The sequence below is a fragment of the Hymenobacter norwichensis DSM 15439 genome (genome assembly GCF_000420705.1).
Lineage (GTDB): Bacteria > Bacteroidota > Bacteroidia > Cytophagales > Hymenobacteraceae > Hymenobacter > Hymenobacter norwichensis.
The window spans coordinates 1,036,675-1,152,017 of the sequence record NZ_ATVL01000006.1; the positions used below are offsets into that span (position 1 = coordinate 1,036,675).

Annotated in this window: 87 protein-coding genes and 1 pseudogene (2 of these 88 only partly in view); 32 read left to right on the forward strand and 56 right to left on the reverse strand. The window is 57.7% G+C overall.

The features are described from left to right. From G536_RS0105645 to G536_RS0105655, 3 genes are all read right to left on the reverse strand, one after another. Positions 1–748, reverse strand: the 5' portion of a protein-coding gene (locus G536_RS0105645; RefSeq protein ID WP_022822615.1) for a ParB/RepB/Spo0J family partition protein. 215 nt of this gene lie to the left of the window's left edge; the window shows 748 of its 963 coding nt (coding positions 1–748); it begins with the start codon at positions 746–748; the stop codon falls past the left edge of the window. Between the two features lie 221 nt (positions 749–969). Then, complete coding sequence (locus G536_RS0105650; RefSeq protein ID WP_022822616.1) at positions 970–1,779, reverse strand: ParA family protein; 810 nt, start codon at positions 1,777–1,779, stop codon at positions 970–972. Positions 1,780–1,884: 105 nt separating this feature from the next. Beyond that, entirely contained in the window at positions 1,885–2,565 is a 681-nt protein-coding gene (locus tag G536_RS0105655) for a metal-dependent hydrolase (RefSeq protein WP_022822617.1), read from the reverse strand. An 87-nt stretch (positions 2,566–2,652) separates the two neighbouring features. Between G536_RS0105655 and G536_RS0105660 the strand changes: the two genes are divergently transcribed. Together G536_RS0105660 and G536_RS0105665 are read left to right on the forward strand one after the other, a co-directional pair. After that, entirely contained in the window at positions 2,653–4,326 is a 1,674-nt protein-coding gene (locus tag G536_RS0105660; protein ID WP_022822618.1) for an ABC transporter substrate-binding protein, read from the forward strand. 38 nt (positions 4,327–4,364) lie between these two features. Continuing rightward, the gene (locus G536_RS0105665) at positions 4,365–4,796 is read left to right on the forward strand and encodes a putative quinol monooxygenase (RefSeq protein WP_022822619.1); all 432 of its coding nucleotides are present in this window, start codon (positions 4,365–4,367) and stop codon (positions 4,794–4,796) included. A gap of 84 nt (positions 4,797–4,880) precedes the next feature. On the opposite strand, the gene G536_RS26450 is transcribed toward G536_RS0105665, so the two are convergent. The 7 genes from G536_RS26450 to G536_RS0105705 form a co-directional block, all read right to left on the reverse strand. Then, positions 4,881–5,891: an EthD domain-containing protein gene (locus tag G536_RS26450; RefSeq protein ID WP_022822620.1), complete on the reverse strand. Its 1,011-nt coding sequence runs from the start codon at positions 5,889–5,891 to the stop codon at positions 4,881–4,883. 60 nt (positions 5,892–5,951) lie between these two features. Further along, on the reverse strand, positions 5,952–7,019 hold the full coding sequence (locus tag G536_RS0105675) for an SDR family oxidoreductase (protein WP_022822621.1): 1,068 nt from the start codon (positions 7,017–7,019) through the stop codon (positions 5,952–5,954). A gap of 158 nt (positions 7,020–7,177) precedes the next feature. Then, positions 7,178–8,080: an AraC family transcriptional regulator gene (locus G536_RS0105680; protein WP_022822622.1), complete on the reverse strand. Its 903-nt coding sequence runs from the start codon at positions 8,078–8,080 to the stop codon at positions 7,178–7,180. Between the two features lie 120 nt (positions 8,081–8,200). Continuing rightward, positions 8,201–8,692 (reverse strand): DUF6438 domain-containing protein, encoded by a 492-nt coding sequence (locus G536_RS0105690; protein ID WP_022822623.1) that lies wholly within the window; start codon positions 8,690–8,692, stop codon positions 8,201–8,203. Positions 8,693–8,825: 133 nt separating this feature from the next. Beyond that, on the reverse strand, positions 8,826–10,706 hold the full coding sequence (gene yidC / locus G536_RS0105695) for a membrane protein insertase YidC (protein WP_022822624.1): 1,881 nt from the start codon (positions 10,704–10,706) through the stop codon (positions 8,826–8,828). A 240-nt stretch (positions 10,707–10,946) separates the two neighbouring features. Further along, positions 10,947–12,593: a CTP synthase gene (locus G536_RS0105700; RefSeq protein WP_022822625.1), complete on the reverse strand. Its 1,647-nt coding sequence runs from the start codon at positions 12,591–12,593 to the stop codon at positions 10,947–10,949. A 282-nt stretch (positions 12,594–12,875) separates the two neighbouring features. Next, positions 12,876–14,315 carry a Gfo/Idh/MocA family protein gene (locus G536_RS0105705; RefSeq protein ID WP_022822626.1) on the reverse strand — a complete coding sequence of 480 codons (1,440 nt, stop codon included), beginning with the start codon at positions 14,313–14,315 and terminating at the stop codon, positions 12,876–12,878. 623 nt (positions 14,316–14,938) lie between these two features. Here G536_RS0105705 and G536_RS0105710 point away from each other — a divergent pair. Both G536_RS0105710 and G536_RS0105715 read left to right on the forward strand, forming a co-directional pair. Beyond that, positions 14,939–16,531, forward strand: coding sequence for an ATP-binding cassette domain-containing protein (locus G536_RS0105710; protein ID WP_022822627.1), 1,593 nt, complete (start codon positions 14,939–14,941; stop codon positions 16,529–16,531). A 119-nt stretch (positions 16,532–16,650) separates the two neighbouring features. Next, positions 16,651–18,012, forward strand: coding sequence for a D-alanyl-D-alanine carboxypeptidase/D-alanyl-D-alanine-endopeptidase (locus G536_RS0105715; RefSeq protein ID WP_022822628.1), 1,362 nt, complete (start codon positions 16,651–16,653; stop codon positions 18,010–18,012). A gap of 22 nt (positions 18,013–18,034) precedes the next feature. Here the strand turns inward: G536_RS0105715 and G536_RS0105720 are convergent, their stop codons facing one another. From G536_RS0105720 to serA, 4 genes are all read right to left on the reverse strand, one after another. Beyond that, positions 18,035–19,171 (reverse strand): TlpA disulfide reductase family protein, encoded by a 1,137-nt coding sequence (locus G536_RS0105720; protein WP_026879864.1) that lies wholly within the window; start codon positions 19,169–19,171, stop codon positions 18,035–18,037. 297 nt (positions 19,172–19,468) lie between these two features. Next, positions 19,469–19,876: a cupin domain-containing protein gene (locus G536_RS26455; protein ID WP_022822630.1), complete on the reverse strand. Its 408-nt coding sequence runs from the start codon at positions 19,874–19,876 to the stop codon at positions 19,469–19,471. Between the two features lie 97 nt (positions 19,877–19,973). Then, a complete protein-coding gene (locus G536_RS30385) occupies positions 19,974–21,401 on the reverse strand; it encodes an AhpC/TSA family protein (protein ID WP_022822631.1) in 1,428 nt (475 codons plus the stop codon). 536 nt (positions 21,402–21,937) lie between these two features. After that, complete coding sequence (serA, locus tag G536_RS0105740; protein ID WP_022822633.1) at positions 21,938–23,839, reverse strand: phosphoglycerate dehydrogenase; 1,902 nt, start codon at positions 23,837–23,839, stop codon at positions 21,938–21,940. Positions 23,840–24,016: 177 nt separating this feature from the next. Between serA and G536_RS0105745 the strand changes: the two genes are divergently transcribed. Next, positions 24,017–24,712, forward strand: coding sequence for an outer membrane beta-barrel protein (locus G536_RS0105745; RefSeq protein WP_022822634.1), 696 nt, complete (start codon positions 24,017–24,019; stop codon positions 24,710–24,712). 129 nt (positions 24,713–24,841) lie between these two features. Here G536_RS0105745 and G536_RS0105750 read toward each other — a convergent pair whose 3' ends face one another. The 4 genes from G536_RS0105750 to G536_RS0105765 all read right to left on the reverse strand — a co-directional run bounded on the left by G536_RS0105750 (position 24,842) and on the right by G536_RS0105765 (position 27,936). Next, positions 24,842–25,120: a hypothetical protein gene (locus G536_RS0105750; RefSeq protein WP_022822635.1), complete on the reverse strand. Its 279-nt coding sequence runs from the start codon at positions 25,118–25,120 to the stop codon at positions 24,842–24,844. A 108-nt stretch (positions 25,121–25,228) separates the two neighbouring features. Continuing rightward, complete coding sequence (locus G536_RS0105755) at positions 25,229–25,966, reverse strand: SDR family oxidoreductase (RefSeq protein WP_022822636.1); 738 nt, start codon at positions 25,964–25,966, stop codon at positions 25,229–25,231. Positions 25,967–26,043: 77 nt separating this feature from the next. Beyond that, complete coding sequence (locus G536_RS0105760) at positions 26,044–26,934, reverse strand: helix-turn-helix domain-containing protein (protein WP_022822637.1); 891 nt, start codon at positions 26,932–26,934, stop codon at positions 26,044–26,046. Between the two features lie 105 nt (positions 26,935–27,039). Further along, positions 27,040–27,936: an alpha/beta fold hydrolase gene (locus G536_RS0105765; RefSeq protein ID WP_022822638.1), complete on the reverse strand. Its 897-nt coding sequence runs from the start codon at positions 27,934–27,936 to the stop codon at positions 27,040–27,042. Positions 27,937–28,381: 445 nt separating this feature from the next. On the opposite strand from G536_RS0105765, the gene G536_RS0105770 reads away from it, so the two are divergent. Then, positions 28,382–29,032: a hypothetical protein gene (locus G536_RS0105770; RefSeq protein WP_022822639.1), complete on the forward strand. Its 651-nt coding sequence runs from the start codon at positions 28,382–28,384 to the stop codon at positions 29,030–29,032. 19 nt (positions 29,033–29,051) lie between these two features. On the opposite strand, the gene gloA2 is transcribed toward G536_RS0105770, so the two are convergent. The 13 genes from gloA2 to G536_RS0105830 form a co-directional block, all read right to left on the reverse strand. Then, the gene (gene gloA2 / locus G536_RS0105775) at positions 29,052–29,441 is read right to left on the reverse strand and encodes an SMU1112c/YaeR family gloxylase I-like metalloprotein (RefSeq protein ID WP_022822640.1); all 390 of its coding nucleotides are present in this window, start codon (positions 29,439–29,441) and stop codon (positions 29,052–29,054) included. Between the two features lie 55 nt (positions 29,442–29,496). After that, a complete protein-coding gene (locus G536_RS0105780; RefSeq protein WP_157530431.1) occupies positions 29,497–30,207 on the reverse strand; it encodes a DUF421 domain-containing protein in 711 nt (236 codons plus the stop codon). Positions 30,208–30,291: 84 nt separating this feature from the next. Next, entirely contained in the window at positions 30,292–30,765 is a 474-nt protein-coding gene (locus tag G536_RS0105785) for a GNAT family N-acetyltransferase (RefSeq protein ID WP_022822642.1), read from the reverse strand. 412 nt (positions 30,766–31,177) lie between these two features. Next, on the reverse strand, positions 31,178–31,321 hold the full coding sequence (locus G536_RS32690; RefSeq protein ID WP_157530433.1) for a LuxR C-terminal-related transcriptional regulator: 144 nt from the start codon (positions 31,319–31,321) through the stop codon (positions 31,178–31,180). Positions 31,322–31,332: 11 nt separating this feature from the next. Beyond that, a complete protein-coding gene (locus tag G536_RS29980) occupies positions 31,333–31,767 on the reverse strand; it encodes a response regulator (protein ID WP_051166848.1) in 435 nt (144 codons plus the stop codon). Further along, positions 31,764–36,053 carry a PAS domain S-box protein gene (locus tag G536_RS0105795; protein WP_022822643.1) on the reverse strand — a complete coding sequence of 1,430 codons (4,290 nt, stop codon included), beginning with the start codon at positions 36,051–36,053 and terminating at the stop codon, positions 31,764–31,766. Before G536_RS0105795 ends, G536_RS29980 begins: the two co-directional genes overlap by 4 nt. 286 nt (positions 36,054–36,339) lie before the next feature. Then, positions 36,340–37,293: an aldo/keto reductase gene (locus G536_RS0105800; RefSeq protein WP_022822644.1), complete on the reverse strand. Its 954-nt coding sequence runs from the start codon at positions 37,291–37,293 to the stop codon at positions 36,340–36,342. A gap of 204 nt (positions 37,294–37,497) precedes the next feature. Continuing rightward, on the reverse strand, positions 37,498–37,782 hold the full coding sequence (locus G536_RS26470; RefSeq protein WP_022822645.1) for a hypothetical protein: 285 nt from the start codon (positions 37,780–37,782) through the stop codon (positions 37,498–37,500). Between the two features lie 288 nt (positions 37,783–38,070). After that, complete coding sequence (locus tag G536_RS26475; RefSeq protein WP_022822646.1) at positions 38,071–39,417, reverse strand: alpha-amylase family glycosyl hydrolase; 1,347 nt, start codon at positions 39,415–39,417, stop codon at positions 38,071–38,073. 144 nt (positions 39,418–39,561) lie between these two features. Then, a complete protein-coding gene (locus tag G536_RS0105815) occupies positions 39,562–40,671 on the reverse strand; it encodes a catalase family protein (RefSeq protein WP_022822647.1) in 1,110 nt (369 codons plus the stop codon). A gap of 206 nt (positions 40,672–40,877) precedes the next feature. Beyond that, on the reverse strand, positions 40,878–41,276 hold the full coding sequence (locus G536_RS0105820; RefSeq protein ID WP_026879868.1) for a DUF983 domain-containing protein: 399 nt from the start codon (positions 41,274–41,276) through the stop codon (positions 40,878–40,880). Between the two features lie 130 nt (positions 41,277–41,406). Continuing rightward, positions 41,407–42,279 carry an AraC family transcriptional regulator gene (locus G536_RS32870; RefSeq protein ID WP_022822649.1) on the reverse strand — a complete coding sequence of 291 codons (873 nt, stop codon included), beginning with the start codon at positions 42,277–42,279 and terminating at the stop codon, positions 41,407–41,409. 20 nt (positions 42,280–42,299) lie between these two features. Then, the gene (locus G536_RS0105830; RefSeq protein ID WP_022822650.1) at positions 42,300–42,758 is read right to left on the reverse strand and encodes a hypothetical protein; all 459 of its coding nucleotides are present in this window, start codon (positions 42,756–42,758) and stop codon (positions 42,300–42,302) included. 105 nt (positions 42,759–42,863) lie between these two features. Here G536_RS0105830 and G536_RS0105835 point away from each other — a divergent pair, with 105 nt between their 5' ends. The 5 genes from G536_RS0105835 to G536_RS0105855 all read left to right on the forward strand — a co-directional run bounded on the left by G536_RS0105835 (position 42,864) and on the right by G536_RS0105855 (position 46,526). Beyond that, entirely contained in the window at positions 42,864–44,099 is a 1,236-nt protein-coding gene (locus tag G536_RS0105835) for a helix-turn-helix domain-containing protein (RefSeq protein WP_022822651.1), read from the forward strand. 165 nt (positions 44,100–44,264) lie between these two features. Beyond that, complete coding sequence (locus G536_RS0105840) at positions 44,265–44,783, forward strand: hypothetical protein (RefSeq protein WP_157530435.1); 519 nt, start codon at positions 44,265–44,267, stop codon at positions 44,781–44,783. A gap of 97 nt (positions 44,784–44,880) precedes the next feature. After that, positions 44,881–45,438 (forward strand): YceI family protein, encoded by a 558-nt coding sequence (locus G536_RS26480; protein WP_022822653.1) that lies wholly within the window; start codon positions 44,881–44,883, stop codon positions 45,436–45,438. 170 nt (positions 45,439–45,608) lie between these two features. Continuing rightward, complete coding sequence (locus tag G536_RS0105850) at positions 45,609–45,950, forward strand: hypothetical protein (protein ID WP_022822654.1); 342 nt, start codon at positions 45,609–45,611, stop codon at positions 45,948–45,950. Positions 45,951–46,193: 243 nt separating this feature from the next. Continuing rightward, positions 46,194–46,526, forward strand: coding sequence for a hypothetical protein (locus tag G536_RS0105855; protein WP_022822655.1), 333 nt, complete (start codon positions 46,194–46,196; stop codon positions 46,524–46,526). Positions 46,527–46,601: 75 nt separating this feature from the next. On the opposite strand, the gene ggt is transcribed toward G536_RS0105855, so the two are convergent. Beyond that, on the reverse strand, positions 46,602–48,191 hold the full coding sequence (gene ggt / locus G536_RS0105860; RefSeq protein WP_026879869.1) for a gamma-glutamyltransferase: 1,590 nt from the start codon (positions 48,189–48,191) through the stop codon (positions 46,602–46,604). Positions 48,192–48,525: 334 nt separating this feature from the next. On the opposite strand from ggt, the gene G536_RS0105870 reads away from it, so the two are divergent. Next, the gene (locus G536_RS0105870) at positions 48,526–50,574 is read left to right on the forward strand and encodes an alpha amylase C-terminal domain-containing protein (protein ID WP_022822658.1); all 2,049 of its coding nucleotides are present in this window, start codon (positions 48,526–48,528) and stop codon (positions 50,572–50,574) included. 103 nt (positions 50,575–50,677) lie between these two features. Here G536_RS0105870 and G536_RS0105875 read toward each other — a convergent pair whose 3' ends face one another. Both G536_RS0105875 and G536_RS0105880 read right to left on the reverse strand, forming a co-directional pair. Then, positions 50,678–51,151, reverse strand: coding sequence for a YdeI/OmpD-associated family protein (locus G536_RS0105875; RefSeq protein ID WP_022822659.1), 474 nt, complete (start codon positions 51,149–51,151; stop codon positions 50,678–50,680). Positions 51,152–51,331: 180 nt separating this feature from the next. Beyond that, a complete protein-coding gene (locus tag G536_RS0105880) occupies positions 51,332–52,354 on the reverse strand; it encodes a glycosyltransferase (protein ID WP_022822660.1) in 1,023 nt (340 codons plus the stop codon). A 195-nt stretch (positions 52,355–52,549) separates the two neighbouring features. On the opposite strand from G536_RS0105880, the gene G536_RS26485 reads away from it, so the two are divergent. Continuing rightward, positions 52,550–54,985, forward strand: a complete 2,436-nt coding sequence (locus G536_RS26485; protein WP_022822661.1) for a glycoside hydrolase family 31 protein — start codon at positions 52,550–52,552, stop codon at positions 54,983–54,985. A 104-nt stretch (positions 54,986–55,089) separates the two neighbouring features. Here the strand turns inward: G536_RS26485 and G536_RS0105890 are convergent, their stop codons facing one another. Next, positions 55,090–55,971, reverse strand: coding sequence for a hypothetical protein (locus G536_RS0105890; RefSeq protein ID WP_026879872.1), 882 nt, complete (start codon positions 55,969–55,971; stop codon positions 55,090–55,092). A 258-nt stretch (positions 55,972–56,229) separates the two neighbouring features. Here G536_RS0105890 and G536_RS0105895 point away from each other — a divergent pair, with 258 nt between their 5' ends. Beyond that, positions 56,230–57,213, forward strand: coding sequence for a fasciclin domain-containing protein (locus G536_RS0105895; protein WP_026879873.1), 984 nt, complete (start codon positions 56,230–56,232; stop codon positions 57,211–57,213). A gap of 251 nt (positions 57,214–57,464) precedes the next feature. After that, the gene (locus G536_RS0105900) at positions 57,465–58,961 is read left to right on the forward strand and encodes an alpha/beta hydrolase (RefSeq protein ID WP_169515048.1); all 1,497 of its coding nucleotides are present in this window, start codon (positions 57,465–57,467) and stop codon (positions 58,959–58,961) included. A 42-nt stretch (positions 58,962–59,003) separates the two neighbouring features. Here G536_RS0105900 and G536_RS30390 read toward each other — a convergent pair whose 3' ends face one another. The 4 genes from G536_RS30390 to G536_RS0105920 form a co-directional block, all read right to left on the reverse strand. Continuing rightward, entirely contained in the window at positions 59,004–60,146 is a 1,143-nt protein-coding gene (locus G536_RS30390) for an esterase/lipase family protein (protein ID WP_022822665.1), read from the reverse strand. Between the two features lie 170 nt (positions 60,147–60,316). Next, on the reverse strand, positions 60,317–61,291 hold the full coding sequence (locus G536_RS0105910; RefSeq protein ID WP_022822666.1) for a T9SS type A sorting domain-containing protein: 975 nt from the start codon (positions 61,289–61,291) through the stop codon (positions 60,317–60,319). Between the two features lie 153 nt (positions 61,292–61,444). Then, the gene (locus G536_RS26495; RefSeq protein ID WP_022822667.1) at positions 61,445–62,293 is read right to left on the reverse strand and encodes a rhomboid family intramembrane serine protease; all 849 of its coding nucleotides are present in this window, start codon (positions 62,291–62,293) and stop codon (positions 61,445–61,447) included. Positions 62,294–62,492: 199 nt separating this feature from the next. Next, complete coding sequence (locus G536_RS0105920; RefSeq protein WP_022822668.1) at positions 62,493–63,332, reverse strand: hypothetical protein; 840 nt, start codon at positions 63,330–63,332, stop codon at positions 62,493–62,495. 153 nt (positions 63,333–63,485) lie between these two features. On the opposite strand from G536_RS0105920, the gene G536_RS0105925 reads away from it, so the two are divergent. From G536_RS0105925 to G536_RS0105945, 4 genes are all read left to right on the forward strand, one after another. After that, positions 63,486–63,791 (forward strand): hypothetical protein, encoded by a 306-nt coding sequence (locus tag G536_RS0105925; protein WP_022822669.1) that lies wholly within the window; start codon positions 63,486–63,488, stop codon positions 63,789–63,791. A 114-nt stretch (positions 63,792–63,905) separates the two neighbouring features. Then, entirely contained in the window at positions 63,906–64,181 is a 276-nt protein-coding gene (locus G536_RS0105935) for a hypothetical protein (protein WP_022822670.1), read from the forward strand. A gap of 280 nt (positions 64,182–64,461) precedes the next feature. Continuing rightward, positions 64,462–64,938 (forward strand): hypothetical protein, encoded by a 477-nt coding sequence (locus tag G536_RS0105940; RefSeq protein WP_022822671.1) that lies wholly within the window; start codon positions 64,462–64,464, stop codon positions 64,936–64,938. Between the two features lie 112 nt (positions 64,939–65,050). Further along, positions 65,051–66,817, forward strand: a complete 1,767-nt coding sequence (locus G536_RS0105945; protein ID WP_026879874.1) for a glycoside hydrolase family 10-like protein — start codon at positions 65,051–65,053, stop codon at positions 66,815–66,817. Between the two features lie 51 nt (positions 66,818–66,868). Here the strand turns inward: G536_RS0105945 and G536_RS0105950 are convergent, their stop codons facing one another. Beyond that, positions 66,869–67,990, reverse strand: a complete 1,122-nt coding sequence (locus G536_RS0105950; protein WP_022822673.1) for an acyltransferase family protein — start codon at positions 67,988–67,990, stop codon at positions 66,869–66,871. Between the two features lie 807 nt (positions 67,991–68,797). Next, positions 68,798–69,241 carry a Fur family transcriptional regulator gene (locus G536_RS0105955; RefSeq protein WP_022822674.1) on the reverse strand — a complete coding sequence of 148 codons (444 nt, stop codon included), beginning with the start codon at positions 69,239–69,241 and terminating at the stop codon, positions 68,798–68,800. Positions 69,242–69,586: 345 nt separating this feature from the next. Between G536_RS0105955 and G536_RS0105960 the strand changes: the two genes are divergently transcribed. From G536_RS0105960 to galB, 5 genes are all read left to right on the forward strand, one after another. Continuing rightward, the gene (locus G536_RS0105960) at positions 69,587–71,536 is read left to right on the forward strand and encodes a glycoside hydrolase family 97 protein (RefSeq protein ID WP_022822675.1); all 1,950 of its coding nucleotides are present in this window, start codon (positions 69,587–69,589) and stop codon (positions 71,534–71,536) included. Positions 71,537–71,686: 150 nt separating this feature from the next. After that, positions 71,687–72,838 (forward strand): glycoside hydrolase family 88/105 protein, encoded by a 1,152-nt coding sequence (locus tag G536_RS0105965; RefSeq protein ID WP_026879877.1) that lies wholly within the window; start codon positions 71,687–71,689, stop codon positions 72,836–72,838. A gap of 153 nt (positions 72,839–72,991) precedes the next feature. Then, positions 72,992–74,482: a TlpA family protein disulfide reductase gene (locus G536_RS30395; protein ID WP_022822677.1), complete on the forward strand. Its 1,491-nt coding sequence runs from the start codon at positions 72,992–72,994 to the stop codon at positions 74,480–74,482. A 237-nt stretch (positions 74,483–74,719) separates the two neighbouring features. Beyond that, positions 74,720–77,026: a M60 family metallopeptidase gene (locus G536_RS0105975; protein WP_084708496.1), complete on the forward strand. Its 2,307-nt coding sequence runs from the start codon at positions 74,720–74,722 to the stop codon at positions 77,024–77,026. A gap of 98 nt (positions 77,027–77,124) precedes the next feature. Continuing rightward, positions 77,125–79,614 carry a beta-galactosidase GalB gene (gene galB / locus G536_RS0105980; protein ID WP_022822679.1) on the forward strand — a complete coding sequence of 830 codons (2,490 nt, stop codon included), beginning with the start codon at positions 77,125–77,127 and terminating at the stop codon, positions 79,612–79,614. 228 nt (positions 79,615–79,842) lie between these two features. On the opposite strand, the gene G536_RS0105985 is transcribed toward galB, so the two are convergent. The 6 genes from G536_RS0105985 to G536_RS26505 all read right to left on the reverse strand — a co-directional run bounded on the left by G536_RS0105985 (position 79,843) and on the right by G536_RS26505 (position 87,047). Next, positions 79,843–80,883, reverse strand: coding sequence for a hemin-degrading factor (locus G536_RS0105985; RefSeq protein WP_022822680.1), 1,041 nt, complete (start codon positions 80,881–80,883; stop codon positions 79,843–79,845). A gap of 32 nt (positions 80,884–80,915) precedes the next feature. Continuing rightward, on the reverse strand, positions 80,916–81,719 hold the full coding sequence (locus G536_RS0105990; protein ID WP_022822681.1) for a heme ABC transporter ATP-binding protein: 804 nt from the start codon (positions 81,717–81,719) through the stop codon (positions 80,916–80,918). A gap of 165 nt (positions 81,720–81,884) precedes the next feature. Then, positions 81,885–82,994, reverse strand: a complete 1,110-nt coding sequence (locus G536_RS0105995; RefSeq protein ID WP_022822682.1) for a FecCD family ABC transporter permease — start codon at positions 82,992–82,994, stop codon at positions 81,885–81,887. Between the two features lie 226 nt (positions 82,995–83,220). Beyond that, positions 83,221–84,060, reverse strand: a complete 840-nt coding sequence (locus tag G536_RS0106000; RefSeq protein WP_026879881.1) for a heme/hemin ABC transporter substrate-binding protein — start codon at positions 84,058–84,060, stop codon at positions 83,221–83,223. 92 nt (positions 84,061–84,152) lie between these two features. Further along, complete coding sequence (locus G536_RS0106005; RefSeq protein WP_022822684.1) at positions 84,153–84,788, reverse strand: HmuY family protein; 636 nt, start codon at positions 84,786–84,788, stop codon at positions 84,153–84,155. Positions 84,789–84,914: 126 nt separating this feature from the next. After that, positions 84,915–87,047, reverse strand: a complete 2,133-nt coding sequence (locus G536_RS26505) for a TonB-dependent receptor plug domain-containing protein (protein ID WP_245575750.1) — start codon at positions 87,045–87,047, stop codon at positions 84,915–84,917. A gap of 262 nt (positions 87,048–87,309) precedes the next feature. Here G536_RS26505 and G536_RS0106015 point away from each other — a divergent pair, with 262 nt between their 5' ends. After that, positions 87,310–87,840 carry a hypothetical protein gene (locus G536_RS0106015; RefSeq protein ID WP_022822686.1) on the forward strand — a complete coding sequence of 177 codons (531 nt, stop codon included), beginning with the start codon at positions 87,310–87,312 and terminating at the stop codon, positions 87,838–87,840. A 90-nt stretch (positions 87,841–87,930) separates the two neighbouring features. Here G536_RS0106015 and G536_RS0106020 read toward each other — a convergent pair whose 3' ends face one another. From G536_RS0106020 to G536_RS0106030, 3 genes are all read right to left on the reverse strand, one after another. Then, on the reverse strand, positions 87,931–89,232 hold the full coding sequence (locus G536_RS0106020; protein ID WP_022822687.1) for a hypothetical protein: 1,302 nt from the start codon (positions 89,230–89,232) through the stop codon (positions 87,931–87,933). A gap of 48 nt (positions 89,233–89,280) precedes the next feature. Then, positions 89,281–90,858 (reverse strand): SusD/RagB family nutrient-binding outer membrane lipoprotein, encoded by a 1,578-nt coding sequence (locus G536_RS0106025; RefSeq protein ID WP_022822688.1) that lies wholly within the window; start codon positions 90,856–90,858, stop codon positions 89,281–89,283. A gap of 101 nt (positions 90,859–90,959) precedes the next feature. Beyond that, complete coding sequence (locus G536_RS0106030; protein WP_033369511.1) at positions 90,960–94,085, reverse strand: SusC/RagA family TonB-linked outer membrane protein; 3,126 nt, start codon at positions 94,083–94,085, stop codon at positions 90,960–90,962. Positions 94,086–94,982: 897 nt separating this feature from the next. Between G536_RS0106030 and G536_RS0106040 the strand changes: the two are divergent. From G536_RS0106040 to G536_RS0106060, 5 genes and pseudogenes are all read left to right on the forward strand, one after another. Beyond that, a pseudogene (locus G536_RS0106040) lies at positions 94,983–95,426 on the forward strand (class I SAM-dependent methyltransferase); the annotation flags it as partial. A 162-nt stretch (positions 95,427–95,588) separates the two neighbouring features. After that, positions 95,589–98,798: a SusC/RagA family TonB-linked outer membrane protein gene (locus G536_RS0106045; protein ID WP_026879884.1), complete on the forward strand. Its 3,210-nt coding sequence runs from the start codon at positions 95,589–95,591 to the stop codon at positions 98,796–98,798. An 81-nt stretch (positions 98,799–98,879) separates the two neighbouring features. Next, positions 98,880–100,196 (forward strand): RagB/SusD family nutrient uptake outer membrane protein, encoded by a 1,317-nt coding sequence (locus tag G536_RS0106050; protein ID WP_022822693.1) that lies wholly within the window; start codon positions 98,880–98,882, stop codon positions 100,194–100,196. A 118-nt stretch (positions 100,197–100,314) separates the two neighbouring features. Further along, positions 100,315–101,478: an acyltransferase family protein gene (locus tag G536_RS0106055; protein WP_022822694.1), complete on the forward strand. Its 1,164-nt coding sequence runs from the start codon at positions 100,315–100,317 to the stop codon at positions 101,476–101,478. A 52-nt stretch (positions 101,479–101,530) separates the two neighbouring features. After that, on the forward strand, positions 101,531–102,034 hold the full coding sequence (locus G536_RS0106060) for a DUF2059 domain-containing protein (protein WP_022822695.1): 504 nt from the start codon (positions 101,531–101,533) through the stop codon (positions 102,032–102,034). A 96-nt stretch (positions 102,035–102,130) separates the two neighbouring features. Here the strand turns inward: G536_RS0106060 and G536_RS0106065 are convergent, their stop codons facing one another. Further along, the gene (locus tag G536_RS0106065) at positions 102,131–103,759 is read right to left on the reverse strand and encodes a 3-(methylthio)propionyl-CoA ligase (protein ID WP_026879887.1); all 1,629 of its coding nucleotides are present in this window, start codon (positions 103,757–103,759) and stop codon (positions 102,131–102,133) included. Positions 103,760–104,217: 458 nt separating this feature from the next. Here G536_RS0106065 and G536_RS0106070 point away from each other — a divergent pair, with 458 nt between their 5' ends. Further along, positions 104,218–104,664, forward strand: a complete 447-nt coding sequence (locus tag G536_RS0106070) for a hypothetical protein (protein WP_022822697.1) — start codon at positions 104,218–104,220, stop codon at positions 104,662–104,664. A gap of 128 nt (positions 104,665–104,792) precedes the next feature. Here the strand turns inward: G536_RS0106070 and G536_RS0106075 are convergent, their stop codons facing one another. The 5 genes from G536_RS0106075 to G536_RS0106095 all read right to left on the reverse strand — a co-directional run bounded on the left by G536_RS0106075 (position 104,793) and on the right by G536_RS0106095 (position 113,944). Further along, positions 104,793–107,927 carry a serine hydrolase domain-containing protein gene (locus G536_RS0106075; RefSeq protein ID WP_245575751.1) on the reverse strand — a complete coding sequence of 1,045 codons (3,135 nt, stop codon included), beginning with the start codon at positions 107,925–107,927 and terminating at the stop codon, positions 104,793–104,795. 160 nt (positions 107,928–108,087) lie between these two features. After that, positions 108,088–108,477, reverse strand: coding sequence for a hypothetical protein (locus tag G536_RS0106080; RefSeq protein WP_169515049.1), 390 nt, complete (start codon positions 108,475–108,477; stop codon positions 108,088–108,090). 239 nt (positions 108,478–108,716) lie between these two features. Beyond that, on the reverse strand, positions 108,717–109,289 hold the full coding sequence (locus tag G536_RS26515) for a protein-tyrosine phosphatase family protein (RefSeq protein ID WP_022822700.1): 573 nt from the start codon (positions 109,287–109,289) through the stop codon (positions 108,717–108,719). 26 nt (positions 109,290–109,315) lie between these two features. Continuing rightward, the gene (locus G536_RS0106090; protein ID WP_022822701.1) at positions 109,316–112,534 is read right to left on the reverse strand and encodes a DUF6493 family protein; all 3,219 of its coding nucleotides are present in this window, start codon (positions 112,532–112,534) and stop codon (positions 109,316–109,318) included. Positions 112,535–112,600: 66 nt separating this feature from the next. Next, positions 112,601–113,944, reverse strand: coding sequence for an SWIM zinc finger family protein (locus G536_RS0106095; RefSeq protein ID WP_022822702.1), 1,344 nt, complete (start codon positions 113,942–113,944; stop codon positions 112,601–112,603). Positions 113,945–114,244: 300 nt separating this feature from the next. On the opposite strand from G536_RS0106095, the gene G536_RS0106100 reads away from it, so the two are divergent. Next, on the forward strand, positions 114,245–115,343 hold the 5' portion of the coding sequence (locus G536_RS0106100) for a HelD family protein (protein WP_033369513.1). Its footprint extends 947 nt past the window's final position; 1,099 of the gene's 2,046 nt are visible here — the first part of the coding sequence; its start codon is at positions 114,245–114,247; the stop codon falls past the right edge of the window.

The window sequence follows — 115,343 nt, forward strand, 5'->3', positions numbered from 1 at the left end:
CTGGGCTCAAACCAGCGCGTACCAGTTGTTCCACTTTCCGCACCGACAGCTCTTCGGCCAGAATGCGGTGGAAAAGGGCTAACTGCTGCTCCGGATTTTCGATATTGATGAGGGCACGGGCGTGGCCCATACTGATGGCTGTGTCGCGCAACCCAATTTGAATATCGGGTGGGAGCTTGAGCAGGCGCAGGTAGTTGGTCACGGTCGAGCGGTTCTTGCCCACCCGGTCGCCTAACTCTTCCTGCTTCAAGTTACACTCGCTCACCAGCCGCTGATAGCTTAGCGCAATTTCAATGGCGTTGAGGTTTTCGCGCTGAATGTTCTCGATGAGCGCCATTTCCAGCATCTGCTGGTCGTCGGCCTTCCGGATGTAGGCCGGAATGGTATCGAGACCTGCCAGCTTGGACGCCTGCAAACGCCGTTCCCCGCTGATGAGCTGGTAGGCGTTGGTGCCGGTCTGGCGGACGGTTACGGGCTGGATAATGCCCTGCACCTTAATGCTTTCGGCCAGTTCCTGCAAGGCATCCTGGTCGAAGTGGGTACGGGGCTGATAGGGGTTTGCCTCAATGTGGCCTACTGGAATCATGCCCACTGAGTTTATGGGGTGAGGCACCAGGCCGACCCGCTCGCTCTTCTTTTCGTAGCTGCCTTCAATCAGGGCATTCAAGCCACGGCCTAAGCCCCCGATTTTGCGTTTGGCCCCCAGAGCCCCCGCCGGCACAGATTTCTCTTCTTGCTTGTCTGACATACCTACAATCCACCTTCCCGCAATGGCACGGGAAAAAGCAGGATTCAAAAATACACAAACGCCGGGGAAGGGCAGGGTATTTTGTTCCACGAAAGTAAAATAACCGTGGAACGTTAACTTGGAATGCTGAGAGTCAGGCGCCAAGCCAACTTATGGTGCCCTATATACGACAACAGCCCACGAGTTTCGTGGGCTGTTGTCGTATAAATAAGAGGTGAAAACTATGCCGCGGCGTCTTCCGAGGCTTCGGAGGTGCCGGCCGCTTCCACGTTCTTCTCCACTATCTCGCGAGCTAGGTTCAGGTAACTGATGCTGCCTTTGCTTTCAGCGTCATGCATGATGACCGGGATGCCGAAGCTCGGCGACTCGCTCAGCTTTACGTTGCGCGGAATAATGGTGTCGAACACGAGCTGCTGGAAATGCAGCTTCACTTCTTCCACCACTTGGTTGCTCAGACGCAAACGCACATCATACATCGTGAGCAGAATACCTTCAATTTCCAGGTTTTCGTTGAGGCGGCTCTGAATGATTTTAACGGTGTTCAGCAATTTACCCAAGCCTTCCAACGCAAAATACTCGCACTGCACCGGAATGATAACCGAATGAGCCGCCGTGAGGGCATTTACGGTAATCAAACCCAAGCTTGGTGAGCAGTCGATGATGATGAAGTCGTACTGCTCGGCGAGGGGCCGCAGGGCGTCTTTCATCTTCTCCTCCCGGTTGGGCAGGTTGATCATTTCCACCTCAGCCCCTACCAGGTCGATGTGGGAGGGCATGAGGTCGAGGTGAGGCAGGATGTTGGTTTGCAGGATGATATCCTGAGCGTTGATGCCATCCACCATGCACTCATAGATGCTATTTTCGATGTCCTTGGGGTCGAAGCCCACGCCGGAAGTGGCGTTGGCCTGCGGGTCGGCGTCCACGAGGAGCGTCCGGTACTCCAGCGCCGCCAGACTGGCCGCCAGGTTGATAGCCGAAGTGGTTTTGCCCACCCCGCCCTTCTGATTGGCTACCGCAATGATTTTTCCCATGAGAGTTATTGAGGCTTTTAGCTGATGGCTGTTAGCTACTAGCTTTTCAAGTTGAGATTGAAATGAAAAAAGCTAACAGCCAATAGCCATCAGCTACTAGCTTTTTTACAAAGTAACGGTTTCCCCAATTTTCAGCAGCACCAGCTCTTTGCCGGCCTGACTGGCTTTCTGCTGGGCTTCTTCCTGATTAATGACGATGGCAGGAAACGTATCGAAGTGCATGCCGATAATCTTCTGAGCACCAACCCAATCGGCAGCAATCAAGGCATCATCAATGCCCATCGTGTAGTTGTCGCCGATGGGCAGGATGGCAAAGTCCAGCTTGTACTGCTCACCCAGCAGTTTCATGTCGTAGGTGAGGGCAGTGTCGCCGGCGAAATACAGGGTTTTGCCTTCGGATTCCACCACGAAACCCGCTGCAATGCCACCATACGAGCCGTCGGGCATGGAGCTGGAGTGCAATGCGGCCACCATTTTCACGGTGCCGAACGGTAACTTCACCTTGCCGCCGATGTTCATGCCGTAGTTGGCTTTCAGGCCCTTTTCGCCAAACCAGCCTACCACCTCGGCAATGCCTACTACCTCGGCGCCGGTGCGCTTACCAATGGCTTCGGCATCGGCTACGTGGTCGGCGTGGCCGTGGCTGAGCAGCAGGTAATCAGCTTCAATCGTATTGATATCGATGTCCTTAGCCAGCGGGTTTGGGCTGATGAAGGGGTCGAAAAGCACGCGGCTACCTCCGGTTTCGAGCAGGAAGCAGGCGTGGCCGTAATAGGTAAGTTGCATAAGAAATGGAAAGTGGCTGGCCGGCGGCAGGAGGCAATGGCCAGAGCGGGTACCTTTGTTGCAAATATACGTGATTCCGCCTTTCCCATGCCCTTGATTTCGCGTCTGGTTTCCGGTTATGCTTTCGTATTGCTAGCGGCATTAGTCGGTTGCCAAGGGCCCGCGCCCGCCACTGAGGCCCGCCGCGTGTTCCGCTACAACCAACCCGAAAGCCTCACTTCGCTGGACCCCGCCTTTGCCCGTAACCAAGCCAATACCTGGGCTACCACCCAGCTTTACAACGGCTTGGTGGAACTCGACGACAGCCTCAAGCCCGGCCCCTCGGTGGCCCGCCGCTACGAAATAAGCGCCGACGGCCGCCACTATACCTTTACGCTCCGGCCTGATGTGCGCTTCCATGATGCTGACGTATTTGCGGGCGGCAAGGGACGGCGCGTGACGGCGCAAGATTTTGTGTACAGCTTCAAACGGCTGCTTGATGGTGCTACGGCCAGCCCCGGCGGCTGGATTTTCCGGGGCAAGGTGCTGGAAAACACCCAGGGCGAGCCTTCTGATACCGCCTTCGTGGCCGTGAATGATTCCACCCTGCGCATTCACTTGCAGGAGCCGTTTATCCCGTTTCTGGGGATGCTGACGATGCCCTACGCCTACGTGGTGCCGCGTGAGGCCGTGCAGAAGTACGGCAAGGATTTCCGGGAGCATCCGGTGGGTACGGGGCCGTTTCAGTTCAAGGAGTGGGACGAAGGCAACGCCATCATCTACCACCGCAACCCCAACTATTGGAAACGTGACACCCAAGGCAAGCAGCTGCCCTACCTCGATGCGGTACAAATCAGTTTCATTCAGGACCGCAAAACTGAGTTCCTAACGTTTCAGCAAGGCAAGCTGGACTTCATTAGCGGCATCCGGTCCGGGTCGCGCGACTTGATTCTGTACCCGGATGGCTCGGTGCGCGACGACTTTAAAGGCAAATTCCGGCTGCAAAAAGTGCCCTACCTGAACACCGAATACTTGGGCATGCAGCAGGACCCCGCCAACCTGCGCGGCGACAACGCCGAAACCGGCCGCGCCCTGCGCGACAAACGGGTGCGGCAGGCCTTGAACTATGCCCTTAACAAGCCGGAATTTCTGGCTTACTTCGTCAGCAACATCGGCTTGCCCGGCAACTCGGGGTTCGTGCCGGCTTCGTTGCCGTCGTTCAGCGCGAAGCTAGTGCCGGGCTACACCTACCAGCCCGATAAAGCCCGGCAGCTGCTGCGCGAAGCCGGCTACGGACCTGGTAAGCCGTTGCGCCTACGCCTGAGCACAGTAGCCGAGAGCAAAGAATACTGCGAGTACTACCAGAAAAAGTGGGCCGAAATAGGCGTGCAGGTGGAAATTGACGTGAACCAGGGGGCCGCCCACGGCGAGCTAATCGACAACGGCCGCGCCGCCTTTTTCACCCGCAGCTGGCTCGGCGACTACCCCGATGCCGAAAACTATCTGGCCTTGTTTTACAGCAAGAACTTCGCGCCGGCAGGCCCCAATAAAACCCACTTCAAAAGCACAAAATACGACCAGCTCTACGAGCAGGCGCGCCTAGAGCAAAACCTAGAAAAGCGCTACGACCTGTACCGCCAGATGGACCGCATTGTGGTGGAAGAATGCCCGGTTATTGCGCTGTACTACGACGAAGTGGTGCGCCTCACCCAAAACAACGTGCAAGGCCTCACGCCCAACCCCATGAACCAACTGGTGTTGGAGCGCGTGCAGAAAAACTAATATATATCTTGCTGATAGCAAGAAAAACACGAAAGCATATGAACGCCACAATCATAAACCCACTGCTTCACGGCTTGCGCCAGATTTTTCGTCGTGGATGGTTACTGGCGGTGTGGGGGCTGCTGTTGGTAAGTGGCAACGCAGCTGCTCAGGCAAAAGACCAGCTTGTACGTCTGGCGAAGCTGGAAATCCATCCGGCGCAGCTGGCAAGCTATAAGGCGGCACTTAAAGAGGAAATCGAAACATCACTCCGCGTCGAGCCGGGTGTTATTACCTTGTATGCTGTAGCTGAAAAAGACAACCCGAACCGTATTACGATTCTGGAAATCTACGCCAGTCAAGCCGCTTACAAGTTACATATCCAAACGCCCCATTTTTTGAAATACAAGGTGGGCACCAAGGAAATGGTGAAGTCGCTCGAACTTATTGAAACGGTTCCGGTAGTGCCTAGTGCGCAGGTGAAACAATAAAGCAAAACCGGAGGTGGCAACTCCCCATTACAGGAAAGTTACCACCTCCGGAACACTATACGGCTGAACTAGGCTGCTAGAAGCCTAGCGTCGGGTGGCCAACTCAGGCAGCAACCGGTTGATGACAGAGTAGTTCAGGCCGCTCCAAAATTCAGATTCCGCCAGATCAATGAACGACGCCTCGTCGGCCTCAATAGCGCGGTAGTCATCGGTGGCGAGGTAATCCTCCACATCGTTCATGCTGGCAAACCCGAACACCGAAATGGCGTCCATGCGGCTGCCTTCAGGGTCGTATTGGGTGGAACCGATGTTGTGCAGCTGGGCATAGCGGCGCACGTAAGTATGCGTAGCAGGCTGGGCTAACACCACCTCGGTGTGCTCCTGAAGCAGCCGCTGCTGGAAGGCTTCGCGGCTGAACTCGGGCTGCCGGTAATGAATCTTTACCAAGCTAATTGGGTCGCGGTGCGCGGTGCTGGGCAGGATAATGTACTCGCGGGTGATGGAGCGCGTTACCATGCGGAAAGCCGTTTGCTCGTCGGCTACCACGCGCTTATCGTACTGCGGCTGCTTGAGCACCCGGTTGATGTCGGCTTCGCTGGCATAGGCAATGTAGGCAAAGCCGTCCCAGCGGGGGCGGTGGTAGGTAGGCACCTGTGCGTACGGGTCGTCCACCAGCTTCTTATCAGCTGTAACCATGGCGTGATACGGCGGCCGGAAGTAGGAGGAAGGCCCGGCCGCCACGCGGTGAATCTGGTCGTAGCGCAATACGGGCTCCGAGGTGCTACCTGGTTCTTCGTATGCAAACTTGGGGCCGTGCACTTTGCGCCAGTATTCGTCCCAGTGCTCGAAAGCCAGGTTGCCGTTGGCTTCCAGCGCAATTTCGTTTGGCTCCGCATCAGGGTTTTCCAGTGCTTCGCCGTGAATGCTGCGGGTGGCGCCTTCGTCGGTGGGCCGCTCGGCGCGGGGGGTAGCATCGGCCCGCGTCAGGAAGGTGGGCGTAACAATGAGGGGCTCAGTGGTGGTGTGGTAGCTGGCCCGGTACGGCGGGCGGTGCCGGTTGTCGGCCGAAGAATCGATGGGCGTGGTGGTAGTCATAACAGTAGTAGAGCAATAACAGACAGAACGTAGCAACAAGCGCTTAAACTGGCGTGCCGGCTATGGAATGAGCCGGTCTTGCCGCAGCTGCGCAAACAAATCCAGGAACGACTCTTCGGTGGACTGGTACACGTGGAAGCCCAGCTTGCGGCTCTTCGTCATATCGGTCATAACTTCCAGTGGGCGTCCTAAATCCAGGTCGGTGTGCCAGGGCGAAGCCAGTTGGCTGAGTTCTGGTACGGCTAGCTGGTGGCGCTCCGCCAAGGCTTGCCACGTTGCTTTGCTGCCGGCCATTTGCGCTTCCAGCGGGTGCACCGTGCCATCGAAGCCGCGGGCTTCCACGCCAAACCAGGCTGCCAACCGGGGCCACAGCCAGCTCCAGCGGAAATAGTCGCCGTTTACGATGTTAAACGCCTCATTGCGAGCGGCTGGGGTGGTAGCCGCCCAAGCCAACTGTTTGGCAATAACGCGGGCATCGGTAACGTCGGAGAGGCCGTTCCACTGCGCTTCCGAGCCGGGCCACTGAAACGGCTGGCCCGTTTCTTTGCAAATGCTGGCGTACACGGCCAGGGTGGTGCCCATGTTCATCAGGTTGCCCACGGCCTTGCCAATAATGGTGTGTGGGCGGTGAATGCTCCAGCCGAAACCGTCGCGAGTGGCGGCAGCGTACACCTCATCTTCCTGCGCGTAGTAGAAGTTGTCGATTTCCAGGCGAGGCTGTTCTTCCCGGAATGGCGTGGCCGGCAGCGTACCGCCTTTGGCATACGCTTCAAACGGCCCCAAGTAATGCTTGAGTCCCGTAACCAACGCTACGTGCTGCACCGTGCTCTTGGGGGAAAGTGCCGCCAGAATGTTCCGAACCAGCGCGCTGTTGACACGAATGTTCTCGACTTCGGTGTCCTGGCGCATCCAGGTCGTAATGAACACGTGAGTTGGGTTTACGTCGGTTAGCGCCACTTCCAGGCTGGTGGGGTCGAGCAGGTCGGCGGCTACTGGGTGCAGGCCCAGTATGTGTTGCGGCGGGCGGCGGGCCAAGCCGTACACTGTCCAGCCCGTTGTAAGTAGCTCTTGGGCCAAGTTGCTGCCGACAATACCGCTGGCCCCAACAATCAAAGCAATTCTATCCATGGTCTTAAAAGCAAAAGGAAAATCGTTATTTCACAACAGCCTATACGTAGCGTTTTCCTGCCCGACCGAAGCAGGGGCAGTAGAAAACGTTCCGGTGGTTGGAGTTGCCAAACAAAACTAGCCGCTTACTTTCCAAGAGATTTGCACAAAGTGCCGAACTATTTGTACGCCGCAAATTGCGTGCGGTAGGCAGAAGGCGTATGCCCAACGGCCTGCTTAAACCACCGCGAAAAGTGCGCTACATCGTAGAAACCCAGCCGGTAGCTTAGTTCGCTGATAGGTAGTTGAGTACCCGAAAGCAATACTTTGGCTTCGGTTGCCACTTTTTCCTTGAGCAAGCCCGCGGCACTCTGGCCCGTAGCCTGGCGGCATACCGCACTCAAGTGCTTCGGCGTTACGGCCAGCGCATCAGCATACGAATCCAGAACAAGGGCGGGCGCGCCGGCAGCCAGGCGGACATCTACCAACTGAATAAACTGCTGTACCAACGCTGGAACCAGCGTTCCGCTACTCGAACTGTTTGGAGTTGCTTGCCAGTCGCGGAGGTCAGTGAGCAAAAGGCGCAGGTAGAGTCGGGCCTTTTCCAGATGTTGCTGCTGGGCACTAAGCTGTTCGCCGCTTTGGCGTAGGGCAGCGTATTCAGTGGGCGTGCAGGCGTGGTACACGTAGGGCGCCGCGCCAGAAAGCACTGCGTGTAGTTGGTAATTGGGCAGCAGGCCGGCGTTGTAAAAGTCTTCAGAGAAAAAGCAGTAGAGGCCCGTTTGAGGACCGTCGTGCAGGTGCCAGCGTAAGGCAGTGCCTGGCATAACGAGCAGCACAGAGTTAGGCGCTACACTTATTGCTTCATCGTTGAGGTAAAACGTGCCGCCGCCCTGCTCCACCAACGACAATTTGAAAAACTGCCGCCGGTGCTGTTCCATGTGTTGCCGGCAAGTAGCAAACCGCTCTTCCCGCCGATACACCACCACTTGCGTTGGCGCCTCGGGGAGGGGTGAGAGCACCGGCTCCTCGGTCTGCGGATAGTTGTTGAACCGAAACGTCGGAATCGGGGAAGTATCCATAGCTCCTACAACTCCTGAAAACCAGGAATGGTTGTTTTTAAACCGTACGGAAAGCCTTGCTGCCACCCACTGAAAGTACGGAATCCGGCTGGATAGTACCAGTAAACTTCACCACCATAGTTAGCGCGTCGCGGAGGCTTCCAGGCTTTCCTTCACCTGCTTTTGCACGTAACTGAGCAGGTTTTGCAGCTCCACTGGGGCAGTGCCTTCCACCGTTACCGTTTTGGCTGGACCAATGGCCGGGCTAATAGTCAGGACGGTGGAAGGGAGGTCGGAGACGCCGGCAGCGTAGTTTTCTTGCAGCTCTGTGAAGCGGGCGGCTCTAGCTTCCGCCAGAATGTTGTTCACGGTTTTAATAGCCATTTTCAGTTCACGCTTTCCTTCAACGGGTGCGTACTTGAAACCCTCGTAGCTCACCCGGCCATCGGCGTAGATGCTGGCTTCGTAATGCGGACAAGTGCCGAAGCAGGGCGTTTTGCGAAACACGATAACTGGATTAGCAGTAGCGGGCTGCTCAGCGGTTGCCTTGGTACTTTGGGTAGCGCTGGGTTTTTGCGAGGCGCAGCCAGTAAGTAAGGCAGCAAGCAAGAGGGAGGGCAGGAGGAAACGCATAGCAAAAACGTAAAAGGAGTTGCGGGATAGTTTTCAAAAAGCAGGCCGGTTTACCCCGGCAATGAAAAAGCCCTTCCACCAAACGGTAGAAGGGCTTTTTAGAATTATTGCTTTGTGAAGCGATACTGCCTGATTACGAGCGGCGGGTTGGCTTCTTTGGCTTCGGCTCTACAACAGAGGCCGACGTGCCTTCGTCGCTCTTGCGGCCTTGGCCGTCGCGCTCCTGAGCGGTGCGCATGGCATCCTGGAGGCGGGCCGAGAAGCCGCCGGGCTTCTTGTCTTTGTTTTTCACCTTGTTGGCTTCGAGCTGGGCCCGAATCTTGGTGTCGTCAACCATGCGGCGGGTGAGGGCCTGCTGGCCAAGGGTTACCAAGTTGGAAACCAAGTAGTACCACGTCAGACCGGCGGCGAAGCTGTTCAGCACAAACATGAACACCAGCGGCATCAGGTAGCTGTAAAACTTCATCGGGCCCTGCATAGCGGCCGGGTTCATGGCATTGCTCTGCCAGGTCATCACCAGCGTCGAAATGGTCATCAGCACCGTGAACAAGCTGATGTGGCTACCCAGGAACGGCACCGCGAAAGGCAACTTGATGAAGTCGTCGTAGGTGCTCAGGTCTTTGGCCCACAGAAACGGTTCCTGCCGCAGCTCAATGGCGTTGGGGAAGAACTGGAACATGGCAAACAAAATCGGGATGGTGAGCAGCGTCGGTACGCAGCCACTCAGCGGGCTCACACCGAAGGTGGAATAGAGCTTCATGGTTTCCTGCTGCGCCTTCATCTGGTCGTCGCCAGCCTTCTCTTTGATGGCGTCGATTTCCGGCTTCAGCACCTTCATGCGCGCCTGCGACACGTAGGTTTTGTAGGTCAAAGGCCAGGTAACCAGCTTGATAAGCACTACCAGCAGCGCAATGATGATACCGTAGCTGGAAATAAATTTCTCCAGTACGTGGAACACCGGCAGAATTACAAACTGGTTCACCCAGCGGAACACGCCCCAACCCAGGTACACGTTCCGGTCGAAGCCAGGCGTCACTTCCTTCAGCATGCTGAACGAGTTCGGTCCGAAGAAGTAACGGAAGCTGGCTTTGCCCTGCTGCACATCGGCCGACGGGATGCTGAGCGTGGTGCTTAGGGTTTTGATGAACGTGCTGTCGTTCAAATCAACTGTTGATAGGAACTTGCCGTTCGGGAACTGATTGTTGGCAATAATGCCCGCCACGAAGAAATCGTGCTTGTGCGCGGCCCACTTCAGCGGCTCGGTGATGCTTATTTCCTCGGGCTTCTCGGAAGCCTCGGTCAAAGAGCCGTGGTCGTCGTTGGCGAGGTAGTGGTTGATGGTGGTGTGGTTGCGGTTCTGCTTGATATCCTGCTCGGTCTGGCGCACGTGGTCCACGAAGCTGAACGTCAGCGGCTCCTGCGACATGGTCTGTTGCAGACCCGTAAAGCGCAAATCATACCCTACTTCATACGAGTTGTCGAACAAGGTATATACCTGCTCCACCTGGCCGCCCGCCACGCCGGCTGTGAAGCTCAGGCGTTGGCCTTTCTTGTCGCCTTCCGTTACCGGCTGCGGCGCGCTGGGCTGGAAGTACAAGTCAGAAAGCCGCACGGTCTGGCCCCCGATGGTGCGGAACTTGGTGTCAATCTGAGCGCTCTGGGTGTCAAACAGGTCGAGCGGCTTGCCGAAGAACGTTTTATACTTGTTCAGGCGCACAGCCACGGGCAGGCCACCCTTCGAGGAAAACGTAACGACGAGGTTGTCGTTTTTTAACTCCACTTGCTGCGCGGTGCCGGTAGCAGCGCCAGCAAATGCGCCCAGCGTGCGGGCCGCCGTAGCCGAATCGAGAGGGGCGGCTGGCGCGGCAGGGCCGGTGGCGTTAGGCTTGGCGCTGGCCGCCGTGGTGGGCTTGTCGGCCGGCGTTTCTTTGGGCGCTTCGGGCTTGAAGAAATACAGGTAGACCAGAAGCAAGGCCGCAATCAGAAACAGGCCGGTTGCTGAATTTTTGTCCATTCAGGTAAAAATGAGGGCACTAAAGAGTGTGAAGTATGCCGCGTCCCCTTCAAAAATCCGGCGACGCTACCGCAAAGGTCGGACTTGTCAGGCGAATATTTTTGAATCGGCGTTTTTGTCAGAGAAAAAGGTGAGGTAGTGAAATTGTGAAATGGTGAGTTGACTGTTCTGCTGGCGCTACTTGCGCAGTTAGAACAGCCAACTCACCATTTCACAATTTCACTACCTCACAACTTAACCCTACGATTTGCGGTGCTGGATGGCGGCTCTCACGAAGCGCACAAACAGGGGGTGCGGGTTCTGGACGGTGCTTTTCAGCTCGGGGTGAAACTGGCCGGCCACAAACCACGGGTGGCTGCCTGCTAGCTCCACTACTTCCACTAGCCCCGTTGCGGGGTTGATGCCCGATGGAATCATGCCAGCCTCCTCGAATTGCTGGAGGTACTGGTTGTTGAACTCGTAGCGGTGGCGGTGCCGCTCACTGATGTGGTTGCGGCCGTAGGCTTTGGCGGCTTTCGATCCGCGGCGCAGCTCACAGTCATAGGCGCCGAGGCGCATGGTGCCGCCTTTCTGGGTGATGTTCTTTTGCTCCTCCATCATGGCAATGACGGGGGCGGCAGTTTGCGGGTGCATTTCGGTGGACGACGCTTCCTTCATGCCCAGCACGTTGCGCGCAAATTCCACCACGGCCACTTGCATGCCCAGGCAGATACCGAAGAACGGAATGTTGTTCTCACGCACGTGCTTCACGGCCAGAATCTTGCCCTCGAAGCCTCGCTCGCCGAAGCCTGGTGCTACCAACACGCCATCCACGCCGTGCAGAAGCTGCGCAATGTTGTCTTCGTTGATATGGTCGCTCTGGATGCTGCGCACCGTCACTTTGCACTCGTTCTGGGCGCCGGCGTGCACGAAGGCTTCATTGATGGATTTGTAGGCGTCGGGCAGCTCTACATATTTACCTACCAGCGCAATAGTAACTTCCTCAGTCGGGTTCTTGAGGCGGCCTAGGAAGTCTTTCCAAGCCTCCAGGTCGGGCTGGGCCGTGCCGCTTTGCAGCTTCAATTTCTTGATAACCCGCTCGTCGAGGTGCTCTTTGAGCATGAGCAGGGGCACGGAGTAGATGCTGTCCGCATCTAGGCTCTCGATAACGGAATTGATGTTGACATTGCAGAACAGCGCAATCTTGCGGCGCATCTCGGCCGGAATGGGATACTCGGAGCGGCACACCAGAATATCGGGCTGCAGGCCGGCGCTACGCAGGTCGCGCACGGAGTGCTGAGTAGGCTTAGTTTTCAGCTCACCAGCCGCCTTGAGGTAGGGTAGCAGGGTGAGGTGAATCACGAGGGAGCTGTTTTCGGGCAGTTCCCAGCGCAGCTGCCGCACCGATTCCACAAACGGTAGGCTCTCGATGTCGCCAATAGAGCCCCCGATTTCGGTAATCACTACGTCGAACTCGCCGGTTTGGCCTAGCAGCAGCATGCGCCGCTTGATTTCGTCGGTGATGTGCGGCACCACTTGCACGGTCTTGCCCAGGTAAGCACCTTCGCGCTCCTTGCTAATGACGTGGTTGTAGATGCGGCCCGTCGTGACGTTGTTGGCCTGCGAAGTCGGTACGTTCAGGAACCGCTCGTAGTGGCCGAGGTCGAGGTCGGTTTCGGCGCCGTCGTCGGTTACATAACATTCGCCGTGCTCATAGGGGTTGAGCGTGCCGGGGTCGATGTTGATGTAGGGGTCGAACTTCTGGATGGTGACGCGGAAGCCGCGGGCTTGCAGCAGCTTGGCCAGGGAGGCCGAGATGATGCCTTTTCCTAGCGAGGAGGTCACTCCACCGGTGACGAAGATGTACTTGGCCGTTGCAGCCGTGGGGGTAGGGGTTCGGTCTGGCATAACGGGAAACAAAGTTAGGGGATATATCCGGGGCAATCCACGAAACTTTGTGCTACGCGCGAGAAGATGTAGTGAGGAGAAGATAGAAGGTGTGGACAGCAAACTAAAACAGGCCGTCGTGCAGAGCGCCGCGAAGCATCTCGCGTGCTGATGACAGATTAGTAATCCGACGTCAGCACGCGAGATGCTTCGCGGCGCTCTGCACGACGGCCTTTTAAAGGATGGTCATAGCCTCTTCGTTAAGGCTTAACTTCTACCTTTTAGCTTCCACACTCCTCCCACTTACGCCTGCTTGGGCTCCGGGCCGCGGAATACGTCGGTGCCTTTTACCTCGGTTAGCTTTATGGGGCGGTTTTCGCGGGCTGATTGGTAGATGGCTTCCATGATGCGGTGGTCTTGCAGACCTTCCTCGCCGGGGGTGTGAGGTTGCTTGTTTTCCAGGATGCACTCCGAGAAGTGGTCCATTTCGGCGGCAAACTGGTTTTTGGCGGGAATCGTAATCTGGTTTTGCATCTTGGCTTCGCCCTCGGCGTGAGAGGTTTTCAGCTGCTGGCCAGTGTAAGCGTAAGCGTTATCGAGGTGCAGCCAGCCCCGCTCGGTGTTCACGCGGTAGTAGCGCGAGTCGTGGGTGTTGTAGTGCGTGATACTGTCCACCACGATGCCGCCGGGGAAGCGCAACTGGAACGTCATCATTTCTTCGACTTCCTTGAACAGCGGGTTGCCGGGCGTGCTGTAGGAGTGGGCAAACACTTCAGTCGGCTCGGTGCCGAGCAGGAACCGGCTTGTGTTGAGGCAGTACAAGCCGATGTCGGGGAGGGCGCCGCCACCGGCCAGGGCTTTCTTGTGGCGCCAGTGGTCGGGGTTAGCCGAGCTTTGGCTGTTTTGGGCTTGGATGTATTTCACCTTGCCGAACTTGGCGTCCCGAATCATGTCGCGCACCTGCCGGTTGTAGGGCTCATACTGAATGCGGTAGGCCACCATCAGCTTCACGTTGGCTTGCTTGCAGGCGGCAATCATCAGCTCGCACTCCTTGGCCGAAGTGGCCATGGGCTTTTCGCAGAGGATGTGCTTGCCGGTTTTCGCGCCCCGAACAACGTACTCGGCGTGCATGGAGTTGGGCAGCACGATGTAGATGGCCTGCACGTCGGGGTTGTCTTTCAGCTTCTCGTACTCCTGGTAGCTGTAGCAGCTTTCGGGCTTAATACCGTATTGCTGGGCCACTTTCTTGAGTTTCTCAGGTGAGGCACTCACCAGCGCTACCGGCTTCGACTTCTTACATTCGCCAAAAGCCGGCAGAATTTCTTCCAGGGTAAGGTGTCCCAAGCCTACCAAGGCGTAGCCCACGCGCTTGTCGGGTGGAAGCGGGGTGGGCACGGGGCCCGATTTAGGGTCCACGTCGGATTTCCAGGCTTCCAACTCAATCGGCTTATCCAAGCCGGCGGGCACTTTAGCCGGCGGCGACACGGCTTCGGAGGACGGTACTTGCTGGCCGCTGGGGGCGGTGTACACGGTGCTAGCATCTACTTCCGACGCAGGCGTGCCGGTGGTAGGCGTGCTGGCCGCCGTGGCCTTGGCGGGCCCATCGGACTGGCAGCTGGCGAGGGTGCTGGCAGCTACGCCCACGGCTAATCCGCGGCCGGCTAAGTTTAGGAATTCTTTGCGCGATACTTCCTGGCCGGCGTGGCGCAACACCGTGTTTAGTAGTTCGTTGGTGAAGGACATGGAAAGAGGAATGCAGGTGGTTGAATACAAAAAGAGTGTACTCACTGGCGGGCAGGAAGTTGCTGGTTGGTTGAGTGAAAACCGCCGTTTTTATTGAAGCTGAACAGCTATAGCCACCCGGCCTGCGTGCCGTCCGCTGCCCTATTCGCTTGCTCTTGTGTCTGTTTCGAAAGCCCGACAAGCAGCTTGGTATCCGGCCAACGCCAACAGCAGAATACAAGCTGGTGCTTATATTTGCGGCGCATAAGCGCACAACCCACCCGATGGAAGAAGAAGCCTAAGGCCACATCCGGCGCATCTGTTTGCCTTCCGCTCTCAGCGGAATAGCACCGACGCCATTCTTTCCATGCTGCCGCACCGCACGGTGCCAGCGGCCCCAACCTGGTACTACTGATGTAATCCAGTTATCGGCGTGACTGTCGGCGCGCAGGACATTTCGCTTCTGCTGCGCGCCCGCACCCCACCACTACTTCCCGGCTACCACCCAGACACAATCTGGCAGCCCCGGCACGCCCGCTGTTTTCCTGGATACTAGAAAAACGGCGCGGCTCAACTGCCTCTCCGACAGCCCCTCCTCGCTCGTTGGCTCGATTCCCGTTTCCTGCGCTTTCCTTCCTGGCTATATGAGTATTGTCGTTCATTCTCTTTCCTATACCCACCCCGACCGGACGCTTCTATTTGAAAACCTGCACCTATCCATTGGCAAAGGCGAAAAAGCGTCGTTGGTGGGCAACAACGGCGTGGGCAAATCCACGTTGCTCCAGCTGATTGCTGGCCGCCTGATGCCCGCTGCTGGTGAAATTGTACTGTCGTCGGCGCCCTACTACGTGCCTCAGCACATGGGCCAGTACGACCACCTTTCGGTGGCGCAGGCCGTGGGTGTTGCCGAGAAATTACGCGCCCTGCACGCCATTCTGGACGGCGACGCATCGGCGGAAAACTTCACCGTTCTCAATGATGATTGGGGGCTGGAAGAAAGAGTGCAAGCGGCCTTGGCACACTGGCACTTAACGCACCTGGGCCTGGAGCAGCCCATGCACATGCTGAGCGGCGGCGAGAAAACCAAGGTGTTTCTGGCGGGCATCCTCATGCAGGAGCCAGCTATTGTGTTGCTCGATGAGCCGTCCAACCACCTAGACGCGGCCAGCCGGACGCAGCTGTACGAGTTCATCCGGCGCAGCAAAGAAACCGTGCTAGTCGTAAGCCACGACCGAACCCTACTGAACCTATTGGATACTACCTTGGAGCTTAGCAAAAGCGCCGTGGAAGTATATGGCGGCAACTATGAGTTCTATAAAATGCAGCAACAGGGCCAGCTGGCGGCCTTGCAGGCGCAGGTGGGCGAGCAGGAAAAAACGCTAAAGCAAACCCAGCAAAAGGCGCGCGACTTAGCCGAGCAGCGCCAGAAGCTGGAAGCCCGCGGCAAAGCCCAACAACACAAAAAAGGATTGCCGCGCATTGTGGCCGGCAACCTAAAAATTCAGGCCCAGCAAAGCTCGGCCCAGCAGAAAGATGTGCAAAACGAGAAAATAGCAGCCGTTGCCGACCATCTGACCCAACTCAGAACCCAGATTCAGGAGCATCACATGCTGCGAATAGACCTGCGGAAGTCGGCGCTGCACCACGGCAAAATGCTGCTGGATGCCAGGGCCATCAACTATGCTTATGGAGCGAGGGTGCTTTGGCCGGCGCCGTTAACTTTCCAAGTCCGCTCGGGCGACAGAATCCGGATTGCCGGTAACAACGGCAGCGGCAAAACCACGCTCCTTCACCTACTGCTGGGCAGCACACTGCCGACGGTGGGGGAGGTGCTGCGCGCCGATTTTCATGCTGTGTACCTCGACCAAGAATATTCCTTGATGGATGCTCAACTGTCGGTGTTCGAGCAGGTGCAGCGCTTCAACGACCGGCACTTGCCGGAGCACGAGGTGAAAACGTTGCTGCATTACCACCAGTTTCCGCGCGAAACCTGGGACCGGAACTGCGCGGGGCTGAGCGGCGGCGAGAAAATGAAACTGGTCCTTTGCTGCCTGGTAGTGAGCAACAACACGCCCGATTTGCTGGTGCTGGACGAGCCCACCAACAACCTCGACGTGCACAGCCAGGAGGTGCTTACGGCTGCCATTAAGGACTTTGCCGGGGCGGTAGTGGTGGTTTCGCACGACCACTACTTCATCAGCGAAATCGGCATCGACCAGCACATTCAGCTAACCTAACACCAGGTGGGGCGCTGTTGCCTAGTCTAAACAGAAGTGTAAATTCTTGGTTGGGTTGAAAAGGGCGGGGCTTTTGTTGAAGTTGCGCAAGTTTCTGCCGCTGTCCGTTGTTCTTCTCAATGCCGTTTTCACTGTTTGTGCGTCGCCTGCTGGTTGTGGGTGTGGTTTCTTTGTTCACCCACCTGGCAGCGGCCCAAACCCCTGCTACCGCGCCGCCTGCTCTTTATAATCCGGTGTGGTTGGAAAAGCTGCTACGCGAATCGGCGGTGCTGCGGCAGCACCACGTGGGCGTGTGTATCACCGATGCCAACACCAGCCAGAAAGTGGCGGAGTGGAACGCCGACCGGTATTTCACGCCGGCCAGCGTGATGAAGATGTTCAGCCTATACACTGGCCTGCACATGCTCTCCGATTCGTTGCCGAGCTTGCACTACGTGGTGCGCCACGACAGCCTGATTTTCTGGGGCACCGGCGACCCAACCCTGCTGCACGGCGACGTGCCAAGCCGCCGGGCCCTGGATTTCTTGCGCACCCGCCCCGAGAAGCTGTTCTACGCCGAAATTCCGAGCGTGACGCCCTACGGCCCCGGCTGGACCTGGGACGACTACAATTACTACTACCAACCCGAGCGGGGCGCTTTCCCAGTGTACGGCCACACAGTGCGCTTCTACGCCACCGCCGGCCAGCCCCGGCCCCGCGTGTATCCGCGCTTCTTCCGCAGTGTAACCGAGCCCGTACCCGCCGGCACCCCCAATCCGGCCGACGACCATATTCGCCGTCCGGAGCTGGAAAACCGGTTCAGCTTTTTCCCCATCACTCAGAAATGGGTGGACGAAACGCCTTTTCGGACCAGCCCAGCGCTGCTGCTGCTGCTGCTGCAAGATACCCTGCACCGCCCCATCGGGGCAGTACCCTTCCGGCTGCGCACTGAGGACAGTATTCAAGTGCTGAAGGGCTTACCAGTTGATTCGTTGTACCGCCGTATGTTGCAGGTGAGCGACAATTTTCTTGCCGAGCAACTCTTGTTGATGTGCTCCAGCCGCCTCGGCAACGACTCCCTGAGTACCATCCGGCCCATCCGCGTCATGCGCACGTTGTTCCTGGCCGACCTGCCCGATGCGCCTCGGTGGGTGGACGGCTCCGGCCTTTCGCGCCTAAACTTGGTTACGCCCCGCGCCATGACCAGCCTGCTACTGAAGCTGCACCAAGAGGTACCCGAAAAGCGCCTGCTGAGTTTGCTGGCGGCGGGTGGGGGCCACGGCACGTTGCGTCGCCGTTACCGCCCAGTGGTGCAGGGGCGCCCGTGGCTGTGGGGCAAAACCGGCACGCTCAGCAACAACCACAACGTGGTGGGCTATCTGCGTACCAACTCGGGCCGTTTGCTAGCGTTCAGCTTCCTCAACAACAACATCCCCGGCAACGATGCTCCCGTGCGCAGCGAGATGGAGAAAATCCTCACGCAGGTGCGGGAACGGTTGTAGTAAGGCGAAAGGCCCACCGTGCTTATTGGACGAGTTTCGCTACCGTTGTTTTCAATTTCTCTTCTCGCAGGTTAGTAGCAATGATTTTGCCGTTGGGATCAAGCAGGAAGTTTTGCGGAATGGCTCGGATACTGTAGAGCTTGGTTACTTCCGAGTCCCAGCCTTTCAGGTCGGACACTTGGGTCCAGGTCAGCTTATCTTTATCAATTGCTTTCAGCCATCTTTCCCGGTCGTCTTCCGTGTCCAGTGATACACTCAATACCTCAAACTTCCGGTCTTTAAAGGTCTGGTACACCTCCACCACGTTCGGGTTTTCGCGGCGACAAGGCCCACACCAGGAGGCCCAAAAATCAACCAGCACATACTTGCCCCGGTAGCTAGACAGGGCTACTGATTTGCCATCGGGTGTTTTAGAGGTGAAATCAGGCGCCTGAGCTCCTATAGCTATCAGCTTCAGTTGCTCCAACATGGCGGCGTAAGCTTTGCCTTGTGCAGTGGCTTGCACTTGTGAGGTCAGGGTGTTGAATAGAGGTGCTACGGTAGTGTAATCCGGTACTGATCCACCTATTGATTCTACGGCATCAAGGCTAACCAGTGTGCCCGGATACGCTTTGATGTAGGCTACTTTAGCCAGCTTCGCCTCTTCTTTAGCCTTGGCCCATTCAAGAGAAGCCATTTTGAATGCTGAGGATGCTCGTTGCTCGGGAGTAATACTTAAAAAAGTATTCTCTAACGCCTGCATTTTATCTTTGGAAGGCTTCAGGGTGGCTTGCAGCTGCTGATGTTCCCTGTTCAGGGTGTTGCCTTTGATTTTGGCGTTAACCAGTGAGTCAGGGCTGGTAAAAGTAATAGTGCCTTTCTCCAGATAGAATACGGCATTATCAGCTTGCCCAGTCAAGAGGCGGCGGCGCTTACCATTTTGCACGAGAACCAAGCGTGCTTTGGTGGGAGTTGCCGTAGTGCCTTGTATTCTGAATGCACCTTTCTCAATTACAGCCGAATCCGTAATGGCGCCTTGCTGCAACCCTTCTCGCCGTACGTATACTGTACCCGGTCCGGAAAGCTTCCCTAGCTTCCCCTTCAGCGTGAAGCTAATGGGAGCTTGAGCGTAGGTCAATGACGGGGTGCTGAGTAACAAAGCAAGTAAATAAGCTTTCATAAGCAGTAGGGATACTGTGAAATGGATAAGCCAATAAGGCAGTGCATTACTCGAACTTACTGATGTTCTCTGCTTCATGCAACTCATTAGTTACAACCTAGTTGCTGTTAGCAATGATTAGCTGCTATCGACTACTTGGTATGCCTTATCAAATTTGAATCCTGCGTCCAGGCTGCCTTGTCATTCTGAATGAATCCTAGCCCCTTGCCGCGCCCCTGACCGGGTGAAATACCACTGCCCCGACCAGTACCGCAAGGGTGATGGTCGGGGCAATGAGGTAAGAGTAATTAGGAGTTGCTACTTATTGCTCGCTGTACTGTCTTTGTCAGACATAAATCCGTGGGTGGTACCTGGGGTAAAAGGAATGTAGAGCCGTTCCCACGTCTCGCCCTCCAGTAGTTCCCAACTGTGGCCAGGGCCTTGGGTGTCTTCCGCCAAGAGAATAATGCCCGGCTCAAGAATGAATGTGTCGCCGCTGCTCACGGTGAAGCGCAGTTTGCCTTTCAATGTGACAACAAATTGTGCGCGAGGAGCAGGGTGGGGCTTATGCTCATTGCTTACTTCGGTCTTCCCAAAGAAATAAGTCGCCGCTATGTGCGCTTGCACCGGAAGCTTGCCTACCTCAAATGTGCATCGTCCGTCGGGCGTGTTGATGAGTTGAATGGCTTTGATGTATTGCTGCTCTTTGTTCTCGCTTGCTTCCATGTGCTTTAGTTTTCAGTAGCTCTGCGCTGCTTGAGCCTACTGGCCTAACTACTACGCCGAACTTGTAGGCGACTTAACGTACTACAGGCGCTGATATTTACTTGATATATCGCGCCACTGCCGCTTGCAAGGCTTCGCCGCGCAGGTTGGTGGCAATGATTTTGCCGTTAGGGTCTATCAGAAAGTTCTGCGGAATGGCCCGCACGTGGTAGCGCATGGCTGCTTCACTGTCCATGCCTTTCAAGTCTGAAACCTGTGTCCAAGCTAGCTTATCGTCCTGAATGGCTTTCAGCCACTTGCTGCGCCCTTTTTCATCGTCGAGCGACACGCTTAGAATGTCAAAGTTGCGGCCTTTATACTGGTTGTACACCTTGGTCATATTGGGGTTTTCGCCCCGGCAAGGGCCGCACCAGGAAGCCCAGAAATCTACCAGTACATACTTGCCGTGGTAGTCAGCCAACGATATGGCCCGGCCGTCGGGCGTCTTCTGCGTGAAATCGGGGGCTTTTGCTCCAACTGAAACTGCTTTGAGACTTTCCAGCATCTCACCATAGGCCTTGCCTTCTGGAGTGCTTTTCACGGAGGGCGCCAACGCACTATACAGCGCCACTATTTCCGTGTAATCCGGAACGGGGCCCGCCGCTTCCTTTAAGGCTTCCAGGCTCTCATAGGAGCTGGGGTTGGCTCTAACAAAAGCTATTAATTCGTTGCGATGAGCCTCACGCAACTGCTCGATTTTTTTGTTGAGAGTAACATTCTGCACCTCCTCGTACTTTTCAACGGCTGCTACTACGGTTGGGTCATTGGGTAACTGAATGCCCCGGGTTGCGGCTTTAATAATTTGAAGCCGGTCATTGTAGGCGCGTCCACTTGGGCTGTTGCGGATGGCTGGGGTCAGTGCATTGTAAAGCGGGGCTACTTCTGCATACTGCGGAATTCGCCCACCTACCTGCTGTAGCATGTAGAGGCTCACGGGTGAACCGGGGTTGGCCTTGATGTGCGCTTTGAGTTGCCGGACCTTCTCTTGCATAAGCACTTTCTTTTTTGCGTCCAAACCCTTAGTAACTTCCTTCGGTTGCTGCTCGGGCGTCTCCGGATATTGTGCCTCTAACGCGTTCAGCTTGCTATTAACCGGCTGAAGCAACGACAGTAGCTTTTCGTGTTCAGTGGTAAGTGTAGAGGTGATTGTCGCTTTTTTCAAGGAATCTGAGCTGGTAAACACCACTACCTCTGGCCCTAGGAAAAAGAAAGTGCGGTCTATAGCAGGGCTAGTTATAGCGTCGTCCAGCTTCCCATTGTGTGCTAGTAGTAGCATCGTAGACATGGGATTGTCAACCGTGCCTGTCAGCTCGAAAGCCCCATTATGTAGGGTGGCAGATTGATTGAATATGCCATCCTGCAATAGAAAAATTTTGGCTGGCGGATTTAGCTTGCCAATGGTGCCCTTCAGCGTGAAAGAGGTAGCCTGCTGGGCGCTGGCAGATAGCCCAAGTAAAAGCAGTAAACTAAGCAGGTAAGTTCTCATAGCAGTGGATTATAAACGAGTATAAAAAACCAACTATATATAGGTGATTTTGTTGCCAAACCCCCTCCTGCAAACCCCGAAGTCTGGTGTCAGTATGTGCCTTACATGGCTTGCCAACTGCCTAAATTATCTTCTGCTTTTTCGCCGGATGGTATGGCGGCGGTTAGCGGCTTTTTTCGAGCCCTTATGTTGGGTGGCCGCCTTATCAGACTGCGCAAGCATAATCCGCAGCACTCCTAGCGCTACAAAGCTGCCGCCAAGCCAATAAAGCAGAGCGGGTGTGCTGGTATGCCCAGGGTAGGAGAAACTGGTAACGCCCCTGTATGTTAGCGTTGAGCCCAAGGCAAGAAAAAACAAGCCCGGCCAAAAGAGAAGAGCGTTTCGGTTACCTAATATCCTCTTCAAGCTCGCCATCCGGTTGTCTGCGGGCATGGTAGCATTCTATATCGAGAGCAACTAAAAAAGACCATCATGCAGAGCGTAGCGCAACATGATGGTCTTTTTACTGAAGCAGAAACCACTAAGGTTTACGCAGCTTAGTACAGCACCCGGAACTTGATGGTGTGCTCCACTTTGCGCAGCTCGCCGATTACTTCCTGGTCGTATTGTTTGTCGATGTCGGTAATCACGTAGCCGATGTGCTCGTTGGTTTTCAGGTACTGGCCGAGGATGTTGACGTGGTGCGCGGCCAGCACGTTGTTGATGCGCGCCAGTACGCCGGGCACGTTGGCGTGGATGTGAATGAGGCGGTGCGCCTGCTGCTCGGGCAACTGAATGTTGGGGAAGTTGACGCTCTGCTGGGTGTTGCCGGAGTTGATGTACTGCATGATGCGCTCCGGTACAAACTCGGCAATGTTGCGCTGCGCCTCGGCCGTGCTTCCGCCAATGTGGGGCGTGAGCAGCACGTTGGGCAAGCCGCGCAGCTCGCTCTCGAAGCTCTCCTGGTTGGTCTTGGGCTCGTGCGGAAACACGTCCACAGCGGCGCCGCCCAGGTGGCCCGAGCGGAGCACATCGGCCAGCGCTGCAATGTCTACAATATGGCCGCGGCTGTTGTTGAGCAGCAGCGCGCCGGGCTTCATCATGGCCAGTTCGGCGGCCCCGAAGAGGTTGGTATTTTCCTTGCGGCCATCTACGTGCAGCGTCACTACATCAGACTGGCGCAGCAATTCTTCCAGGGTGCGGCACTTCACGGCGTTGCCGAGCTGGAGCTTTTCGGCCACATCGTAGTACACTACCTTCATGCCCACCGCTTCGGCTACCACTGAGAGCTGGCTGCCAATGTTGCCGTAGCCCACAATGCCAAGCGTTTTGCCCCGGATTTCAAATGAGCCGCTCGCCGACTTGTCCCACTCGCCGCGGTGCATCTTGGGGTTCTTATCCGGAATGCGGCGGGCCAGCATGATGATTTCGCCCAAGGCCAGCTCCACCACCGAGCGGGTGTTGCTGAACGGAGCGTTGAACACAGCCACGCCTTTTTTCATGCAGCCCGTGAGGTCAATCTGGTTGGTGCCGATGCAAAACGCGCCCACCGCAATGAGGCGGTTGGCGGCTTCCAGCACGCGCGGCGTTACGTTGGTTTTGCTGCGGATACCGAGGATGCTCACACCTTCAATGTGCTGCACCAACTCGTCTTCGTCGAGGCCACCGGTAATGGTTTCCACTTGGTAGCCTTCCTGGCGAAACAGTTCGGCGGCGCGGGCGTCGGGGTTTTCGAGCAGCAGGACCTTGATGCGGTTTTTGGGATACGAAAGGGTCATCGGAAGCTTGTTCTGGTAGAGAAATTCGTCGAAGGAAGGTAGCACTTCATCGGCGCGGGCCACTACGGCGTCGCGGGTTACGTTTTCGGTGAAGGCATAGAAGCGGTTAGCTAGGCCGGCCTCCCGGATTTGGTAGTCGGTGTAACCGTCGCCGAGCACGTACACGTCGCCGGCCAGGTCGAGCTGACGAAGCTGCTCGATTTTGCCGCCGTCGCGGCTCAAGATGTTGGTGGCATCGAAACCGTTGATGCTGCCGTCCGGGGCGTAGGTGAACGTATTGGCCAGCACGAAATCCGGGGCAATACCGTATTCAGCTACCACTGGCTCAATGAACTCGCGGAAGCCGCTACTCACAATATATACCCGCCCCCGGAACTCCTCGAAAAAGCCCCGGTTGCGCGCAATGCTCTCCGAAACCTTGCCTTTTAGGCGGGCCACCAAAGGGGCCAGGTGCCGCTGGTGCGCCGGCAGCAGCGCCAGCCGCTGTTTCAATGACTCCGAGAAATTCAGCTCGCCGCTCATGCCCCGGTCGGTGAGGGCCCGGATGGCACCCACTACTTTTTCCCGGTCGGGGTGGCCTTCGAGGGCAATGTCGGCTAGCTCGTCGAGGCCTTCTACCTGCGTAAACGTGCTGTCAAAATCAATAATAAGGAAAGGAAGCGTCGGCTGTGGTTCAGGCATAATAGAGGCAAGGTAAACCGGAATGCTGGTTGATATAAGAAAAGCCAAACAAAAATCAGCTGTGCCTGTAGCGCAAGCGTTTGCTTATGAAGGACGTCCTCCTATACAACATCGTGGTATAAGTTCGTTGAACCAAAGCAACGCCCTTGCTATCCATCACCTCGTTATTATCAGCTTATGAAACCAGTTATCCTCGCTGCCTTTGGGCTTTTTGTCGCTCAATTAGCTTACGGCCAAAACACGGAGTATTCGGTGCACCTGAACTCGGGTGGCTTCGCGTACCGCGGCAAAGGTGCGGCAGCTAGCTCAATCGTGCTGGTGCCTGATATTTATCCTGGAAGCTCCTACACCAATAACCCATACGGTAAGAACCTGGGATTTTCCTACGGGTTGGTCGGGCAGATGCAACGCGTCAGGCCGAAGCGTAGCTTGTTTGGGGTGCAGGCGGGCTATGAGGTGTTGCGGAGCCGAGTAGACGTCACCGAAATCCTGGCTTTTAGACTGCAAACCCCGGCTTCAGGCCATACCACGCTGGCAAGTCGAACCATCAATTTGCATCCCTTTTTCGGGCATCGGCTTGCGTCCCAAACCATTGATTTTGACCTGACAGCGGGCCCGGACTTGGGATTCATATTGTCAGCCCGAGAGGAAATCGACACCATTGCCCAAGGTGAAAAGTTTAGCACGAAAAACACGCGTGCCGACGCCTACCTTGAACTCCGGGCCCGCCTGAATGTGGCCGCATACTACAAGCACTTCGGCGTAACGGCAGGCTATTCCAGGGGATTGACCAATAACTACGGCCTGGCCTTAGGCATCGATGGCGAAACGTATTCGCAGTTCTTTCGGCTGGGGCTGGCGTACCGGTTGTAACAGACGCTGGCTAAACCTCATTGCCGATTTTCAACTACTTACAACGGCAGTAAACCCCAAAAACACGCTGGCGGGAAAACGCTGCCTAAATCTAGGAGCGTTTTCCCGCCAGCGTGTTTAATAAAGCGGCTACTCGGCAGTGGTGACGTGGGTGATGGGCCAGTTCAGTTGCTGGAAGGCTTCTTTGATTAGTTGCCAATCTGGGTCGGTGCCGTGGACCGAAGCCACTACGGCTTCCTGAGGCGCCAGATTATCTACCAAGAATCCGTGCTGAGCAAATAACTCGCGCGCCGCCACGAGTTGCTCGTTGGTGGCTTCGGAAGCAAATTGCAGCTCGTGCCGTACTAACTGGGTGTTGTTGGCGGTGGGGTCGTTGTGCATAGCGTAGAGGAAAGAAGGCGTATGCATCTGTATACGGGAACTAGCAACTGGTTGCTAGGCTGGCCAGCTAAAATTCCACCGTCAGCGCCCGAAGCTTCCACGAAGTAGGCCGCTCTACCAATTACTCCGCCTATCTTACCACGGACTGATGCCTGTTTCCGGTGCGTTGTCGTCGCTGAAAAACTGGCTGGTAGGGCCATCCGGGCCCAGCACGGCGGCTTTCACTACGCGCGCGGCGGCATCGGACACGCTGCCCGGGCCACTGTGATGGTTGAAGTCGGTGGCGGTGTAGCCGGGGTCCACGGCATTTATTTTAAAGGGCGTGTCGCGCAATTCATAGGCCAGCATAATGGTGTAGGCATTGAGTGCGGCTTTGGAGGGCTGGTAAGCGGCGCCTTTCACTGCATAGTACTTCCAGGATGGGTCGTTGTGCAGCGTTAGAGAACCCAGGCCCGAGGTGACGTTGACAATTCGGGGCTCTGGCGCCGCCCGCAGCAGGTCGATAAACGCCTGCGTTACCTCAATTACGCCGAATACATTCGTTTCAAATACTTCCTTAATCAGGGATATATAGGTACTTGATGCGGGCTGCACCATACCGCCCAAAATGCCGGCATTGTTGATGAGCACGTCGAGCACTTGCGTTTTCTGGCCTAGCGCCTGCCGGGCCGCCGCAATAGAAGCGCTGTCGGTTACATCAAGCTGAAGCGGCTCCACAGTGGAGAGGCCTTCTGACTGGAGTTGCTCAACGGCTTGCTGGCCATTCTGCAGGTCGCGACTGCCGAGGTACACGTAATAGCCAAGCTGGAGCAGTTGCCGGGCGGTTTCCAGGCCAATGCTTTTGTTGGCGCCGGTAATGAGTGCAGTTTTCATGGGTGCTTAATGGAAGGGTGATGAACGCCACAAAGCTACCGGGCCTGCATGGCGCCGCTGTTGCCCATTCCGCGGTGTTACTGGTACATTTTCCGGGCGTTGCTGCGGTATTCGGCTGGGGTACGGCCGGTTTCGCGCTTAAAGAAACGGCTGAAGTAGGAGGCATCGGCAAACCCGAGGCCGAAGGCAATTTCCTTGAGCGAATCAGACGTGTAAAACAGCAGGCGCCGGGCTTCCAGCACCAGCCGCTCATGAATGTGCTTGATGGCTGGCTTGCCGCTCTGCGCCTTCACTACCTCACTCAAATGCCCCGCCGACAGATGCAGCAGCTCCGCATACGCGCCCACCTCGTGCCGCTCCCGAAAACATTCCTCAATCTTGGCCCGGAAAGTTCGTAGCAGTAAGTGGTCGGCCGATGGTGCCTGGCTGGCATACTGCTCGGTATACAACCGGCTCAAGTAGGTGAGCAGCACCGTTAGGTGGGCACTCAGCATGGGGTGCTGCCATTCGCCAGGGCGAGCATACTCCGCCTCCAACTTGGCTAATTGCTCTTCCACAAAGGCCGCGTCGGCGGGGGTGAGCTGCAACTGGTGGCCGTTGTGCGGATTTTGGATGAGGGGCAGCGTACGTAGGGCGGCATTTTGCTGCAAGGCCAAAAACTCTTCGGAAAACGTCAGGTGCGTACTCCACGAAGGAACGGCCTCTTCCTTGACCAGCATCTGGCGCGGCACCGTAAAATAAAGCGTGTTGTCTTGGCGCACGTACGGCGTGGCATCTACCCAGTGGCACCCAGGGCTGTGCCTGACAAACACCAGCAGATAATACGCCTTACGGTGCGGGAGCAGCATGTCAGCCTCGTAAGCCAGCTCGCCTTCTGAGCGGACAATGGTGAGTAGTTTGCTGCCGCTCGCCTCATCGGGCTGAAACGGATGAACGGGTGCTAACTGCTGACCATGAAACATATTCATGGCGCAAAATTACGGCTTTTGCTTGCAGCAATGAGCGGTAGTAGTGTCGCTCACCAGGCAAGACGGTGCTGAGAGCAGGTTTGTCAAAACAGCACTAGAGCCAGGCTAGGCCGCCAGGAAAGTTTCCATAGCTCGTAAAGTATCTAGCGGAGCGCTTAGGTGCGGGCAGTGGCCAGTGGTGCTGAGCGTAACCAGCGTAGCGCGCGGAATTTCTTCCAGCAAAAAGTCGCCTACTTCTGAGGGCGCTGCAATGTCTTGCGAGCATTGAACCAGCAAGGTCGGCACTGGCACGCGAGCCATATCCGCGCGGCAATCCGAGAGGAAAGTAACGTGCGCAAACTGCTGCGCAACGCCCGAATCGGCATTGCAGAAATGCTGCGCCAACTCTTTGGACAACAGCGCATCGTTTTCGGCCCCGAGCAGTAAATTGGCAAATAGGTTGGCCCAGCTGTCATGGTCGATTTTCATTAACCCTAGCAGTTGCTCTACGTCTTCCTTGCTGAAGCCGCCATAATAGTCGTCTTCATTGAGAAAGTAAGGCGAGGCGGCCAGGGCAATCAAGCGGGTAAAGTGAACTGGGGCAGCAATAGTAGCCAGCATGGCAATGCTAGCGCCCACCGAATGACCCACCAATACCACGTCGCGCAGGTTTAGGGCCTGGCAGATGTCCACCACATCCTGTACGTAGCCGCCCAGCGAGGAGTACCGCTCGGGGGTGTAGGCACTCAGGTCGGAACCACCCGACCCTACATAATCGAAAAGCACCAGCCGATACCGCATAGCTAAGGCAGCCGTCATCCGGCTCCAAATGTGCTGACTGCAACCAAAGCCGTTGCAGAGCATCATCACCTGTTCGCCGCTACCAAAAACACGCACGTTGTTGCGCTCAAGCACGGCGCTAGGCATTGGATCAGTCACGAAGGTAGACAGGGGGAATAAGTTGGGGAATTGGTTAGCGGCTTTGTCAGAGCAACTGGCTAACGGAATGGTGAAAGAGGCCATAATAAGGAAGCGAATACGCTCCGATAACGTGAGGAAGCTAGGGCACTACAAAGATAAATAGAAGGTAGTTTTTATAGGTTTATTACCATAATCATGCAGAAAGTTCTAGTTGTAGTACAAATAATAGGGCAAAATAGCCTTCTGATGCCCATTGCAAACTGAGACATTATGCAAGTTTTATCACTACTGTTCTGCTTGTGCAGTGAATACAGAAGTGGCAGGCAATACCACCGAAACCAAACTGCTCCACTACGCCAAAACTGCATGCGTCCAGCGTTGATGGGGTATCGGGTGGGCCAATACGCCGCACAGCCAAGCAGATGTGGGCAGTGCAGCACCTTAGTTTTATAAAAGCTCCATACGCTTTGCATACAAGCCAACGGCAGGGCTGCGTTGTGTATCTTGCTAGCTGCAACCACCCACCTTCTGCACCCGGCAATCAGGTATGCCCGCCTTCTTTCGCCTACTCCTTACCCTTGCGCTTTTGCTGACTACGCGGCCAGTGGCAGAGGCGGCGGGGGTGGTGTTTCAGCAAATCAGCGCGGCCGAATACCAGCGCGAGCAGAAAGCGGCCCAGCCCGGCAAAACCACCACCACATTTCCGGTCTGGAAAAAGGGGCGCCAACTGACCATTCCCACCACCAAAGGCCCGCTGGTGCTCCAGGATATCCTAATTGGCGAATCCGAAGTGCAGCAGGGTCATTCCGAAGACGAATACACCCTCTATACCTACCGGGGCTACCTCACGCACTTCCATCGACATGTAGTGGAAGTAGGCTACTACGAAACCGCTCAGTGGTGGCTGATTGCCGAAAACGGCCTCCGGCTTACGCTGTGGGGCAAACCCCATTACGCCCCCGACCAAAACAGTATTGCGGCTATTTGCGCCGGACTCGACTACAGCGGTGGGCAGCCCAACATAGTGCAGCTGTTCCAGATGAAAAGCGGCGTGCTGCAAAAGGTGTGGGAAATGCGGCCTACCACTTGGGAGCCCAAGGAAATATTTTGGACCTCGCCTACCAGCATGTACCTACGGCGCGAATCATACGGAGGCGCTACCACCAGCACTAGCTACTGGAAACTAACCATTACCTAACCCACTTGGCAGCGCCGAACTACACCTCGTAAAACTCTAGTGGTAGCCCGTCGGGGTCGGCAATGAAGGTGAAGCGCCGGCCGGTCAGTTCATCCACCCGAATTGGCTCCGAGATTACGCCGTGTGTGGTCAGTTCGCGCACAGTAACGTCTAGGTCTGTTACGGCAAAGGCTAGGTGGCGGAGGCCGGCTGCTTCGGGGCGGCTGGCGCGGGGTGGGGGCGCCGGAAACGAGAACAACTCAATGATGTAGTGCCCTTGGAGCGCTAAATCCAACTTCCAGGAGGCACGCTCGGCCCGGTACACTTCCCGAATGATGTCTAAGCCTAGGACATCGGTATAAAACCGCTTGGATACAGCGTAATCCTGGCAGATAATGGCAATGTGGTGGACGTGGAGCAGTGGCAGCATAAGGCAAAGATGAATAGTTACGGCGACATGCTAGGCGCCGCATGGGCCAACTAGCTTACGCTATCCGTTTGCTGTCACTGGTGGCAATCCAGGTATCGTTCTGGCATACAGAGCACTTAGCTGCGCCAGCGGACAGCTCCTGTACATGGCCGCACTGCGCGCAGGCATGCAGGCCGGCTTTTTCAATCTGGTGCGGGGGCTGCATTAGGCCTTCCGGGTAGATGGGTAGGCCCGGTCGTACATCCTCATCTTCATAGAAAAATGCGCTGAAATTGCCCGAAGCTTCGATGTACACGCGGCGCACTTGCCCCAAATGCTCCACCTGCCGCTGCCGCAAATCCCCAAACATCTCTTTTTGAGTTAGGTTCTGCTTGGTGAAATTTGCCATGTTGATTTCGCCGTTCTCTATCAGTAGCACCGGTGCGCCTTCCAGCCAGTCGCTGAAGTGGGGGTACTTCTCGGTGAGGCGGTTGAAGAGCAGGTACAGCGCCGTTACCACTACAAACACGACTAATACGTGCAGAATAGGCACGTCGTCGTAGAACATGGCGTCGCCGGCGGCCGAGCCCAACGCCAGAATAATGCTAAGCTCGAAGATGGAAAGCTGCCGGACGCCCCGGCGCCCGGTTACGCGCAGAGCCCCCAGCACCAGTAGATAAGTAACGATGCAGCGAAACGCCACTTCCAGCAGAAAAAGAGGGGGCGCGTCTTCGGAAAGTAAAATGCGGTGCCAGTCGAAAGGGGTGATGGGGGTGGCCAAAAGCATGAACAGGGTGGCTAACAAGTGGTAAGCGCCGTAGCACGTCAGTTGCTAACGCAAGAAGCCGCTATTCAGTTAGGCTAGTCTGCGCTACAACTCTACCAGTGGCAGCGTCATATGCTGGGTGGTGATGGTGAAACCCTGGGCCGCCCAGAATTGCGCCGCCGCCGGGTTGGCCACGGCCACTTGCAGCTCCAGATGGTCGGCGCCGCGGCTGGTTAGCCAGGTTTTGGCTGCGTGGAATAGGGCCCCCCCCACACCTTGGCGACGGTGTGTTTCTTCCACAAAGGTTTCGGCTATGTAGCCGCGGCGGTGTAGGCGCATCCCCTTGCTGCCAACCTGGTAGGTGGCTACCAGCAGGGCCGCCAGCCCATCAGGTTTCTCCGCCACAAATAGGCGGGTGTACGACTCATATAGCCGGTCGCGCAGCAGCCGTTTCAGCTCTACCTTGGCCGTCCGATGGAAACCGAACACTGGGTGGTACGCCTGGTGCATCTCCATCAGCTCACACCATAGGCGATACAGCTCGTCGAGGTCGTGAATTGTGGCTTCGCGAATGGTCATACAAAGGTGGAAAGGCAGCGGCTAGAGTCAGGCAAACAAGTGAAAGTAGAACCACAAAGGTTAGTTCGCAAATAGCTGGGCGCGAGTTAAGGCCGAAAGGGTACTCACATCTTCCATATAGCTAGGAGGTACCTGTCCGCTTTTTGCCGTTTTGCTGAGGTATCACACGCAGTGCAGGTGCTGCGAGACCAGCCTGTTGCTGGCCGAAGTTTCACTGCGGCATCTTGCGTGGCGGCACCAGCAAGCGCACGTGGCCCGCCCGATAGTTCTGTGGCCAGAGCCTGCACAAAAAGGGGGGTACTAGAGCCCAGGTTGTTTGCTGAGGGCATTTTACTGTGCTTGCTCCACTTGCTAGCCTACCCATAAATAGGTGCCGCGTAGCAATTGGCAGTTGCCGCGCGGGACAGTTAGTTTACGTTAGCCAGCCTTGGCTGAAGGCCGTTTTCACCAATGCTGCCGTGTTTTTGGCCCTAGTTTTTTCCATAATGTTCTGGCGGTGCGTTTCCAAGGTGCGCGGGCTGGTAAAGAGCTTTCCGGCAATTTGGGCGGTGATCATTCCTTCAGCTACTAACCGCAAAACTTCCAGTTCGCGGGCTGAAAGACCGTTCGTGGGTTTAGTGGAAGATTCAGCTGGCGCGCTGGCTGGCGGCAACGGCGCGTACGGCCACCATCAACTCGTCGTGGCTGGCGCTTTTCAGCACGTAGCCCGAGGCCCCAGCTGCCATTACTTGCCCGATGGCGCTCGTTGTCTACCATTGAGAGCACCAGAATCCGCACATCCGGAAACTCGGCGTGCAGCCGCTGGGTGGTGGCCAGTCCGTCGAGGCCCGGCATGTGCAGGTCAAGCAGCACCACGTCGCAGGGCGTGGTAGGCAACTGGGCTAGCAGTTGCTCCCCGTTTTCGGCCTTGTCTACCACTTGCAGCGCGGGCTCCTGCTGGAAAAGGGTGCGCAGGCCGTGGCGGAGCACAGCGTGGTCGTCAACGAGAAAAAGGCGAATCATGGGGTGGTGAAAGCAAGTAAGGGAATCCGAATGCGTACATAGGCACCGCTCAGAGGAGCGGAGCCGATTTCCAATTCGCCCCCGAGTAGTGCCACCCGGTTGCGGATGCTACGCAATCCTAGCCCTGAGTTGGTTGCTGAAGTGTCTATGAAGCCTGGTCCGTTGTCTTCGGCCCGCAGTAGTACCCAGCCGGGCATGGTTTCCAGTTCCAGGCTAGCCTCCGTGGCCCCACGCGCGTGCTTCACAATGTTCTGGGCCAATTCCTGAGCTATGCGGTAGAGGGCCATTTGCAGTGTAGGTGGTAAGGGGGCCACGGCATCGTCGAACACAACGTGGCTGCGCAGGCGTAGCTGTGGAGTACTCATTTTGCGGCTGATATCTTGCAGGGCTGCTGCCAAGCCAAATTCTTCCAGCACGGTAGGTACCAACTCGTGCGACAGGACGCGGGCCTGGCGAATGGCCTCACTCAGCAGTTGGTCGGCTTCGCGGCGGGCTGCTACCACCGTGGGAGCGGTGCCTTGCAGCGGCACGTGCAATTGGTCGAGGCGCAGCTTAGTGGCGTACAGAATCTGGCCGATGCCGTTGTGCAGGCTTTCGGCCATGCGCTTGCGCTCGGTTTCCTGGGCAGCTTGTACCGCCTCAAACAAAGCCTGCTGCCGGGTAAGGCGTAGGCGTAGGTTGTCGGCTTCGAGGCGCTGCAACTCGCTGATGTCCAGGTTGACGCCCAGTACCCGCACCGGTTGGCCAGCTTCGTCGTGGTGTACCACACCTTTGATGCGCACAGTCTTAATCTGCTCGTTTACACGAAGTCGCAAGGTTTCCTCGAAGTGGGTGGTCCCTGCTGTTATGTGGGCCACTATCTGCTTGGCTTGGCGTTGGTCTTCAGCCCTGGCAAACTGGAGGTACACATCGGGTGTCACCAACTGGCCTTGCGGTAAGTTGAAAAGCTGGTACATGCCATCCGACCACACAAACTCCCGGCTAAGCAAATGGTAGTCCCAGCTACCCAGGCCCGCCACGGCTTCGGCTTGTTCCAGTAGTTGTAGGTTTCGGAACCGTTCTTCTTCGGCAGTTTTCCGAGCTGTAATATCCAGATTGATGGCCACCACGCCGTCGCCTAGCTTCACAAACTGACAGGCAAACCAGCGTTGAAAGCCTTCATGCTCGTAGAAATACTCCATGCCTTGAGGCTCATCGGTGTGCAGGGCTTGCCGCATTAAGTTGAAGATGCCCACCTCCCGAATGCCGGGATATTCGGCGGCGTAGAGCTTGCCCACCAGGTCGGTTCGCCCGGTTTCGCGCTCTAGCTCTCTGTTAACCAAGCCCAGACGGAAATCCTGCACCTGCCCGGTTTCATCGCGCACGGCGTAAAGCACCGACATCGAAATGAGGCTGGTGTCGAACACCGATTGTAGCAGGTCACGGCTGGCTTGTAGGTCGCGGGTGCGCCGGGCTACGCGCTGTTCCAGCTTGGTGTTGAACTGGGCCAGTTGGGCTTCGCTGGCGCGCAGGGCTTCTTCGGCCTGCTTGCGCTCGGTGATATCGTAGCTCACTACCAGCACGGCCTCGGGCACGCCAGCGGAACTCAGCAGGGGCACCCCGCGCGAGATATAGGTATGGCCATGGGCCGCATGCTCCACCGAGAAGCCTTGCCCGGTTAGGGCCTGCCGGTAATGGGCCTCGTGTTGCGGGGCCACATCGGGCGGCATGACCTCGGCTACGGTGCGGCCTAGCAGGTCGGTGGGGGTAAGGCCAGCCGCTTCCAGGGCCTCGCCGCCGGCTAGCTGGTAGCGCAAGTCAGCCCCAACAACAAACGCCGCCGCGCCCGGCAGGTTGGTAATCAGGGCCCGAAGGCGTTGTTCGCTGAGTTGCAGTGCTATTTCCGCTTGTTTGCGGGCCGTGATGTCGTTGAATACAATGGCAATCTGCCGGCTCTCGCTCCCGTCCACGCGTGAGGCACTGGCTTCGTACCACCGTTCGGTCCCGGCGTGGTAGTTTTCAAAACGTGCCGGCTCACCCGTATACAGCACTTGTTTGTAGGTATCAAACCAATGGGCTTCGGTGCTGGGCGTCAGTTCGCTGATGAGTCTGCCCACGGCATGGGCCAGCCCGGTTTGTCGTTCAAACGTGGGGTTGACTTCCAGAAACCGGTAATCCACGGCTTTGCCCTGCTCGTTTAGCAGCATTTCGATAAGGCAGAAGCCCTCATCAATCGACTCGAACAGGGTGCGGTATTTTGCTTCCGATACCCGCAAAGCTTCTTCGGCGCGGGCGCGTTCCAGCCGCGACCAAATGCGGGCAGTAAGCTCACGCAGCAACTCGATTTCGTCGGTGAGCCAAACCCGCGGACCTGCGTCAAGCAAGCTGAAATAGAAGCACCATTGGTTGTGGCGGATACAGGGTACGCCCACAAACGAGCCTACTCCTAGGGCCGCATATCGCGCCGCGTTTACCCGCTCGTCGTGCGCAGTATCACTTACAATGGCCAGCCCGCCGGCGCGGTGGAATTGTTGGAATTCAAGCGAGAAATAGTCTTGAATAGGGTATGAGCCTTGCATGGCGGGCAGCCCTGCCCGGTGCCACTCGTAACTGGTGTGGCCGGTTTGTCCCTCTGCGCTGATTTCAGAGAAAACAACGCGCGCGACGGCAAAATGCGCGCCTAACCGTGCACCAAGCTGGCGCATTGTCTCATCAATATTGGTTAGCTGCGCCAGATCTTGGCCAACTTCAGCCAGCAAGGTAAGATTGGCTTCACGGCGTTTGCGCGCGGTAATATTTTCGAAGACAAACCCAATCAGACGGCTGCCCGCGCCCCCAACGCGCGAAACGCGGGTATGATACCAGCGGCCCGTGTCGGCGTTATACACTTCACTGGAAAAGGCTTCGCCCATGAGTACTGCTTGGCGGTAGAGCTCCCGCCACGTACTTTCCAAATTCGGAAGCACTTCACTGACCAGTTTTCCGGTTACGGCAGGCAGGCCGGTTTGCCGGTAGTAAGAACCATTTACTTCTAAAATCCGCCAGTCTATGTTACGGCCGGTTTCGTCTACCACCATTTCCTGCAAGCAGAAGCCCTCGTCGATGGAATTGAAAAGGGCGCGGTATTTATCGGTGGTCTGCTGCGCTATTTCTTCTTTCAGGCGAAGAATTTCCTGTTCGGCTTGTTTGCGGCTGGTGATGTCGTGGGTGGTCGTCGTCACGCCGTCGCCTAGCTTCACCGTCGATTGAAAAAACCAGCCGTTGAATTGCTCGTGCCTATAATGCCGCTCCGAGCGGTCGGGTACTCCCGTTTCGAGCACCTGTTTGAACGTATCGAAAATACCACTTTCCACTACGCCAGGATTTAACTGGCACAGGCGCTGGCCGATGACGTTGCCGTGCGCCCGTTCGGCGGCGGCGTTGTTGAGTACCCAGGCGAAATCCACCACCACGCCTTGCTCGTCGCGCACGGCTTCAAACACCTGCACCATATCCAGGGAACTGTCGATGGTGCGCTGTAGTAACTCGCGGCTATGGCCCAGGGCCTGTTCGGCCTGTACCCGCTCGGTAATATCCTGCACTAAGCCGCGAAGCTGAATGGGAGTGCCGGCTTCATTGCAGCGGACGTTGCCATGGGCTTCGAGGATACGCTGCTCACCGCTGGGGCGGCGGATGCGGCGGCGGTACGTATAGGGCTGCCCGGTACGCACGGCTTCATCGAGAACCTGCCGCACCAGGGCCACGTCGTCGGGGTGGGAGCGGGCGTCAACAGCATCCAGCGTAGGTACAAACGACTGCGGCTCTTCTCCAAAAAGCTGGTACATGCCGTTGGAGAAATAGAAAGTCCCACTCACCAGGTCGGCGTCGTAGAAACCAGTGTGCGCTACTTCTTCCAGGTCCAACAGGAGTTGGTTGCTGCGCTGCTGAGCGGCTTCAGCCTGCTTGCGGGCCGTTACGTTTTCCCAAAGCACCCAGCGGTACCCAGCTGGGGCCGGGGTCTGGCGCAAGCTAAGCCACTGCTCGGTGTGAGGCCGCCAGATTTCGTGGGGAACTGTTGCGCCGGACTCCAACACATAAAGTAGCGCAGCAGCTAAGTCCGCCGGTAATGCAATTTCTGTTAACGGCTGCCCCAGCAAGCTTTCGGGCGAGGTGCCACACCACTGAGCGGCCTGCTGGTTGACGTGCCGGATAACGCCTTGTGCATCGAGTGCCAGCACACCACACGGCAGCGTATCGAGTAGCGCAGCCGTGGCGGCCAGGATTTCCCACGCCGAAGAGTCAGGTGGAACAATAGCAGAAAAGTCCATGCAAGGCGACGGGTAAAAAGAATCCCTGTAAATCAAGTTTACGAAGATTTTGCTGCTTATTGTGCCAAGCCAGCAGCAAGCAGAACCGTGGAGCAGTGGTGTGTGCGCTGCTACAAGCGCAGGAAGGCATTAGGCTTTTGAGTGGACCATAGTGAGCTGTACGGTGTATCCACTGCTTAGCAAGCCTCTGGCAAACCACTGCCTTGCCAAACCATCATAAAAAACACCAACGCCAAGTACGGCGCTGGTGTTAAGATAGCTATCAGCAAGAGCCAGCCGACAGTTGCTAGGCGCTGGCTTCACCAAGCTCCCGCAAGTCGTCGGGGCTGAGTTGGAGTTCGGTGGCGCGCAGCAGTTCGGTTATTTGCTCGGGAGTGGTGCTGCTGGCAATGGGCGCCGTGAGGCCGGGCTGGGCCATAATCCAAGCCAAGGCTACCTGGGCAGGCGTGGCTTGCGCGTGCCGAGCCACCACGGCATCAAGCGCCGCCAGAATCCGGCGGCCCCGGTCGTTGAGGTATTTCGGACCGATGCTGCTGCCGCGGATGCTTTTGCTGAGGTCGGCTTCGGTGCGGTACTTACCCGTCAGGAAGCCTGAGGCCAGCCCAAAATAAGGAATGACGCCCACCTGCCGCTCGCGCGTTAGGGGTAGCACTTCCTGTTCCAAGCCGGCCCGCTCATACAGGTTGTACTCCGGCTGCAACGATTCGTAGCGGGGTAGGCCGTGCTGCTCACTGGCATCCAAGGCTTCGCGCAGGCGGCTGGCCGAGTAGTTAGAGGCTCCAATGGCCCGGACTTTTCCTTCCCGAATCAGGTCGGCGTAGGCTTCCAGCGGCTCGGTTACGGGTAGGCTCTCGTCGTCCTTGTGCGACTGGTACAAGTCGATGTAGTCAGTTTGCAGGCGGCGCAGGCTGTTTTCCACCTGTTGCTTGATGTAGGCTTTGGCAAGGCCCTTGCTGCCGTCGCCCATTTCCATGCCTACTTTGGTGAGAATCAGCACGTCGTCGCGGCGGTTGCGCTGTTTCAGCCACTTGCCCAGCACCGCCTCCGATTCGCCGCCCTGGTGGCCCGGCACCCACGCCGAATACACGTTGGCAGTATCAATGGCATTGCCGCCACCCGCCACGAAGGCGTCCAGAACTTTGAAAGATGCTGCCTCGTCGGCGGTCCAGCCAAAGACGTTGCCACCCAGCACGAGCGGCGCAATATGCAGGCCAGAGCGGCCCAATTCGCGGTGTTGCATACGATAAACAGATAAACGAAAGGCAACTCACCGTGAGTTGCCAGAACACGTTATCAAACTACAAACCGGCAGTTGGGTTGTCGAAACCTTTAAAAACAGGCAACCCCGTCAGCAGACCGCCCTGAATGGGCGCATCTACCAACGGGGCCATAGCCCAGAAAGACAGAACGGATTAAGTGAAAAGAAACAAGTGGCTACCTGGCATTAGGCGTTGCGGTTGGCCTGCCGGACGGTAACGGCCTGTTCCAGCGGCAACGCCAGTTTGTCGAGATAAGGAGTCAGGCAGCGTTGGTTGGTGAATGTGCGGAAGAAATCCAGCTCGGGGCAGTGCTGGTCCAGCCACATTTCGCAGTAGAAAGAATGCAGATAATACAGATTAACGCAGTAGCTTCCTTCTTGCCGGCTGGCCAGATAGGTACCCTGGCCGAAAACATAGCCGCCCTGTTCTTCGGCGGGAAGCAGTATAAAATCAGTATGCGTGAGGCTCATAGTATGCGTAGATTATAGAAGCCGGTCCTGTACCGACTCAACCCATATTGCGTGAAATTTTTTAGGAGGCTAAAAAGCTGAACTGCCTCTGTAGGTCGCTCAATATGGAATTTTAAACTACGAACAAATATGAATGGTATTATTCTTAACTCCTATAAATCTTGAAATGGATTGCGATTTTCATCGACATTTCCCAAAATGAACCATTTTGCAGCGCCCAATAAAATGCTTCTTGCCTTAATGCAATTACTGCGTAGGCTACTGATTTGCTTTATTTAAGTGGATACGCTATACCCTTTCCAGCACCCGCCAGCCATGCGCTGCTACAGTTAAGGTAGAGCCCGGGTGTAACTCCAGCTTCTCACCGCTGAATACATCGTGCCAAGTGCCTTGGGCCGCCTCCGGAAGGGTTAGCTTCTGAATTGTAGGCGCAATGTTGATGGTCGTTAGTACGGCGGCTTCCTCGTGGCGGCGCACAAAAGAATATAAGGTCGGTGAGGCATGCAGGCGCTCGAACCGACTTTCCAAGACGCCATTGTGCAAAGCGGGGTGGCGCTTGTTGAGTTGGAGCAGCTTGGTGTAGAACTCCTGCAACGGAAAGCCCTGCCAGTCTATTGGGTCCCGGTCGAAGAAGGCGAGCCGCTTTTGCAAGGCGGCTTCCTGCCCGCTGTACACCAGCGGCATGCCCGGCAGCAAGGCGCACAGCACAGCAAACGGCAGGGCATTGGGGCCGAGGCGCTCATACTCGGTGCCGTCCCAGCTGTTTACGTCGTGGTTGCTGGTGAAGTGCATCAGGTACACGCTCGGCGGATACTTGGCCCTCTCAGCCGCTAGGTATACATCGATGTCGGGTAGCTCTTGCTTTTCCTCTGCAATGTGGTCGAGCAGGTAGTGCAGGCGCAGGCCAAACGTCATGTCGAAAGCCCGTTCCAGCAGGCGGGTATTGCCATCGAATTCTTCCCAACTCAAGCCACCGGAGGGGTATAGCTCGTCCCATTCGGCCAGCATGAATATCGGTTTCACTTGGTCGAGCTCCTGGCGGGCGGCATCCCAGAAATCGGTGGGTACCAGCCCGGCCACGTCGCAGCGGTAGCCATCAATATCCGCTTCGCGCACCCAATAGAGCAACGCATCGGTCATGTAGCGGCGCAGGGCCGGCTGGTTGTAATCGAGGTCGATAACGTCGTGCCAGTCGGGTATGGGCGGCACGAAGTTGCCGTTGGCGTCGTGGGTGTACCACTCGGGGTGTTCGGTCACGAGTGGGTTGTCCCAACTGGTGTGGTTAGCTACCCAGTCGAGCAGTACGTAGAGGCCCAGCGCGTGCGCCGCCTGCACCAAGTGGCGCAGGTCGTCGAGGGTACCAAACTCGGGGTTCACGTCGTAATAGTTCTGCACCGCGTACTGGCTGCCCAGCGTGCCTTTGCGGTTGACGGCGCCAATTGGGTGAATCGGCATCAGCCAGATAATACCCACGCCCATATCAGCCAGCCGTGGCAAATGCGCCTCAAAGGCCTGGAAAGTGCCTTCCGGCGTGAATTGGCGCACGTTCACCTCATAAATACTGGCGTGCGCCGCCCAGGCGGGGTGCTGAACTTGGAACAGGTGCGAATCGGGATGCAAGAAGGAATCGGCCACAGAGTGGAAAGTTTTCGGGAGTTAATAGAGCAGCTTCGCTTACGCAAAACAGCCAGCCGGTGGCCGCAAACCACCGGCATTGCGTTTTCGGGATTAGGTGCTTTTGCTGCATCCATCACCGGATTTGCTTGCTGTCTGTGCAAGCTAGTCGGGTAGCACGCTGATGTCGCGCGGCTCTAGGCGGGGTTGGGCGTTCATGTGGTGGCGGTACGCCGAGGACGCTTCGTAGGCCTTGATGCGTGCCCGGTTGATGGAACCCAGCGGCTGGTGCTCGGGCAAGCAGTGGAACGGGTTGTACGACAGCACATCATCGGCAAATACGCGGCGGGCCGGGCTGTAGGCGTCCTGCGCCGGAATAACCAGCTTGGCAATGGGCTGGTGGGGGCTTTGCGTTTCCGGCCACTTCACCGAGGCGTCTTCCACGGGCATGGCCTTGAGGTCGGTGCTGAGCTGGGCGCGCAACTCGTACTCGGCACCCTGGGAGTGGAAAAATTCCACCACCAAGTCGCGCCAGGTGCTGGGGTCGGTTACTTCCACCTCCTGCCCGGTAAGGGCTTGCACGTTCACAGAAAGCGGCGCCGCACTGAGTTTGGCTACATAGTCGCCGAAGCGGAGCGCGCCCATGGAGTGGTAGGTTTCGCCCAGCAAGTGGTGGTTGGGGTTGCCGGGGCCAAGCGGACTGATTTGCGGGTTGATGCCCACCGCATCCAGCGCCTTGTTGGCTACCCTTGACACTGTAGATAGAGTCTCTTGGAAGCCTTCCGGGGTGTGGGCCAACTTCTCCAGTTTCAACTGCATGTCGTGGTAGCTTTTGATGTCGCCGGTGGGAATTACTGGGTCGTTGACCAGCAAGAAATCCTGGGTGACTTCGTCGGCTTTGTCGGCCAGAAACTTCTTGCCTTCCACCCCAATCAACTTCACGGCCATGCCCTTGAACGTGGATTGGGTGTCGGGGCCGATAGCGCCCGGCGCCGACGACAACCGGATGATAACGGGGTAGGTGCGCGCTTCCCGGAACAGCCCTTGGGCTAAATGCTCGGGTAGGTTGGGGTAGATATGTAGCTCGCCGCGCAGGATGCCGTGGCTTTTGGCGTGCGCGTCGCGGATGGCGTGGCGGTGCTTCTCGAACATGAAGCGGTTCAGCCGGCTCATCGACTCCACAGTTTCGTTGGTAAGCTGGGCTTCGTCGAGCTGGGTTTCCTCTACGCCGTCGGCGTAGCGGATGTAGGAAGAGGGAAGAATAGAAGAGGACATACTACATAGGAGGCAGTAAGGTCCTGCTTACGGCCCATGGTTCTCCCAGGATGGGATAAAATTATTGCCTTGTATTCCAAGCTAAAACCGCACAGACTATTCATTTTCGCCGAGCTCAACCAAAACTGGTTACGAAAACAAGACCACAAAAAAGCCTGCCCTCTGCGGGCAGGCTATCCTGCAATATCAGCTAACCGACAGGCCGACTACGAGCGGATCGTTCGGGCGCGGCTAGGGTCGTAGTGCACGCCGCCGAACCAGTATAGCATCAGGGTGCGGGAGTAGCGCAAACTAAGCGGTGTAAGCAGCAGGGAGGCTACCGCCACACTCACAATATACACCCAAGTAGCAGGGTCATTGAGCAGGAAGTATACCGCAAAGCCCACCACCAGCATGATGCCCGTGGAAAAAGCAAAGCTGATGTACATGGCACCCCAGTAGAAGCCGGGCTCGGGCTCGTAGGCCTGGCCGCATACTGGGCAGGCTTCGGGCATGTCGGCAAACTTGGTGAGGTTGAGCGCGGAGTGCGTGAACAAAGGCCCCTCGTGGCAGCGTGGGCAACGCTGCGCAACGGCGGCCATAACCGATGAATTTATCTTTGACATGGCAGATACCAGCTAAAAATCTTTTCTACAAAGCTATTGTACGGAAGAGAGCCAAGTAAGTGCCATTTACGGGTTTATACAGGACAAATCAATTGCGCAACTACCCGCGGAAATAGCCGGCGACTTTATGCTATGTGGTGGTCCGGAATGCTTCGGCGGTCAGGCCGGTGTGCTTGCGGAAGTAGCGGCTGAAATAAGAAGCGTCCTCGAAGCCTAGCGCATCGGCTACCTGGGCCACGGTGGCATCGGTGTGGCGAAGCAGGCGGCGCGCCTCCATCAGTACCCGCTCCTGAATGAAGCTGCTGGCCGTTTTGCCTAGCTGGCGGCGGCACAAGGCGTTGAGGTGGTTGGGCGACACGTGCAGCTGGTCGGCGTAGTACTGCACTTCGCGGTGCCCCCGAAACTGTTGGTTGATGCAGGCGCCAAACTCGCGGAGGAGCTGCTGCGCGTGGCGTGGCTCGTCAGGCTCCGCAGTGGAAGCAGCCACCGGAAAACGCCGGGCCGCCAGCTCCAGACAGATGTGCAGATACGACCGAAACACTTCGTCTTGCTGCGGGGCGGGCGTGGTGTGCTCCATCCACATGCGCTCCATCAGCAGCTGAATTTCCGTTTCGCCTGCCAGCAAATACAGCACCGGCGGGTAGGCATGGTTGAAGAACGGGTACTCGAACAGCCGGTTGCCGGGGTAGCGCGACAGGTAGAAGTCGGTTTCGAACAGCACCACGTAGCCCTGGGCATCCTCGGAAAGCTGCCAGTGATGCACCTGGCCCGGCGTCATGAAAAACAAGCTGCCGGGTTGCAAGTCGTAGCTCACCAAATCGATGGTGTGGGTGCCGTGGCCCTGCGTGACGTAGAGCAGCAAGTAGAAACTATGGGCGTGCGGCTGGCTGACTCCCGGGAAATTAGCTACGTGCCGCGCCAACTGCTCCAGATACCACGGCCGCCGCGCCCGGCCCTGCGGAAACGACTCTAGCGTGAGTATAGGCAGAACGGGAGGCTTCATAGTCGCACAGTAGCTGTTCACTAGTCGCCGAAATTACGCAGTTGCTTCTTGCTAAGCTCGTAGCCTACGATGGCCGGAATGTAGAACGTAACATCAGCCAGCAGCTTGGCCGCGATGATACCCCCACTAAAACTGCCTAGCCAGCGCGGTAGATAATACATCAGTGCTGGCCGAATGAGGAAGCTGTCGAGCACCTCGGCCAGCCCAAACTCCACCACCAAAGCCCGCACGTTGCGGCCAAACGTGCGGCGTGTATACGGCTGGTGCTGCGCCCGGCACTGCCGGCGCGCGAGCTGCACATCCTGCACCAGCAGCCACCCGAAGTAGGCTACGTTACCGGCCCAGGTGGCTGCCAGCGCGGCACTTAGCGCGCTGTGCATGCTCTGCAAGGCCACCCAGGCGCCCGCCAGCGTAGCCACCACCGACAGCAGCTCGGCGGGCAGGTAGCGGCGCAGCCACTCCCGGATTTTCTGCTTCATAGCAACCACGTATCTGGGAATAGAGAAACCGCTATTTTACTGGTTGAAAAGGTACGCTAGCTGCCCAAAATCAACGGCCGCAGTGAAGCCAACCGCTCGCAACTTATGCAGATTCCGCTTACGCCCCTGGTCGTTGTTCTGTTTGCGGTAATTACCCAAGCCGTGTTTGCTGCCGGGCTGCTCTGGCTAACCCGCGCCAACCAACTGCCCAACCGGTTTCTGGCGCTGCTCATGCTGGCTATTGCGCTGTGGCTGCTCGATGGGTTCTTTCGGGTAGCCAACATTTATGCTCAAGACCCTAACTGGTATTTCGCGCCCATCTACTACTCGTTGGCGTTCGGGCCGCTGCTGTATTTCTACGTCCGCAGCCTCGTCAACCACGATTTTCGGTGGCAGCTACAATACTGGTGGCACTTCGTGCCGGTATTGGTGCAGGCAGCGCTGTATGCGTGGCTGCGCCTCCAAGACTACGAGGCCCGCAACTGGTTTTGGCAGCAGGTGCACCGGCCTTATACCTACCGCCTGGAGTTCATCGGTACCTGGGTTTCACTTACGGTGTACTTGGCTTTGAGCTTGCGGCGGCTGCGGGAGTACCGCCGCTGGCTGCTCAACAACTTCTCGGAGGTGTCGCGGCTGCGGCTGCTGTGGCTGCGCACCCTGCTGATACTGGTGGGCATAGTAAGCGCACAATGGCTGCTGGAGTTGGTGCTGCGCGAGTTTTTTCAGCTGTATTACCGCTTCGATTACTCGACGGAATTGCTGGGGGTAGTGGTATTTCTGATTGGGGTGGTAGGGCTGCGGCAAGCTGATATGCAGGCCGTGCGCTTCGAGCCCGAAGAAGTTACTGCTGCTGTTGCTGCCGCGGTGCCCGTAGCCGCTCCCGGGGCCGCCACTCCCGCGCCACCCTCCAGTATAGCAGTGCCTTTCCCAGAAGTGTATGCCACCGAGGAGCTACCTACTGCGCTGTCCGTGCGCGAAGCTGTGCCTGCCGCAACTGCCCCGGCAGACCCGGCTGTGGTGGAGCGGATACGGCGGGCGCTGGAAGACGAGCAACTTTACTTGAATCCCACGCTTACGTTGGCCGAGTTGTCGGCGCACACGAGCTTGGCGCCGCGCCTGATTTCGTTCACCGTCAACACAGGCTTCAAGCAGAGCTTCAACGATTTGGTGAACGGCTACCGGGTGGCGGAAGTGAAACGCCGCCTCGCCACCTCCGACGCCCAGCGCCTGACTTTGCTCGGCATTGCCCTTGAAAGCGGCTTCAACTCCAAAACCACCTTCAACCGCATCTTCAAGCAGTTCACCGGCGTCGCCCCGCGGGACTATAGAGCAACTGAGTAGCGGAGCAAATGAGTAATTGTTCTGATTGGTCGGTTCAGTCAGATTGGTCAGTACGATTACTCTAAAGCGCCCATATCATGATGTGGGGCGTCCCAATGGCGGATTCGGGGCGTTTGGGGTGTTTTGGACGGCCACCTTTGGGTCATACTTCAACCCGGTATGGCCATGAAAACACTTCTGCTATTTGCCACTCTGGTGGCAACCCCCGTTGCCCTGGTGCGGGCCCAAACTACCTCTGCCCCCTGGACCGACCACAGCCGGGTGCTGCCCGACAAGCTGCGGCAGGTGCCCGTTGGCATCACACTCTGGCACACGCCCAACCCGGTGTATCCGGAGCCTAACCCCGAGCAGCCAGGAGGCTACGTGTGGAAGCACAGCACTACGGTGCGCTCAGAAGTGGGGGAGCTGGAGGTAGTGGAGTGCGGCAGCTTTATCTGGTACAGCGCCGAAGGCTGGAAAGCCAATATGCACGAAACCCCTGCCGAATTTGCCGAGCTCTTCAACTGCCCCGGCGCTCTGCTCCGCGCTGGCCAGCCCTACACCTTCCAGAAAAACTACCGCTTCGCCGACAACGCCCAACGCCTCTACGGCGGGGATGCCCTCTGGTACATCTTGGCCAAAGACAAGGCCGGCAAACTGTACAAAGGCTTCGGTCTCATCGAAACCGAAGCCAAAGTGAAATAAGGAAGTGGCAGCTAAGCAGGTAGATAGGTGACAGATGTCAACCCTATTATACTCTGCCTGAGACCTACTTGCTCCCCTGTAACCTCAAATCAACGCCATGAAAATCATCCTTGCTTTCTTGCTGTTCCTAACGCTGGCCGCCGCGCAGCCAGCGCCCACCACTTACCAAGCTACCGCCACCACCAGCCGCCTCACCTGGACCGGCCACGCCGAAGCCGGCACCTGGGCTCCCACCGGCACCGTACAGCTCCTTCGCGGCGCCCTCATCTACGATGGCCGCACCCTGCGCAACGGCCGCTTCGAGTTCGATATGAGTACCATTCGGCATGAAGACGCCAAACTAACCGAGCACTTGCAGGGCGAAGATTTCTTTGATGCCAAGAAGTACCCCACCGCCGTATTTGTGCTACGTGAGGTGCGCGGCGGCACGGCTACCGGCCAACTCACGCTCAAGGGCATCACTAAGCCGGTGCAGTTCCCTGTGGTATTCGAGCAGCTACCCAATAACCGGTTGCGCTTGGCAGGCACCGCCACCATCGACCGTACGCAGTTTGGGGTGAATTATAATTCCAGTAGCTTCTTCCAGAACCTCGGTTCCTACGCTATCCGCAACAACTTTCAGCTGGCTTTCTCTTTGGAGGTAGTGAAGCTATGAGCCAGTGGGTTGCCTTTGTGCGTGCGCGACCAAGCAACAGTTTGCCACCACCGGCGCGGGTAGTCCGTTTCAGGTTAGTGGGTGGTGCCCTTGCTAGCTCTGGCAACGCCAGCCGGCTCGCTGGCGTACAGCCAGGTAGCTTTCCCGTTGTTTCCCAAACTTCCTGTACCATGAACCATAACGATCATATCGACCAAACCGTCCGCAATATGTACCACGCTTTCGAGCACCCCGGCACGCATCCCCTCGACTCCGGCCTTACCGCCATCGATGGCTGGATTACGTCACTCGACGGTATAGGGGGCTCGGCGCTAGCAGGGATACAAAGCGGATTGCGCACGCTACGAGGCCACATAGAGCGTGGCGACCGTCCGGCTGTTGCGGCTTCGCTTCAACAGCTCGGCCAGGAAACCTCAGTTATTGCTCGCGACCTACGCGGCGGCGACGGTGACCATCTGCGCCATCTGGGCCAGGCCCTGATAGTGGCTTCCGGCAATCTGAAGGCATCATAGGGAAAAGATGTTATTTTTCTGCTACTAAATAAGTAGTGTATAAGATTTGGGCTGGCTGGCTTCCGTACGGAGGCCAGCCAGTTCTTTTTCAAGCAGACTACAGTCCAGCAGGAGCAGTTATTTGCCATACCCGCGCGCAAGCAATATGTTTTCAAATGGCTTGTTTAAATAATTGATAATCAACATTAATGACTTAGCAGAGTAGTAGAGGTAGTCATATCTTTCCAACCAAACCACAATACCATGTCAGATTCATCCACTACCCAACTCGACGCTACTATTCAAGCCCTCAGCGGCGGTCTTAGCGGTGCTGCTCCTGCTGCTAGCGGCAACATTACCAGTTGGATTTCCACGCTGAACGGTGCCGGTAGCCCCGCCCTCAGCGCCATTGCTTCCGAGCTAGAAAACCTGCAAACTGCCATCAGCAGCGGCGACGGTTCCCAAATCAGCCAGTCGTTGCAAACGCTGGGCGAGCATACCACCAAGGCTGCCGCTAGCGCTACCCCCGATGCCAGCGCCAAACTCGAGCAGCTCGGCCAAACGCTTAGCTCGGCAGCCACTTCGCTGAAAGGCTAAGTAGTAGCTCCCGCTTACCAAAAAAGGCTCCCCCAGCAATTGGGGGAGCCTTTTTTATTGAAAATCTGATGTCTACTAGTATCCCGCGGCCTGGTCGTCGCCGCGCGGGTCGGCGCCGCCTTCCAGCTTGCCGTCGGGCAGCACCCGAATCACATCTACGCGGCCCCAGGTACTACGCGGGTGCAGCGTGTAGCCGCGGGCCCGGAGAGTATCTTGCGCGACCGGTAGCAGAGCACCTTCTTCTACCTCAATCTGGTCGGGGAGCCACTGGTGGTGCAGGCGTGGCGCAGCCACCGCCTGCTGGGCATTCATGCCGTACTCGAAGATGTTGAGGCTGGCTTGCAACACACTGGTAATGATGGTGGAACCGCCCGGCGTGCCTACTACTAAAGCTAGTTTGCCTTTGCGCGTGAAGATGGTAGGCGTCATCGAGGATAGCATGCGCTTGCCGGGCGCAATGGCATTGGCGGAGCCGCCTACCAACCCATAGGCGTTGGGCGTGCCAGGCTTGCTGCTGAAATCGTCCATCTCATTGTTGAGCAGAAAGCCCGCCCCCGCCACCACTACCTTACTGCCATAGGCGCCATTGAGAGTGGTGGTGCAACTCACCGCATTGCCAGCGGCATCCACAATATTATAATGCGTGGTCTGGTCTGATTCGTAGGCGGGTAGGCCGGCGCCGGCCGTTACCTGGGCGCTGGGCGTGGCGCGGTGCGGGAGGGTGGAGGCCATGCGCTGCTTGTTGTAGGGCTTATCGAGCAGTTGCGCTACTGGCACCTTCCCAAAATCCGGGTCGCCGAGGTAAGTGGCGCGGTCGGCGTACACGCGCCGCTGGGCTTCCGTTATCCAGTGTGTAGCCTGCGGCGAGTGCCAGCCCGCCTTGCCCAGGTTATAGGGCTCCAGCATTTCCAGCATTTGTAGCAGTGCTACCCCACCTGAGCTGGGCGGCGGAAATGCCAGCACATCGTAGCCGTGATACTGCCCGTGCAGGGGAGTGCGCCACCGGGGCTGGTAGCCGGCTAGGTCTTGCTTGGTAATGATGCCTTTGCCGCGCTGCATTTCCGCCACAATAAGGTCGGCAGTTTGGCCTTCGTAAAAACCCGCCGCGCCCTGGTCCCGGATGCGGCCAAGCGTAGCGGCTAGCTCAGGGTAAACAATAGTTTCGCCGGCCCGCCAAGTGGTTGGCTTCAAATAAGCACTGCGCGGGTTGAGCTTCGCAAAAGCGTCTTGCTGACTGTTCAATCCTGCGGCTTCCTTTTTCGTCAATAGCAAGCCCTTCGCCGCCAGGTCCACAGCGGGCTGTACTACTAGCTTCCAGGGTAGTTTGCCCAGCTTGCGGTGCAGTTCCTCCATGCCGGCCACGGTACCCGGCACGCCGGCTGCCAAGTGCCCCAGCGTGCTCAAGTCGGGTAGTACGTTGCCTTGCTTGTCGAGGTACATGTCGCGGGTGGCGGCGGCGGGGGCCGTTTCGCGGAAGTCCAGGGCGCCTTCAGTGCCATTGGCGGCGCGGTACAGCAAAAAGCCCCCGCCCCCAATGTTGCCGGCCGCGGGCAACGCCACTGCCAAGGCAAACTGCACCGCCACGGCCGCGTCGTAGGCGTTGCCGCCTTTCCGCAGAATGTCTACTCCAATGCGCGTAGCCTCCGGATGCGCTGACACGACCATGGCGGAGTTAGCCACAACGGGAATTGCCGCCGGGATGGGCGCAGCCAGTACAGGGGCACTGGTAATAGCGCCAGATGAGGGTTGGCTGGGGCTACAGGCTGGCAGCAAACCAGCGAAAGTCAGAAGAAGAAGAAGGCGGGACACGGGCTGAAGCGAATGGCGGGAAATAAAGGCAACAAACTACATATAAAATAAGGTATTCAGCCGAGTAATACCAGCATATAACCTATCATGTACTGGCTGCTACTGGGCATTCTGCGTAGGCTGGTGTTCAGCTTGCCCGAACGTTCGTATACCTTCCTATCTTTCCGGCTCACCCCTTACTCCCGCGCCCATGGCTCCTGATATGCCTATCCCGGCTCTGAAAACGCCCCATCTTCCGCTGGTGCAGCAAGACCCCTGGCTCACCCCTTACGAGCCTACGCTGCGCCGCCGCCTAGCTCGCCTTACCCAGCGCCTCGATGAAATAAAGGCTGGCTGGGGGTCTCTAAGTAAGTTTGCGAGCTTCCATCAGCAGATGGGTATGAACTACGACTCGCGCCGCCGCGGCTTCTGGTTCCGGGAGTGGGCCCCCGCCGCGCAGGCGCTTTCTCTTATCGGCGACTTCAATAACTGGGACCGGCAGACTACCCCACTGACGCGCAACGAAAACGGCGTGTGGGAGGTATTTTTGCCCGATAAAGAGTACAAAGACCGGCTCACGCATGGCAGCCGATTTAAGGTGCACGTGCAAACCGCGCACGGCGCTAAAGACCGGCTGCCGGCTACTTTGCACCGCGCCGTGCAGGACGAGCACACCCACGACTTCGCCGGCCAGCTTTGGCGGCCCGAAACGCCTTTTGTTTGGACCGACCAGAAGTTCCGCATCAGCAATTCGGTGAAAGAGCCGCTGATTTATGAGGCCCACGTAGGCATGGCCACCGAGGAATGGCGCGTGGGTACCTACCGCGAGTTTGCCGACAACGTGCTGCCCCGGATTCAGGCAGGCGGGTATAACTGCGTGCAGCTCATGGCGGTGATGGAGCACCCCTATTATGGCTCGTTCGGCTACCACGTGGCCAATTTCTTCGCGGCCAGTTCGCGCTTTGGTACGCCCGAAGACCTGAAATATCTAATCAATGAAGCTCACTTGCGTGGTATTGCCGTCCTGCTGGACATCGTGCATTCGCACGCCGTAAAAAACGAGGCCGAAGGCTTAGCTGACTTCGACGGTTCTGGCAACCAGTACTTCCACGCTGGCCCGCGCGGCAACCATCCCGGCTGGGATTCCAAACTCTTCAACTATGGCAAGCCCGAAGTACAGTGCTTTCTACTCAGCAACTTGCGCTACTGGCTGGAAGAGTACCACTTCGACGGTTTTCGTTTCGACGGGGTGACCAGCATGCTCTACCATCACCATGGCGAGGGTGTGGCTTTTGTGAGTTACGAGCAATATTTTGGGCCCGAAGCCGATGAGGATGCCATTCTGTACATGCAGCTGGCTACCACGCTAGTGCACGAAATCAAGAAAGGGGCCTTGCTGATTGCCGAGGACATGAGCGGCTTGCCCGGCCTGTGCCGACCCATTGCGGAGGGCGGTATCGGGTTCGACTACCGCTTGGGTATGGGCATTCCCGACTACTGGATTAAGCTGCTCAAGCACACCCCCGACGAAGCCTGGAACCTGCACGACTTATGGCACGTGCTGACCAACCGGCGGGCCGGCGAAAAAACGGTAGCTTACGCCGAAAGCCACGATCAAGCCCTGGTAGGTGATAAAACCCTTTCGCACTGGCTGCTCGACCGGGCCATCTACGAGCACATGCAAGCCGCCGACCCCGACCCGATTGCGGAACGGGGCATAGCCCTGCACAAGCTAATTCGGCTGCTCACATTGAGCTTAGGCGGCGAGGCGTACCTGAACTTCATCGGCAACGAGTTCGGCCACCCTGAATGGGTGGATTTCCCGCGCGAAGGCAACGACTGGAGCTACCAGTTTGCCCGCCGCCAGTGGAGCCTTGCCAACAACCCCGACCTGAAGTTTCAGCAGCTTCTAGCTTTCGACCACGCCCAGCTGGCGCTGGCCCGTAAGCATCACTTGCTAGCTAGCTCGGCCGCCCACCAACTCAACATCGACAGTACCAACCAGGTCCTTGTTTTCGAGCGGGGCGGCTTGCTGTTCGTCTTCAACTTCCACGTGTCGCGCAGTGTACCCGATTACCACTTCTTCGTGCCTAAGGCTGGCCGCTACCGTGTCCTGCTCAGCACCGATGCCCCCGAATTTGGTGGCCACAACCGTATTGATACCTCACTCACCTACGAAACCTTCGAGGAGGAAGGTCTGGAAAAGCTCAGCCTCTACGTAACCAACCGCACGGCCTTGGTGCTCACGCGAGTAGGATGAGGTGAGGTAGCGAACGGGTAAGTATAATGAGGTGGTGAGTTTAAGGTTCGATTGGCACTACTTGCGCAAGCCGAACCTTAAACTCACCACTTTGCATATTTTCCTACTTAAGTTTCTTGCTGGCTTCGGCGCCTTCCAGCACTTCTGTGATGCGGCGGGCACGGGCGTCGGGCTTTTTGGCGCGCTCCACCCATTGCACGTACTCGCGGCGGTAGGGGTAGGCCAACTGGTCGAACTTGGCGCGGAGGCCGGCCCGGTCCAGGGCGCGGGCCAGGTCATCCGGTACAGTGAAGCTGGGCTCATCGGTGTCGGGGGCCATGGTAACGTGTACCGAAAGCCCCCAGGTTTTGCCAATGGTGTTGCGCAACTGCTTGTTCACCAGCAATACGTGGTGGCCGTCTTCATCTAACGTTAGCGGCAGGCGGAATGGAAAGCCGTCGAGAGTGCCACGTACGTGCACCTGCCCGCGCTGCCCGAATACGTCTGGCACGTTGAAAGGCACAAAAAGAAACACGCCGCCATCCGTGGGATGCAGCTCCAACTCGGCATCAAAAACCTGTTCCTGAGAATCAGCCATAATAAATACAAGGTGTAAGGTGCGAAGCTTCACGCTCCGCAAAGGTAGTACCCTAGCGCGGGCCCGCAGGTACAGAAAAGACGGAGCATTCTTCGCCGCTATATTTCAAGCAAGACAAGCCACAAAAAAAGCAGCGCGGAATGGGTTCCGCGCTGCTTCTCCTCTTCGTCGAGTGGCTTGCTATGACACTTCGCCCAGCGCCGACAGAATAGTTTCGGCCAGCAGATCAGGGTCTTGGTTGGCGGCGCGGCTCAAGCGCCGTACGCGTTGCGGAGGCACTTCATATAATTCAATCACGCGCAGTGCTAAGTCGGAAGAGCTAGTCAGAATTAAGTCGGCGCGGCGCAGGGCCATGCGTTCCATCTCCATCACCCAGCCCCGGTCGGCGGGTGTATTGCGCTCCTGGGCCAAGCTATACACGTGCAACACCAGCGGTTTGCCGGTCAGTTGCCGTATCTCCATGCCCGCTAGCCACGACTGCCAGTCAGAAGCGTATATCACCGAAAAATCTTGGCTAGCGGCCAGCCGGGTAGCCAGCCGGGCGTACTGAATCACTCGGAAATTTAAGCCTGCTTCGTCGGACGGAAGGGCCTGCAACGCTGCCAGGGCCACATTCAGGATAGAATTGTGCACTGGCATCTCAGAAGAAGCAGGCGTTGGTTGCACCTCTTCTACGAAAGGCTGAGGCTCCAATTCCGGGGTGTAAGCAGTTGGTTCGCTTGGTGGAGTGGTGCTGTCACTGACGGTAGGGGCTTCCGACTCAACGAATGCCAAGTCGGCAGCTTCCTGTACGCCCAAGCTGCCTTCTTGCACCTCTTCTGCCGTAACGGCCGGCACAATGTAGGGGAGGTCTGAAGCTTCTTCCAAAGAGCCAATGTAGGGCGCCGCGGGTACGGTCAGGCCGTTGTCTTGGTCGTGGTTGGCACCCAAGTAAGGCGAGGCGGGCCACTGCCAGTTTTGCGAACGGTCAGTTTCCGGCTGCGGCTCCAGCAAAGCTAATTCTTCGGCGGTCAGGTTGGCCAAACCAGTGGTCTGCACCAAGCTGGATAAGTGCATCGGCTCAGAAAGCCGGGGCAGCAAAAGTGTGAGGTCGGCACGGGGAGCCAGGGCCTGGAGCAACGTAGGAGTTGGGGGTACTGCTTCGGTAGGGGCGGCGGGGCCATCCCAGCCCAGTAGTAACACCTTAAGCGGAGCTGTTTTCATATGGGGGGTAAGATAGAGCGGATTTATCCAATAACTGCACTGGTGAGCTCAACAGGACAATTAAAACGCCGGATGGTCAATGTTAGGCAAATTTCGTGGGATTCATTTTTACCTTTACAGGCTCAATAGGAGTATTCTTGGTATATCCGGAATACATTCGCTTGTTTGCTTCTTCTCTGCACTGCTGCACTTTATATGAACGATAATAGTTTCGAAGGCCAGAATTACATGGTAAACGACCTGGCCGCGAAAGCGAAACAGGAATTTTACCCCGGTCAAGTTGTTGCCAGCCACCAGGAAGGCACCGACTTTCTCTTCCGTTGTGACAATGGAGTGCAATTACGGCTTGAAGTCATTACCGACAAAGTGCTGCGCTTCCGATTTGCCACCGAAAACGGTTTCGCTCCTGATTTTAGTTACGCTTTTCCAGAAGGAGTGCCTTCCCGGCAGGAATTGGTGTTCCTGGAGTTCCGCGAAAAAGAAGACCACTACCGTATCACCACTAACCGCCTCATTTGCACTATTGCCAAAGAGGGCCTGAAAACGCGGGTGCTCAACCGCTCTGGCGTAGTGCTGATGCAGGATGATAAAGGCTTCCACTGGGAGTACGACTATGACTCCGGCAACGATATCGTGAAGATGAGTAAGCAGGTGCAAAGCGGCGTCTGCTACTATGGCCTCGGCGACAAGCCCGAGAACATGAACCTACGTGGCCGGCGCTTCACCAACTGGGGTACCGATACCTACGGCTACGTGAAAGGCTCCGACCCGCTCTACAAGAACATTCCGTTCTACCTGGAATTGCAGCAGCGCTTAGCCCACGGCATCTTTTTCGACAATTCGTTTAAGGCGCACTTCGATTTTGCGGCCGAGCGCGCCGACGTCACTAGTTTCTGGTCGCAGGGCGGCGAGATGAACTACTACTTCATCTACGGCCCCTCACTCACCGAAGTAACCCAAGAGTATACCCGCCTGACCTGCCCGCCTGAGCTGCCGCCCTTGTGGGCCTTGGGCTACCACCAGTGCAAGTGGAGCTATTACCCTGAAAGCAACGTGAAAGCCATCGCCCAAGGCTTCCGCGACCGGCAGATTCCGTGCGACGCCCTGTACCTCGACATCGACTATATGGATGGGTACCGCTGCTTCACCTGGAGCCCCACGCACTTCCCGGAGCCCAAGCGCATGGTGCAGGAACTGGCCGCCGATGGTTTCAAAACCATCGTTATCATCGACCCCGGCATCAAGATTGACCCCGAGTACCCAGTGTACACCGAAGGACTGGCCAACGACTACTTCTGCCGCCGCGCCGATGGCCCGTTGATGAAGGGCTCGGTGTGGCCCGGCCTATGCAACTTCCCCGATTACACCCGCCCCGAAGTGCGGGAGTGGTGGGCGGGCCTGTTCAAGGGGCTGATTCAGGAAGACGGCGTGAAGGGGGTGTGGAACGACATGAACGAGCCGGCTGTGTTCGAGAAAGGTACCTTCCCCGATGATGTGCGCTTCCACTACGACGGCCACCCGACCTCACACAAGAAGGCCCACAACATCTACGGCATGCAAATGGCACGGGCCACGGCGGCGGGCGTCAAGCAGTTCAGTTTCCCTAACCGGCCGTTCAGCATCACGCGTAGCTCCTACGCAGGTGGCCAGCGCTATTCCTCCGCCTGGACCGGCGACAACATTGCTTCCTGGGAACACCTGTGGTTGGCCAATATTCAGTGCCAGCGCCTGAGTATCAGTGGCTTCAGCTTCGTCGGTTCCGATATTGGTGGCTTTATTGATACGCCCGACGCCGAGCTGTACGTGCGCTGGGTAGCGCTGGGGGCCTTCCACCCGTTCTTCCGTACCCACAGCTCCGGCGACCACGGCGACCAAGAGCCTTGGAGCTTTGGCGAAGAAGCCGCGGCCTTGGCCAAGAGCTTCATCGAGCTGCGCTACCGGCTACTGCCTTACATGTACACCACCTTCTGGCAGTATGTGCAGCAAGGCACGCCCATGCTGCGCCCGCTCACCTTCCTCGACCAGAACGACACCGAAACCTACCTGCGCATGGCCGAATTCGGCCTCGGCGACCACCTGCTGGTATGCCCCATCACGCAGGCCGGCGTAGACGGCCGCTGGATGTACTTGCCCCGCGGCGACTGGTTCTACTACTACACCGATGAGCCCAAATCGGGTGGCGCGGAAGTGTGGGCCACCGCTGGCCTCGACCGGATTCCGCTATTCGTGCGGGCTGGAGCGGTACTGCCGTTCTACCCGGTGCAGCAGTATGTGGGCGAGAAGGTTATCGAAGAAGTAACCTTGCACGTGTACTACAAAGCTGGCCAGGAAAGCAGCGTGCTGTATGACGACGGCGGTGAAGGCTACGGCTACCTCGAAGGACACCAAACCACCCGCCGCTTCACCGTGGTCGGTACCGACAAAGGCCTGCTGCTCCAGCAAACTATTGAGGGCGAGTACCAACCTAGCTTTACGCGCTACCGCGTGGTACTGCACGGCCTCCCATTCGGGGCGACGGCCTACAGCACCGATGGCCAGCCGTCCGAAGCCGAGGAAGTAACGCTGGAAACAGGCCTTACACTGCCGAGCGTGGTGGTGTCAGCTAGTTTTGGGGAACTGGTTATTGGCTAATGATATGTTGGTCAAGCATTAAAAAGGCCCGCCACTTACAAGTGGCGGGCCTTTTTAATGCTTGATGTTGGAAATGTAAGTTGGTGACGTGATGATTGGTTGTGCTAAAAATTGTACGCTACCCCGCCTGAAAGGCCTGTGGATTTACCTACGTTACGGCCGCTCACATATGTTGTGGCACCTAATGAAAGGCCGAAGCCTTTAGCCAATGGCCGGAAGGCACTTACCCCAAGGCGGACGTAATTAACACGGGTAGCCGGGAAGAAGCCTGTGAAACCGGGTTGCAGAATATCGGTGCCACTCTTATCGGAGTGCTGAATGGAAGCCAACGCATCCACGTACAACTTCGGGCCAGCGTAACCAACTTTAGTTTCTGCTACAAAGGCGTTAGGAGCACTATTGTCACGCACGCTATAGCCTGCCTGTCCTGTGAAGAACACCCCGGATACTGTTTTGAGGTGGGCCACGCCCGACACATTAGCTTTTTTAGAGTGATTACCAATGGCAATAATATACCCCAAGCCCGTCTTGGATTGATAGTCGCTAACTGGAACGCTACCTCCAACTACCCCCAAAATATCCAGTACGTTGGTGCCTAACTCACGGCTCAGCAACTTGGCTTTAAGCAGCACGGTTACGTCCTGCAAGCCCGCCCGGCGGTTGGTGTAGTTCTGGTCCTGCAACACCCGCTCGTCGGCGCTGCCCTTCGACTCGATATAAGGCAGACTGACCACTGCATCTAGCTTGTCGGTGATGCCGTAGTTGGCGTACAAGTTGATAGATGTTATCCGTACCTCATTGAAAATAGGTACTTTATCAATTTTAGCTGGGGCCAGATACACACTGCTGTAGCGCTCGACGGTGCTTGATACTACCACTGAGCCATGGCCCTTGCCTGCCATAAAGCCACTCACCAAGCTTTGTGCCTGGGCCATTGATACTCCGCCTAAACTGGCTAACGAGAATAGAATGAAGGAACGGTACATGTGTTGCATAAATACTAGCTAGAGAAACAAAGTTAAACGAACTTATCAAGAAATTATTCAAATATAATACCTTCGTAGAAATGTTCTTGTGCTTTGTTGAGGTTAGTGTAGGAAAGCTACGCAAACATTAGGTTGTCGGATTTGTGTCCGGGTAAATCCGGACCGGATTTTATTTCGTTGTTATCCTGTTCATCCATGTAGCAATGAAAAAAATGTTTTACTATTTGTTGTAAATTTCTGTTTAAAAGTGAGTTATACATGAAAAAGAACGTACAAATTTTGTGCTGCTACTTCGCATTGAGCGTCGGAGTATTAGCAAGCTGTAGTAAAGAAGAAGCCCCCGATCCTACAATTGCCAGTATTGCGGTTTCTAATCCTGATTTTCAGATATTGGAGGATGCCGCTATAAGAGGGGAGGTAGCAGGAATTTTATCTAATAAAAATCCTAATGATCCGCAAGGCGCTGGTAACTTCACCGTATTTGCTCCCAACAATGCTGCCTTTGCTCGCCTTGGGCTAAACTCAGCTTCGGATTTGCTCACGTTGCAGAAGCCGTTCCTTACCAGCACGCTGCTGTATCACGTAGCCAATGGAACCCTAGCCGGCAGCAGTTTGCAAACTGGTTCGACGTCTGTTTCGGCCCTCGGTCCGGTGCGCCGTATTAGTAAGAAAGGCAATGATTTATATGTGAACGGCTCTAAGATTCTGGCCACCGATGTACAGGCCGCCAACGGTACTATTCACGTCATCGATAAGGTTCTGCTAGCTACGGGCGGGAACGTGGTAGAGTCGGCGCTGGCACTAAAAGATGCCCAGGTGTTCACAAGTCCTGAGTTATCTTTTCTAGTGGAGGCAGTGCTGTATTGCGAGTTGCAGGGGCCCCTTTCTACCACTCCTAATATCACCGTATTTGCGCCCACCGACAAGGCTTTCAAAGAGTTAGGTGTTGCGCTGGGTGTGCCACTCAACGTGCCCGCTGATATTCGTAAGCTTCCCAAGGCAACCGTAACGGCCGTACTCCTGAACCACGTACTGGCTAATGGAGCCAAATTCACCCCCGAGTTGCCCGAAAACACTACCGTTAGCTCTCTGGGTGGCACTCCAGTGCAGATTGGTGTCTTCGCCAACGGAACCCTAACGGTGAAAGGCAGCAGCAATACTGTCCCGGCCAACATGGTGATTCCCGACGTGCAGGCCACGAACGGCATTGTTCACGTTATCGACCGGGTACTGCTACCATAGCACGCCTTTATATTAGGCGGTGATAATGCTAAGCTCATCGGTTTTTTGGTGGCTTCCAGCGAAATGGCCGCTTACTACAGTTGAGCAACACCTTACTTGCAGCGTCTTTAGCTTCAGCCCACTTACTCGGCGAGTAGGTGGGCTGGATTGTAACTGGCCCGCATAAGTGGCTTGTAGTTTCCATATTTCTGGTCATGAAAAAAATGGTTTCCGGCTCTGCATGGGGCTGGGTCTTGCTGTTCCTCGTCGGCTTGTCTATACGCACTCAGGCGCAGGCGCCTGCCAAGCGCTATTCGTTGGAAGGGCAGTGGCGCGGCGCGCTAACGGTGCCGGGCGGGAGCCTGCCTCTGATGATTACCGTAACCGAACTGGCTGATGGCAACCGATTTGCCGTTCTAGATGTGCCCATGCAGCGCGTCAATCGGGAGCCCATGGCGGTGACACCCCGCGGTGATACGCTCACGTTTGAAGCTGAGCGTGCTGGTTGCCGCTTCGTTGGTCACCGCTCGGCTGATGGGCAGCAGTTACTGGGGGTGTGGCAGCAAACGGGCTATTCTGCGCCACTCACGCTGTTGTTTGTTCCGCCAGCTACTACTGTGGCTCCTAAAACCTTCAAGTTTCCGCCACCTTACCGGGTAGAAGAAGTAAGCCTGCCTAATACTGCTGACCACTTGCGCCTAACCGGTACGCTTACTATTCCGGCCGGTGAAGGACCCTTCCCAACGGCACTATTATTATCTGACTTCGATACGCAAACCCGCGACGCTGTGTATAGTGATTATGCACTAGCAGGTGGCTTGGCTGACTTTCTAACTCGTCGGGGCATTGCTGTCCTGCGCCTCGATGACCGAGGGGCAGGGCAATCAGAAGGCGATTCGACGACGGTAACTACCACGGAGCGGCTGCGCGACGCCCAAGCGGCTTTAAGCTTTCTACGCACCCGGCCGCTGATTGATGTTGCGCACGTAGGTATTGTGGGGCACGGCGAAGGGGGCAACATTGGCCTGCTGGCCGCTGCCCAGCCGCTGCCCCCCGCATTTGTTGTGACGCTGGCAGCGGCAGGTCTGTCGGGCCGCGAGCTATTAGCCGAGCAGCGCCCTTCCTTGCTGCTGCGCTCCGGTGTGGCCGATACGGCGCTACTCGGCTGGGCTCGTCGGCAGGAGCAGGGCCGCGAGGTGGCACGTCGCCAAGCCGACAAGCTGCGCGCTGCTGGTTCCAACGCAGCCCAGGTGGAAACGTATCTGGAGCAGCAGCGCATGCGCCAGAAGGGCGAGGATCGGAAGCGGACCGATGCGCTTCGTAAGCGGCGGCGCGCTATGCTAGAAATTGTGCGGCAAACAACCGATAATAGCCAAGCGCAGGCTATTGTGGCCAACATGATTCAGCAAGACAATCCTAATATGCCACTCGCAGAGGTGCACAACGCCGCCGTACGGCTTACCTCGCCCTGGTACCGGCAGTATCTGAATTTCGACCCACAGGCTGCGTTGTCTGGTGTGCGTGCTCCCGTACTGCTGCTGCACGGCACCGGTGATGATATAGCTGATGCACAAGGCAACCTGGATTTGTTAGCCAAGGGCCTCAAAGGCAATAAGCTGGTTACAACGCAGAAGCTTGAGGGTATAAACCATTTGTTCCAGGCTCCGACCACTGAATGGCCGCTCATCAATGGCCAACCCCGCCCGGTAATGGCTCCTGCCGCGCTGGAGCAGATTCAATCCTGGATTAAAGCCCGCACCAAAGAATAAGGATGATGATGAAAAGGGACATAAGGTACTAAATGTCCTCTCTCACTTATCACCTGCCACTTGGTTGCGCAGATATTGATATACTTCGGGGTTGCTGAGCAGCGTACCGTGGTGCAGCTTAGGAAATACACGGGTGCTGATTTGCTGCTCTGGTGGGAGGGCTGGGTCGCCGAATACGCGCCCTAGGGCACTGCCGGCCCCCACCAAACCGTCGCCAAAATAATCGTGTAGAGCTGAGTTGGCTGATTTCAATAGGGAGCCAACCAGCACATGATACCGTACGCCGGGTAGGGGCGGTACCAGCGTACGGGGCGGAAACAGGTCGTTGGCGTGTGGGTCTTGCCAATCCTCATCTACCAGAATAGCGTGCCGCAGGTCTTTGATGCCGTTGCTACGCTTATCAATCAGGCCACTGATAAACCGGGTGGGCCGAAGGTTGATTTTGCGCAGCACTACCGATGTGAAGTGGCTGTTCTGCTCCAGAAACGACCCGTCGTTGGGTACCCCAATCAGAAACACGTTGCGCAGGTGCGGCAACCAGCCACTTACTTCCGAAGAAGCGTTGCTTGCTGAACCGGCTGCTGCTTGGCGCGCTGCATAGTAGCCTGCACTCCGAGCAACAAGCCCCCCCATGCTGTGGCCGACCAAGGTCAGGTCGCCGATGACCTGGGGAAAAGTTGCCAAAAGCTCCGTAAGTAGGGCGTGGAACTGCTGGCCATTTTCTGAGATATGCAAGCCGGTATTGTAGCGCAGATACAGACAGATGGCGCCGGTATCTTGCTGTAGGCGTGGGCCATAGCGCCATCCATCCGGCGAGCCAGCCTGCCAAATAACTTCGTCGCCCATAAGGCCGTGCAAAAATACCACTGTGCTGCGCGGGCGCCCTTCCGGGGTGGGCTGCAAGTTGAGCGAGGCTACTGCTACATCGGCAGCGTGGCGGCGGAAGCTCATCTGAATGGCGCGCCGGTCGTGTCGCTCGGCTAACTGGTCGCCGAAAGCTCCGTTGAGAATGGGGAGTGTGAAATGTCGGTTGGCCTGGCCGGTGCGGTATAGGTAGTCGGCTGCATTGAATGGGGCCGCAGCAGCCCGGCTCATCACCGCTGCCGCCCGCTGCCAGCGCGAAGGCTGCTTATCGGGTTGTGAATCGGCGGCGTTGGCATCGGGAATAGGCAGGTCGTCGGTCACAGCACACAATGGAGTTACGAGTAATTGGCAGCGCTAAACGGCATAAGATACGTGGTGGCTGGCAATCAGTAGCCCCACATGAAGCAACAACAAGCCACAACAAAAAAGCTCCCGCTGCCAGTAATGCCGGCAGCAGGAGCTTCTGCAAATCCATGTCGAGCACCAGCGGTTTACTTGACCAGCAGCTTACGAGTTACTGGGCCTTCTGGCGTGCTCAGATTTAGTAAATAGGCTCCAGCGGGCAGGCCTTTCAGCTCTAGGGGCCGGCCGGCTGCTAGGCTGGTTGGCGCCGCCACCGCAGACCGTACAACGCGGCCGGTGGCATCGGTAATGCTGTAGGCGGCCGTGGCTACGGCTGGGTTGCTGAGGGAGGCCAGCCGAAATTCACCGGAAGCGCTAGGGTTGGGGTACACGGTGAGAGCCGCCGCCAAGGCGGGGTTCTGGTTGGATGCTACCACGCCGTTCATTGTCACATCGTCAACGGTGAGGATGGTGCCTGCTGTACGAACTTCGCCTAGGCCCGAAACGAAGCCAATATGCACAGAATCAGGAGCTATAGATGACCGATACGTGAGTGGTATAGTAGCCAAGGTATAGGTGGCGGCTGGTTGCAAACGCAATTCGCCACTGGCAACGGTTTGCAGCACGCCGCCTATTGTGCGCGTGAGCGAAACCAAGGCATAAGCGGAGTCTGCTAAAGCATTTGTACCAGTAAGTTTGTAGTAGAACTGCATGCTAGCTGCCCGTGTCGTGAAAGGCAAGCCACCTACGGTACTGATTGCCCGATCTTCTAGGACATCAATGGCCTCGTTAGCCGATACTGTTCCTACTACTACACCACCAGGTATTGGCCCAAGCAACCCGCTGAGAAGAAGGTCTGTTTTGGTTTCCATTTTGGCAGCAAAAGCCCCATTACGGCTACCAGCATCTTTAGAAGTAGTAAGCGTCGAATAAAGAGCCCCGAAAAGTGGGTTCGATTTAATGGCCTCATCAATAGTGGTCCAGTTCTGAGGAACCTCAAGGCCAGTGCGCGTCACCCAAGTGTCGAAAGTGCCGTTGGGTACGGTGGCTACCTGGGCAGAGGAGGGGGTTGCAGTCAGCAAGCTCATAGCCGCTGCTACCAGGGTGAGTAGGGTTGTTTTCATGGATAGAAAGGAGTAGTTGGAAGGAAAAGAGGCCTTATTTTGGCGCAAATGGTTCTCTCACGCCACAGTGTATAGAGGACGTAAGATTGTTATTGGTTGTATTACAGTAGGATAAATTTAGGTATTTATATGTTGCGACTACTTAATACAGTCTCATTTAAAGGAAGTAGAGCCTTTTCGGCTCGTAGTCAGTGCGGCTAGCAAGCCTACTATAAAGCCCGTGAGCAAGCCCCCGAAGTGCGCAGCATTGTCGGTAGTGGGGCCCTCCAGCCCGCTCACTAGGCTACCCAGCGCGAAGTACAGCAGCAGCCCAATAATGCTGGCTCGTTCTTGTCGGCTTCGGAAATAGGTGCGGGTCAGCAGCAACGCCAGCAGCAGCCCATACAGCCCAAAAATAGCTCCCGAAGCTCCCACCGAGTTGCCGCCGCGCGCCAGGTGCCACCACCAACTAGCCACACTGCCCCCAATGCCGCTTACTACATACGCCAGCACCCACAGCCAGCGGCCCACCTTGGCCTCGGCCAATATGCCCAACAGCAGCAGCGCACTCAAGTTGAGCAGCAAATGCGCAGGACCACCGTGCAGAAACATGCTAGTAAACAGCCGCCACGGCTGGGTGGAAATCAGCGGTGAATAGTTGGAGCCCCAAGCCACCAGCGCGGCGCTAGAAGGTGCCCAAAGGTCAACGCCACTCAGTCCCATCAGCAGGAACACCAGCAGATTGGTCAGCAGCAGCAGCGGGGTAACTACATAGCCCGGCCGCGGCCACAGCATGCTTCGCACCACCTGCCCCAGCCGCCGCCAGCCGCTGCTGCTAGGTTCGGCTATGGAGCCAGTAGGTCCGGTAACTGGTTGGGGTAGCTCCGCCGGAATCAGGCCGCGGCGCTGAAGTTCCCGCACGGCGGCATTGGCAACGGCGGCTGAATAACGGGCCCCGTGCTGGGCCAGAAACAACAGCTCCGCGTCGGTTTTTTCAGAGAAAGGGTTGGGAGAAACGGCCATGCGTGGGGCAGGGGAAAGAAACCGGACCACCCAGGTGGCAACGCCGTCTAGTATCCGGCAGCGGTTCTCACAATTCCTAGCCCAAAAAAACACCGCTTGGGTTGCTAGCCACAGAACGGGCAACCCAGGCGGTATAGCTGACGGCTTGGCGTATAGTGCTACCTGTCCTCAGTGGGCTACCTGCCCGTTTGTCAGACCTCTAAAACCGCATTTGTTGCATCTGCCTTCTTTGTTCCTCGCGGCTGAGCAACGATTCGCGCATGTGAGTGGCGGAGTCGCGCAAGTTGAGAATGCTCGGGTCAAGGATGGGCTGGTCGTTTTGGGCGTGGCGGGCCACTTCTTGAAGTGCCTGAATGCGCAGGTAGGCCGCACGGCGCATTAGGTTTATGCGCTCGGCTAGTACTGGCGTCAGGCTATGGTCGTATACCAGCGCTTTGGTTAGGCGGCGCCAGGTTTCTATCACCACCGGTGCTTGGTTAGCTAGCACGGCGTCCGTGGCTTTGCCGTTGAGCTTACCGAACAGGTACCCAGACTGATTTTCGGCATCCCAATAGCGTGTAGCCAATATCCGGTACCGGCGAGTAGAGGCCGTGTCGGCGGTGCGCTCGGCCACCGTCAGCTGGCGCATCTCTTGGGCAATTTGGGTGCGGGTCAAGGAATCGAAAGTGGGAATGAGGTGGGTTTCTACGGTTTCCAGCACAATGGGCTTTTCCTCAACTGGGCGCACGGCTACAGTTTGCGCGGCCTTGCTTTGCATGTTGTTCCAATACAGAATGCTACCCATCAGCAGTACAACAAGCAGCCCCACCCACGGGGCCGGCCGCTGCCAGAATGCCGGTTCCGCTACGTCCTCGTCGGTACGCGGGTGGTGCGGGCGGGGCACGGGTGTTGCTGGCTCTGGGCTGATGCCGCGGCGGCGAAGCTCCTGTAAAGCAGCCACAATCAGGTCGGGATGGTAGAGACTAGGATTTTGCGCCAGAAAGAGCAGTTGCGCATCGGTTTTATTGGTGAGAGAGTTAGAGGAGGATAAGTCGGGCATAGCAGCACTGAAGACGGATATAACGGAGTTGCCTTCCAAGGTCAGCAAAAGCCCTCATACTACCATGCCCCATCAGCCAACGCGGCGGGCTGCGCCGCGTATAGCCTTTACTTGCCCTCTCTCCCGCATCCACTCACCGAACCAAATACTGCTATGGACAAGCCCACCGAAAAACCTATCGACGCCAGCAACTTACCCGAAGCCAGCAACTCCCAGCCCGAGCAGCGCCAGCCCGAAGGCCGCCAAGCTCCCGGCGACTCCGATACTGGTAACAACGCCGACGATAACTCAGGCAGCGGCGGCACCGAGGGCGGCCAAGAAATCAAAGGCGCCCGAGTTCGGTCAGGGGCACCCAATTACGATGCCCCCGGCAACGCCCAAGACGGCGACGTAGGAGGAAATTCTACCAGCGCGGGTACCGGCGTATCGGGTGGCGAAATTGGTCAGGTCAACCTGTAAGCTAAGCGGATAAATGGATGGTTGAAGGTCAGCCATCCTCCTTATCCTTGCTTGAGTTGTCTTTCTTATCTATCATCCGCTCATCAATTCTTCCCACCTCTCTCATCATAAATTATGGCAAACGACCAGCAGAACCCCAACCAGAATGCCAGCCAGAAAGCTGACGCTGAAAACCAAGCCAACCAAATGAGCACGGGCGGCCGCATTCCCGGCCAAGATGACCCCGACCCCAAAGCCAGCGGTAACCCCGAAGCTACCAGCACCCAGGAAAACATGGGCGACGGTTCGGGCATCCGCGGCAACTACGGCGACGCCGGCCAAACCAACGGCCTCGAAGGCGGCCCTGATTCCGCCCCCGACGGTAGCCCCGACGACCAAGGCGCCGAATAGCCGCTCCAAGTAAGCAAGAAAGCCAGCTCCTTTTCCTGTTTGATGCGCAACACCATCACAAAGGTAGAGGAACTGGCTTTCTTGTGTCTGGTTACCGAGGTTCTACGCTTGCTGTTAGGCTCTATTAGCTGATTATAAACTGTCTATTTGCGTTTTAAAGAACTTTGTATTGCAAAGTTAAATTATCTTCAGTTGCTTTGTGGCGTAAGGCTTTATGGTTTCAGGTGAGGCGAGTGTCGCCACGCCGAAGCTCCACTATTCAGGCCTGCTTCACTGTTATATGTACACTCTGGTATCAGCTGTTTTTCCGGTAGCCATTCTCTACCTGTATGTCCGTTGGTTCTACGAAAACCGGGAGAACATCCAGTATTACTTGATGCCAATATGGATTCTGCTGGGCTGCCTGCTAATTGCTGCCATGAGCCAAAGCCATGTGTTTCAGCAGGCTATAGTTGAAAGCTACAGCAATGACGAAGGCTGGATCAGCGAAATGAAGTACCATGAGCCCAACTATGTAGGGGAAAGTATGCCGCTACTACTGGTTACACTGGGGCCTATCGTTGGGCTTGTGCTGATGTTGATTATGCTACCGCGTGGTATGCGCAGGAGTCAGGGCATCCACTTTGTGCTGTTGCTACTGTTTGTGTATCCAGTGCTGGCCTTCATTACTTTGTCGCAAATAGGCGGCACTAAGCCCCGGTTTTATGATGGCACGCCACTGCCCGCCATCGGTACCCGAGTACCACCACGGCTGTAATCGGCAGCTGTCAGTAGCAAAAGCTGCGTCCTAAAGCTGCGCTGCATAATTCGCCAACTATTCGCGGCTAGATGTGCGTACTTTTGGGGTCTTCTCTTGCGTTTTCGTTCTGATGCCCCGATTGTTTGCCGCTGCCCGCCTAGTTGCTTTTCTGTTGCTGACTGCCAGCCTGCTGGCTGTTTCCTGCCGCCCGGCCACCGCCGATATTCCGCCTAAACGTGAGTTGCGCGGCGTTTGGATTGCTACTGTAGAAAATATCGACTGGCCCAGCTCCCGCAACCTCACGCCAGAGCAGCAGCGCCGCGAGTACATCCGCATGCTCGACCAGCAGCAACGCAACGGTATTAATGCGGTGTTTGTGCAGGTGCGGCCTGCTTCCGATGCCTTCTACCAGAGCGCCTTAGAGCCTTGGAGCCGCTGGCTGACTGGCACCCAAGGTAAGGCCCCCAGCCCAGCCTACGACCCGCTGCCGTTTCTGATTGAGGAAGCGCACAACCGGGGGATGGAGTTTCATGCCTGGTTCAACCCTTACCGGGCCAGCATGGATTCCGTTACGCGCCGGCTGGCTCCCAATCACCCGTTTCGGCAGCATCCCGAGTGGTTTCTGCGCTATGGCGGCAAGCTCCTTTACAATCCTGGCCTGCCCGAAGTGCGCCAGTACATCAACCGCGTGATTCTAGACGTGGTGCGCCGCTACGACATCGACGGTGTGCACTTCGACGACTACTTCTACCCGTACCCCGAAGCCGGGCAGGTGATTCACGACGAAGCGGCTTTTGCTCTTTACAATCCCGATAGCCTCACGCTGCCTAACTGGCGCCGCCAGAACGTGAACTTTCTGATTCGGGACCTGCACGATTCCATTCAGCATGCCAAGCGCTGGGTGAAGTTTGGGGTGTCGCCGTTTGGGGTCTGGATGAACCAGCGCAACGACCCAGAAGGTTCGGCCACTTCGGCGTTTGAGGGCTACTCCGGGCTGTACGCCGATGCCCGCGAATGGACCCGCCAAGGCTGGGTAGACTACATTCTGCCACAGCTGTATTGGAGCAGCAGCTTCAAGGTAGCAGCTTATCCGGTGCTTGTGGAGTGGTGGACGCGCAACCGGTTTGGGCGGCACCTTTACATTGGGCAGGGTGCTTACCGCATGCTGGAAACCAGCCGCCGCGACACCGCTTGGCTAGGCAACCGCGAATTGCCCCGGCAGGTACGCACCAACCGCTCGTTTCCGTCGGACGTGCAAGGCAGCGTGTTTTTCAGCTCGAAGTCGTTGATAGTTAACCCGCGCCACGCCGCCGATTCGTTACGCCTGAACCTGTTCCGGTACCCGGCGCTGGTGCCCACCATGCCGTGGTTGGATGCCGTGCCGCCCCGTCCCGCCCAAAACCTGGTGCTTACTGCTTCGGCAGTAGCCAACACGCTTACCTGGCAACATGCCCCCGCTGCCCCTGATGGCGACCTGGCTGCCTATTATGTGCTCTACCGCTTCACCGCCGCCGAAACGCCTACCCCCGACGACCCCCGCCATATCCTGACGGTGCTACGGTCGCGCCCCGGTACGGGCCTCGTCTACGTGGATACTACGGCCCGGTCCGGCACCAGCTACGCTTATTACCTCACCGCTGTTGATCGGCTGCACAATGAAAGCCGCCCTGTGAATGTGCGTACCACTGGCCGCCCCGTTGAAATTATAGTGGCACAAGCTCCTGCCAGCCCGGTAGTACCAGCAACTGCCACTGCTCCGGTAACTACCGCCCCTGCCCCCCGCCCTACAGCGCCGCGCACCACTGCGGTGGCAGCAGGCACTGCTATTAAAGTTAAAACCAAAGTGAAACCCCGTCGGAAGCGTGGCTTCTTTCAGCGGCTGTTTGGCGGTCGGTAGTAAGGCTACCACCGCTAATAGCTGCCCTGAAATCCTGTTTCTTGACAGCCTTTATGCAGCAGCGGCCACGTAGGGGGCATCAGCAGGAGCGGTTTGCTTGCCGTATGCGTATGCCTGGATTCGCTTTTCGACCTGGGAATAGAACAGATAAGATACTGCAAGACAAAGGAGCGTTCCTGACATGAGCGGGAAGTACCCGGTAAACATCACAGGGGAATTGAAGCAACTGAGTACGGCACAATACAGCATCAGCACCCAAGCGTGGTTCAGGTAGACGGAGTAGCTTATTTGGCTAAGCCACTTCATTGGTTTGGGCAGTGTTCCTTTGCGGTGCAGAAAAAAATCCAAGGCCAGGAAAGAAAATAGTAGCGTAAGCACGCTTGCCACTCGTTCATGGCTATGGGTAGGATCAGCAAAATATTGAATGCTTGCGTATAGCACTCCGAACGTGAGATAATAGCAGGCTGCCGGGAGCTTGATTGGTAAGGTGAAGCCTTTCGAGAAAATATCGTAATAAGCCATGCCCGCCAGAAAGAATATCTGGGTATGCACGTAGCGGTTGTGCGTAGTGCAGAACAGGGCTACAAGAACGAGCAGCAAGGCCAAGCGCCAATGGCTTTTGAGATGATAATAGAGAGGGAATAGCAGGCAGAAAATAATTTCATGTGGCATCGACCACAGTTGATACGCCCCGCCAAAAAGGTTGTCGGTAGCCAAGAAAAGGCTGGTACGCACAAAGTTGTAGTGCGTCAAGTAAGAGTAATAATTCGTAATAAACTCAGTAAACCTCGGAGGAGCACTAGTAGCCACTGGTGCGTTATCAAGTAGGTTGAAGCTGATGAACAGCGCTACCCCTGACAATACGATGGAGAGTAGGTAGGCAGGATACAAACGGAGCAGGCGCTTACGAGCGTAATCACTTAAGCTGAATGATTCGCGCACCGAATACTGCAAGAAGAACCCAGAGAGGATAAAGAAAAAATAAACCCGCTGATCTTCAACAGTCACGATTTTAGACAAGCCATACACTATGTAGTCGTGGATATCCCATTGCACAACGGGATGGGTGCTCTTAAAGACCTCTTCGCCAACCCATAGCGTCTTTGTGGCATGGTTCAGCAGCACTCCCAGGCACGCAAAGGCACGCAGGATATGCACTTGGTTGATTTTCAAGTTAGTGTGCACGATGATAATAGTTGATGCGACTAAAATGCCGGTGCTTGTGCAGCGGATAATGAGCAATTCATGGCTTGCCAGTTTCAGGCTAGCTCATGCGTAGAAAGCCAGCAAATGGTGGAAGAACTGGATCTGTGGAAAGGAGCAGAGGAAAATGTATAACAATCAGAGGGATATAGACCTTTATTGATGGTAGTTCAGGCCCTCTGACTGTACTTAAGTGACAACTATTATGACTATTTTTTTATAAATGTATTTTGTAAAGTTGATATTATCATCATTGTGCAATGATATTTATTATGTTATAAAATATTAATTTGAACGGATATATTGTTTTTGACCTCTATCATTTTCCGACAGAGGATAAGAGTATCAAGTACTTGTGATGGGAGCTAACGGCCTATTGGCGCTGCATAAAACCAGCAAACAAAATAGCTGCGAAGAATAACCGCTTGGCCTTTTGGTGCGGAACCGCGCGTGCTACAGTGCAGCTAGAAGCGCGTGAAACTTACTCACCGATACTAGCAAGCTACGGCGTATTTCCGCGCTATAAAGGGCCTTTAGTGAAGTGCGCCTTGGCGGATATATAAGATGACGGATAGGCCTGCTAAGGCTACCTATACCGCTAACAGTTGTGCTTCACTGAAAGCAGCACCTCAAGCAGGTTCCAGACAGCATAAGTCAATCTAGTGTCTAGCTCAATTGAGCCACGGAGTATACCGCCAAGTATAACAGGCCATGTGGCTGGTAGCACTAGGTATGAAAGCGCAGCACGCAGAATTAATCAAGCTCCTGAACTTGAGGCTAGCGTAGTTGGTGTGCCGGCTGGCACCGCTCGCACACGCCAGAGAGCAAGTAGTCGCGAGTTTGTGCTTGAAAACCGGGGGGTAGCTGCACGGCTGGCACCGTTATCTGGTCGAGGCAGTAGGTTTGCTGGCAGGCGGTGCATTTGAAATGCACATGGTTATCGGTGTGGGCGTGCTCAGTGCAGGCGGCGGGGGCGCAGGCAGCGTACCGTACAATGTCGGTGGTGCCTACCACGCGGTGGATGACGCCTTTCTGCTCGAAGGTGCGCAGGGTGCGGTAAAGCGTAATTCGGTCGGTATTGGGGTCTAGTTGCTGCTCCAGGTCGTGGCTGCTGAGGGCATAGGGCGCGGCGCGTAGGGCTTCCAGCACCGCCCGGCGCATGGGAGTCTGGCGCAGGCCGTGCAAGGAAAGAGTAGCAGAAATGGAATCAGCAGTGGACATAACACAAAGTTACGCAATCAACTGTGGCCTTTCTTGTTTCGGCCTTTCCACATGGCTCCCAGCTGGCAATGGTTGCTGCTACGGCTGCAAAATCAAATAAGGCGGCGTGATGAAACGAATGAGTTTCAGCAATGGACTGCGTTGCCTCGGTAAGTTGTCTGCAATGATTGTATTAAATATTCTTACTACGAGTAGTACTTAAGCTAGACATTGTTTTCTTTGTCCTGGTAGCTTCGTGCAATTCTATGATTGATTGCACTGGGCCTGAACTTATCAGGAAAAGGCCCCAATAGATAAAACATCAAAACAAACTCCCTACTCTCAATACAACTCCCACTTATTTTCATGAAGACCATTTCCCTTACAGGAGGCATCAGCTTGCTCATCGCCTTGGCGGCACAGGCACAAAACGGCAGCCCCGTCAGCGTCGATAGTCCCAACGGGACCATTCGGGTTACCGTCGAAACTACCGCTCAAGGCGTACCTACTTATACCGTTCGGTACGGCCAAACAGAGGTATTGCGTGCTTCCAAGCTGGGCTTGCAGTTGGCCGGTGCCGATTTAAGCCAGGGCTTGCAGCTGAAAAACGCCGACCGGGTGGAATCGGTGACGGACAACTACACAATGGCCACCGACAAGCGTACCAAATGCACTTATAAAGCCAACCGGCGGGTGGTGCATTTCGCGGGCGGCAAAGGGCCGCAGCTGAGCGTGGTGTTTCAGGTATCGAATGAAGGGGTGGCGTTTCAGTATCTGGTAGAAGGCAAAGGCAAGGACCTGCAGAAGGTGACTGCCGAGAAAACCACTTTCCACCTGCCCACTGCGGCTAAAGGCTGGCTGCACCCGCACGCCAAAGCGCAAACCGGCTGGGCTAAAACGCAGCCTTCTTACGAAGAGTATTACCAGATGGGCGTAGCAGCGGGCACGCCATCTACCATGGGGCAGGGTTGGTCGTTTCCGGCGCTGTTTGAGGCCGCTGGGCACTGGGTACTGCTCACCGAGGCTGGCATGGGCCGCACCTACTGCGGTACGCACTTGGCTCACCAGTCGCCGGATGCCGAATATGGCGTGGCGTTTGCGCAGGAAACGGAGCGGACCACTACTGGCGCCGCCGTACTGCCCGAAGGCCCTTTGCCGTTGCGCACGCCGTGGCGCGTGATTGTGGTAGGCAACTCGCTGGCCCCGGTAGTGGAATCGACGCTGACTACCGACCTGAGCGCGCCGGCACCAGCGTCGGCGCCAGCGGCTGGCACCTTCGGGAAGCCCGGTAAGGCGTCGTGGTCGTGGGTGCTGATGGGTGATGCCGCTACCACCGAAAAGGTGCAGCGCCGGTTCATCGATTACGCTTCCGTAATGGGCTGGGACTACTGCCTGGTGGATGCGTTGTGGGACAAGCAAATTGGCTACGATAAGATGGCCGAGCTGGCCACCTACGCCCGCTCGAAAAAGGTGGGGCTGCTGGCTTGGTACAACTCCAACGGTAGCTGGAACGAAGCGCCCCAAACGCCCACCAACATCCTGTTCGACGCTGCCAGCCGGCGCAAAGAGTTTGCTCGCATCAAGCAGATGGGCATTGTCGGCGTGAAGGTGGACTTCTTCGGTGGGGATGGGCAGTCGTTTATGAACTATTACCAAGACATCCTGACGGATGCCGCCAAGGCCGGGTTGCTGGTGAACTTCCACGGCACCACCATTCCGCGCGGCTGGAACCGCACCTACCCCAACCTAGTGACGATGGAAGCTGTGAAAGGCTTCGAGTTCCTGACCTTCGACCAAGGCAACACCGACCAGGAGCCTACGCATTGCGCGGTGCTACCCTTCACCCGCAACGCCGTCGGCCCGATGGACTTCACGCCGGTGGCGTTTTCCGAAATCAAGGGCAAGGAGCGCAAAACCAGCAATGCGTTTGAGCTGGCGTTGTCGATTCTATTTCAATCGGGCATTCAGCACTACGCCGAGATACCCGATGGCATGTCGCGGCAGCCTATTTACGTGGTGAATTTCATGCGCCACCTACCTAAGCAGTGGGACGACGTGAAGTTCCTGGAGGGCTACCCCGGCCAATACAGCGTACTAGCCCGCCAAGCGGAAGGCAAATGGTACGTGGCAGGCATCAACGCTACCAACGCGCCCAAAACCATTGAGCTGGACCTAAGCAAGCTGGGCGCCACGGAAGGTGGTACGCTCATCACCGACGGCGAAAACAACCGGAGCTTCTCCACCCGCACCGTAACGGGCGCTAAAGTGAGCGTGACGCTGGCCCCGCGCGGCGGCTTCGCACTACAGTTGAACTAGACTGATAAGGACGGCCATTCTGTAGCGCGACAATGTATTTCGCGACGAGCACCGCGAGTAGCCGGTGCTCGTCGCGAAATACATTGTCGCGCTACATGTAAGCGGCCTAGTAGTACCAACTCATTGCACACTCGACGAGTACCTCAATCCATGTCAAAAATTGCTTGTCTATTCGGCGCCGCTCTAGTAACTGTATCACTGGGCACGGGCTGTTCCACCTCCAAAGACGGATTGACGGGCAACCAGTCTAAACCGCAGGAGGTGGTGGCCCTCATCACGAAAGTAAACGACCATTGGCAGGCCGAGCACCGCCCGCAGGAACGGGCTTTCTGGGACGTGGCGGCGTACCATACCGGCAACATGGCGGCCTACACCGTCACCAAAAACGAGAAGTACCGCCAGTACTCCGAAGATTGGGCCGTGCACAACGAGTGGAAAGGTGCCAAGTCCGACGACAAGGCCAACTGGAAATACAAGTACGGCGAGAAAGACGACTACGTGCTGTTCGGCGACTGGCAGATTTGCTTTCAAACCTACATCGACCTGTATAAGCTTAAGCCGGAGCCCCAGCGCATTGCCCGCGCCCGCGAGGTGATGGAGTACGAAATGAGCACCGCCCAAAACGACTACTGGTGGTGGGCCGATGGGCTGTACATGGTGATGCCGGTGATGACCAAGCTCTACGGCGTCACCAAAAATCCGCAGTACCTGACCAAGCTGCACGAGTACTTCAGCTACGCCAACAGCATCATGTACGACGCCGAAACCGGCCTTTACTACCGCGACGCCAAGTACGTGTACCCGCAGCACAAGTCGGTGAACGGCAAAAAGGACTTCTGGGCCCGCGGCGACGGGTGGGTGCTGGCCGGCTTGGCTAAAGTGCTCCAGGATTTGCCAGCCGATGACGCGCACCGCGCCGAGTACCTAAGTAAGTACCGCGGCCTAGCTGCCGCCATTAAAGCCGCGCAGCAGCCCGAAGGCTACTGGACCCGCAGCCTACTGGACCCGCAGCACGCCCCCGGCCCCGAAACCAGCGGCACTGCATTCTACACCTACGCCCTGCTTTGGGGTATCAATAATGGCGTGCTCGACAAAAAGGAATATCTGCCTACCGTGCAGAAAGCCTGGCAGTACCTTGTCACCACGGCCCTCCAGCCCGATGGCACCGTAGGCTACGTGCAGCCCATCGGCGAGAAAGCCATTCCTGGCCAGGTGGTTGATAAAAGCTCCACGTCTAACTTCGGGGTGGGTGCTTTCCTGCTGGCGGCCAGCGAAATGCACCGCTATGTTAGCAAACGCTAGGGCCATTTCATTGGGAAAAGTCGGTTGAAGCGCGGAAATCAAAGGGGCTCTATTGCAACTGCGGTAGAGCCCTTCTTCTGGCTAGCGTCGTACCTTATAAATAGCCAACCACATCGGGCAGTATATTGATTATCAGATTATAAAAGGCAGCTTATGCGCGTTATCTATAAAGTTGTTTTTACGGTGCTGGTGCTGGTAGCCTCCGCAGTTGGCGGTTACGCGCAACGCCGCGAAGCCTTTATTGTCAACCAGAGCGCGCCTACGGAAGACCCCATTCTGTTTTACTATACCGATATTCTAGCCCACCACAAACAGAAGTCCGTTCGGCCTGGCGATACGCTCCGCATTGTTTTCGACGAAAATTCCTTCGACCAGATCCGCGTCCGAATTGCTCGCCCCATCGACAAGATTACGGAACCCATACCAGCCTTACTCGTCTGGCCCGGCGATGTGGTAGCTATTCGCTACGAACTAGCCACAAACACCTGCACCTTTTCCGGCAAGTACGCGGCCGAGCTGAAGTTCTACGAGCAACTTTGGCGCAACCCTATCAACCTGGATCCGTGGTATGAATCGCGCTTAGATGAGTTGCCGGCTGACTTGCCGCCTACCTTAACCGAGATGATGCGCCAGTGGCAGAACAAGCGGCAACGGACCGATAGTATGCTGGCTGAGTTGCGCATCACGCCCGGCGTCCGGCCGATGGTTGCGCAGGCGCTTACCCGTGAGCTACGGCTACAAACGCTGTGTTTCCTATTGCGGGGCAACAGCTATCAGGAACTGTATTTTGCTACCACGCCCGGCGTGCCTAGCTCATTGCGGCAGTACAAGGTGCCGAGTGCGGTCAAGTCGTTTCCGGTTGCGTACCAGGATTCCGTGCTGGCGCATTTCCGGCGGCTGCGCTACGTGCAGGCGTTGCCACTGGCGGTTTCTGAGTATAGAATTCACGCGGCCTTGGCTTTCACAACGTACCTGGCTTTAGCCCAAGGCAAACCTGCCACCTTTGGTACGCAATACGCATTAATCAAGCGCCAGTATGAGGGCAACCAGAAAGAATGGGCCGCTTTCTGGCTGTTAGATTATGCCAAGCTCATACACCGGCCCCAGCCGCACCTACTGAAGGACTACCGTAGCTGGATGATGCCGGAAAGCCGCTTCGTGCGTCGCCTCACCAATCAAGACAACATGACGTTGGTGATGCCCGACCAGCAGTTCGCTCGCACCGATACGCTCGTTAGTACCAACGGCCGGAAAATCACTCTCGCCCAGTTGTTGGCCCAGCACCGTGGTAAGGTTATCTACCTCGATTTGTGGGCGAGTTGGTGCCTGCCTTGTCTGATGGAGATGCCCGCTTCGGCTACCCTGCGGCAGTACTACCAGGGCAAGCCGGTGGAGTTCCTATATCTCTCGATTGACGATGACCACCAAAAGTGGCAGCGTGCCATGGAGCAGCTCCCGCCCCAAACGGCGTTGCATTACCGCTTCACCAGTCACAAAACGGCGCAGTTCCTGAAGCGCTTCGCCGTAAATAGCGTGCCGCGCTATATCCTGCTGGATAAGTACGGCATTATACGCTACGCCGAAGCCCCGCGCCCCGACGACCCCGACCTCAAAACGCAAGTAGCAACGTACTTGGCTCGGTAATACGTTGGGGCTGCTATATACAATGCTACAGTCCAGCACATCTCTTCGGTTTGGCCGACAGCAAGATGTACCACTGATTGGTTGAAAAATGGCTGCCTGCTTGTGGAGCTAGGTTGTTTCGGGCTGGGAGCTTTCTGATGCAACGCAACAGGCGCCGTTGGTATCAGTAGAATATAGCGAAACAGGACCTTGTAGGTGGATTGTCGCCCAGGGCCCTATGTTTTTTAAAAGCCAATTATGTCTGCTGTAAGGGGTTTGATTTGGTGTTGCGTAGCTTTTCTGTTTGCTCTTAAAGCCGAGCCATTAGTTGCCCAGATTCCAAACGATAAGTCGGTGCTGCTACAAGGGGTAGGAAAGGTGCCCGTGCCCTACGACCCGGATGCGTTGTGCACCACCACTAGCATCAACGAGCAGCCCGAAATTATCCTGACAGCCGAAGTGGACCCAAGCCAGCTGGAGCAGTCGTTCCAATTGGTGGCGCTGAGCAGTAGCCGGCTGGGAAAGGGCAAGATGTTGGTGTTTAGCTCGCCCGCCTACTTTCGCAAGCCGCTGGTGCAGGATGCCGAGGTGCAAAAGCTGCTACTCAACTGTCTCCACTGGGGCAGCAGTGCCCGCCGCAAGCGGGTGCAAGTGTGGGGTGGCGACCAAGCCCTAACCACTTTTCTAACCCGGCAAGCGCGGGTCAAGCTAGTTGGTACCCGCACTGCCCTCGACCCCGCAGCAGATATTCTGCTGCTCAACCAAGAGGTAACGGATACGGCGCAAATAAGCGGCATCGAGCGGTTTGTGCGCCGGGGCGGCACGTTGCTCTACGGTTGCCCGCTACCCGACCGGAAAAGCCAGCAGGCGCAACCAGAACTGCAATTCAACCAACTGCTGCTGAAAGCCGGGCTGCTGCAATCCAACTACCTGACTGTGCGGTACCCGAAGCGCGGTTTCCTGAGTGCCGGGCCCGTGCCTTACTATCTGGGTCTACAGAACATCTTGCAAAGCATCAGCAACCTTCGTCAGCCACCGGCACTGATGGATGGCGGCTACCTCTACACCTACACGCTGGACCGAGCCCTCGCCCTGAATCCGGCTAACTCGCCCATTATGAAGCAGCTCCGGCAAGTGGCGCATCATTGGCCCGATTCGCTGATTGTTCCCACCCCGCAAAAGCCGGTTACGCTGGGTGAGAAAGGCAACTACCTAGCCTATTTGGTGCAACATAGCTTGCAGGAAAAGCAGTGGCGTGACCACCCACCCGCTCCCACCTACGTGGCCCCGGCCGCCGCTACCTTTCCAGGTACGGTGCCGGCCACTGCCGCGCGCATTACTACGGAGCTAGTGCTACCCGTGAAAGTAGGCTCGAATGGGGCGTGGGAACCGGAGTGGCGGTACCGCCTTTCGCACGGTACGGGCCTGTACGTGCCGGCCGGCGAAAAAGTGACTATCTACCTGACTGGCAAAGATTCATTGCGGCAGCTCCAAGCCCAGATTGGCGTGCACAATGATGACGTAACGCGCCTGTCGCAAGTCACCCGCGAAGCCTTTGACCTAACCCGCCGCTTCGACCTGACGCAGCAGCGCACCGAAATCTACTCGCCGTACGGCGGCCCGCTGCTCATCAATATTCCGGATACCACGGCACTGGGAGAGGTGCGCATCAAGGTAGAAGGTGCGGTCCAAGCGCCCCGCTTTCAGCTCGGCAAAACCAACCTAGCCGAGTGGCAAAAAGTTATTCGGCAATACCCCGGCCCGTGGGCCGAACTGGTCAGCAACAACGTCAGCCTCACGGTGCCCTCGGCGCGTATCCGCACCCTCGCCGACCCGACAAAGGTGCTGGCTTTCTGGGATGCCGTGCTAGCCACTGATGCCCAGTTGGCCGGCATAACCACCCCCCGCCGCCACCCCGAGCGAATCATAGTGGACCAGGATGTAGCTCACGGCTACATGTTTGCCACCCAGGAGAAAATTGTGGTGCCCAACGATGCCAGTTGTGAACACATGCTAGACGCCGACTACCTGTGGAAAAACGGCTCCTGGGGCCACTTCCACGAACTGGGGCATCGGCACCAGTTCCGAGGTATCGACTTCGAGGGTCTGACCGAGGTAACCGTCAACCTGTACACTATGTACGTGTTCGACAAGCTGTTGCATAAGGGCCTGTATGCCAACAACCACGAGGCCTTTAGAAGTCGGCAGCAGGTGGCTAAGCGGGTTGCCGATTATTTATCCGATTCGCCCTCGTTTGAGAAGTGGCAGGACAACCCATTTCTGGCCTTGGCCATGTACGTGCAGCTGATTGATGCCTTTGGCTGGGAACCCATTGAGCAGGTGTATCGGCAGTACCGGCAGCTGCCGCGCAGTAAGTACCCGGCCACCGAAGCCGCCAAGCGGGACTACTGGTTTTCGGCCATTAGCGCGGCTACGCACCGAAATCTGGCGCCCTTCTTTGCGCAGTGGCGGGTGCCGGTGGGAGAGGAGGCCGCCAAAGCCGCCGCTAGCTATCCTACGTGGCTGCCTCCAGAAATGCAGATACGGTACCGGCAGTACGAATAGGGCAGAGGGGCTACTTTCCAGTTAGGCTACCCATTCGCTTTGTGTAAAGACCTACTTTTGCCGAAGTCAACTTCAAGAAATACCATCAAAACCACCTTATGAGCCATTCCCATAGCGGTGATGCCCTTCGGCGAGGCCTCCTGTTCCTGTCCCTTTCGTTGGGCGCGCTGCACGCCAGCGCCCAGGCCCGCCAGGAGTACCTGCTAACCACCAACTGGAAATTCACCAAAGGCGACGTGCCCGAGGCGTCGAAACCCGACTTCAAAGACGCCAAGTGGCAAACAGTGAGCGTACCCCACGACTGGGCCATTTACGGCCCCTTTGATGGCAACAACGACTTGCAGAAGGTGCAAATCGAGCAGAACCAGGAGAAAACCGCTACGCTCAAAGCCGGTCGTACGGGTGGGTTGCCGTTCATCGGTACGGGCTGGTATCGGCGGCAGTTAGCGGTGCCAAACTTTGGGCCGGGCAAACGGGCGGTGCTGCTGTTTGATGGCGCCATGAGCGACGCGCACGTGTTCGTAAACGGCAAGGAAGTGGGTTCCTGGCCCTACGGCTACAACTCGTTCAGCTTCGATATCACCGACGCCCTGCAAGCCAACGGCAACAACGTGCTGGCCGTGCGCCTGCAAAACCAGTCGGAAGCTTCGCGCTGGTACCCCGGCGCCGGCCTCTACCGCAACGTCCACCTCATCGTCACCGACGACGTGCATATTCCGGTGTGGGGTACCTATATCACCACGCCCGAAATCAACGCCGACTTCGCGAAAGTGAAGCTGCGCACCCAGGTAGCCACGCCCAACAACGCCTTCCAGCCACTGCGCCTAGTAACGGAAATCAAGGACGCGCAAGGACAAGTGTTAACTACCAGCACCGCTACCCTGGCCGCTACTGATGGGCAGGAGTTCGAGCAGAATCTGGTGTTGCCGAAGCCGCAGCTTTGGTCACCGGAAACGCCGGTGCTCTACACGGCTTCCTCGAAGCTGTACGCCGGCGAAACGCTGAAAGACGAGTACACCACCCGGTTTGGGGTGCGCTCCTTCAAGTTTGAGGCCGGCAAAGGCTTCTCGCTGAACGGGCAGGTGCGCAAGTTCAAAGGCGTGTGCAACCACCACGACTTGGGCCCGCTGGGCACGGCCATCAACACGGCCGCGCTGCGCCGCCAGCTTGCTCTGCTGAAGGACATGGGCTGCGACGCCATCCGGACCTCGCACAACATGCCCGCGCCCGAGCTGGTGAGCCTCTGCGACGAGATGGGCTTCATGCTGATGGTGGAATCGTTTGATGAGTGGAAGTCGCCGAAGGTGAAGAACGGCTACAGCCAGTACTTCGATGCGTGGTCGGAGAAGGACCTGGTGAACATGGTGCACCGCGACCGGAACAACCCGTCGGTGATTATGTGGAGTATCGGCAACGAGGTGCCCGACCAGAGCGCGCCCGGCGGCGGCAAGATTGCGCGCCGCCTTCAAGACATCGTGCACCGCGAAGACCCCACCCGCCCCGTCACGGCCGGCATGGACCGGATTGACGCGGCCATCAACAACAACTTCGCTTCGGTGCTCGACATAGCCGGCTTCAACTACAAGCCCGCGCAGTACGAGAAGGCCAACGACAAGCTGCCCCAAGGCTATATTCTGGGTACCGAAACGGCCTCTACGGTGAGCAGCCGCGGCGCTTACATGTTCCCGGTAGTTACGGCCAAGCAGAAAAAGTACCCCAACAACCAGTCGTCGTCGTACGATTTGGAGGCCTGCGTTTGGTCTCAGACGCCGGACGAGGAATTCGTGAAGCAGGACGATTTGCCCTATGTCATTGGCGAGTTTGTGTGGACCGGCTTCGACTACCTCGGCGAGCCTACGCCTTACGATGAAGCGTGGCCGTCGCACAGTTCGTACTTCGGGATTCTGGATTTGGCTGGCCTGCCTAAAGACCGGTTCTACCTCTACCGTGCCAAGTGGAACACCACCGCGCCCACGCTGCACGTATTGCCGCACTGGACCTGGCCCGGCCGCGAAGGCGAAACCACGCCGGTTTTCTGCTACACCAACTATCCATCGGCTGAGCTGTTTGTGAACGGCCAGAGCCAGGGCCGCCAAACCAAAGCCGCCTCCGACAAGCCCCAAACCCGCTACCGCCTGATGTGGAACGACGTGAAATACGCGCCGGGCAGCATCAAAGTAGTGGCCTACAATGCCCAAGGCAAAGTCGTGGCCGAAGAAACCGTGCGCACCGCCGGCAAGCCCCACCACATCAAGCTCGTACCCGACCACACCACCCTCACCGCTGACGGCGAGGACCTGGCCTACGTAACGGCCCGCGTGGAAGACAAGGATGGCAACCTCTGCCCCGATGCCACCAACCAGCTGCAAATGTCAGTAAGCGGCGCCGGCAAGTTCCGCGCCGTCGGCAACGGCGACGCTACCAGCTTGGAGCTGTTCCAAGTGCCGCAAATGCACGTTTTCCACGGCCAGCTGGTCGCCACCGTGCAAGCCACCGACAAGGCCGGCAACGTGCAGCTGAAAGTGACCGGCAAAGGCTTGAAGCCAGGCGTTATCTCGCTGAAAACGCAAGCCCCAGCAGCAAAGTAGGAGCGTAGCTTCGTAGCGAAAAGGCCCCCAACGTACAGCCAGTGGCTTGTAGGTTGGGGGCCTTTTCAATTGTCGTTGACAGAATAGCCCGTCATGCAGAGGCGGAGCCGAAGCATCTCGCATGGTGTCGTTGAGTTAGTAATCCAGGCGTCAGCAGGCGAGATGCTTCGGCGGCGCCTCTGCATGACGGGCGGTTAGTTGGCTTCCAGTTCTCAGTAGAAGCTACTACTACAGCTTGTTCACCAGTTCGCGCCAGGCGTCCTGCTCGGGAACGCCTGGCTTGCGCTTGCCGAAAAACAACAGCAGGTTGCGGCCTTGGGCGTCGTAGAGTTCCAGGGAGTGCACGAGGCCGTCGGTGGTAGGCTTTTTCACCAGCCAGGTTTCCGCTACGTCGCCGAGTTTCAGGTGCAGGTTGAACTCGGGGTCGAGGACGTTGAACCACGGGCCGGTGGTGACGAGGCGTTTCACCGAGCCGGTATGAATCTGGATGCAGCCGCGGCTAGCCACGAACAGCATAATGCCCAAATCAGTGGCGGCGGCGGCTTCTAGCCCGCGCACAATGGCCTCGTTGTCGAGGCGCTGTACCAGCTCGGGTGGGCCCAGGCGCAGGGCCTGCGTGCGGCTCACGCCAAAGGTGCGCAGCAACCCGAAGAAGGCGTGCGTATCGGTGAGCTGGCGCCAGGCTTCGCGGAAACCGGGTACGTCGATGTCGGCGTCGGGCGTTTCGGGGGCGGCTTCCGGGGCGGGCTGGGTGGCTAGCTCCGGGGTTTGGTCGGCGGCCCGGAAACGGTCAACTAGCTCGTCATAAGCGGTGGTGTTGCTGGCTTCGGTGAGGTAGATTTTGTGCACTGCCTCGCCATCCTGCGCGAAGAATTGCAGACTGCGGCGGCCGTTTTCATTCACCGCAAACCCGAAGTGCCAATGGCTCATAAACAGGCGCAAGTCGATGTCCTCGCCTAGCACCAAGCCCGTTGGCCCATTGAACGACACCTTCAGGTAGGGGCCTTTGCGCTCATGCACCACGCTGTCGTTGCGGGTTAGGGCCATAACGTGGCCCAACTTCGGTACTTCGGCTAGCAGGGCGGGAAAATCGGCGGTTAGGCGCATCACGGGCGCGTCGGTTTCGCCGGTGCACTGGGTGGCCAGCAGCTCGGCTTCACTGGTGCCCAACTGTCCGGCGGCGTCGCGGATGCGGCTTTTAGGGTTTTCAAGCTTGAACTGCTCCCAGCGCTCGGCCAGAGTGGCAGTGGTTGAATCGATGACGGACATACAGAAAAAGGGTAAAAGGATTTGCAGAGAAATTACGCCCAGCTGCGGGTAGCTGGCAACGGGCGCGGACACGGCACGATGAGCGGGCAGCCGAGGCTGGGGTGCACCAACAGCTCCACGGCTATATCAAACGCATGCTCGATGGTGGCGGCCGTAAGTACCGCCGCGGGCTCGCCGTACGCCACGGTTGCGCCTTGGCGCAGCAGCAGCACTTGGTCGGCGTATTGGGCGGCCAGGTTGAGGTCGTGCAGGACGGCCACCACCCCGAAACCCCGTTGCACCAGGGCACGGGCCACGTCGAGAGTGTGGTGCTGGTGGTTAAGGTCGAGGCCGGTCAGGGGCTCGTCGAGGAGCAGGAAACCGTCTTTGGCTTCCCACACCTGAGCCAGCACCCGCGCCAGCTGGGCCCGTTGTTGCTCCCCACCCGACAGGGTAGGGTAGCTACGGTCGGCTAGCTCAAAGAGGCCGACCAACGCCAGCGCCTCGGTTACCACGGCGTGGTCGTGGGTGCTGGGCTGACCCCGGAAATAGGGGTAACGGCCCATCAGCACCAACTCGCGCACCCGAAACGCTAACGACAACGTGTGCTGCTGAGTGAGCACAGCCCGGCGGCGCGCTAGCTCCGGCGCGGGGATGCCACCCAAGTCCTGGCCGGCAAACTGCACCTGGCCGCTGGTGGGCGTCAAGTCGCCGCTGAGTAGGCGCAGCAGCGTGGATTTGCCGGCTCCGTTGGCGCCCACCACCGCCAGCAACTCACCGGGCCGGGCCTGCAACGACACGCCTTGCAGCAGCACCTTGCGGCCAATCTGGTAGCGTAGATTCTGAACGTCGAACATAGGGTAGAGGTAAAGTAGCCAGTTTGAGTTTTAGCTTTCGTGTCATGCTGAGCGGAGCCGAAGCATCTCGCGTGCTGATGCTGGATTACTGCTGCAACGTCAGCACGCGAGATGCTTCGGCTCCGCTCAGCATGACGGTCTGCTTAATTCTAAAATACTAAGCAGCTACGCCAGCCGCTGCCGTTTTTCGCGCAGCAGAATCCAGAGGAAAACCGGCGCGCCGAGCAAGGCCGTGAGGATACCAATGGGCAATTCGGCCGGGGCTACTATGGTGCGGGCCAGCATGTCGGCCAGGGTGAGGACCAGCGCGCCGCCCAGCGCCGCGCCCGGCAGTACTATGCGGTGGTCGGGGCCGGCGACAAGGCGGACAAGGTGCGGTACCACCAACCCCAGGAACCCAATAGTGCCTGCCACAGCCACCGAAGTGCCCACGGCCAACGTGGCCAGTACAATCAATTGCCGTTTCAGGCGCGTCACGGGTAGCCCGAGGTGAGCAGCTTGCTCTTCGCCCAGCGCCAGTAGGTTCAGCGACTTGCCCAGGCGCGGCAACAGCAGAATCGGGAGGGCCAGTAGGGGCAGCACGCCCAGCACCGTCGGCCAGGAGGCACCGCCTAAGCTGCCCAAGCCCCAGAACGTAATGCTGCGGAGCTGCTCATCGGTGGCGGCGTAAGTGAGTAAGCCAGTCAGGGCGCCGGCCAACGAGTTGACGGCAATACCGGCCAGCAGCATGGTGCCCACCACGGCCCGCCCGCTTTCCTTGGATAGCCGATACACCAGCAGCGTCGTGCCGCAAGCACCCAGGAAGGCGGCCACCGCCAGCACGTAAAACCCCAGCCACTCACGCACGGCGGCCAACACCGTCACTTCCAGCACAATGGTTGCCACGGCTGCCAACGAGGCTCCCGCCGACACGCCAATCAAGCCCGGATCAGCCAACGGATTCCGAAACAGGCCCTGCATAGCCGCGCCCGCCAAACCCAGCGCCGCCCCAATCAACACGCCCAAACACACCCGGGGCAACCGAATGGCCCAGAGCACCGCTTCCTGTTGCAGCTCAAACGTAAGGCTGGTGGTCAGCCCCATTTTATGCAACAGAATCCCGAGCACCGCCGGTACCGGAATGGGCACTGCCCCGGCCCCGGCACTCAGCAGCACCGCGCCCACCAGTAAGCCCGCCAGCCCCGGCAGCAACAAACGCTGCCGCCAATCGGTAGGAGGCGGCGCCAGTGGCGGAGCGGTTTTCGTTGGGGCAGGACGTTCGGCTACGGCAGGCATGGGTTGGGGTGTTGGTTTTCAGAACGATGTGCGAAAAAGACGCTTCACCTATTCGATGTAGACAGCAAGCCAAAAGCGGATCTGTCATGCAGAGCATTCTGCGCATCAAGCAGAGACGGAGCATCTCGCGTGCTGATGTATAATTACCGTTGCAACGTCAGCAGGCGAGATGCTTCGGCTGCGCCTCTGCATGACGGGCTTTTAGACTAGAAAGACAAGCAGTTACTTACTGTAGCTTGCTGGCTAGCTCGGTGGTGGCTTGGCCGAGGCGGGGGCCGAAACCGGACAGCAACTGACCGTCCATTTCCACCACGCGGCCGGTGCGGCCGGCATTGGTTTGGGCGATGCCGGGCACTTTCAACAAGCCGGCTTTGCCGCCCAGGCTTTGCAGGCCGCTGTCGAAGAGCAGGAGCACGTCGGGGTTGGCGGCTACCAGGGCTTCGGCGGTCAGGGGCTTGAAATCGGTGAAGCCGGTAGCGGCGTTTTGCCCACCAGCCAAGCCGATAACTTTCTCTACCGATGTGCCCTGGCCAGCTACCATCATGGTGCCGGTGCCGCGGGCGTAGATGAACAGCACTTTAGGCGCTTTAGCGGGCTTTTTCGCCTTTGCCAATTCAGTGTCCAGCTGCTTGGTTAGGGCCGGTACTTTGGCCGATTCATTGAAGGCGGCAGCTAGTTGCTGCATCAGTTTCTTGGTGCCCGCCACCGAATACTCCTGCGTGAACAGCTGCACCGTTACGCCCGCCGACTTCAGCTGGCTGGCTACTTCCGGCTTCAACGATTCCATGGTGCCCACCACAATAGTAGGGCTCAAAGCCAGTACCCCTTCGGCCGAAATATTACGATTATGGCCCACTTTGGGCAGCTTGGTCAGGGCTTCGGGGTAGGTGCTGGTTACGTCTACGCCCACCAGCTGGCTTTGCAGGCCCAACTGGCAGATAATTTCGCTCACGGTGCCGTTCAAGGACACAATGCGGGTTGGCGTGGTAGCTTGGCTGATTCGGTTGAGCAGCAGCAACCCGACCAGCAGGCTGATTTTCAGTAGGAAAGAAAAACGAGTAAGCATGGGGTTCTGGAAAAAATAGTGCCGGCAGCGGGCCACCCGGTTTGTGCCTCACTCACCAAGGGAGCCGGGCAGCCCGTGCCGGACTTAAAGGGTTATTTCAGGTTGATGCTGCCGTCGGGCTGGTACACATAGCGGAAGCTGTAGTAGCCGGTCGGCTCGGTGCCCGCCGGGGTGGCCGGGGCGTCTTTGTAGTAGTTGGTGATTTCCACCTTGGCGTACTTGCCCGCCGCCGTCCGAATCAGGAGCACCCGGCCCGCAATGGGCGAAACGACGTGGGTGGTGGAGTTGTAATTGTACCAGCCGTTGCCCGAGCCCGTCGGAATAGCTTTAGCGGTGCCATCCACAGCGTAGCCGGTTTCTGGGGCGACAACTGTTTCCACAAACAACCCAGATTTCACTTGGGCGCCGCCCCGGCCGGGGCCGCTGGTGCCCGCGTTGGTCAGGATGGTAGTGCCGCGGAAAGCCAAGTCCCATTTCGTGCTGGCCGAGTCGGTGTAAGGCACTTCCTTGCCATCGGCGAGGCTGTAGAACGTGTAGTGCTTGGCCGTGCCCGGCTGGCCGGTGCTGGTTGGCGTGGACGGCTGCGGGGCCAGGCTGCTGACGGTTTTGGTTTCCAGCGCAGGAGCTACCACGGCAGTATCTTCGTCGTTGTCGTCGGAGCAGGAAGTGAAGGCAACCGACGATACGGCCAGCGCGGCCAGGGCAGCACGGAGGAACAGGTGATGCATGGGGTGTAAGAGAAATGGGTGAAGTGGAAGAGAGTAGTTGGTAGTTAGTATTGAGTATTCAGTAGTGGGTATTTGTGATTGATAATCAATCATTTGTCTGGAATCTAACCACTCAATACTGAATTGCTATCGGCGCTTGCCTAGCTCTAGCGCGATACTGGCGTAGTAGAGCCGGCCGGGTAGCGTGCTGATGTAAGTCGGGTTGGTGTAGCCGAGCAGGTTGTCGAGGCCGGCTTGCACGGTTAGGCGCTGGCGGAAGGTTTTGGCGGCGGCCACGTTCACCAGCCAGTAGCCGGGCACGTACTCCTGGTCGGCATCCAGAATGGCGTTGCCGTTCAGGTCGCCGAAACCGTAGCGGCCCCGGTAGATGCCCCGCGCACTCGCCGACCAGCCGGTTTGCTGGTTTTCGTAGAACAGCTTCAGGTTCAGGGAGTGGCGGGAGCGGTTGTAGAGGCCGCCGTAATCCTGGGGCTGTACCCGCTCGGTTTCCTGGGTTTGCGGGTCCTTGCGAAATACTTCGCCGGCCTCCAGCTTGTCCACCACCGCTTTGTCTTTGGCGAACAGCAGTTGGTAGCCGCCGCTTACCGTGAGGCGGGGCGTGAGCAGGTAGCGGGCGTCGGCCTCCAGACCTTGGGTGTAAGCGCGGGTCACGTTGCGGTACGAGTACACCGACTGCCCATTCACTTTCAGAGCCACCGCCGCCGTTTCAATCAGGTTGCGCAAGTCGTTGCGGAAGCCATTGATGGTGACGCGCGTCTTGGCGTTCGGGTCGAGCTGCACGCCCACGTTGTAGGCCAACGAGCTTTCGGCCGTGAGGCCACTGGCCTGCGCCAGCACCGCCTCGTACACCACCGGCTGCCCGGTTTCGGTGTCCACGGCCAGCTGGCCCTGAGCTGCCAACTGCGCCACTTTTTCACGCACTTGGTTGGTGCCGAACACGCTGTAGCCGATTACCGGATTCGAGAAGTTCAGGTACAACTGCCGGAAGTCGGGGGCCCGGTAGCCGCGGCCCGCCGAGCCCCGCACCGCCAGCCACGGCCGCACCTGGTAGCGCCCCGACACCTTGGGGCTGAACTGCCCGTCGTATTGGCTGTGGCCGTCGTAGCGAGCGCCCAACACCAAGTTCAGGCGCGGCATCGGCGTCCAGTCGTACTGCCCGAACAGGTAGTGGGCCCGCAGCTGCTGGCGCTGCTCGTAGCGGGTGGCTTCCACGGTTTCGCGCAGGTAGCCCGCGCCGCCGGTCAGGGTCTGGTTGGGTTGCAGCTGCCAGTCGAGTTGCAACTCGGGGCGGGTGAAGGTCTGGTGGAAATACGAGGTGTCGTAGGGCTGGCCGTCGGCGCGGTAGGTGTAGTCTTCGCGGGTGCGGTAGCCGCTGTGGTAGAGGCGGGCCGTGGCAAACAGCTGGTCGCTGAAACGGTGCGTGAGCACCGGGTTGAGGTTGTAATCGTGCTGCCGCGACTTAGCTGCTACCACGGCCGCCGCGCCGGTTTCGGCCGTCACGGTCATGTCGCTGTGCTGGCCTTCGGTGAAATACCGCCCCGAAACACTGAGGTTGTTTTTCTCGCCGAGGTGGTACATAAAGCGGCTTTGGGCGGTATAGCTGGCGAAAGGCGGCTGGGTGGGGCCGGTGCCACTCGGCAGCAACGTGTAGCCCTGGGAGCTGTAGCGGTTCACGAAAACCGTGACACCCGCCCGCTCGCCCTTGGTGTTGAAAGTGCCGCCCAAGTCCAGCGTGCGGTTGGAACCGTAGCGCAGCCGCACGTCGCCGCTGGTGCCGGGTTGGGGCTTCTCGGTGATGATGTTCACCACGCCCGCCAGCGCCTCCGAGCCCCACAACGCCGAAGCCGGCCCTTTCACCACTTCCACCCGCTGAATGTTGCCCACGGCCACCCGCGAGAGTTCCAGCGTGCCCGCCGTGCGCCCAATCAGCGGCTCCCCGTCCACCAAAATCAGGGTGTATTCGGGGTTGAGGCCCTGCATTTGCACGCCCTGCCCGTGGTCGTTGACGGTAGTGAGGCCGGTTTGCTCGCTCAGCACGTCGCCAAGCCGCAACGAGCCCATGGCCTTGATTTGCTGCTCACTCACCACCGTCACCGGAATCGGTACCTCGGTCAGGCTGCGCTCGGTGCGGGTGGCCGTCACTACCACTTCCCGCAACGCCAAGCGGCGCAAGCTGTCCGGCTGGGCAACTGCGCTCTGCTGAGCCAGCGCGGACGCCGGCAAGCCAAGCAACAAGCAGAAAGGAGTGAGGTGATGCATACAGTTGACAAGCAGGCAAGGCAATTTCGAGGCGACTCTGAGTGGTGGTAGCTCGATTGACTTGTGTGTTTTGTTTAGACATATTCTAAACAGTGCTCAAATGTATGGGTCAAGAAGTTGTAGCCAATGCTTATTTAGAATAATTTTAAATAAAGTTGTGATTGTTAGATTCCCTGTTCTACCTTCGCCTCACTTACCTCCTGCAACGACTGATTCACGGTTTGCGAATCGCGAATTTCACCCCTTCCAGACCCGTTTTTGTATGCGCAAGCACAACGGTATGCGGCCCCAGGATGTAGTAGTGTTATTGAAGATTACCACGCTAACCACTACTTCCTGGCAAGGCAAAGACCTAGCCGCTGCCCTCTTCATCAGCCCCGCCGAAATATCCGACGCCCTGCGCCGGTGTCAGTACGCCCGCCTGCTCCAGCCCGACGGCCGGACGGTGCAGCAGCAGGCCTTATTGCGGTTTCTCCAGCACGGCTTGCCCTACGTATTTCCGGCGCATCCCAGCGGCTTCGTGCAAGGCACCCCCACGGCCTGGAGCGCCTTGCCCAACCTGCCGCAGCTCCGCACCCCCACCGAACCCGCCTACGTGTGGCCCGACCCCGAGGGCCAAGCCTGGGGCCTATCCGTCAGCCCGCTGTACGCGAGTACTCCCGCCGCCGCCCGCCTAGATACGGAGTGGCACGCGGTGCTAGCCCTGGTTGATGTGCTGCGCCTCGGTGTCAGCCCACAGCGCAAGGCAGCGTATGAGCTACTAAGCGCCAGGCTGGTGCCGCAAGTAGCGTAGGGGAGAGGTCCGCACACAAAAAAGCCCGGTCCTGGGCAAGCAATTGTGCTTGCTTCAAGACCGGGCTTTTGTTGCCCTGTTTCGGAGGTGCTACAGGGCTTTCACCGCCAGTGTCACGGCCACGTCGGTAGCCGAGGTGCGGTTGATGCCCGTCACGGTGAAAATGGCGTACTGGTCGGCGCCGCGCAGGCGGGTGATGTACACGCTGCCCACCGTCACGTTGTCGATGGTGGTAAGCTGGGCAGTGCTGGCAGCCGTGAGGTAGGCTTGGCGGATGCTGTTGAGCGTGGCCGCGTTGTAAGCTGCCGCCGTTGACACCAGGAACCGGCTGGTGTTCAGGGCTTGCAGGCGCACCGCATTGCTGGCCGTGCTAGTAACGGCTACGTCCTTGGTGGCGGGAGCATTAGCAAACGGTACTGCCATGAAGGTGGTCAGGTCGTACGCCGCCAAGTCGCCGCCGTTGGTGCCAGCGTAGGTGAGCGTGACGGTGCGGGCCGCCGCTAGTGCCGTGGGCGTACCCGGCGTAATGGCCGTGGCCGTAACAGTAGCCGTGCGGTAGGTGAAGTTGGTCGGCGTCGTTATGGGGCGGGGCGCTACGCTTTGGTAGCGGCTTTTCGCTTCAAACCGAAACACCAGTGGCTGGCCACTGCTGCCAGCGGGCAAGGTCAAATCCACGTTTACGGTGGCCGCCGCCCCGGTTTGGGTGCCGGCCGTGGGTAGGCGCTGCCGCGCGAACCGCCGCTCCGCCGCCGTGCCGATGCGGACGTAGGTAATCAGACTGTCAATGTCCTTGTATAGAATGCCCGCCGTGGTAATGGCCGTGGCTGAGGTGATACCACCGGCATTCAACACCACCGGAAAACGCACTACGTCGCCGGGCACGGGCGTGGTAGTGCTGGGAGCGGTGATGTTAGTGGGCGTGTTCAGGCTGATGGTCGGCGTGGCTTCGGCCACCCGAAACGAGGCCGAGCGGGTCCGAAACTGGCCGTTGGTGCTCACTACCCGCGCATCCAACCGAATCAGGGCTTTGTTGGCGGCCGTGGGCACCACGTAATTGATGAGCAGCGTATCGGCGTTCTTGGTTTTCGAGTAAGCGGCCTGGTATGGGATGGTTTGCACTACCACCGAGTCGCGGGATGGTTCCACTTTCTGTAGCACCAGAATCTCCTTGATAGGGTCGGTTTGGGGGGCAAAATTCAACTCGACCGTCACGGTTTCGCCAACAGCGTACTTGGTGGCTATGGGAAAGGGCGTGGTACTGCTCACGATGGTGGGAAACCGCTCGCCAACCAGCGTATAGTTCTCGTCTATTTCCTTGTCGCAGCTGGCCGTCAGGGTCAGCAAACCAACCAGCAGCCCCGGCGTGGCGCGCCGTACTAATGAATATGTCATGTCGGAAGTTCAATCAGGTTAGGGAAAGGACACAAGCCGGATGGGTCACTACGGCTGATCAAACCACATGGGCTTGGCCACGTAATCGGGCGCGGTAGCCCCAATGCGGGCTATTTCGGCGGGGTTGTACAACACCTCGGTAGCGCCCGGCAGCAACCGGCGCGGAAACTGCCCCATCAATGCCGGATTGACGCCCGTTGGAACCTGGAAATTTACGTAGTACTGCGTGGAGAAATCCAGCCGACGCAAATCCGACCAGGTATCCGGATTCAGGAACATGGCAATGTACTTCTGCTCCATAATGCGGCGCAAATCCAACTCAGCTTCGTTCTGTGCCACGGCGGCGCTAGCCAGATATGTTGTAATCTGGGCGGCTGTAATAGCCGGAAACGTAACCGTGAGGCCCTGCGACGCAGCCGTACCGCCCGCGCTGATTTTGGCCATGTGCGCCCGGATACCTTCGCGGTAGGCGGCCAGCGCCCGGCTGCGGTTGCCCGCCCGGAATGCAGCTTCCGCCTCAATAAACTTCAGCTCGTGGTAGGTGATAACCTCGAAATAGCCCAAGTCGCGAGCGTACCAGGAGCTGTAGAAATCGGTGACGGTGGTGCCGGCCGCCGCCCCCGGCGACAGGTTGGAGGTAGTAGTAGCTACACCAACGCCGGGGTCAACGCCGGTGCTAACCGCGGCGGCGGTGGTACCGCTGGCCGGCACGTTCAGGGCCATCACCCCGAAGCGCGGGTCGATGACGCCGGGGTAGGTGCGGCCGTCGAGGTACTTGATGAAGTTCGAGGAGAACGTAGCCGTACCAAAATTGGCGCGGGTGGTGCCGAAGATGTTGGTGGTGCTTAAAATGGGCGGTGCCGGGGCTTGGTAGTTGAGTTGGGCGTCGTCGGCCGTGGACGTCATGCCCTTATCGCAGAGCGCCAGAATGGTGGTGGCGTCGTAGGAAGTTTTCTTGGTGAGGTGCTGAAGCTGCCGAGCTTTGAGCGTGTTGGCCAGCTTCACCCATTTCTGCGCGTCGCCCCGGAACAAGATGTCGCCGCTGATGCTGGGCGAGGTCACGTACAGCGGCCGGAAGTTGGCCGAGGCCGGCTTGCTCATCTCCACGATGCCCTCATCGAGCAGGCGCAGAATGTTGTCGTAAATGTCTTTCTGGTCATCGTACTTGGGCGTGTAATTGGCCGCGCCCAGGAATGCTTCCGAGTACGGAATGTCCCCCAGCATATCGGTGGCGTGAGCCAGCACCAGGGCCATCATAATCTTGCCAGCCCCCACGTAATACACCGAGCCTTCGGCCTGCGCCTGCTCGATCATCGGGCCAATGTTGCCGGCCGAATAGAAGTAGGTGTAGTTGAAGGTGTTGGTGCTCTGGGCGTTGGTGAAATAATATTGGTCGTTGCCGCCGCTGCTGCGCGTCCGGCTCACCACATACTGCGTGATGAACGGCGTGCGCAAGGCCGTAAACATTTGGGTTTGAATGCCGTTGGAAATGATGTTGGGCAACAGGAAATTCGGCGTAGCCGAAATCGGGTTGTTGGGGTCAGTATTGACGTCGAGGTAATCGTCGCAGGAAGTCAGAGCGCCGCCACCTAGCAAGAGCCCCAGGAAAAGCAGATATTTTTTCATTGAAATTCGATGTTGATGGTTGGTTGCTGATGGGTGATAGTTGACTGACTAGGTGAGTAATGCTTGTTCGTGCATCGCCAACCAATCATTCACCCATCAGCCTAAAAATTGACTCGCAGGCCCATGTCCACGCCGCGGGTGGCGGGCACGCTGCCGTAGTCGAAGCCGCCCGAGCCGCCACCCCGCACGCCGGCGCCGGCGGCGGAGGTTTCGGGGTCGGTGCCCGAGTAGTTGGTGAGCAGCACCAAGTTGCGGCCGGTTACGCTCAACTCCACGCCCTTCACAAACGACTTCCCAAACAGACTTTTCGGTAAGCCGTAGCTCAGCGTCACGTAGCGCAAGCGACTCCACGAACCATCTTCAATAAACGCCGAACCTACCCGCGCCAACACATCCTGGTAGTAGCCCTGCGTGAGCTCGGCGGGGCGGGTATTCGGGGTGTAGGTGATGGTGCCATCGGCAGCCGGCGCGGATGCCACCACGCCCTGGAATACGCCTTGCTTGTACCGGTCGAGGGTACGCAGGCTGGTGCCGCGGCTGGTGGCGTACCAGTCGTTGCCGTTCACCACTTTGCCGCCTTTGCGGAAGTCGAGCAGGAACGCCAATGACAACCCTTTGTATGTAAATGTGTTGGTGAGCTGCACCGTGTAATCGGGGGCGCGGTTACCCTGGTAGGTGAAGGCCGTATTTACCAGCGGTAAACCCGTGGTGGCGCTAATCAGAATCTGGCCGTCGGGGGCGCGCTGGTAGTCGGTGGCCCCGATGGAGCTGATGGCTTCGCCCGGAAACGCGCCGCCTTGTGCCACGTCGATAATAGCCGCATCCGACTGGTACACTACGGTCAGCACCGACGGCAACTCAATGGTTTCGTTGCGGTTTTTGTAGAAGTTGGCGGCCACGTCCCAGGTGAAATCACCTTTGATTGGCGTGCCGTTCAGCGAGATTTCCACGCCCCGGTTGCGCACCCGGCCGCCGTTGATGTATTGCAGAATAAAGCCCGACGCCTGGCTCACGCGCGGTGCAATCAGCTGGTCGCGCGTCACGGACTGATACACGTTGAAGTCCAGCCCCAAGCGGTTTTGCAGAAAACGCAGCTCCACGCCGGCCTCATAAGAGCGGCTGCGCTCCGGTTTCAGCAGGCGGTTCGAGCCGAAAAAGCCGTTACGGAAGCCCCCGCCAATGTAGGTGGCCTGCGCCAGCGGTGAATCTACGCGGTAGGGGCCGGTGTCTTTGCCCACTTCCGCCGCCGATGCCCGTAGCTTGCCGTAGTTGAGAATCCGGTTCTGGTCGAGGCCCAGCGTGCGGGTGAATTCGTAGCCCACCGACGCCGAGCCGTACCCGAAGGCCCGGCCGAAGTTCTTGTTTTCGCTAGGCCGGGGCAAGGTCGAGGATTGGTCCACGCGGCCTTGCAACTCCACGAACACCTGGTCGAACAAGGTCAAACTCAAGCGAGCGAAGTTGCCCACCAGCCGCCGCTCCCGAATGGTCGTCAGCGCGTTGCGAAATACGGTGTTGTTGATGCTGACCAGCGTGGGGTTCTGGAAGGTGGTACCCAGCGTGTTGGTTTCGTCGCTCCGGGCCTGGTCGAAGCTGTTGCCCAGCACCACCGAGCCCGAGAAGTTCTCACTGAACCGGTGTTGCAGCGTCGCTAGCAAGTTGGACGTCAGCGTGCGGCTGAACGTTACGGTTTCGGCAATGCCACCGTCCTGATAACCCACCTGCGAGGTGCCAATGGCCCGCACCGACCGGTTGCGCTCGGTGTACAAATCGGCCCCGATGTTATAGTTGAACGTCAGCCACTTGGTAGCGGCGTAAGTGAGCGAGGTATTGCCAATAAACCGGTCGGTCCGGTCGGTTTGCGGGTTGCGCTCTACCGTGAAATACGGGTTGTCGGGGTCCTGGGTGCCCACGCCGGCAATGAGGCGGCGGCGGGTGCCGTCGGGATTGAGGTAGTTGCGGGCGTCGTCGTTGCGAGGCCAGTTCAGCAAGCTCACGAAGAAGCCGCTCGGCGAGCCACCCGTGCCAAATAGTCCGTTGGCCTGCAACGGCCGCTCGCCACCCGAATTGATGTAGTTGGCCGAAGCCGTAGCACTGATTTTCGGGGAAAACTGCGCCGTGCCCGACAGCCGCAACGATACCCGGTCGTAGGCGCTCTGCGGTACCACGCCCTTCTGATCAAGCTGCGAAACCGACAGGAAATAGGTGGCTTTCTCGGAGCCGCCTGACATGTTCAGGAAGTTCTGAAACGTGGTGCCCTTGCGGAAAATATTGCCCAGGTTATCGTACACCGGCTGGCCTTCGGCGAAGCGCGGCCCCCACGAGGCGCGGGTAGTGGCATCGAACACGCCGCCCGACCCCTGCCCGTACTGGTTTTGCAGTTCTGGCAACCGGTTCACTTCATCCACCGAAAACTGGGTGCGGTAGTTGATGCTCATGGTGCCCTTCGAGCCGCGCTTGGTTTTGATGATAACGGCCCCGTTGGCGGCTCGTAGCCCGTAAAGCGTGGCGGCGGCCGGCCCTTTCAGCACCGTAATGCTTTCGATATCCTCGGGGTTGAGGTCGGAGGCGCGGTTGGTGGTGCCCACCGAGCGGCCCGTCGTACCATTAAAGGCCGAACCCCCGCCCGGCAGCGTTGACTCGGTGAACGAGTTGTTGTCCATCGTAATACCGTCGATGACGAACAGCGGCTGGTTGTCGCCATCGAGCGAGGTGCCACCCCGAATGACAATGGCCGCGCCTTCGCCGGGCGCGCCACCCGAGCTGGTGATGTTGACGCCGGCAATCTTGCCCTGCAAGGCATTCACCACGTTGGTTTGGCGCGAGTCAATCAACTCCTTGCCTTCCACTTGCTGCACTCCGTAGTTCACTTCCCGGCGCTCCTGCTCGATGCCATAGGCCGTTACTACCACGTTGTTCAGCTCGGTGGTATTCTCCCGCAGCCCAATATCTATGCTGCTGTCGTCGCCGATGGCGCGCTCCAGGGTGGTGTAGCCGATGAAGCTGAAGGTGAGCGTGCTACCCGGCGCGGCCTGAATGGTATAGCGGCCGTCGGCGCCGGTGCTGGTGCCGGTAGTGCTGCCTTTCACGAGCACCGTTACGCCTGGCAGCGGGCTCCGGTCGGTGGCCGACGTGACGGTGCCAGTGATGGTGCGCAAGTTCTGCTGGGCGTGGCCGGGAAGTACGGCGGCCATGCTCAGCGCCGGCGCTAGCAAGTAAAGTCTGTTCATAGGAGAGAGGGAAATAGGGAAACAGAAAACATGAGAGAAAACAGCGGCAGGAATTAGGCTGCTACACGCAGTCCAATTCCTGCCTGAGCAGCTACTCAGGCGCAAGTGCCAGACAATATGAAAAGTAGCTGCTGCGCATAGGGGGTGGTGAGAGAGTGAAGCTTAGGCCGCAGAACACATTGGGAAGCACTGTAAAATAGATCCTGATAAGCGTGTTTTTCAAGGAAAATAGGTCCTAAGCTAAAAATCATCCTAAGTGAAATCAACTATATATGGCATTTAATGTAGGTATTTTTCAACTTTAGATGCTTTCAGAAAAGCATCAGCTTACTAGTGCAGCCACCTTCACCGTCCGCGTCATGTTCAACGTCACTGCTGCTACCCGCGTCCCCATCCGGGTTTCCCCCAGTTCCGAGTTGGCTGCCTTCATTTGCCAGGGGCTGCCGAGGTCTGTGCTATCGTGCTGGACCTAGTCACCAGCTTGTCGCCGACGTGGCTGTACTAGAAACTGGTGCGGCTGCACGTGCCGTGAGCAAGAACTGAACTTGAGAATATAGTGAAGGCCAGCTTTAATGAGTATTGTCTCCGAGGGTATCGAGCCCTTTGTGCGCTGAGAGTTTCGAATAACAACCTAGTGTGTGAATAGATCAGTTTTCTAATTCAAAGCTCCTCGGTTATGCACCAATCTGATACGCCCTTAGCTACCTATCCGCCCCCGCCTCCCAATGCCACGCCCGCGCAGCAGCGCGAATACGAACGAGGGCGCTGGAATCATTTTCTGCTGGATGCAACTTGGCGGCGTACACGCTTCAACGAGCAGCCAAACACATTGCTCGTGGAGGCAGTGCAGGGCCGCCAACCCGGTAAAGCGCTGGATATGAATATGGAGAGGGACGCAATGCTTTATACCTGGCTCAGCAGGGCTGGCAGGTGACGGGCGTGGATATTGCCGACCAAGCGCTGGCGCACGCCCAACAACGAGCCCAACGGCTAGGATGCCAGCTGACCACCATTGAGCAGGATGCTGATACGTACGATTGGGGCATCGGGGAATGGGACTTAATTGTTCTGTGCTACGCCGATGAACGTACGCATGTGGCGCAGGTGCAAGCCGCCCTTAAGCCCGGTGGCCTGCTGGTGTTCGAAAATTTCCACGCCGATATCAACCAGCTACGGCCAGCCGCTTCCGGTCAGCAAATCGGGTTTGGAACCGATGAGTTGAAGAAGCTGTATGCTGCCGCTGCCTTTGAGATTGTGCGCTACGAAGAGCCAGTAGGAGTGGCTGATTTCTCCAAAGAACAGCACCGGCTGGTGCGGTTAGTGGCTCGTAAGCCTGAATGACTGGTGAGCAGCCTCGGCTGGACAGGAAATTTTTGCACCACTTTGAAGCGAGTAGGCTAGGGCTTTTCTGCTGGAAACACTAGTTGTGTTTTGGGGAGTGGTAATATCATATATTGACGAATAGTATAGCTCTCCTTCCACTTTCTTTCCCCACTTCCCACTATGCGAAACACCTACTTTTCAACGAGGCTGACCCTACTGTTGGGTGGGCTGCCCCTCGGGCTGCTGCCCGCCGCCCCAGCCGTTGCGCAGGATAGCGCCCGGCAGGCCTACACGCTCCAGGGCCGGGTTACGGATGAGCGGGGGCAGGGCGTGCCTGGCGTTACGGTGCTGCTGGGCGGTACTACGCTCGGCACCGCCACCAACCTTGATGGCAACTACACGCTACCTGTACAGGTAGCGCCGGGTAGCTACACGCTCAATTTCTCTACTATCGGCTTCAAAAGCCAGTCCCGGCCAATTACGCTGGGCGGCAGCACTACTGTCAGCACCGATGCATCCTTGACGGAAGCCCGGCAGAACCTGGATGATGTAGTGGTAATTGGCTCCACCATTAGCGTGAACAAGCGCGAGTTGGGTAATGCCATCAACACCATAACGGCCAAGGACCTGGTGCAAAGTGGCTCGGGTGGGGTGCTTACCTCGTTGCAGGGTAAAGTGCCCGGCGCGCAGATTACACAGAACTCCGGCGACCCATCGGGGGCCATGTCGGTGCGGCTGCGGGGGGTACACTCCCTAGCGGGCACTTCCGACCCACTCTATGTTATCGACGGCGTAATTATCAGCAACGCCAGTACCAACGTGTCGCAGCTGGCCGCGGCGGCCGATAACGGCATTGGTTCGGCCAGCGCCGGCCAGAACCGTCTGGCTGACCTCAACCCCAACGATATTGCCAGCATCAACATCATTAACGGGGCGGCGGCAGCGGCGCAGTACGGCTCCCGAGCCGCCAATGGCGTGGTGCTCATCACTACTAAGCGGGGCCAGACCGGTGCGGCGCGGGTGTCAGCGTATAGTAGTTTCAACATCAATGAGCTACGCAAATCGGTGCCGGTGAATACTTATGGCAAGCAGTTTGGGTTTGCGGGATTGCGCCTCTATACTATTGGGGCGCCCACGCCGGCCCAAATTGCGGCTAATCCTAGCACTACCACGGTAGGTATTGTACGGGCAGGTGCTACCACCCAGCTGGCCACCAACTTGGTAGATGTGCCACGCTATAACTACTTCGATGAGATATTCCGGACCGGCTATGGCACCGACAACGGAGCGTCTATTTCGGGCGGTTCGGAAGGCACGCAGTACTTAGTGTCGGCGGGCTACCTCAACAACCAGGGCATCATCAAGGACACCAACTTCCGGCGCTACAATTTGCGGGCCCGGGTAGACCAGCGGCTCACCAAATGGGCAAAGGTGTCGGGCGGACTGGCGTACAGCAACAGCTTCTCGAACGAGAAAGCCAACGGCAACGTGTTCTACAGCCCCGTCAACTCCATCAACATCACCAACAACATCTACGACATCACGCAGCGCGACGTGAATGGCAATTTGCTGGCCGTGGAGCCCACCCGCGTAAATCCGCTGTCTACTATCGAGGACATGAAATTCACGCAGGCTGTGAACCGGACCATCTCCGATTTGCAGGTGAATCTGACGCCGTTTAAAGGCTTCTCCATCGACTATGTGGTGGGGGTAGATTCGTACTCGCAAGTGGGTCAGAACTACATTCGGCCTTACCCGTACCAGGCCACGGCCGGTTTGCCGCTAGCACGGTACCCCTTCGGATTTGCAGCCGATGCTAACAATTCCGTGCTGCAACTGAACTCGGACATCAACCTGGGCTACGAACGGGCCCTGACCGAGAACTTCAAAGTAACGTTGTTGGCCGGCTACAGCTACCAGTACAGCCGCCAAGAGCTTTCCCGCACGCAGGGGCAAAACTTAGTGCCGTTCGTAACGACCGTGAGCGGAGCGGCCAACAACACGGTGATATCTAGCTTCGACCGCAACCAATACGACCTGAGCGGCGCCTATGTACAAGGTACCGTGGGGTTCCGCAACCTGGCGTTCCTAACTGGTGCCGTGCGGCGCGACCGTTCATCGGTTTTCTCGGATTCAGAAACCAACCAGTTCTACCCCAAGGTGAGTGGCTCGCTGGTAGTGTCGGATATCGGGTTCTGGCAGAATGCAAACTTTGCAAAAACCTTTTCTACTCTGAAACTACGGGCCAGCTACGGCGACGCTGGCAGCCTAACTGCCAACAATCCTTACCAACGCTTCTACCCGTTTCAGCCCGTCGGATTTTTGGGTAAGAACACCTACTTGCCAGGGTCGGAGTTGGCAAACCCACAGGTGCGGCCGGAGCGTATGCGGGAGCTGGAAGGAGGCGCTGACCTCGGCTTCTTTAACGACCGAATAGCATTGGGGGCCACCGCCTACCGTCAGACTACCAGAGAGTTGCTGGTGCGGCGTAACTTAGCTTCTTCGGTAGGAGGATCTAGCATCCTCAACAATGTGGGCACGGTGCAAAACCGCGGTATAGAGTTGCAACTGAATGCAGCGGCCCTCAAAACCACCGATTTCCGCTGGGATGTACTGCTGCTCTTCAACCGCAACCGCAACAAAGTAGTGAACCTGCTCGGGGACGCGGCCAACCAGGCCATTGCAGTTGATAATGTGGCGGGGGCACCAGTCTATTTGCTCAACGGTCAGCCAGTAGGGGTGTTCTACGGATCGGGCTACGCCCGCAACCCCGATGGCTCGTTGCTGCTCACCTCGCAGGGCTTTCCGCAGGATGAGCGCACCACGGGCCAAGCCGTAGGCTCGGTTAACTATGTGCCCTCCCGCGGGGCCGACGGGCAGCCGAGCTACGGCGCCGGTACTTCCATTGCCAACGTGCTCATTGGCAACCCCAATCCCGATTGGACCGGCTCGTTTGGCACAACCCTCACCTACAAGAAACTCGCCCTGCGCGGACTGCTGGATGTGGTGCAAGGCGTAGATGTGTTCAACGCCGACAAGCGCACCCGGCAGGGGGTAGGTCTGGGCGACCTGGCCGAAAAGGAACTGCGGGGTGAGCTACCGCGCGGCTACATCTTTGCCGTGTACAACACCCAGGAATTCCGGATTGACGACGGCTCGTTTGTAAAGCTACGCGAGGTTGAGCTAAGCTACACGCTGCCAACCATCAGCAAGTACATCAGCAATCTGAGCTTGTCGTTGATTGGGCGCAACCTATATTCCTGGGACAACTACAACGGCTTCGACCCAGAAACCAGCGCGGGTGGCTCTTCCGATTTGCTGCGGGCCATCGACTTCGGCAACGTGCCCGTGCCACGCACTTATCAGCTGCGGCTTTCGGCCACTTTCTAGCCTGGGTTGACTGCTCGCCTAGATATTTTGGGCAGCACAATATTTAGTAGGCTTTCCATCATCTTCTCTTTTGCTTCTGCCATGAATAAATATATTTCCTCTTTCCTCATGCTGCTGGTAACGCTGAGCAGCTGCGAAAAAGAATATCGAAACCCCAGCACGGCCACTCAAGACCAGGTGCTTACCTCGTCGGATGGGCTGATTACGGTGTGCAATGGGCTGCAATACCGCTACACCACGGGCGCGGCCGTGAGCGTGCTCTACAACACCGTCGCCGCTGGCGGCCTGAGCACCGGTGAGCTGCGGATTTTAAATGTGGGCAACATCGAGGAGTTCAACGTTAGTGTTGGCGCGGGCAACCTCACCAACGCTAACGGGGTGGTGCGCAACCTCTGGACCCAATGCCAGCTAGTGAAATCCAATGCCGACCTGCTACTCGCCAACACGGCCAGCGCCACCGATGCAGGTACTCGTAGCGGGGTAGTAGCATACGCTTCCATCTTTCGGGCGCTGGCTTTAGGCACATTAGCTCAGTATTTCGAACAGGCGCCGCTGGTAGTGCAAGCCAATGCCCCGTTTGTGAGCCGAATTGAGTTGCTCCGGTCGGCGGTAGCACAGCTGGAAGTAGCGGCTACCGACTTGGCAACTGCTCCTGTTTCTGCCGATTTCAACGCCAAAATTGTACCCGGCATCGACATCCCGAATACCGTGCAGGCGCTGATTGCACGCTACAGCCTGATGGCCGGCGACTACGACAAAGCCATAGCCGCTGCCGGGCGCGTGGACTTAACGAGACGCTCAGTGTTCAATTTCGACGAAAATACCCGCAACCCGGTGTTTGAAGTTTCGTTTGGCAACCGCAACGTGTTTGAACCCACCAATGCAACCTTGGGCTTAACTGGCACGCTGGTACCCGAGGCCAACGACCGGCGCCTGCCCTTCCTGGTTCGTACTAATCCAACCGCAACTCAGAACCTGGGTACTGGTTTCTACACGGCCAATAGCGCGCCTATTCCGGTATATGTGCCCGGCGAGATGCTGCTGATTCGGGCGGAAGCCTACGCCCGCAAAAACGACCTGACCAACGCTGTGACGGAGTTGAACCGGGTACGCACCAGCGCGGCCACTGCCACGCTAGCCAATAACCTACCTACGGCTCCTCCTGGTGCGGCGCTGCCGGCCTACAATGGGGCACTCACGCAGGATGCCGTGCTGCTCGATATCTACCGCAACCGTCAATTGGAGCTGGCTTTCCAAGGTTTTCGCCTTGAAGATAGTCGCCGCTTCAACCGCCCTGGCCCTGGCGCCGCGGGTGCTGAGCGGAACCGTAATTTCTTCCCGTACCCCCGCACCGAGCGCGAAAATAATACCGCCACTCCCACTGATCCAGCTATTTAGATAGAAGTCAAGAGTTAGAAGTTAGGAGACGGAAAACACGCTTCCTCTAACTCTTGACTTCTAACTCCTGACTTCTAATTCCTCAGTTTTAGCTTCTCAGCTCCCAACTCCTTGCCCCATGCAAACCACCACCCAAGCCGCCATCGAAACTACGGGTACTGTGCCGTTGGCCGAAGCTTCGCAGCCGGCCCGCCTCATCAGCCTCGATGTGTTTCGGGGGGTGACGGTGGCGGCCATGATCCTGGTAAACAACCCCGGCGACTGGGGCCACATCTACGCGCCACTGGAACACGCCGCCTGGCACGGCTGCACGCCCACCGACCTGATATTCCCGTTCTTTCTGTTCATTGTAGGGGTGAGCATTGTGTACGCTTTGGATGGGGCCCGGCGGCAGCCGGAGGCGCACGGCCGCACGATGGTCCGCATTCTGAAACGGTCGGCTATTCTGTTCGGGTTGGGGCTGTTGTCGGCGCTGTATCCGAAGTTTGAGTTTGAGACGCTCCGGATTCCGGGGGTGCTGGCGCGCATTTCGTGGATGTTTCTGGTGTGTGGCGTACTGTTCCTGAAAACCACGCGGCGGCAACAAATCGGGCTGCTGGCCTCGGTGTTGGTGCTCTATAACGTGCTGCTGCAAGTGGTGCCGGTGCCCGGTTTCGGTCCGGCCAACCTGGAGCCTAGCACCAACCTCGGGGCGTGGCTGGATCGGTTGGTGTTCACCGAAAACCATCTTTGGAGCCAAAGCCGAACCTGGGACCCCGAAGGGTTGCTGGGCACGTTGCCCGCCGTGGGTACCGGCCTGCTCGGGATGCTGACTGGCCAGTGGCTGCGCCGCAAGGACGTGGAGCCGGCTACTCGCGTGGCGTGGCTGTTTGTGGCGGGTGGCGCGGCCGTGCTGCTGGGCCTGATCTGGAATGGCTGGTTTCCAATCAACAAAGCGCTCTGGACCAGTTCTTACGTGCTATACGCCGGCGGCTTAGCCATGATGGCGCTGGCGGGTTTGTACTGGCTGACCGACGTGCAGAGCTACCGTCGTTTCACCACGCCCGCGCTGGTCTACGGCGTCAATGCCATTACCGTGTTCTTTCTGTCGGCCATCGTTTCCAAAACCCTCAACCTCATCAAAGTCGGTGATGATACGCTGCGGGCCTGGCTCTACAACACGTTTTTCACCCCCTACTTCAGTCCCATCAATGCCTCCCTGGCTGGCGCCATTGTATGCGTGCTGATTTGGCTGGGTATCTTGTGGGTGATGTACAAGAAACAGATTATCATCAAGGTATGATGCTGCCCCAGGCACGGCATTATCGAAACGGGAAAATTGCCGTATTTCCAGGATGAAAAAACTGTGGATACTGGCGGCCAGTCTCTTGCTGGCGGCCCCAATGGCAAGTGCCCAATCCTCGAAAGCAACAACTACCGCCGCGGCGCCGGTGTCAGCCAGTCATCGGAAAGCAGCGGAAGAATTGCTGGTGGTAACGGGCGGTGAACAGAGCACGAACGACATAATGAGCCGGATGCTGGACGTGCAAATGCAACAGCATCCCGAGCTGAAAGCCGTAGAGACAGAGATGCGCAGTTTTATGAACAAATACATGAGCTGGCAGTCCATCAAAGGAGATATGTTGACGCTCTACACGCAGGAATTTTCGGAAAAAGAACTGCAAGAGCTGTCCAAATTCTACCAGACGCCCACTGGCCGCAAAACCATCCAGAAGATGCCCCAGCTCCTGCAAGCCGGCATGGAAATCGGGCAGAAACGGGTGCAGGAGCACCTGCCGGAGCTGCAACAAGTTATCGGCGAGAAGATAAAGACTCAGCCGCCCGCCACCGACAACTAGAACTGAGTTCTGTAGGCTAGCACGATCCGGAAACGACAACGGCCCTGCCACTGGCAGGGCCGTTGTCGTGTAGGTGCCACGTGTTGTCAGGGGTTTTTACCCCGGAAAGCTGTACCCTGCAAAATCTTTGCGGAGCTGGGTTTTCAGTAGCTTGCCGGTGGCGGTATGTGGCAATTGGTTTACAAATTCCACAGCGTCGGGCTTCCACCAGGTAGCTATTTTGCCGTCGTAGAAAGCGAGTAGTTCCTCTTTGCTCACGGTAGCGTCGGGCTTTCGGACGACCACCAGCAGCGGCCTTTCGCTCCATTTGGGGTGGGGCATGCCAATGACGGCGGCTTCGGCTACCTGCGGGTGCGCAATGGCCAGGTTCTCTAGCTCGATGCTGGAAATCCACTCGCCGCCCGACTTGATAACGTCCTTGCTCCGGTCGGTGATTTGCATGAAGCCGTCGGGGTCGATGGTGGCTACGTCGCCGGTGCGGAACCAGCCGGAGCGGGTTAGCTCGCCAGGGTGGTTGGCGCGGAAGTACTCGGCCACCACGAACGGCCCGCGGACCAGCAAATCCCCAAAGGCCACGCCGTCGTGGGGCAGTTCCTTGTCTTCGTCGTCCACTATTTTCATGTCGATGCCGAAGATGGCGCGGCCTTGCTTGGTCTGCACGGCGAATTGCTCATCTTCGCTGAGTTGCAGGTGCTTGGTTTTGAGGGTGCACACCGTGCCCAGCGGCGAAGTTTCCGACATGCCCCAGGCGTGCCGAATTTCCACGCCTAGTTCTTCGTCAAACGCCTTAAGCAAGGCCGGCGGGCAAGACGCCCCGCCCACAATCATGCGCCGGAGCGTAGTGAATTGCAGCTTTTTCTCGCGCATAAACGTCAGCAACCCGAACCAAATGGTGGGCACGCCGGCCGTAAACGTGACGCCCTCCGTCTCATACAGTTCGTACAAACTCGCCGCATCCAGGCCAGGGCCAGGCATTACCAGCTTGCAGCCGTTGAGTGGCGCCATGTACGGAATACCCCAGGCATTGACGTGGAACATGGGCACGACGGGCAATACTACGTCGCGGGCCGAGCAGTTGAAGCAGTCGGGCAGGGAGGCGGCGTAGGAGTGCAGCAAGGTGGAGCGGTGGGAGTAGAGCACGCCCTTGGGCTGGTCGGTGGTGCCAGAGGTATAGCAGAGTGAAGACGCTGTATTTTCGTCGAATACCGGCCATTGGTAGTCGGCGGGTTGGGCAGCTACCAGGTCTTCGTAGCAAAGCAATGCCACCGGAAAGCTGCTGTCGGGCATGTGGGCGCGGTCGGTGAGCAGCACCCAGCTTTCCACGGTGGGGCAGAGGGGCACCAGCTTCTCCACCAGCGGCAGAAACGTGAGGTCGAAGAATAGCAGCCGGTCTTCGGCGTGATTGATGATGTAGACCAGTTGCTCGAAAAACAGCCGCGGATTGATGGTATGGCACACCGCACCCATGCCCGAAATGCCGTAGTACAGCTCCAAATGGCGGTGCGTGTTCCAGGCCAGCGTCGCCACCCGGTCGCCCCGGTGGATGCCTAGCTCAGTTAACGCGTTGGCGAATTGCCGGCTGCGCTGGCCCAGGTCGGCGTAGGTGTAGCGGTGCAGCCGGCCCTCCGGCATCCGCGACACGATTTCAGTATCGGCGTGCCATTTGGCGGCATATTCCAGGAGCCCCGCAATGCGCAGCGGCTCGTTCATCATCAATCCTAACATGAGTGAAGTGGTGGGGGTTGGGGAAGCAGCAGATTCTGAACGAACGGGTGAAGCAGTAAACCGCTTAACGCGTACTGCCAAGTTATCATACTCCGGCTGCCCGAACAATGGGCAGCATAGTTGAGCTGTGTGACGCGGATAAGCCGGTTTGCCGTAGTGCCCAGGCCACTCTATAGTGGTGGAAAGCAACCAAAACATCCGTTAGGCTGAATGCCAGCATAGCGAATTTGAGTAATTGGGAAGGCCTGTTATCGTCCCTGTTAAGGTTGCGTATCGGATGGTCAAAGAAGGTTATGTTTGGCAGTCATACTGCCCTGGTGTAGAGTAGAAGATGTATACCCAAGAAATTAAGCGAACTATCTACGGAAAGAGGAATAAAATTCGGGCTGAAGATTGGCTACTGCGCAGCTTGTTGCGTAATAACTGGAAAGTACCCTCTATGCCTAGTGCTTTGTCCCATGTATCTTGATTTTACCTCGTCCGACTTTCTAAGCATCAGCTATAATTCCGAGACGCACATTTTGGTGGGCCGTTGGCTGCGGCAGGTAACTACCGCCGAAGCTCGCCAGGGATATAATGATCTGCTGGCTGTAGCGAAGCGGCAGCAAGCGCGCTACTGGCTGCTCGATATCCGGCGCCGCAGCCGCAGCTCTCCCGAAACCCTGTCTTGGCTCCTGAACACGTACTACTCCGTTTTGGTGGCCGAACTGGGGCCGCCGGTGTGCATGGCTTACTTCATGTCGCCGGATTTGCGCAAGGATTTTGAGGTGGACGGCACCGTGCCCGAACCGGCCACTTACGCCGGTAAAGCCTTCCGCATGAACCAGTGTACCACGGAATCGGAAGCTATGGATTGGCTGCTACAGGAGCAGCAGAAAGAAAAGCAGCCGATGAAAGCTAGTTAATAGTTTCAGCAGCGTATCACCAGTATGCGGTATATGAAAAAAACCCCGTTCACGGCCGTGAATGGGGTTTTTTGGTGTTGGTGCTCTGCTTTAAAAAGAAAGAGCCCCGTACGATTTTGCTTGAAAACCTATTGCTCCACCGTTGTTTCCACGGCTTGGCGCTGGGTGGGTCGCACGCTTTCCAGGGCAACTTGCAACACGCCAGACCGCACGCTGCGCTCCGAGATTTTGTTGTTGCGGCGCGTAGGATTCACCCGGTTGGTTAGCACGATGCAGGTCAATTCTTCCTTGGGGTCAACCCAGAAATACGTGCCCGTGAAGCCCGTGTGGCCGTAGCTCTGCTGCGACACACTCTTGGCCGAATTTACGGTAGGGTTGGCGGCGGGCCTATCGAAGCCGAGGGCGCGGCGGTTGTCGGGGCAGAACTGGCAGCGGGTGTACTCGGCCATGGTTTCGGGTTTGATGAGCTGCTGCCCGCCGTACTTGCCATTCCAGGCGTACAGTTGTACCAGCTTGGCCAGGTCGTTGGCGTTGCCGAACAGGCCCGCGTGTCCCGAAAGGCCGCCGAGCAGCGCCGCGCCTTCGTCGTGCACCGTGCCGTGCAGCTGGCCGTGGCGAAACAGCGAGTCGTACTCGGTGGGCGTGATGCGGGCCAGCGGGAAGCGGCGCGTGGGGTTGAAGCCCAGCGTAGTAGCGCCCAGTGGCCGGTAGATTTCGTCGGTGATGAACTGGTTGATGGGCTTGCCGCTAACTGATTTTATGAACTGCGGGTACATGATAAACGACAAATCCGAGTACACGTAGCCCGGCTTCTCGTTCAGCGGCGACTCACCAATTGCCTTGGTAATCCGCTCCGGAAAGTCCTGGCGAGCCCATAAGTTGGGGCCGGCCGGCAGCGGAAACCGCGCCGACGAATCGGGCCGGAAGTAGCGGCGATTCAGCTCGGCGGGTTTGGTGGAGGACACATCCTTGGCCGCCGGACTCTTACCGAAAATCGAGTTGAATAGGCCGCGGGGCTTGGTGTAATCTTTCCAGAACGGAATCCAGGATTGCAGGCGGGCTTGGTGGGTAAGCACGTCGCGCAGCTTTAAGTCCTGCTTGTTGGTGCCCTTGAACTCCGGAAACAGCTGCCCCATCGTCATGTCGGGGTTGAACTTGCCTTCGTCTTGTAGCTTCATCAAAGCCGGCAGCGTGGCCGATACTTTGGTTAGGGACGCCAAATCGTAGAGGTCGGTGTTGCGGACCGGGCGGCTGGGGCGGCCGGCCTGCGCGGGAGCATCGGCAAAGGAATGCGTGCCGTAGCTTTTGCGCAGCACCACCGTACCGCGCCGCGCAACAACAACCTCGGCGCCGGGGAAGGCGCGGGCCGCCACCGCCCCGTTCAGTATCGAATCGACGCGGGCCTCCAGGTTGTTGTTCATGCCCACGGCCTCGGGGAAGCTATAGCGCAGCCGGATTCCGCCTTTCGTCGCCAGCCCGGCGCCGTAGCCGTACTTATCCGTTACCGTAACGGGCAGCTTGCCAGTAGCTGAAATGCCCCCGAAAATCACCTCGGCGGTTACGTCTTGGGCATTTTTACTTTCCTGATAAGCCAACACTACCGCATCCGCCCGGTCTAGGTCCCGGATTTTGGCCACCGCGTAGGCCGAGCCGAACACGGCCACTACCACCTTTTGGTTTTTGCTGCCCAACTCGCGCAGCAACACGTTGGCCTCAGGCGTCACGCCAAAGTTTGTAGCCGGCAGGCGGCCCAAGTTGTTGAACCCCACCAGCACCACGTTGTAGGCTTTCAGTGTTTCGCGCATCTGCGTCAGCTCGTCTATAGTAGGCGAAGCCGACATCCAGAAGTGGCGCGCCGGCGCATAATCCGTTACCATGCGCTGGAAGTCGGTGGTGTCCTTGGTGCCGATGGTGAGCGTGGCCAGGCGGAGCGTATCGAGGCGCTGAAGCGGCAGCAGGTTTTTCTGGTTACGCAACACCGTCACGCTCAATTCGGTGAGGTGCTGGCTCAGGTATTGGGCGTGCGGCGTGTTGAGGTCCTGGGTGATGTTGCGCAGGTCGATGGGGCGGTAGTGGTTCAGGCCCGCCCACTCTTTGAGGGCCAGCATCTTGCGGCAGCGCGCATCAATAGACGCCTGCGTAAGCTGGCCCGCGTTGATGGCGTCGCGCACCATCCGAATGGCCAGCGGAATGTTCTTGCTGAACTCTAGAATGTCGTTGCCGGCAATCAGGGCGCGCACATCGGCGTCACCGGGTGGGTACTTGCTGATGACGCCCTTCATGTTCATGGCATCGGTGAAAATTACGCCTTCAAACCCCAGCTTTTCCTTCAGCAAACCGGTGGTAATGGGCTTGGAGAGGGTGGAGGGCATGCCGGTTGTATCCAGCGCCGGAATGTTGAGATGGGCCACCATCATGCCGCCCAAGCCGCGCTGCATCAGGCTCTTAAACGGAAATAGCTCCAGGGTGTCAATGCGCTTCCGGTCGATGCGCAGGAGCGGCAAGGCCAGGTGCGAGTCGGTGTCGGTGTCGCCGTGGCCGGGGAAGTGCTTGGCTACCGCCAATATGCCCGCGTCCTGCATGCCCTTCATGTAGAGGTAGCTCTTCTCGGTTACGCTCTGGCGGTTTTCGCCCCAGCTGCGGTAGCCGATGACGGGGTTGGCGGCATTGTTATTCACATCCACCACCGGCGCAAAATTGACGTGCATGCCCAGCCGCCGAAACTGTGCTGCCACCTCAGTGCCCATGTCGTAGAACAGCTGATTGTCGCGGATGCCGCCCATGCTCATCTGGTAAGGGAAGCGCTGCACGCTGTCCAGGCGCATGCCCACGCCCCATTCGGCGTCCATGGCCACTAATAGCGGCACCCGGCTTTCGCTCTGGTAGCGGTTCAGGAGCCGGCTTTGGCGCATGGGTCCGCCCTGAAAGAACACCATGCCCCCAATGCCATACTGCTTGATAAGCGTCGAAATGGAGTCCTCGTCGATGCGTTTGCGGTTGGAATAGGCTGCCACCATAAACAGCTGCGCCACCCGCTGGTCGGGGGTGAGCGTCTTCATCACCGAGTCAACCCAGCGCGAACTGCTTAATTGCCGCGCAAACGGCACCGGCTGGTTGCGCGGTTTGGCAACGATGGTTTTGCTAGCGGAACGACTGTTTTTTGGTGATGCGGAAGCTGGCGTACGGCGCTGAGCTGAAGCATCGGTGGCGCTCAGCAGGCCCAGCAGCAATGATAAAAACGGGAGGAAACGGGGAAACAACAAGACGAAACGAGGATGGGTTAGAAAACGAATTTACAAGAAATATGAGGCGTGGCGTGCGTTCCGATTTCGTAAGTGCCCAGCAGGCGAAAAACAAAAAAGCAGAGCGGCCCTTGGCCGCTCTGCTTAACGTATTGAAATATGTTCTGCTACTAACGAACTGCTATTGCAACATGCGTTGCTGTTGCAGCAGCCACTTTACGGCTTCTGCCTCATCATCGAAGTAGCAATAGGTCATAGGCAAGTCGCGCGCGGCGGTTACCACCATGGCAGTAGCCAAGCGGGCAAACACGTTGTGCGCCACTATTACGGCCCCATAACGGTAGCCGCCGTCCTGCGCCGCTTGCGGCAACCATTGCTCCAGTACGTAGACTTGTTCTTCGGGTGTGAAAGGGTCCATCAGCCGTTGATCTACCAGCAGGCAACCATCGGAGTACTGAGTCAGCAGGCGGGTAACATGGCCAAGTAGGGTTTGCAATGCTTCCTTCTGACGAAGACCAGGCTGATACGTAAGTCGAGCGAAACCCATAGGGTCATCCAAAATGCGTCCCACGCTATTTTCATAATATGTCTTATAGATAGTAATAGCTCTCATATCAGTAAATATAAAGCGTTGTCCTGTATAAACACAATTAATGATTTCAAATACAGACATTAAAGGGCTTTGAAGAACGATTATAATTTAAAATATCCTATTGTTTTTACTTATAATGCTGTGTTGCTTGCTCTCAAAATCACACTGATTTGATATAGATTGAAGAGCTCGTGCGGAATTAGTAATCGTACCTGTAGCTACTGACCCAGCGGCCACTGGCGTACAAATTGGCATTGCGCTGGCGTTTCGGGTGAGAGGGTGTCACTTTTGGCATCAGTACGGCGCAGGTGCTGCACAAAATCCAGCGCCCGCTGCCCAGTGGCGTAGCCGTGGCGGGCCAAAAAGCAACCCACTACCGTGCCCGTGCGCCCACGCCCACCCCAGCAGTGCACGTAAGCAGGCTGGCCAGCCGCTAGCGCAGCATCCAGCATATCCAGCACCTGGCGCATATGCGTTGCAGTGGGCACGTCTAGGTCGGTGATGGGGAGGCGGTGCGCAGTAGCACTTACACCTAATGCGGCAGCTTCTTCGGCCAATTCCTGCTCGTAGCCTGGTATAATCTGACCGGCATAATTGTACTCGTTGTCGTGCATCAGGTTCACGAATGTGCGGATACCTTGGTTTAGTAAGGCACGTAGCTGCCGGCGGGTATCGGCCCGGTTGGGCTTAACGGGCACGTAGCCAGCCAGCAGGCGGCCGGGTAGCACCCAATAGGCCCGGTCGAAGGGTAGTACAGGCGAGGGGTCGGAGGTCGGAAATTGGTCGGTCATGTTCAACGGTTCAATAAAATGTTCTGCTATTTCAGCAACGCCCCGGCGGTTTTCTTTAAGCTAGTGACGCGCTGCCACTCCCGCAGACGGTCTTGCACAACGTTAGGTACCGAATGGCGCACCCGGCTTAAGGTGTCAGCGTAGGCATCGAGCAGCTTGGCGGTGTTGCGTAAAGGAACCACCGGGAGCAGCGGCAGCAGGGCATCTAGGGTTTGGCGCAGAGCATCATCGGTGCGGAAGTTGATGGCGCGGGCCTGGGCCAAGGTATCGGTGAGGCGAGCCAGCGGGGCGCGACCAGTAGCCAGTAGGCGCCCTAGAGCACGGCCGAGGTCGGCGGGCAACAGGCGGCCGTTGTCGGTGGCACTAAGCAGTACTTCCAACGCCATAGCTCGCACAATGGATGCTTGGTGCAGCAGCCCAGCGGCCAGCAGGGCCGAGGTACCAGCGGCGTGGCGTGGCCCCAGGCTCAACAGGCCGGCTAAGGCAAATTGTACGGCGTCGCGGGCTTCGGACCCAGCCTCATCGGTACGGCAACACGTGCGCAGCGTGTGCCAATGCAAGGGCTCGGGGTTGTTGGGGAGCATTGCCACCGCGTTGGCTACGCTGAAGCGCAACACATAACTATACTGCTCAGGCCGCTTGGGCAGGCCGGCATAAGCAGCGTAGGGCAGCAGAAGGGGCGCGCGACTGGCGGCCGGCGCATCGGGCACCAGTAGCTCCACGTGCTTGTCGGTGATGGTTGGCTGGCCTTTCTCCCACTTCCGCACGTAGGTATGCGCCACTTCAGCCAGGGTCCAGCCGGGCTGCCAGGGGCGGGCCAGGCCGGGCGCTTTACCTAGCGCCGCCAAGCAGGGTAGCTCGGCGGTGGGGTAGCGGGTGCGGGCTGCCACGGCCCATAGCCAGGGCAGCGCATCAGGCAGACTAATGGGTACTAGCTCTGATTCGGTGCTTATTGGGATAAGCTTGCTTAGCTTTTCCCTGGCGCGCTGTAGCAGGCTAGGAGCCGCCGCCTCGCTGCCGGCACCCGACAACACCGGCAGCCCGGCGGCATGAGGTGGCGACGGGGCCGGTACCGGCACGGGCACCGGCTCTAGGGGGGTAGTGATTTGGGTGGAGCTGTCGCCGTAGTATTTCAGCTTCTCGGTAGTGGGTGCCGGCAACGCAGCGGCGTAGGTTTCGGGAGTGGTAGTGGAAACCGGGGTGTCGGCCTCCGCTGGGGCCAGTAGCCAGGTAAGCAACTCGCGCAAGTCGGTAGCGCGCAGCTCCGGCAGGCGGGTGCGGGCCTGGGTGGCATCCTCCTCATTCGACCACGCACACCGGGTCAGCGCTACAGTCATATCGGCGGCATTGGGCGTTTCGTTGGCGGCCTGGTAGGCGAGTAGTTTTTCCACCAAAGTCGTGGGAGCTACCCAGTGTGGAGCATGGGTGATGGTGCTCAGCAAAGGCAACGGCGTAGCGCCGAGGCACAAGCGGGCTTCGGCGGCGGCCAGACGGTGCTGCTCCAGATACAGCAGCGGGTCGGCATCGTGGTACTCGTTGGGGCTCAAGTTGATGCGCGACACTTGCGGGTGCTCGAAGCCGGTAGCCAGCCCCACGACCAGCGCGGCCAGCAAATCGTTTGGGCCCGGCCGGCCGGTGCTTTGGAAGTGCGGCAACCAGGAAGCCTGATCGTCGAAGTTTTGAACCTGCCCATACCAACTCATTATTTGCTTGAGGTAGGGGCGCAGCTGGAGGGCATGGTCGGGAGGCAGCTGAGCGCGGAGGCGGAGCAAGCCGTCCACCCAGCGGTCCACGGCGGCGGGGGCGTCGGCGGCTAGTACCGGGCCGGTCAGAAATAGCAGCTCGTGCCAGTCGGCTACCGGGGCTAGGGCGGTGGCGGGCGTCAGCTCGGGCGCGAAGTGGGTAAGCGGCGTGTAGCGGGCTGTTGCGGTGGCGTCGTCGGTATCAGGTTGAGTTGCCTGTGCGAGCCAGGGTGCCAAGCGGGTGCGGGCCGCCGGAGCTAGCAGGTCGGCGTAGGCGCATAGGTTGGTGGTAGTTTCCTCGGCTTCGGCGGTTGAGAGCAGGGGCGTTTTAGTGGTTAGCACGGTGGCCAGCAGGCGGGCGGCGCGGTCCTGCACACCGGCATCGGCGTGGGGCAAGGCGGCAGTAGCTAATCCAACTAGAGCGGGTGCCTGGCTTGGGTGGCGTTTTAGTAGTTTTTCAAAAGACCCTAGCAAACTTTTGAGGCCAGTTTTCAGGTCCTGCCGGGTCATAAGGCCATCAGCGTATTGCAGCAGTGGGCCCAGCTCGAAATCGGGTTCTTCCCAGAGGTCTTTCAGCTGCTCGATGGCAAAATTCACCACCACCGGCAGCGGATGAGCCAGCAGCTCCACCAATTCGCCTTGCCGGGCCAGTCGCTCAGCGGGCGTCGGCTTTAAGTCAAGAAATACATCTTTGAACCAGCCCAGCAACGGCCGTTTGAAGTCACGGCGTAGGGCCAGCAGACTGCGCGTGAGCAGCTCGTTGCGGTTTAGAGCGCCAGCGTTGGCCAGCTTCGTGAGCAGAGGTTTCCACCCAATCGAAATGCCATCAGGGTAGGGGCCAATGTAGGTGCTGTCGTAGTTGACGTTGGTGGCATAGTCGAACAGCAGCCATACGTCTCGGCCCAGCAGTTCCGGGTCGGCTCGCAAATCGGCACAAACCAGCTCTTCCACTTGTTGCGTAGTAAGTTTGCGCTTGCCCATCGCCTCGCGAGCGTAGCGGGAAAGGCGGTTGCTAAGCAGCTGGGCGAACATCGGCGCGTCGAATGGCACGAGACTTTCACGCTCCATAGCCCGGAGCTCGGTATAGTCGGGCGCTTGCCACTGGTTGGTGCGGGTAAGCGAAGCCAGAAAATCGCCCAGCCAGTCGGGCCGAAAGTGGCGCAGCACCTGCCAGTGCAATGTGTAATGGTGGCGGTTGTCGAGGGGGTTGCGCAGGCTCCAAGGCAGCTCAAAGCTGCGGGCCAGTCCTTCTTTGCGCGTAAATGTGGCCAGCCCCGCCATAGCCAGCATGGCCTGTTGCTCAGCGGTGAGCAGGCGCTGGTATTCCTTCTGGCCTTTCTTGTTTTCCACCGGGCGGTATTCTTCTAAGTGTTTTTTGAGCTGCTGGGTGGGGCGGCGCAGCGTCATAAGCTCCTTCTTGTCGAGGTTCATCAAGAAGGGCACCAGCTCGTGGGCGGTTTTATGCAGGATAATGTCCTCGAAGTTTTCGGCGGCAGTAAGCATAGGAAAGCGAAGCTGTATCAGGTAAGGGAGGCAGATAAGATAAAGGGTATTTGAGGAGCCGTACGCCTACGCCCCAAACCGCAGCTGAGCCGCTAGAATATGCTTGCAGGGGCCGCGCTGGCCTTGGTTGCCGGTAAACCAGGGACAGGTGCAGCGGGCCGGCTCGCCGCTGCCAAGCACCACCGTGTGCCACACGCCGGTGCCCCGCACGCGCACTTCGGTGCGACCCTGTGGGCCCACGCCTACTAGTTGCACGTCGTCGGCGTTGTCGAGTAGGGTGCGGGCGTTTTTCAACCGTGGGTTCAGCTTCAGAATACGCTCCGTTTTAAATGGCAGGCGGCGGTAGAAGTACTGATTGTCGCGCAGGTCGAAGCCCAGCAGACCTAGGGCCGAGAGGTGGGCGCACAGCCGAGTGACGGTGGCCGGGCTCAGATCGTGCGTCAGCCCAAACAGAGTGGGGTTGAAAGTTTCGTTGCTTTGAAACAGGTTGTTGGCGCCGGTCAGCCACTCAGCCGGCAACTCCTCAGCCAGTGTTTCCAGCTGGGTACCTTCGCCTGAGAAACCCCGGTTCACCTCCGCCGACAGCGCCAGCAGAAATTCGTGGCCGCCACCTAGTGTCAGTACTACGGCGCTGGCTTGGCCGTCGGGGGTGCCATACACGCGCACGGTTTCGCTCAAGGGCAGCAGGCCATCAAGCAGGCGCAGGCGGTGGGCGCCACCTACTCGCACGGCCCCCGGTGCAGCCACCGGCGAAAAGGCCGGCCGACCCCCGCGCAGCACCAAAAATGTATCGGTGCGGCTGGTTCCGGCGGGCAGGGTTTGCAGCAACTGGGCCGCCTGCACGCGGCTGAGTGCCATTTTTTCATCCATGCGGGCTAAGTAGTCTTGGGCGGCAGTGAGGCCCCGTAGCCAGCGCTCCGGCAGCGTTACTTTCCGCTCGGTTACGTGCCCAGTTGCGCGCTCCAGCGTTACTTCTTGCTGCCCAACGCTCAGCCGCACCGGCTCGGTCCGGCTGATGCGGCTTAGGGCATTCACCATCGGCTCGTTGAAATCGACGTTGGTGGTGCCGCTGTGCACAAACTCCCCGTCAAGCGCGGCCGGCCCTAGGTCGAGGCGGGCATACACGCCGTTGCACGACGAAAACGCTTCGAACCGCAGCTGCCCCGCCCCCGCCGTCACGATAGGGTCACGCAGGGCAGCACTCTGCGGCACGAAGCGCGAGGCCACTACTTTGGCTAACGTGGTTAGCCCGCGGGCCGTTAGCCAAGAGTCGCGCAGCTGCCCCCGAAAAAAGCAGGCAGCACCAGTGGCAGGGGCATTTTCGGCATACGCTGCCAGTAGTAATGTGTCTCCCTCTGCTTGTCGCACGAGGGTTGAGGCTTGGTCGTAGGCATAAGCAAAATCGTTCATAGGCGTAGAAGTGAATAGGGGCTTGGCTGCCGTTTAACTAAGTTTTCTTACTGTAAATATGCAGCAATAGTTTTATTAATTACTAATTTTTTTAGCTTTTCGTAAAGCTAATTTTTTTGGCTGAAACGGTTCTGGGTTTTTCTGGAAAGCGGAAGCCCAGGACTGGCTGTACTATTTGTTGCAAAGCATGGCGTAAGCCCAGCCGCACGGGCCCAGCGCGAGCGGATAGTTGGGTCAACGCTTCAACCGACCGGATTTTGGTGGCACCTTTGGGGTTCGTTAGTACAAGCGCCGTAAGTGATGAACGAAACCGAACTAGAAGAACGAGAATATCTGGAAGAAATCAAGGAAAAGCTGGTGCTGGCCGTCCGGCGGGTAGATGACGCTGTGCGGCAGTTTTCCGATGAACTGCGGGAGAAAAAGCAGTACATCCACGAGCACCAGTCGGGCATGGACGACGCCGACATGGTGGCCGCGGGGCAGTCCATCAACCGCATGGCTTTTACCGGCGAAGCGGCCGTGTCCAGGAAGCGCAAGCTGCTCAAGCTGGTGCAGTCTCCGTATTTCGGCCGCATCGATTTTGCCACGCCCCAGGGCACGGCGCCGCTGTACATAGGGGTGCATTCCTTTTTCGATGAGCACCACCGCCAGAACCTGATTTACGACTGGCGGGCGCCTATTTCGTCGATGTTCTATGATTTCGAGCTGGGCGCGGCCTCCTACGTTACCCCATCGGGCACGGTGCGCGGTACCATTGAGCTGAAACGGCAGTACAAAATCCGGGACGGCCGTATGGAGTTCCTGCTCGACAGCGGCGTGAACATCCACGATGACGTGCTCCAGCGTGAGTTAGCCAAGTCGTCGGACGACAAGATGAAGAACATCGTTGCCACCATTCAGCGCGACCAAAACGCGGTGATTCGCAACGAGGACGCGTCGGTGATGGTGATTCAGGGCGTGGCGGGCTCGGGCAAAACGTCCATTGCCCTGCACCGGATTGCGTTTCTGTTGTACCGTTACCGCGAAACAATCCGGGCGCAGGACGTGCTTATCATCTCGCCCAACAAGGTGTTTGCCGACTATATCTCCAACGTGCTGCCCGAACTGGGGGAAGAGCACATTCCGGAAATGGGTATGGAAGAGCTGGCCGCCGATTTGCTGGAAAACCGGTATCAGTTCCAAACCTTTTTCGAGCAGGTATCGGCGCTGCTGGAGCGCCACGACCCGGCCTTTATCGAGCGGATTCAGTTCAAGTCCTCGTTTGAATTCCTTAGTCAGCTCAACCAATACCTTCTGCACGTAGAAAACAACTATTTCAGCGTCAGTGACCTGCGGGTAGGCCGAACGGTGGTGCCGGGGCGCTTCATTCAGGAGAAGTTCAAGGCCTACCACCGAGTGC

What these genes read in the sequence shown, in the direction of transcription:
- G536_RS0105855 (WP_022822655.1), top strand. Translation starts at nt 46,194, where the DNA reads ATGTCAGATTCATCCACTACCCAACTCGACGCTACTATTCAAGCCCTC.
- G536_RS30385 (WP_022822631.1), bottom strand. Translation starts at nt 21,401, where the DNA reads ATGAGAACTTACCTGCTTAGTTTACTGCTTTTACTTGGGCTATCTGCC.
- G536_RS0105755 (WP_022822636.1), bottom strand. Translation starts at nt 25,966, where the DNA reads ATGAAAACTGCACTCATTACCGGCGCCAACAAAAGCATTGGCCTGGAA.
- yidC (WP_022822624.1), bottom strand. Translation starts at nt 10,706, where the DNA reads ATGGACAAAAATTCAGCAACCGGCCTGTTTCTGATTGCGGCCTTGCTT.
- G536_RS0105765 (WP_022822638.1), bottom strand. Translation starts at nt 27,936, where the DNA reads ATGGCCTCTTTCACCATTCCGTTAGCCAGTTGCTCTGACAAAGCCGCT.
- G536_RS0105830 (WP_022822650.1), bottom strand. Translation starts at nt 42,758, where the DNA reads ATGAAGCAGAAAATCCGGGAGTGGCTGCGCCGCTACCTGCCCGCCGAG.
- G536_RS0106045 (WP_026879884.1), top strand. Translation starts at nt 95,589, where the DNA reads ATGCGAAACACCTACTTTTCAACGAGGCTGACCCTACTGTTGGGTGGG.
- G536_RS0105760 (WP_022822637.1), bottom strand. Translation starts at nt 26,934, where the DNA reads ATGAATATGTTTCATGGTCAGCAGTTAGCACCCGTTCATCCGTTTCAG.
- G536_RS0105870 (WP_022822658.1), top strand. Translation starts at nt 48,526, where the DNA reads ATGGCTCCTGATATGCCTATCCCGGCTCTGAAAACGCCCCATCTTCCG.
- G536_RS0106090 (WP_022822701.1), bottom strand. Translation starts at nt 112,534, where the DNA reads ATGCTTACTGCCGCCGAAAACTTCGAGGACATTATCCTGCATAAAACC.
- gloA2 (WP_022822640.1), bottom strand. Translation starts at nt 29,441, where the DNA reads ATGCTGCCACTGCTCCACGTCCACCACATTGCCATTATCTGCCAGGAT.
- G536_RS0105990 (WP_022822681.1), bottom strand. Translation starts at nt 81,719, where the DNA reads ATGTTCGACGTTCAGAATCTACGCTACCAGATTGGCCGCAAGGTGCTG.
- galB (WP_022822679.1), top strand. Translation starts at nt 77,125, where the DNA reads ATGAGCCATTCCCATAGCGGTGATGCCCTTCGGCGAGGCCTCCTGTTC.
- G536_RS26455 (WP_022822630.1), bottom strand. Translation starts at nt 19,876, where the DNA reads ATGGAAGCAAGCGAGAACAAAGAGCAGCAATACATCAAAGCCATTCAA.
- G536_RS0106060 (WP_022822695.1), top strand. Translation starts at nt 101,531, where the DNA reads ATGAAAAAACTGTGGATACTGGCGGCCAGTCTCTTGCTGGCGGCCCCA.
- G536_RS0105945 (WP_026879874.1), top strand. Translation starts at nt 65,051, where the DNA reads ATGCCCCGATTGTTTGCCGCTGCCCGCCTAGTTGCTTTTCTGTTGCTG.
- G536_RS0105840 (WP_157530435.1), top strand. Translation starts at nt 44,265, where the DNA reads ATGAAAACACTTCTGCTATTTGCCACTCTGGTGGCAACCCCCGTTGCC.
- G536_RS0106030 (WP_033369511.1), bottom strand. Translation starts at nt 94,085, where the DNA reads ATGAACAGACTTTACTTGCTAGCGCCGGCGCTGAGCATGGCCGCCGTA.
- G536_RS26470 (WP_022822645.1), bottom strand. Translation starts at nt 37,782, where the DNA reads ATGAGCCTCACGCATACTGATTTTATACTGCTTCCCGCCGAAGAACAG.
- G536_RS0105820 (WP_026879868.1), bottom strand. Translation starts at nt 41,276, where the DNA reads ATGTCAAAGATAAATTCATCGGTTATGGCCGCCGTTGCGCAGCGTTGC.
- G536_RS0105960 (WP_022822675.1), top strand. Translation starts at nt 69,587, where the DNA reads ATGAAGACCATTTCCCTTACAGGAGGCATCAGCTTGCTCATCGCCTTG.
- G536_RS26450 (WP_022822620.1), bottom strand. Translation starts at nt 5,891, where the DNA reads ATGACTACCACCACGCCCATCGATTCTTCGGCCGACAACCGGCACCGC.
- G536_RS0105925 (WP_022822669.1), top strand. Translation starts at nt 63,486, where the DNA reads ATGGACAAGCCCACCGAAAAACCTATCGACGCCAGCAACTTACCCGAA.
- G536_RS0105965 (WP_026879877.1), top strand. Translation starts at nt 71,687, where the DNA reads ATGTCAAAAATTGCTTGTCTATTCGGCGCCGCTCTAGTAACTGTATCA.
- G536_RS0106055 (WP_022822694.1), top strand. Translation starts at nt 100,315, where the DNA reads ATGCAAACCACCACCCAAGCCGCCATCGAAACTACGGGTACTGTGCCG.
- G536_RS0105650 (WP_022822616.1), bottom strand. Translation starts at nt 1,779, where the DNA reads ATGGGAAAAATCATTGCGGTAGCCAATCAGAAGGGCGGGGTGGGCAAA.
- G536_RS32690 (WP_157530433.1), bottom strand. Translation starts at nt 31,321, where the DNA reads ATGATCACCGCCCAAATTGCCGGAAAGCTCTTTACCAGCCCGCGCACC.
- G536_RS0106070 (WP_022822697.1), top strand. Translation starts at nt 104,218, where the DNA reads ATGTATCTTGATTTTACCTCGTCCGACTTTCTAAGCATCAGCTATAAT.
- G536_RS0105675 (WP_022822621.1), bottom strand. Translation starts at nt 7,019, where the DNA reads ATGGATAGAATTGCTTTGATTGTTGGGGCCAGCGGTATTGTCGGCAGC.
- G536_RS0105770 (WP_022822639.1), top strand. Translation starts at nt 28,382, where the DNA reads ATGCCCGCCTTCTTTCGCCTACTCCTTACCCTTGCGCTTTTGCTGACT.
- G536_RS30395 (WP_022822677.1), top strand. Translation starts at nt 72,992, where the DNA reads ATGCGCGTTATCTATAAAGTTGTTTTTACGGTGCTGGTGCTGGTAGCC.
- G536_RS0106025 (WP_022822688.1), bottom strand. Translation starts at nt 90,858, where the DNA reads ATGAAAAAATATCTGCTTTTCCTGGGGCTCTTGCTAGGTGGCGGCGCT.
- G536_RS0105690 (WP_022822623.1), bottom strand. Translation starts at nt 8,692, where the DNA reads ATGCGTTTCCTCCTGCCCTCCCTCTTGCTTGCTGCCTTACTTACTGGC.
- G536_RS0105800 (WP_022822644.1), bottom strand. Translation starts at nt 37,293, where the DNA reads ATGCAACACCGCGAATTGGGCCGCTCTGGCCTGCATATTGCGCCGCTC.
- G536_RS0105880 (WP_022822660.1), bottom strand. Translation starts at nt 52,354, where the DNA reads ATGAAAACAGCTCCGCTTAAGGTGTTACTACTGGGCTGGGATGGCCCC.
- G536_RS0105815 (WP_022822647.1), bottom strand. Translation starts at nt 40,671, where the DNA reads ATGTCCTCTTCTATTCTTCCCTCTTCCTACATCCGCTACGCCGACGGC.
- G536_RS26495 (WP_022822667.1), bottom strand. Translation starts at nt 62,293, where the DNA reads ATGGCCGTTTCTCCCAACCCTTTCTCTGAAAAAACCGACGCGGAGCTG.
- G536_RS26515 (WP_022822700.1), bottom strand. Translation starts at nt 109,289, where the DNA reads ATGACCGACCAATTTCCGACCTCCGACCCCTCGCCTGTACTACCCTTC.
- G536_RS0105720 (WP_026879864.1), bottom strand. Translation starts at nt 19,171, where the DNA reads ATGAAAGCTTATTTACTTGCTTTGTTACTCAGCACCCCGTCATTGACC.
- G536_RS0105785 (WP_022822642.1), bottom strand. Translation starts at nt 30,765, where the DNA reads ATGACCATTCGCGAAGCCACAATTCACGACCTCGACGAGCTGTATCGC.
- G536_RS0105680 (WP_022822622.1), bottom strand. Translation starts at nt 8,080, where the DNA reads ATGGATACTTCCCCGATTCCGACGTTTCGGTTCAACAACTATCCGCAG.
- G536_RS26505 (WP_245575750.1), bottom strand. Translation starts at nt 87,047, where the DNA reads ATGCATCACCTCACTCCTTTCTGCTTGTTGCTTGGCTTGCCGGCGTCC.
- G536_RS0105975 (WP_084708496.1), top strand. Translation starts at nt 74,720, where the DNA reads ATGTCTGCTGTAAGGGGTTTGATTTGGTGTTGCGTAGCTTTTCTGTTT.
- G536_RS0106020 (WP_022822687.1), bottom strand. Translation starts at nt 89,232, where the DNA reads ATGACATATTCATTAGTACGGCGCGCCACGCCGGGGCTGCTGGTTGGT.
- G536_RS26485 (WP_022822661.1), top strand. Translation starts at nt 52,550, where the DNA reads ATGAACGATAATAGTTTCGAAGGCCAGAATTACATGGTAAACGACCTG.
- G536_RS0105710 (WP_022822627.1), top strand. Translation starts at nt 14,939, where the DNA reads ATGAGTATTGTCGTTCATTCTCTTTCCTATACCCACCCCGACCGGACG.
- G536_RS0105850 (WP_022822654.1), top strand. Translation starts at nt 45,609, where the DNA reads ATGAACCATAACGATCATATCGACCAAACCGTCCGCAATATGTACCAC.
- G536_RS0105890 (WP_026879872.1), bottom strand. Translation starts at nt 55,971, where the DNA reads ATGTACCGTTCCTTCATTCTATTCTCGTTAGCCAGTTTAGGCGGAGTA.
- G536_RS0105745 (WP_022822634.1), top strand. Translation starts at nt 24,017, where the DNA reads ATGAAACCAGTTATCCTCGCTGCCTTTGGGCTTTTTGTCGCTCAATTA.
- G536_RS0105935 (WP_022822670.1), top strand. Translation starts at nt 63,906, where the DNA reads ATGGCAAACGACCAGCAGAACCCCAACCAGAATGCCAGCCAGAAAGCT.
- G536_RS0105700 (WP_022822625.1), bottom strand. Translation starts at nt 12,593, where the DNA reads ATGCCAGACCGAACCCCTACCCCCACGGCTGCAACGGCCAAGTACATC.
- G536_RS26480 (WP_022822653.1), top strand. Translation starts at nt 44,881, where the DNA reads ATGAAAATCATCCTTGCTTTCTTGCTGTTCCTAACGCTGGCCGCCGCG.
- serA (WP_022822633.1), bottom strand. Translation starts at nt 23,839, where the DNA reads ATGCCTGAACCACAGCCGACGCTTCCTTTCCTTATTATTGATTTTGAC.
- G536_RS0106005 (WP_022822684.1), bottom strand. Translation starts at nt 84,788, where the DNA reads ATGCATCACCTGTTCCTCCGTGCTGCCCTGGCCGCGCTGGCCGTATCG.
- G536_RS0105985 (WP_022822680.1), bottom strand. Translation starts at nt 80,883, where the DNA reads ATGTCCGTCATCGATTCAACCACTGCCACTCTGGCCGAGCGCTGGGAG.
- G536_RS0105655 (WP_022822617.1), bottom strand. Translation starts at nt 2,565, where the DNA reads ATGCAACTTACCTATTACGGCCACGCCTGCTTCCTGCTCGAAACCGGA.
- G536_RS0105955 (WP_022822674.1), bottom strand. Translation starts at nt 69,241, where the DNA reads ATGTCCACTGCTGATTCCATTTCTGCTACTCTTTCCTTGCACGGCCTG.
- G536_RS0106050 (WP_022822693.1), top strand. Translation starts at nt 98,880, where the DNA reads ATGAATAAATATATTTCCTCTTTCCTCATGCTGCTGGTAACGCTGAGC.
- G536_RS0106000 (WP_026879881.1), bottom strand. Translation starts at nt 84,060, where the DNA reads ATGCTTACTCGTTTTTCTTTCCTACTGAAAATCAGCCTGCTGGTCGGG.
- G536_RS0105705 (WP_022822626.1), bottom strand. Translation starts at nt 14,315, where the DNA reads ATGTCCTTCACCAACGAACTACTAAACACGGTGTTGCGCCACGCCGGC.
- G536_RS0105895 (WP_026879873.1), top strand. Translation starts at nt 56,230, where the DNA reads ATGAAAAAGAACGTACAAATTTTGTGCTGCTACTTCGCATTGAGCGTC.
- ggt (WP_026879869.1), bottom strand. Translation starts at nt 48,191, where the DNA reads ATGGTCGTGTCAGCGCATCCGGAGGCTACGCGCATTGGAGTAGACATT.
- G536_RS0105795 (WP_022822643.1), bottom strand. Translation starts at nt 36,053, where the DNA reads ATGGACTTTTCTGCTATTGTTCCACCTGACTCTTCGGCGTGGGAAATC.
- G536_RS0106095 (WP_022822702.1), bottom strand. Translation starts at nt 113,944, where the DNA reads ATGAACGATTTTGCTTATGCCTACGACCAAGCCTCAACCCTCGTGCGA.
- G536_RS0105940 (WP_022822671.1), top strand. Translation starts at nt 64,462, where the DNA reads ATGTACACTCTGGTATCAGCTGTTTTTCCGGTAGCCATTCTCTACCTG.
- G536_RS0105750 (WP_022822635.1), bottom strand. Translation starts at nt 25,120, where the DNA reads ATGCATACGCCTTCTTTCCTCTACGCTATGCACAACGACCCCACCGCC.
- G536_RS0105995 (WP_022822682.1), bottom strand. Translation starts at nt 82,994, where the DNA reads ATGCCTGCCGTAGCCGAACGTCCTGCCCCAACGAAAACCGCTCCGCCA.
- G536_RS0105665 (WP_022822619.1), top strand. Translation starts at nt 4,365, where the DNA reads ATGAACGCCACAATCATAAACCCACTGCTTCACGGCTTGCGCCAGATT.
- G536_RS0106065 (WP_026879887.1), bottom strand. Translation starts at nt 103,759, where the DNA reads ATGTTAGGATTGATGATGAACGAGCCGCTGCGCATTGCGGGGCTCCTG.
- G536_RS32870 (WP_022822649.1), bottom strand. Translation starts at nt 42,279, where the DNA reads ATGAAGCCTCCCGTTCTGCCTATACTCACGCTAGAGTCGTTTCCGCAG.
- G536_RS0106015 (WP_022822686.1), top strand. Translation starts at nt 87,310, where the DNA reads ATGCGCAAGCACAACGGTATGCGGCCCCAGGATGTAGTAGTGTTATTG.
- G536_RS0105835 (WP_022822651.1), top strand. Translation starts at nt 42,864, where the DNA reads ATGCAGATTCCGCTTACGCCCCTGGTCGTTGTTCTGTTTGCGGTAATT.
- G536_RS0105780 (WP_157530431.1), bottom strand. Translation starts at nt 30,207, where the DNA reads ATGCTTTTGGCCACCCCCATCACCCCTTTCGACTGGCACCGCATTTTA.
- G536_RS0105910 (WP_022822666.1), bottom strand. Translation starts at nt 61,291, where the DNA reads ATGAAAACAACCCTACTCACCCTGGTAGCAGCGGCTATGAGCTTGCTG.
- G536_RS0105660 (WP_022822618.1), top strand. Translation starts at nt 2,653, where the DNA reads ATGCCCTTGATTTCGCGTCTGGTTTCCGGTTATGCTTTCGTATTGCTA.
- G536_RS0105875 (WP_022822659.1), bottom strand. Translation starts at nt 51,151, where the DNA reads ATGGCTGATTCTCAGGAACAGGTTTTTGATGCCGAGTTGGAGCTGCAT.
- G536_RS29980 (WP_051166848.1), bottom strand. Translation starts at nt 31,767, where the DNA reads ATGATTCGCCTTTTTCTCGTTGACGACCACGCTGTGCTCCGCCACGGC.
- G536_RS0105715 (WP_022822628.1), top strand. Translation starts at nt 16,651, where the DNA reads ATGCCGTTTTCACTGTTTGTGCGTCGCCTGCTGGTTGTGGGTGTGGTT.
- G536_RS0105920 (WP_022822668.1), bottom strand. Translation starts at nt 63,332, where the DNA reads ATGCCCGACTTATCCTCCTCTAACTCTCTCACCAATAAAACCGATGCG.